This window comes from Kyrpidia spormannii, from assembly GCF_002804065.1.
In the GTDB taxonomy this organism is placed as follows: Bacteria; Bacillota; Bacilli; order Kyrpidiales; family Kyrpidiaceae; genus Kyrpidia; species Kyrpidia spormannii.
This window is the reverse complement of record NZ_CP024955.1, coordinates 1,610,887-1,726,229: the sequence shown is the minus strand read 5'-3', so window position 1 is coordinate 1,726,229 and position 115,343 is coordinate 1,610,887. Positions and strand designations below refer to the sequence as shown.

The following is a 115,343-nucleotide window of genomic DNA, read 5'->3' as shown; positions in this document are numbered from 1 at the left end:
AAAATATGCCGTTCCCCTTCACTCCATCGTGGAGACGGCCGTCGTGAATCGAGGGGACATCCGGGATCTTCACGGACAACAGGTGATCCCCTTTAGAGGGCGGGTCATTCCGCTCATCGATTTGGAACGGTTGTACGAGCTTCGGCGCGAGGAGACCAAAGATGAAGAAAATGTCCTGATCGTGCGCCGGGGCGACCGGTTCGCAGGGTTTATCGTCGATGAGTTTCTCGGTCAACAGGAGATTGTGCTGAAGTCTCTCGGGCGGTATTTGCAACAAGTGTTTTCCATCGCCGGTGCCACGGTGCTCGGTGACGGGCAGGTGGCGCTGATCATCGACTGTAATGCTTTTCTTGCGGCGTGAGAGGAGGCATTCCGGATGGAGCAGAAAGCTCAAGATCTGGATCGAGAAGTCAAAGTGATCGTTTTTCAATTGGCGACGGAGGAATACGGGGTTGAGGTTTCTCAGGTCCTGTCTATTGAACGCGTGCAAAAGATCACCCGGGTTCCCCGGACGCCCGCTTTCGTTAAAGGGGTCATCAATCTGCGCGGCGTGGTGACGCCCATTATCGATTTGCGGGCAAGGTTTGGCCTCCCTGAAGTGGAGTACACGGACGATACCCGGATCGTCGTGGTGGCTGTTGGGGAAATGGAGGTGGGCTTAGTGGTGGATGCGGCCAATGACGTCATCGACGTCCCCATGTCTCGGGTGGATCCTCCTCCGGCCGTGGTGGGTGGTGTCAAGGCGGACTATCTTCGCGGAGTGGCAAAACTGGACGATCGACTGCTGGTCTTGCTCAATCTCGACCGGGTGCTGAGCGTCCAGGAAGTGGCCGAGCTCGGCGCGATGTCTTGGTGAGGTCCCCGGTGCAACCACTAGGCGATCGACACCTCGATGCCCTCCGGGAAGTGGGCAACATCGGGGCAGGCCACGCGGCCACGAGCTTGTCCCTTCTCTTGCAGCGACCGGTTCGGATCACGGTGCCCACGGTTCAGGTGCTGGCTTTTGATCACGTGGTGGACGCCGTGGGCGGTGCGGAGGACGTCGTAGTGGGCACCTATTTTCGCATCGGAGGAGATTATCCCGGCAACTTTTTTTTCATCATTCCAGCCTGTTCGGCCCGAGCCGTACTCCGGGCCATGTGGACGGAGGGCGACTTCGGTGACGACCTGCAAAATGAGATGGCCTTATCCGCCCTTGGAGAAATAGGAAATATTCTGACATCGGCATATCTCATCTCGCTGAGTGATTTCACCCATGGCAAGGTGGAGACTTCTGTGCCCGCCGTGGCCGTGGACATGGCCCAGGCGATTTTAGAAGTTGGGATGCTCACCGCGGATGCCGACCAATGCCTGATCGTGCATACCGGCGCCCATATCGAGGAATTGGATGTCTGGTGCCACTTCCTCCTCGTTCCCGATCCCGACAGTGTGTTGCCTTTGCTGACGGCCTTGGGGGTGCGCGGAGAGTGATCGCCGGCCAAGTGGTCCATGTCGGCATGGCAGATTTAAAAGTGGTCCATTGTCCGGATCGCCTGCGATCTGTGGGCCTCGGCTCCTGCGTAGGGGTTGCCCTGTGGGATCCGCAAACGAAAGTGGCGGGGCTGGTTCACATCATGCTCCCTTCCGCCGAGGGGTTTACTGACGCCACCAGGGCGAAGTTCGCCGATACGGGGGTGGACTGGCTGGTGGAAATGATGCAGCAAAACGGCGCCCGAGTCGAGCGTTTACGGGCCAAAATGGCCGGAGGTGCCCAGATGTTCACGTTTGCCGGGAAAAACGATTTGTTGAAGATTGGCCCCCGGAATGTCGACGCCTGTCGCCGGGCCCTGGCGAAATGGGGGATTCCAATGGTTGGGGAGGATGTCGGCGGTTCCACCGGGAGGACCATCGAGTTGCACAGCGAGGACGGCCGTTTATGGGTGCGCACGGTGCGGGGGGGACAGATTGTGCTATGAAGCTGTGGACGGTCCCGGTCTTCGGAAGTGGAGTTTTTTTTCTGATCGCGGTGGCGGCTGGGCACGTGTGGACGACGGCTTTGTTGCGGACCGGGGTGTCTGCGGTGGTGTTGACCATTGTGGCCCTGGTGGTGGAGGGGGTGCGGAGGTGGGTGGTCGAGGCGGCTCCTTCGACCATCGACCTGCGGTCAGAGCCAGATGATGACGATCTCGCACAGTTAGCCGTGGCGGGGCGGCCGCCCGGATTCGAAGGGGAGGAGACCACCAGGGCGGAGGCCGAGGGCGAATCGACGCTGCCTGCCTCTCCGCTTCCCTCCCAGCGGCCTGACGCAGATGGGGCGAAGGCGGGGCAGTGGACAGATTTGGCAGCCTGGGTGCAACGTCGCCGGTAGACGGGAGGCGGGACGATGGAGAAACCTGGTGTACAGTCCGACCCCTTGGACGTCACCCTTTATTTGCCCATGGTTGAAAATATAGCACGCCGGTTGAAATCCCGGTTTAAGCCAGCAGCCATGGAAGACTTGGTTTCCTTTGGGATGCTCGGGTTGTTGGAGGCAGCCCGGCGGTACGACCCGGGGCAGGAAACTCCTTTCGAGGTGTTTGCCAGACTGCGGATACGCGGCGCGATGATCGACGGCGTCCGGGCCGAGGGCCCGGCGTCCAGGAGGCGCTGGGAACGGGTTAAGAAGGTTCAAGAGGCTTATGAGCGCTTGTTTTCCAAGGGGAAATCTGGCAGTGATGAAGAGGTGTGTCAAGAACTGGGTGTGGACCGGGGGACGTTTATCGGGTGGTTGGAAGAGTTTGAGAGGTTCCATCCGATTTCTTTGGACCACGTCATACATACCGAGGACGGGGAGTCTTTCCGTATTGCCGATGCGATCCCCGATCCCGAAGGTGTGGATCCGGCGCAGACGGTGTCCCGCCAGGCCATCCGACAGCTGTTGGCTGAAGCGATCACATCACTTCCTGAGAGAGAGCAGTATGTCCTGTCCCTACACTATATTGAAGGATTGTCGTTTCGGGAGGTCGCTGCTGTTCTCGGGGTTACGCCTGCCCGGGTCAGTCAACTCCACTCGAAAGCTCTTCTGCGGTTGAGAAGCCGGTTGGCGCAGCATCGGGCAGATTTGATGGAGTGATGGGGGAGCGAAGGATGGGGCAGGAGCGGGAACCGGACATCGGAAGCGTGCTGGAGGTCGAAATCGGTCTGGACGGTTTGGCGGCCCGGGCCCGGTGGAAACCTGGTACACGTCCGGAGGAACGGGCCAGGTGGAACAGCGCGGACGTGGAATCTTTTTTGGTGAAATCCGGTATTCATTTCGGGGTGGCTGAGGAGGGACTGACGAGGCTTCTTAATGTACGGGCCGATGACGAGGCGGGTTGGGTGGAGGTCGCCCGGGGGATTCCACCGGAACCTGGACAGCCCGGTCGGATTGAGTGGCTGACGCAAGATTCCAAGGCGGAGGGAGCGCAAGGGGAACCCCAGGACCCCAGCGGGGCGAATCGCGTGGATTTGCGTGATCGCGGCGGCATTCCATCGGTGTCCCCCGGAACACCTCTTGTACGCGTGGTGCCCCCGATTCCTGGGAAAAACGGGATGAGCGTCCGAGGGGTGTCGATACCCGCCCCGACGCCCGGGGCGATCACTGTGGTTCTGGGCCCGGGTGCCCAGTGGAACGAGGATCATACAACAGTTTTGGCCCGGGTGGCGGGCCACCCGGTGTACAACCCGCGGCGCAGATGGATCGATGTTCAGCCGATGTACCGGGTTCAGGGGGACGTGGATTACGGAGTCGGCCATGTCTCTTTTGAAGGAAGCCTCCATATCGGCGGTTCTGTTCAACCCGGATTTCGGGTGAAAGCGAGCGGAGATGTGGTCATTGACGGGGCCGTGGATGGCGGCATCGTCGAAAGTGGCGGCGATGTGAAGGTGGGTGCCGGCATCTACGGGGGCACCCGAGGGTCTGTGCGGGCCGGGGGCTCCGTTCAGGCGAAGTTCATCCAACAAGGGCGGGTATCCGCAGAATTAGACGTCGTGGCCGAGCGCAGCATCCTCCACAGTGAGACCACGGCGGGCCGGGATATCCAAGTCATATCCCCGGCGGGCACCATTGCCGGTGGGACGTGTACAGCGGTACATCGGATCCGGGCCGCAGTCCTGGGTTCTCCCATGGCCGTCCCCACCACTGTGGCCGTGGGGCTCCCGCAAACTGTTCGGGATCGTTGGCGAAGCGTTCAGGAAGAGCTCCGCCGGATAGACGGCCAGCGATCGAAACTGCGCCTTGCCATCCAGGTTCTGGAGAAACGGTTGCAGGTGCGCCAGGATCCGGGGGCAGTGGGGATGATACAAAAGCTGCAGCGCGATTTGGCCGAATTGGACGAACGAATCCAGGAGAGTCGACTCGAACTGCAGATGATTGCCGAAGATATGCGGCAGTTTCAAGATGCTGCCGTATCTGCTCACAAGGTGTACCCCGGCGTGAAAATCATCATTGGCAACGCCATGTATACGGTGATCCAGGAGATGGACCGGGTGCGTTTTACTTTGGACGGGGGTGAAATCCGGGTATCTTCGGAGGGATGAACTCCCGCGGGCTCAGGCTTGTCGATCGCGGAGGAGGGGTGAGTATGGACCCGCAGTGGGAGGAATTGATTCGCCGTATTCAGGAGGAAAATGATCTTCTGCTCGATGAGATCGAGCGTCTTCTGGAGGAACGGGACGAAGCCATTCGCGCCCTGGAGCAAAAGATCCTTCTACTGGAACAACAGTTGAAAAGCCGGATGCCGAGATCCGGGGACAGCGCGGTCCCGCCCGGGGGACAAAACCCGGCTGAGGGAAGAGCGGACCTGTCTCAGGATTCTGGGGGCAGGGCCGAGATCCACCTTGGGGAAGACCGCGCTCGGGGGTACCCGGGTGGAGAGGAGTTGCCGGGATTCACTGCGAGAGTTTCCCTGTCGATGGAGGAGTGGGCGAAACGATCCGGCCGGGGAGTCGGAGAGGTTCAACTGATGGCGGCACTCGCCGAGCGGCGCCGGCGGCGCCCCATCGGAACTCAAAGTAACCAGAAGACGGCAACGCCGGATTGCAACGGCTGAGGTGAATATGCTATAGTTACGGTTGGCACAATTCCACACGTGCGCAGATCAGGCCGGTGGTGCCCAAGGGTCCCGGTCGGGGATGAAGTGTGCGGAGGTGCAAAAACCAACTGAGGGGGAACAAGTCATGGCCATTATTTCAATGAAGCAGCTTTTAGAGGCCGGGGTCCATTTCGGCCACCAAACCCGCCGGTGGAACCCGAAGATGCAAAAGTACATTTTCACGGAGCGCAATGGGATTTATATCATCGATCTGCAGAAGACAGTGAAAAAGGTCGAAGAAGCTTATCAGTTCGTTCGCTCCCTCGCTGAGGAAGGCAAGACCTTGCTTTTTGTGGGAACGAAGAAACAAGCCCAGGATTCGGTACGAGAGGAAGCGGAACGATGTGGAATGTTTTATGTCAATCAGCGGTGGCTCGGAGGCACGCTGACGAATTTTCAAACGATACGCCGGCGGATTGACCGCCTGCACGAGTTGGAGCGGATGGAGGAAGACGGCACTTTCGAGGTCTTGCCGAAGAAAGAGGTTAACCTTTTAAGAAAAGAAAAGGAGCGCCTTGAAAAGTTTTTGGGCGGGATCAAGGGGATGAAAGATCTGCCCGGAGCCTTGTTTGTCATCGACCCCCGGAAAGAGCGGATTGCCGTGGCGGAGGCGCGCAAACTCGGGATTCCCATCGTGGCCATCGTGGACACGAACTGCGACCCCGACGAAATTGACTACGTCATCCCAGGCAACGACGATGCCATCCGGGCGGTGAAACTGCTTACCTCGAAGATGGCGGACGCCGTCCTGGAGGGAAGCCAAGGCGAACAAACCGCGTGATCGCAAAGTTCCAAGGGTGGTTGAAGAGGGCCGCCCGCCCCCCGTCCACCCTTTTTTTGTGATAATTTCCGAAGAACTCGTAAGGAGGAGTGGGATCGTGGCGATCACTGCCGCACAGGTGAAAGAATTGAGGGAACGAACCGGCGCCGGGATGATGGACTGTAAAAAGGCGCTCACCGACGCCGAAGGGGACATGGATAAGGCCATTCAACTGTTGCGGGAGAGAGGTCTGGCGGCCGCTGCGAAAAAGGCCGGCCGGGTGGCAACGGAGGGGTTGGTGGAAGCGTATATTCACGGAGGAGGGCGCATCGGCGTCCTTGTCGAGGTTAACTGCGAAACCGACTTCGTCGCCAACACCGATGAATTCCGGAGCCTGGTCAAAGACATCGCGATGCAAGTGGCTGCGTCCCGTCCGGAATACGTCCGTCGGGAAGAGGTTCCCGCCGAGGTGATTGAAAAAGAGAAGTCCATCTACCGCGCCCAAGCCGAGGCGGAAGGAAAGCCGGCGGCCATCGTGGAACGTATGGTGGAGGGGCGGTTGGAGAAGTTTTACAAAGAAGCTTGCCTGTTGGAACAACCTTTTATCAAAAATCCAGATATCACGGTTGAACAATTGGTGAAAGAAAAGATCTCGAAGATCGGGGAGAACATTTCGGTCCGCCGATTCGCCCGTTTTGAACTGGGCGAGGGCTTGGAGAAAAAAGAAGAAAACTTTGCCGAAGAGGTCATGGCTCAGGTGAAACGGTGAGGGGCACCCGACCGCTGGCCGGGGGGTGCAACCGATAAGTCCGGGTCGAGGTCTAAGGAGACAGACGGTGGTCGGGGGGTTGGCGGAAGGTGCAGCCGAAATACGCGCGGGTGGTCCTGAAGCTCAGCGGCGAAGCCCTTGCCGGGGACACGGGTTACGGCATTGATGGGGCTGTCTTGGCTTCTGTGGCCAGGCAGGTGCGGGAGATTGTGGAACTCGGAGTCCAGGTGGCCGTGGTGGTGGGAGGGGGGAACATATGGCGGGGCGTGTCCGGCACCGCGCAGGGAATGGACCGCGCCACCGCCGACTACATGGGCATGCTGGCCACAGTGTTGAATGCCCTGGCCTTGCAGGATGCGCTGGAAAAGATAGGGGTGGACACCCGGGTACAGACATCCATTGAGATGCGGCAGGTGGCGGAGCCGTATATCCGACGCCGGGCGATTCGGCACCTGGAAAAGGGCCGGGTTGTGATTTTTGCCGGCGGCACGGGGAATCCGTATTTCTCGACCGACACCACAGCGGCGCTGCGGGCGGCGGAGATCGAGGCAGACGTGATTCTCATGGCGAAAAACCGGGTGGATGGCGTGTATGACGCCGATCCGGCGAAAAACCCAGGTGCGAAAAAATTTGCAACCCTCAGCTTTCTTGACGTCTTAAACCGGGGGTTGGCGGTGATGGACTCCACCGCCACTTCCCTCTGCATGGATAACGACATTCCGATCATCGTCTTCGCCATCACCGAAAACGGCAATATCCGACGGGCCGTGCTCGGCGAGCCGATCGGAACCACGGTTTGGAGGGAACAGCGGTGAGCGACCTGTTGAAACAGGCCGAGGAACGGATGAATAAATCACTTCAAGCGCTGAAAAAAGAATTTGCTTCCGTCAGGGCGGGAAGGGCGACGCCGGGGTTGTTGGATAAGGTCACCGTCGAATATTACGGAACCTCTATGCCGATTCACCAATTGGCGAGCATCACCGCCCCGGAACCCCGTCTGCTGGTGATCCAGCCCTGGGACAAGGGTGCCCTCGCCGAGATCGAAAAAGCTATTTTGAAATCGGATTTGGGACTGACGCCCACCAATGACGGGCAAGTGATTCGTTTGGCCATTCCCCAGCTTACCCAAGAACGGCGGCAAGAATTGGCCAGGATGGTGCGCAAACTCGCCGAGGAATCCCGGGTGGCCATTCGCAATATCCGGAGGGAAGCCAACGACGAGATCAAGAAAAGCGAGAAAGACGGCTCGGTCTCTGAGGATGAGGGCCGGAGGCTGCAGGAGCGGATTCAAGGGTTAACCGATCGATTCATTGAGGAGATCGACCGTCTGTTGGCCGCCAAGGAAAAGGAAATCACTGAAGTCTGACGGAAAGACGTCCGACGAAAGGCGTGGGGTGGATGAATCCGAGATGGGGAATGCGAAAGGGTCAACCGCTATCCTCTCTGCACGTGAATTCGGGCAATCTTCCGCGCCACGTAGCCATTATCATGGATGGCAACGGGCGGTGGGCACACCGGCGGGGATTGCCCAGGGTCGCGGGGCACCGCGCGGGGATGAAGGCCGTGAAAGAGGTCACCCGGGCAGCGGATGAGATCGGGATCCAGGTGTTGACCCTTTACGCGTTCTCGACGGAGAATTGGAAACGGCCTCGGGAAGAAGTGGATTACCTCATGCGACTGCCCCAGGAGTTTCTGGATCGGGAGTTGCAAGAGTTAGACGAACACGGGGTACGGGTCCGCCTCATCGGGGAGACGGATGGCCTTCCGCCTCACACCCTGCGAGCGGTGGAGGCGGCCATGGGACGCACTCGAAACAATACGGGTCTCATTCTGAATTTCGCGCTCAACTACGGGGCTCGGGCTGAGTTGGTGAATGCCGTTCGGTCGATCGCCCGCCGGGTTAAGGACGGGGAACTCCGTCCCGAGGACGTGGACGAAGCCACGATTTCCGCTGCTCTGCAAACGCGTGAACTGCCTGATCCCGATCTGTTGATTCGCACCAGCGGAGAACTCAGGATCAGTAATTTTCTATTGTGGCAAATTGCCTATTCCGAACTATGGTTCACCGACGTGCTATGGCCGGATTTCACCCGAGAGCATCTGTTCGAAGCCGTCCGAGCTTATCAATCCCGACAGCGCCGGTTTGGCGGGGTGGACAGTCTCCCGCCTTCAGATGTGCACAGCGGACAATAAGGAGTGCGGACGGGTGTTGCGACAGCGTGTCATCACGGCGGTGATCGGCGGCGGCGGATTTTTCGCGATTTTGTATCTCGGTGGGCCTTGGATCGTCGTATTTATCGGCATCGTGGCCGCTTTGGCTTTCGGGGAATGGATCCACCTGAAAGGGGTGCCTTTATGGTCCCTCCCCGCCGTCTTGGGCTTTGCTGCGCTGGAAGGTATTTTTTTCTTAACCGGCAGCGAAGGGGGACTGCTGCAGTGGGTTTGGCCGGGAAGTGTCGGGTTTGATCTCGACGAGGCGGTATGGGTGGTGGTTGTCCTCTTTGTTCTGATTCCGGTATTGATCCGGAATGAGCAAACGGTATTAGATACTGCGTTTACCCTCCTCGGCGTATTGTATCTGGGGATCTTTTTTAGGGATTTTACGTGGCTCCGCCTGTCCGGGGAACACGGGCTGGCGGTGTGTACCCTTGTGCTGTTATCCGTTTGGGCCACGGACAGCGCGGCCTATTTTGTGGGCAGACGCGTGAGGGGACCGAAGCTCGCTCCGGTCCTCAGCCCCAATAAAACCTTGAGTGGAAGCGCGGCGGGGATTTTAATTTCTCCGGTGCCCGCTTTGGTGTTTTTCGCCGTCGACATCCGGCCCTATTCCTTACCGGGAATGGTCGTCCTCGGGATGGTGGCCTCTTTCGCCGGTCAGGTGGGGGATCTGGCGGAGTCCGCGGTGAAGAGGGCATTCGGCGCAAAAGATTCCGGAAACCTACTCCCCGGCCATGGCGGTGTGCTGGACCGGTTCGACAGTTTGTTGCTGGCGGGTTCGGTGGCTTATCATCTTCTGGGGTATTTACGTTAACGCCGGGCGAGGGCATTGCCTCAACTGGTGCACGATGATCATGACCGGGATCCCGGATGGGAGGCCGGTTTTTTTGTCGTGATTTTTGCCACTTCCCCATGGTGGAGCCGGGGGGGCGGCTGTGTTACACTGTAGAGTACAGGCGGATCAGAATGACTTGCCAACCGACCTGCCGTTGGGGTGAAGGAATGAGCAAAGGCGTAGCGATACTTGGATCGACGGGTTCTATCGGTCGAAATACGCTCCGGGTGATAGCTGCCCAACCGGATCGCTTTACAATCAAAGCTTTGGGGGCGGGGCGGAACGTGGATCGATTGGTGGACCAGGTCCACCGGTTTCGTCCGGAGTTGGTGGCCGTGACGGATGCGCGAACCGCCGAGGAAGTAAAGGCGAGGGTTCCGGCCGGGGTGAAGGTGTATTGGGGAGAAGAAGGGCTAACCTCCGTCGCCACCCATCCCGGAGTCCAGATCGTGGTATCCGCTTTGGTGGGATTTGTGGGGTTGGTCCCCACGTTGCGGGCGATTCGGGAAGGCAAACGTATTGCGCTGGCCAACAAAGAAACCTTGGTGGCTGCGGGAGAGTTGGTCATGAACGAAGTCCGCCGCTGGGGTGCCGAGCTCCTGCCGGTGGACAGCGAGCATTCGGCGATTTTTCAGTGTCTGAACGGAGAGAGGATCTCAGAAGCGGCGCGCCTGTGGCTCACCGCGTCCGGGGGCGCCCTCAGGGATTGGACCCGGGGACGGATGGAAAGCGCCCGGGTCGCCGACGTTCTTCGTCATCCCAACTGGACAATGGGTCATAAAATTACCGTAGATTCGGCTACCCTGATGAATAAAGGCCTGGAGGTCATCGAAGCCCATTGGTTGTTCGGCGTTCCTTACGAGCAGATCGAGGTGGTGATTCATCCCGAGAGCATTGTCCACTCGGCGGTGGAGTTCGTCGATGGTTCCCTGGTGGCCCAGATGGCCATTCCTGACATGCGCATTCCGATCCAGTACGCTCTGTCTTTCCCCGAGCGATGGCCGGGGGCGGTGGAATCCCTGCGTTTAACCGAGATCGGGAGTTTGCATTTTCATCCTCCGGATTGGGATAGATTTCCCTGTCTCAGCTACGCCTATGAAGCGGGGAGAAGCGGGGGCACGATGCCGGCGGTACTGAACGCCGCAAACGAGGTGGCGGTGGAATGGTTTTTGCGCGGCCGAATCCCGTTTCTCGCCATTGAGGAAACGGTCCGTCGAGTGATGGACATGCACGATCCCGTCCCCCACCCGGATCTTGAAGCGATTGTGCAGGCGGATGCATGGGCCCGCAAAACCGCCTCCTGTGTGGCGGAAAAAGGAAAGGTGGCACGTTGAATGATCGGCGGTGTCCAAACGGCTGTGGCGGCGATCGTGATCTTCCTGTTGCTGGTGGTTTTCCATGAGTTCGGGCACTTCTATGTGGCGAAGCGGGTGGGGATTTTTGTTCGGGAGTTCGCCGTCGGCTTCGGACCTAAACTTTTCAGCCGCCGGTGGGGAGAAACGGTCTATTCGGTTCGGGCTCTCCCCCTCGGAGGGTTTGTCAATATGGCTGGGGAGGGGCCGGAGGATTACGGTCTGGAATCGGGGAAAAGCATCGCCGTGCGCCTCGATGGGGCGGGACAGGTCGAGGCCTTTGGCGATCCCCGGGCGGTGGGCCAGGCGGACTTCGTGGGGCGCCTGGTCTCCGGGCCGAGTCGTGACGATTACTCTTTGCGCATTGAGGGAGAGGACGGAACCCGGCGATACGTCTTAGGGCCAGGGGCGGTACTTCACGCCGAAGGCGGCGCGATTCCCTTGGCTCCCTACGATCGGCAATTCATGGGAAAACCGGTTTGGGCCCGGGCGACGACGATTTTTGCGGGTCCACTCATGAATTTTGTTTTGGCGGCGGTGATTTTCGCGGTCTATTTCACGGTTGCCGGCGTGCCATCGGGGCCGGATGTGGCAAAGGTTCTGCCGGATTCCCCGGCCATTCGGGCCGGCATCCAGCCGGGAGACCACATCGCCGCCGTAAATGGCGAGCCGGTAAACTCTTGGGATCAGCTTGTTAAGACCGTGCAGTCCCGGCCGGACCAGCGGGTGGTCCTCGATGTCGTCCGGGGGAACCAGCATCTGCAAGTCACGGTGACCCCAGAGATCCGCGGCGGGGTCGGAGTGATCGGAATCAGCCCGGTACTGGTCCATAACCCCTTGGCGTCCATTGGGCTCGGGATTAAACAGACCTGGGATATCTCCGTTCAGATTGTGCAGGCCTTCGGCCGAATGATTACCGGGACTCTTGCGCCCGAAGTGGCCGGGCCGGTGGGGATCGTGGCGATGATCGGGGAACAGACCCGGGAGGGCTTGATGAATCTGCTGACCTTGACGGCCCTGCTGAGCATTAACTTGGGGATCATCAACTTGTTGCCCATTCCTGCCCTGGACGGCAGCCGATTGGTGTTCCTGTTGGTCGAAGCGGTGCGGGGCCGGCCGGTGGACCCACAAAAGGAGAGCATGGTGCATCTGGTCGGGTTTGCCCTGTTGATGGTCATCGTGGTCCTGGTGACGTACAAAGATGTGACGCGACTGTTTTAGGGTCGGGGGGAATTGGAGAAGAGGGGAGACAGCATGGTGAGAAGGGAACACACCCGCCCGGTGCGGGTGCGGGACGTCCAGATCGGCGGAAGCGACCGGGTGGTCATCCAGTCGATGACCACCACGGACACCCGGGATGTCCAAGGAACTCTGGATCAGATCCGGAGGCTGGAGGAAGCCGGCTGCCAAATCGTGCGCCTCGCCGTGCCCGACATGCGGGCCGCCGAGGCGCTCGGGGAGATCCGCAAGGGAACGGATATGCCCCTTGTGGCAGATATTCATTTTGACTGGCGCTTGGCGCTTACGGCGATTCGGAATGGCGTGGACAAGGTGCGAATCAATCCCGGGAATATCGGCTCGGCGGACAAAGTCCGGGAAGTGGTCCGGGCGGCCAAGGAGCGGGGGATCCCTATTCGAATCGGTGTCAATTCTGGATCTGTGGAGCGCCATCTTCTTGAAAAATACGGCTATCCCTGTGCCGAGGCCATGGTGGAAAGCGCCCTGGGTCACGTGCGGATTCTGGAGGAGCACGGATTTTACGATATTGTGATTTCGCTCAAATCCACCGATGTGCCCACGGCGATCCGGGCCTATGAGATGATGGCCGAACGGGTGGAATATCCGCTGCATGTCGGGATTACCGAAGCGGGCACCGTTTTCGCCGGAAGCATCAAATCCGCAGTGGGCATCGGGGCGATTCTCGCCAAGGGCATCGGCGATACTCTCCGCGTCTCCCTCACCGGAGATCCGGTGGAAGAGGTGAGGGTGGCCAAAGAAATTCTAAAATCCCTCGGGATTGCGGCGGACAGCCCGGTCATCGTTTCTTGTCCTACCTGCGGGCGTTGCGCCATCGACTTGATCGGGATCGCGAACCGCGTCGAACGGGAAATCGCGGACCTGAAGGTGCCGCTGAAGGTGGCGGTGATGGGATGCGCGGTGAACGGCCCGGGTGAGGCCCGGGAGGCGGACATCGGAATTGCGGGCGGCCGGGGCGAAGGACTCTTGTTCAAAAAAGGGGAGGTCGTCCGGAAGGTTTCAGAAGATCAAATCGTGGACGTCCTGCTGGCAGAGATTCGGGAAATGGCCGCCCGGAAAGAGCAGGATCGGGGGTAAAGGAAAGATGGAGGTCGTTCGATGAGACAAAGTCACTTTTTTGTTCAGACTTTAAGGGAGGTGCCGGCGGAAGCCGAGGTGCCCAGTCACCGGCTGATGCTCCGAGCGGGGATGATTCGCCAGGTGGTGTCTGGCGTCTATTCATACCTTCCCCTCGGGTACCGCGTCCTGCGCAAAATCGAAGCCATCGTCCGGGAGGAGATGGACCGGGCGGGGGCACAGGAAGTTCTGCTCCCCGCGGTCCAACCCGCCTCTCTGTGGCAAGAGTCCGGTCGCTGGGACGATTACGGGAAGGAGTTACTCCGCTTCGAGGACAGGCACGAACGGATGTTGGTACTCGGACCGACCCACGAAGAGGTCATCACCGATCTGGTGCGCACGGAGGTCAGGTCCTACCGCCAATTGCCGGTGACCTTGTATCAGATTCAAACCAAATTTAGAGACGAAGTTCGTCCCCGGTTCGGGGTGATGCGGGCCCGGGAGTTCATCATGAAAGATGCTTATTCTTTCGATGTCGACGAAGAGGGTCTGGATCGGAGCTATCGGGCCATGTATCAGGCCTATGAGCAGATTTTCCGCCGCTGTGGCCTGGAATTCCGCGTCGTCCAAGCCGATCCCGGGGCGATTGGCGGAGAAGGGGGAAGCCACGAATTCATGGTGCTCTCCGAGGTGGGGGAGGACACGATCCTCGTCTGCCCGGCCTGTGATTATGCGGCCAACGTGGAGCTGGCATCGGGAAAGGTGGCCGGCGAAGACGGGCGAAGGTCAGTGTCCGAAAAAGAGCGGTTTCTCACCCCCGGCGCCAAGACGATCGAAGAACTTCGGGACAGATATGGCCTCGACCCGGAGACCATCATTAAAGTCCTGGTCTATCGGGTGGACGACCGCCCTGTAGCGGTGGCGATTCGGGGCAACGACGAGGTCAACGAGGTGAAATTGAAGCGGCTTCTCGGGGCCCGGCGCGTGGAATTGGCCGACGAGGAGACTGTGAGAGCGCTCACCGGAACCGGGTTCGGGAGCGTCGGGCCGATGAATTTGAACATGCCTTTGGTGGTGGATGATGCCGTGGCGTCGATGCCCGAAGGGGTCGCTGGGGGCAATGAGCCGGATGTCCATTATCGCCACGTGGTTCCCGGTCGAGACTTCAACTGGGATAGCCGGGGAGACATCCGGACGGCCCGGGCTGGGGACAGATGTGTGCGGTGCGGGGCGCCATTGGAAGAATACCGGGGAATTGAAGTGGGTCACGTGTTTAAACTGGGCACCAAGTACAGCGAAGCCCTGTCCGCCTCGTTTCTCGATGAACGAGGTGTTCAGCGCCCGGTGATCATGGGTTGTTACGGGATCGGCGTGTCCCGGCTGATCGCCGCCGCAGTGGAGCAGCACCACGACGACAAAGGGATCATGTGGCCAATGCCTATCGCACCTTTTCACGTTCACGTGCTTCCGGTGAATCTCAAGGATGCGGCCCAGCGGGACGCGGCCGAGCAGCTTTACACCCGCCTAGAAAATGCCGGTATCGAAGTCCTGTTGGACGACCGGGATGAGCGGCCCGGTGTCAAGTTTAATGATGCCGATCTGATGGGGATACCGATTCAACTCATCGTCGGAAAACGGATCTCCGAAGGACTGGTGGAGATGAAACGGCGCAAGACTGGCGAAGTCACCTTATTGTCTCCGGACGAGGCCGTGCGGGCGGCGGTAGAGGCCGTTCGCAGCGTATGAGCGAACGCCGCGGGCCGGTGAAAACCTCCGAAGGGGGAGTCCGGGATGTTGAGTTTAATCATTCCGGCCTACAACGAGGAAGAGCGCATCGGCCAAGTTTTGGACGCGGTGATCGCAGCCCGGGTGTTCGATCAGGTCATTGTCGTCGATGACGGGTCGACGGACCGGACCGCTGAAGTGGCCACAGCGCACCGGGTGGAGGTTGTGCGCCTTCCTACGAATCGAGGGAAGGGCGCAGCGGTGGCAGCGGGGCTGTCCAGGGCCCAGGGCGAGGTGATCGGGTTTCTCGATGCCGACCTGGTGGGACTACGCCCGGAACACATCCGAGCTTTGGTCTTGCCTGTGATCGAGGGACAAGCGGACATGACGATCGGACTGTTTGGCGGCGGACGCCTGAGCACCGATCTAGCCCAGAAGTTGACCCCCATTCTGACTGGCCAACGGGTTGTGCACCGCCGCTGGCTTCCCCCGGCAGATTTTTCTACGGCGCGATACGGGATTGAAGTGTTATTACATAAACATGTCAAGGACTCCGGAGGCCGAATCGTGGAGGTATCCTTAGACGAAGTTACGCATCACATGAAAGAGGAGAAGCTGGGTTGGAGAAAAGGGGTCGCAGCGCGACTGCGGATGTACTGGGATATTCTGAAGGTGATGGCGAAATGACGCGTGCGGTATCCTCCTACAGTGCGGATGCGCCAAGGCCCTGGGTGGCACGGATTTTACAATTACGCCCGGAGCTGACGTCCTATATGGGCCAAATCGATGTGGTGCGGATCGCCGTGTCGCCGGCAAGCCTTTCCGGGCGTTTGTACGTCTCCTTGAGCCATCCCTTGCCGCCTGATATGTGGGTAAACTTGGAGGACACGCTAACAAGTCTGGCCGCATCCTGCGGCGGGTGGCGCGTCGAAGTGTGGGCTGAGGTTGCAGACCGGATGGGCGCCGAAGAGGCGGTGGAAGCTTATTATCCTATCTGTGCTCGGGACACGGGGTGCGCCGAAGGGTTATTTGGCCAAATCCGCGGCTTTTACGCGGGCGAGGGGCTGTTGCGCCTTGTGGCGCCCCACGAGATGGTATCGGCCGCCGCACGGCACCGCGGGTTGGGGCAGGCGGTGGAAGCGTGGTACCGCAGGGTGCTGGGCCTTTCGATCAAGGTGCAGTGGGATGTGGAGGCCGGGGAGTCGTTTCAGGAACTTCGGGAACAATGCCTGGAAGAAGAACGGGCAATGGTCGCCGAGTTGGTGTCGGCCCCGGAAAAGGAAGGGCCCTCTGCCGTTTCCGGAAAAGAAGAAGACCCTGTACTTCTGGGAAAGTTTGTTGCTGACGACCCGGTTCCCCTCCGCAGCATTACCGAAGAGGTCCGCAGCGTTGTCGCCGAGGGGACGGTCTTTTTCATTGAAACCCGGGAATTATCCAGCGGGAGGATTTTGTATCATTTTTATCTGACCGACCGCACCGATTCGATCTCGGTGAAAGCTTTCGCCAAACCCGATCAGCGGCAGGCCGGGCTCGACGGGTTGTCAAAAGGGGACTGGGTTCGGGTGCGGGGCGCGGTATCTTACGATACCTTCGCCAAAGAACTCGTCCTGATGGCCCAGGATGTGGTGCGCATTCCTCCCCGTGTTCGCAAGGACGAGAGCGGGGCGAAACGGGTGGAGCTGCACGTACACACGCCCATGAGCGCCCTGGATGGCGTGAGTTCCCCCGGGGATCTGGTACGCCGGGCGGCGGAGTGGGGGCACTCGGCCTTGGCGGTGACCGATCACGGAGTTGCCCAGGCGTTTCCGGACTTCTTCCGAGAAGCCCAGAAGGCGGGGATCAAACCCATCCTGGGGGTCGAAGCCTATCTGGTGGACGACGGGTCCGCCGTGGTGATGGGGGCGGACCACCGGCCATTGCAGGAAGCGGAGTTCGTCGTGTTCGATACGGAGACCACCGGACTGAACGCCCGGGAACATACCCTGATTGAAATCGCGGCGGTCAAAGTGCGTGGGGGCAAGTTGGTTGATCATTACGCCTCGCTCATCGACCCGGGAGTGCCGATTTCGCCGAAGATTCAAGAGTTAACCGGGATCACGAACGACATGGTGAAAGGTCAGCCCGGGTTGTCAGAAGTTCTTGAAGGGTTCCGGAAGTTTGCGGCCGGGGCGGTGCTTGTGGCCCACAACGCCGAGTTCGACATGGGGTTTTTGCAATCCGCCGCCCGCAAGCTCGGACAGCCTCCCTGGGACCATCCGGTGCTGGACACTCTGGCACTGGCCCGGGTGCTGTATCCTCGGGAGCGGAATCACCGCCTGAAGACCTTGACCCAGAAATTCAATGTGGAGTTGGTCAACCACCACCGGGCAGCGGCGGACGCCGAGGCGACGGCGAAGGTGTTCCTGCATCTGTTGCGGGAAGCTGAGGCACGAGGTGCTCACCATTTGGACGAATGTAACGCCCTCGGGGAAGGCATCGACGTGTCCCACGCCCGGCCGTACCATGCCACGATTCTCGTGAAAAACCCCACGGGCTTGAAAAATTTATACCGTCTAGTTTCCTTGGCTCATACCCGGTACTTGCATCGCCAGCCCCGGATTCCCCGGACCGAGTGGCTGAATTACCGGGAAGGGCTGATGATGGGGACGGGGTGTTTACGGGGGGAATTGTTTCAGGCGTTGTTGCGGGGTCGCTCGGATGAGGAGTTGCTCGACATCATTCGGCGGTATGATTTTGTCGAGATTCAGCCCCTGGACCAGTACCGTCCCCTGTTGCGGAATGAAGAAATTCGGGATCTGGAAGCCGTTGCCGAATACCACCGCCGGATCTTGGAATTGGCCGATCGGGCCGGTCGGCCGGTGGTGGCCACGGGAGATGTGCATTATTTGGACCCGGAGGATCGAATTTATCGAGATATCCTTCAGGCGGGGTCGAACATGGAAGTGGATGACCCCGATGCGGGGTATCATTTTCGCACCACCGAAGAGATGTTGGAGGCCTTTAGCCATCTGGGGCAGCGGGCCGTTGAGGTGGTGGTGGAGAACGCAAATCGAATTGCCGAAGAGATCGAGGTGGTCAAGCCGATCCCAGACGAGTTGTACACCCCGGTTATCGATGGCGCAGAGGAACAAATTCGGTCTCTGGCCTATGAGAAAGCCCGGCGCCTTTATGGGGATCCCCTGCCGGAGTTGGTGGAGGCCCGACTGGAGAAAGAACTGAACAGCATCATCAACCACGGTTATGCGGTGATCTACTTGATCGCCCATAAACTGGTAACAAAGTCTTTGGAGGACGGGTATCTGGTGGGATCCCGGGGTTCAGTGGGATCCTCCTTGGTCGCCACCATGACCGATATTACTGAAGTGAATCCCCTGCCGCCCCATTATCTCTGTCCGGCTTGTCATTACAGCGAGTTCGTGACCGCCGGGTCGGTGGGGTCGGGGTTCGATCTCCCGGACCGGGAATGCCCGCGATGTGGGGAAAAGCTGCGCAAAGATGGCCACGATATTCCCTTTGAAACGTTTATGGGGTTCAAAGGGGATAAGGTTCCGGACATCGATCTCAACTTCTCGGGAGAGTATCAGAGCCGGGCACACAAGTATACAGAACACCTGTTTGGTTCCGATCATGTGTTCCGGGCGGGGACGATCTCCACGGTGGCCGAAAAAACGGCTTACGGGTACGTGCGCAAATTCGCCGAGGAACGGGGATTGCAATTTCGAAATGCCGAACTGACGCGGTTGGTTCAGGGGTGTACGGGCATTAAGCGAACCACGGGCCAGCACCCCGGGGGTCTGATGGTGGTGCCGAGCAACAAAGAGATCTTTGATTTTTGTCCGATTCAATTTCCGGCGGATGACAAGACCGCCGGCACCCGGACGACCCATTTCGATTATCATTCCATCCACGATAACCTGTTGAAACTGGATTTGCTAGGCCATGACGATCCCACGGTGATCCGGATGCTTCAAGACCTCACCGGCGTCGCGCCGAAGGAGATCCCGGTGGACGATCCGGATACCATGTCGATTTTCAGTGGGACGGAAGTACTGGGGGTCACGCCGGAACAGATCCGCAGCACCGTGGGGACTTATGGGATTCCCGAGTTCGGGACAAAATTCGTCCGCCAAATGCTGGAGGACACTAAGCCAAAGACGTTTGCCGAGTTGGTGCGCATCTCGGGATTGTCCCACGGGACGGACGTGTGGCTGAACAACGCCCAAGACCTGATCCGGTCCGGGACGGCTCGGTTGTCGGAAGTGATCTCCACCCGGGATGACATTATGGTTTATCTAATCCAGAAGGGATTGGAACCGGTTCAGGCCTTTCGGATCATGGAGTCGGTCCGCAAAGGAAAGGGGCTCACGCCGGAAGATGAGGCGACGATGAAAGAGCACGGGGTCCCGGATTGGTATATCGCATCTTGTAAAAAGATCAAATATATGTTCCCAAAAGCCCATGCCACCGCCTATGTGCTGATGGCCGTGCGGATCGCGTATTTTAAAGTTCACGATCCCCTGGCCTTTTATGCCACGTATTTCACCGTCCGGGCGGATGATTTCGATTTACAACTGGTCCTACAGGGGCCCGATGTGGTGCTCCGGCGGATCGAGGCGGTGGAAGCAAAGGGCAGCCAAGCCACGGCCAAGGAGAAGAGTTTGCTCACGGTGCTTGAAGTGGCTCTGGAAATGATGCGGCGGGGATTTCGGTTCGGTCCGCTGGATCTGTACCGATCGGATGCCACTCGGTTTCTCCCGGATGGGGAAGGCACGCTGATCCCTCCTTTCTCGGCTGTGGCCGGAATCGGGGAGTCGGCGGCCCGGAATGTGGCGGCGGCCCGGGAGGAAGGGGAGTTTCTGTCTGTGCAGGATTTGCAAGAACGGGCCCGTCTGTCCAGACCGGTGGTGGAACTGTTGGAACAGATGGGGTGTCTGAAAGATCTCCCGCAAACCAATCAATTGTCTTTGTTTTAGAGCACAGGGTCGGACGCCCTTGTCGTCCGCTTTTGGCAGTGCTATAATGATTTTGCTATGATGTGGATACCATCGGTCGCGCAAGAGTGGGGCAACCCACTCTTTCGATTTGTTGGGGGCGGTCAGCGATAGACCCACCCGACGGAGGCAGAGAAGGAGGATTCGATGGCGAAGAAACGCATCGCGGCGGTCGTGGAGGAGATCGCGCGCCCCATCGTCGAGGGGGAAGGGTTGGAACTGGTGGATGTGGAGTATGTGAAGGAAGGAGCGAACTGGTTTTTACGGGTGTTTGTGGATCGCCCGGAGGGAGGGGTCGATATCGACGACTGCAGCCGGGTGAGCGAGCGGCTGTCTGATCGACTGGATGAAATCGATCCCATCCCGGGGAGCTATTTTCTCGAAGTCTCTTCGCCGGGCATCGAGCGTCCCTTGAAAAATATGCCTGCTTTCCGGCGGGCCCTCGGGCAGACGGTGGCGGTGACCACCTATGAGCCCGTCCAAGGGCGCAAATCCTTTCAAGGGCTGCTCACCGAGGTGGACGATGAGGGGATCACGGTCGCGGACGGGGATGTGGTTTGGACCATTCCGTATCGGGCGGTGGCATCCGCGCGAACCGTTTTTGTCCCGTAGGCGGATGCCGGGGAGGAAGGAGGAGACACCGGCCATCATGAACCAGGATTTTATTGAGGCGCTGGATCAGTTGGAGCGGGAAAAGGGGATCAGTAAGGACGTTTTGATCGAAGCGATCGAAGCGGCCCTGATCTCTGGCTACAAGCGCAACTTTAACTCCGCCGCGAACGTGCGAGTGGATGTTAATCGGGAAACCGGGGATGTCAAGGTGTTCGCCCGCAAGACGGTGGTGGAGGAAACGGCGGATCCGCGCCTGGAAATTTCACTGGAGGCGGCGGAGCAGATCAGTCCCCATTACACGGTGGGGGACATCGTGGAAATCGAGGTCACCCCGAAGGATTTTGGCCGCATCGCCGCCCAGACGGCGAAACAGGTGGTCACCCAGCGGATTCGCGAGGCCGAGAGGGGACTCATTTACCACGAATATCTCGATCGCGAAGAAGACATTGTCACCGGCCTCGTGCAGCGCCAGGATGCCCGGTATACCTACGTGGACCTGGGAAAAGTCGAGGCTTTGCTGCCCTTTCATGAACAGATTCCCGGGGAAAAGCTCAAGCAGGGCGATCGGGTTAAAGCCTTTATCACGAAGGTGGAAAAGACCACCAAAGGCCCCCAGGTTTTGCTTTCGAGAACCCACCCGGGTTTGTTAAAACGCTTATTTGAACTGGAAGTTCCCGAAATTTACGAGGGTGTTGTGGAGATCAAATCGGTGGCCCGGGAGGCGGGTCATCGATCCAAGATTGCCGTTTTTTCGCGGAAGCCCGAGGTGGATCCCGTGGGGGCCTGTGTGGGACCCCGGGGCATGCGAGTCCAACACGTGGTGGCGGAATTGCACGGCGAAAAGGTCGACATCGTCAAGTGGAGCGAAGACCCGGAGGAATTCGTCAAGAATGCCCTGAGCCCGGCGAAGGTCGTCAGCGTGGAGATCGCCGAGGACGAACGGGTGGCCCGGGTCATCGTACCCGATTACCAATTGTCCCTGGCGATTGGTAAAGAAGGGCAAAACGCGAGACTTGCGGCGAAGTTGACCGGCTGGAAAATCGACATTAAAAGTGAGTCCCAGGTAGAAGCGAATCAGGCCGCGGCTTCCGAGGAAGCGAGGGAGCCAGAAGAATCCGAGGAGTGGTCCTCCCCCGATGGCGAGCCTGGCCAGGGCGCGGATGCCTGGGCAGCGGAACGGACCGAATGAGGAGGATCCACGGTGTCGCCCAAACATGTGCCGCTACGTAAATGTATCGGTTGCCAGACGATGAAGGCCAAGCGCGAACTGATCCGCATCGTGGCCACTCCGGACGGCGCGATCCGGATCGATCCGACGGGAAAGGCGGCCGGGCGGGGGGCTTACTTGTGTCCCACCGTCGCATGTTTCGAACTTGCCCTGAAGCGCAAAGCGTTGGAACGGGCTTTGAAACGTCCGGTTCCCGCTGAGATCTGGGATTCGGTGAAACGGCAACTGGAGGGAACGGTCCATGGGTGAACCGCGCACCTTAGGTTTGGTCGGCTTGGCCCTGCGCGCCGGATGTCTGGCGTTGGGAGAACGGGCGGTGCTGGAGCGCATCCGCAGAGGCGGAGCTCATCTGGTGCTGCTGGCGACGGATGCAGGTCCCAACACGAGAAAGCGAACGGTGGATAAATGTCGCTCTCACGGCGTACCGTGGGCGGCTTGGGTCGATCGCTACACCTTGGGCAAGGCCGTTGGACGAGAGACCGTGGTCGTGGCGGCGGTGACGGAGCAAGGATTCGCCGAAAACCTGCTGACCCAGTTGCGGCAACATCACGGAGGTGACAGATTTGAGTCAGAAACTCCGAGTGTACGAATACGCCAAACAACTGAATATGTCGAGCAAGGAAATTATAACCATCTTAAAACGCCTCGGGGTGTCGGTCAACAACCACATGAGCGTGATGGACCAGGAGATGATTAATCAGGTGGAGCAATTTTTTGCCGACGTGAAAGCTCGGGCGTCGAGGAAAAACGAAGAACAGGCCCGGAGGGCGGCTAAGGGGGCGGCATCTGGATCGGCCGAAACGGCCGGGACTGCATCCCCGGCATCCGGCTCTACCCCGTCCCGAAACCAAGGGGCTGGGGGGCGAGGACGCGCCGATCAACCCCGGAGGGAACATGGGAATGGCCCCCGAGATGGCAACAGATCCAACCATGCTGAGCGCCGGACGGCACAGGGGAGAAATGGCGGGAACCACGAGCGGCGGTCGGAGGGCGCCCAGCGCCCCGGGGACGAAGGTCAAAGGGCCAACGGCGGTCAGCGCTCTGGTGGAAACGGTCAGAAGACTGGCGGGCAGCGGTCGGGAAACGGGAGCCAGCGAACCGGGGGATCTCGGTCTCCGGCGGCCTCAGCGGGCTCCGGGCGCCGAAATGGTTCCGGCGAGCGGTCCCGGCCGGCTGGCAAGGGTGCGGCTACGGGAGGGCGCCGGGATGCGACGGCAGCCATGGTCATCGACCAGTATGAAGACCTCGATGCACCCGTGATCCGGGGAGAGAGAATCGTTCGCAAGTCCAAACCCTCTCCAAAGGGCGATAAAGACAATCGAAAGGTTGCGCCGCCTTCCCGGTCCCAGCAGCGACGGGAGCGGCGCGCCCAGCGGGAATCGGCGGACGCGCCAAAACAGGTTGTTGTCGAAGGGCCGATGAGTGTTGGAGATTTTGCGAAAACGATCAAAAAAGAGCCGGCGGATGTGATTAAGAAGCTGCTGTTCCTCGGCGTCATGGCGACCATTAACCAGGAAATCGACGTGGATGCCATGACCCTGGTCGCTCAGGAATACGGCATCGAACTGCAGGTGAAAGAGCCCCGGGACGAAGAAATGGAAGAGCTTCTCTGGGAGACGGACAAACCCGAAGATCTCGTTCCCCGCCCCCCGGTGGTGACGATCATGGGTCATGTCGATCACGGCAAGACCACGTTGCTCGATGCGATCCGGCAGACAAACGTGACCGCCCAGGAAGCGGGCGGGATCACCCAACATATCGGCGCCTATCAAGTGGAAGTCGGCGGCAAGCGAATTACCTTTCTCGATACACCGGGTCACGAGGCTTTCACCAGCATGCGGGCCCGGGGAGCCCAGGTGACAGATGTGTGCGTACTGGTGGTGGCGGCGGACGATGGAGTGATGCCCCAGACCGTGGAAGCCATCAACCACGCCAAGGCGGCCGGCGTCCCCATCCTCGTGGCGGTGAACAAGATTGACAAACCGGATGCCAACCCCGATCGCGTCAAACAGGAGTTGACGGAGCACGGGCTAGTGCCGGAGGAATGGGGCGGCGACACGATTTTTGTTCCGGTGTCCGCCCTGCGGAAGCAAGGAATTGAAGACCTGCTGGAGATGATCCTGCTGGTGGCCGAGATGGCAGAACTCAAAGCGAACCCATCTGCTCGGCCCCGGGGGACTGTGATTGAAGCTGAACTCGACAAGGGGCGGGGGCCAGTCGCCACGGTGTTGATCCAAAACGGCACCCTCCGGGTGGGGGATATCGTGGTGGCGGGTACGACCTTCGGCCGGGTTCGGGCTATGATCAATGACCGCGGGCGCCGGGTCAAGGAAGCCGGGCCTTCGACCCCGGTGGAAATCCTGGGCCTCGGGGGTGTCCCGATGGCCGGGGACGCCTTTGTGGTCTACGATGACGAACGCAAAGCCCGGCTCCTGGCGGAGAAGCGACAGACGAAACAGCGGGCCGAGGAGCTCAAATCTCAAACCAAAGTGACCCTCGATGATCTGTATAAGCAGATTCAAGAAGGACAAGTCAAAGAACTGAATGTCGTGTTAAAAGCGGATGTTCAAGGATCGGTGGAAGCCTTGGTGTCCGCCCTGGAGCGAATCGATATTGAAGGAGTCCGGGTGAGGGTCATTCACCACGGGGTGGGGGCCATCACTGAAACGGACATTCTTCTCGCCTCGGCTTCGAATGCCATCGTGATCGGGTTCAACGTCCGCCCGGAACCCGGAGCGCGCCAAATGGCCGAAGCTGAAAAGGTGGATATCCGACTGTATCGAGTGATCTACAACGTCATCGAGGAGATCGAAGCGGCGCTGAGGGGTATGCTGGATCCGGAATATCGGGAAGTGATCCTCGGGCGGGCCGAGGTTCGGCAAACCTTTAAAGTGTCCAAGGTGGGGACGATCGCCGGATGTTACGTCGTGGAGGGCAAGGTCCAGCGCGGGGCCAGCGCCCGGGTAGTCCGGGATGGCATCGTGATCCACGAAGGAACCATTGATTCCTTAAAGCGGTTCAAAGACGATGTTCGGGAAGTGGCGGAAGGATATGAATGCGGCATGACCCTGGAGCGGTTTAACGACATTAAAGAAGGCGATATCATCGAAGTGTTCACGATGGAAGCGGTGAAAGTCTGACTCCGGGAGGGAGTGCGGTGGCACGGGTTCGCCCCAATCGCGTAGCAGAGCAGATCAAAAAAGAGATTACCGACATTCTGTATCACGAGTTGAAAGACCCCCGCATCGGGTTTGTCACCATCACCGGTGTGGAAATCTCTCGGGATCTTCAACACGCAAAGGTTTTTGCCAGCGTAATGGGGAGCGATGAAGAAAAAGCGCTTTCCCTGGAAGCACTGCAAAAAGCGACGGGGTTCATTCGCAGCGAAATCGGAAGGAGGATCCGGCTGCACCACACACCGGAAATTGTATTTAAGCTGGACACTTCCGAGGACTACAGCCAACGGATCTCCCACGTCATTCGGCAGCTGCAGGACGAAAGGGGAGATCGGACTTGAACCAGCTGGAAGAGGCCTATCGCCGGGCGGAGGAATTTCTTCGAAGCCATCACCGGTTTCTCCTCCTTACTCACGTTCATCCGGACGGCGACGCGCTGGGCTCGGTTTTGGGCATGGCGTCCGTGCTGAAACACCTCGGCAAGGAGGTGGTGGTGGCTCACGAAGAACCGATGCCCGAACGATTCTCATATCTTCCGGGGATCGGAGAGGTGAGACCCGTGGATGAGGTCACTGATGTGTTCCCCGCCGCGGTAGCCGTGGACTGTGCTGATCTTCGGCGACTTGGGAAGGCGGCGGAGAAGCTCACCTCGGACACCCGGTTGCTCAATGTGGATCACCATGCGACCAACGATCGGTTTGGAACTGAAAACCTGGTCGATCCCGACGCATCCGCCAGTTGCCAGCTCGTCAGTGAGTTGGCCAAACGCCTGGGCGTTCCTCTTGCGGGCGAGACGGCCATTTGCTTATACACCGGCCTTTTTACCGATACGGGTGGGTTTCGCTACAGCAACACAAGTAGCGCGGTGCTGCGCTTGGCGGCTGAGATGATCGACAGCGGCCTGGATCCTTATCCCATCGCTCTTCAGGCGGTGGAAACGGTGACCGAGAAACAGCTGCGCCTCCTGGTGGCGGCTTTGGATGGGTTGCGTACCGCCGCGAAGGGGAAAATCGCTTATCTCGCGGTGACCCGGCAGATGATGGAGGAGACGGGAACCGGAGTGGAGGACACCCAAGAGCTGGTCAATTACGCCAGAAACCTCGCTGGAGTGGAGGTGGGCGTGATGTTTCGGGAAGAAGGGGATAACGAGATCAAGGTGAGCCTGCGGGCGAAACACGAAGTGAACGTTTCACAGATCGCCGCCCAGTTTGGCGGCGGCGGGCATGCCCGGGCAGCCGGGTTTACGGTGCAAGGCCCCCTGGACAAGGCGATCCGGCAGGTGGTGGATGCGGTGGCAGCCCAGGTGGGGCAGGGGTAAAGGTGAACGGGGTTCTCGTTCTCGATAAGCCCGCGGGGCTTACCTCCCATGACGTGGTCGGACGGGTGCGGCGATGGCTGGGTATACGGCGGATTGGGCACACGGGCACCCTTGATCCCGACGCCACCGGCGTGCTGGTTCTCTGCGTGGGGAAAGCGACCCGAATAGCCGAGTACCTCAGTGGCGAAGACAAAGAATATATCGGGGTTTTGGCTTTAGGGGCGGCCACCGACACCGACGACGCTTCGGGTGAGGTGATCGAGCGCATGCCGAATCCCCCTGCCGATCCCAAAGCCCTACGACGGGCGGCAGCTGCTTTGACCGGGGAGATTCTCCAGCGTCCGCCCGCTTTTTCCGCCGTCCGAGTCGGAGGGAAGCGCGCTTACGACCTGGCCCGGGCAGGGCGTCCGGCGGATTTGCCAGCCCGAAAGGTGCAGGTCTACCGGTTCGATGTCGGCATGCCCACCCCGCGGGGGGAGCTACTCGAAGCACCGTTTCACGTTGCCTGCTCCAAAGGGACCTATGTGCGCAGCCTGTGTCGCGACCTCGGGGCGAAGGTGGGGATTCCCGCCCACATGGCCTCGTTGCGGCGGGTCCGCCAAGGGCCCTTTACGGTAGAACAAGCTTTGCCCTGGCCGGAGGTACAGCGGGGTGGAGAGGAGGGGCGGCTTGCAGAGGCCGTCCGGCCGGTGCTCTGGGCGCTACGCACATGGCCTCGATTCACACTCCTGGCGGGCGAAGTGGATCGCCTACGCCAAGGCCGGGAGCTCATGGCCGACCCTGCCCGGCTTTCCCCGGGGACGTCTCCCCCCGGACTTTTGGTTGCTGCATATCAGGATCAATTGGTGGCGGTGTGTCGCCGCAACGGTGAACGGATTTTCCCGCTTAAAGTGCTTCTTACGTAGGAGGTTCCTCATGGAAACGATCCGCCTGACCTTACATGAGCACTGGTCGCCCCCGAGTCCTTCCGTGATGGCCCTGGGTACCTTTGACGGCCTCCATATTGGACATCAAGAGATTCTGTCCCAAGGAAAAGCCGAAGCCAAACGACGAGGAGTGCCTTTTGCCGTATTTTTGTGCGATCCCCATCCTCGCCAGGTACTGGGAATCGGTGCGGAATACGATGTACTCCTCACTCCATTGCCCGAAAAATTGCGCCTGCTGGAGCATTATGGTGCGGACTTGGTGTATATTCTCATGTTCACCCGGGAGGTTGCCGCGGTGGCCCCGGAACAGTTTGTCCTCGACCTGTTACTCCCCTTGGCCCCCGAGGCGCTGGTGGCCGGTTTTGATTATACGTTTGGAGCGGGGGGCAAAGGGGATGCAGCTTTACTCAAGGCGATGGGAGAGACGAGGGCTCTGCCCGTTTGGATTCTGCCGCCGGTTAACCGGTATGGAGAAAAGGTCAGCAGCTCCCTCATTCGGGAGAGGTTGCGCTATGGGGAGGTCAAACTGGTTCGAGAGCTGCTCGGACGGCCCTACGCCCTCACCGGGCGTGTGGTCAAGGGGGAAGGGCGGGGGATCGGGATCGGTTTTCCCACGGCCAATCTTCAACTGAATGATCCTTTTCTGATCCCAGGAACCGGCGTCTATCTCGTCCGAGCGTTCTGGGGCATGGAAACGGGTCCCGGGGTGATGAATATCGGGGTGCGCCCCACTTTTTACGATCGGGGAACCCTGTCTCTGGAAGTTCATCTTCTTGATCAAAGGGTCGACCTGTACGGGGAAGAGATGAGGGTGGAGTTTCTTGATTATTTGCGGCCGGAGCAACGGTTCGATTCGGTGGATCGGTTGGTCGCCCAGATTGAGCAGGATGTACGCACCGCCCGGAATCTGTGGCGAACCGCCCAAGGAGACGAGTGATTGCTTTCCCGGGAATCGATATGGTATACTTCACCATGGCGTTTTTCTGCCGCTTTCGAACCGATGGCGCGGTTTTCCGTTCTGCCGGCGGATGACTGGGCTCTCGGCGATTATGGTGTGAGGAGGTGAAGGCAGGTGGCGCTCTCCCAGGAGCGGAAAAAGGAATTGATCGACACGTTTAAGGTGCACGAGTCGGACACCGGGTCCCCCGAGGTTCAGGTGGCGTTATTGACCGAGAAGATCAACACCCTCAACGAACATTTGAAGATCCACAAAAAAGATTTTCATTCCCGTCGAGGCCTGCTGAAGATGGTAGGACAGCGACGAAGTCTGCTCAATTACCTGCGCAAGAAGGATGTGGCCAGGTACCGCATCTTGATCGAGAAGCTCGGTCTGCGAAAGTAGAAGCAAGGAAGCGGGAGTCCCCCCGCTTCCCTTTTCGTATTGAATTGTCTTGGCCAAAGCGCGGGCAGCGGGACGGCGGACAAGCTCGCAAAGGCGGGATGGGAAGGAGGCTGGCGTGAATCCATGCCCCATATTTTTGAGACTGTGCTAGGCGGACGGCGTCTCGTGCTCGAGACGGGAAAACTGGCCAAACAGGCCACCGCCGCCGTGACGGTGCGCTACGGTGACACCGTGGTGTTAGCGACCGTAACAATGTCAAAAGAACCCAAGGATCTCGATTTCTTTCCCCTCACGGTCAACTACGAAGAACGGCTCTATGCCGTGGGCAAGATTCCCGGGGGGTTCATCAAACGGGAAGGGCGTCCCAGCGAAAAGGCGATTTTGGCGAGCCGGTTAATCGACCGGCCGATCCGGCCTCTGTTCCCGGAAGGATTTCGAAATGAAGTTCAGGTGGTGGCGCTGGTCCTGTCGGTGGATCAGGACTGCCCCCCGGAGATTGCCGGTATGATCGGAACCTCCGCGGCTCTCACGATTTCCTCCATCCCTTTTGATGGGCCCATCGCGGGACTGGTGGTCGGCAGGGTGGATGGGCAATTCGTGGTGAATCCCACTGTGGCCCAAGCGGAAAAAAGCGATATGCACCTGGTCGTGGCCGGTTCCCGGAGCGCCGTGGTGATGGTGGAGGCCGGTGCGAATGAAGTGCCGGAATCGGAGATGCTCGACGCGATCATGTTCGGGCATGAACAACTGCAGCCCTTGATCGATCTGCAGGAACGCATGCGCCAGGAGATTGGCCAAGAAAAGATCGTGCCCGAGTTGCACCGTCCTCAGGAGGAGATCATTCAGGCGGTGAGGGAATTCGCCACGGAAAAGCTTAAGACCGCCATTCGCACCCCGGAAAAATTAGCCCGGGAAGACGCCATCCGGGCGGTGGAAGAAGAGACTCAGGAACATTTTGCCGAACAGTTTCCGGAAGGGGCGGCAGACATCGCCGAGGTCCTGCACGATATCCTCAAAGAGGAGGTCCGCTCTGCGATTCTCAATGAAGGCATGCGGCCGGACGGCCGGGCTTTGGACGAGATTCGCCCGATCTCCTGTGAAGTCGGCCTCTTGCCCCGCACCCACGGGTCCGGTTTGTTCACCCGGGGCCAGACCCAGGCGCTGTCGGTCTGTACCCTCGGGGCGCTCGGCGATGTCCAGATTCTCGATGGCCTCGATCTGGAGGAGTCGAAGCGCTTCATGCACCATTATAATTTTCCGCCTTTCAGCGTGGGAGAAGCGCGACCCATTCGGGCGCCCAGCCGGCGGGACATCGGCCACGGGGCCCTGGGGGAACGGGCGCTGGAACCCGTGATCCCCAGCGAAGAGGAATTTCCTTACACGATTCGCCTCGTGTCGGAGGTCCTGGAATCAAACGGATCCACCTCCCAGGCCAGCATTTGTGGCAGCACGCTCGCGTTGATGGACGCCGGGGTGCCCATTAAGGCGCCGGTGGCCGGGGTCGCCATGGGTCTCGTGAAGGAAGGGGATCGGGTGGCCATCCTCACGGACATCCAAGGAATGGAAGACCACCTTGGGGACATGGACTTTAAGGTGGCGGGCACCGCAGCTGGAGTGACGGCGCTTCAGATGGATATCAAGATCAAGGGCTTGACCCGGGATATTCTGGCATCCGCTTTGGAACAGGCCCATCGCGGTCGGATGTTTATCCTCGGCAAGATGCTTGAAGTGATCCAACAGCCGCGGCAACAGCTGTCCCCCTATGCGCCCCGGATCATCACCATGCGCATTCACCCAGATAAAATCCGGGAGGTCATTGGCCCCGGAGGCCGGGTGATCAATAAAATCATCGACGACACCGGGGTGAAGATCGACATTGAACAGGACGGGCGGATTTTTATCGCCGCCGTGGATCAAGAGGCCGGGGAGCGGGCCCGCAAGATGATCGAGGGAATCGTGGCCGAGGTGGAGGTTGGACACACCTACCACGGGCGCGTGACCCGGGTGGAGAAGTATGGAGCTTTTGTGGAAATCCTTCCGGGAAAAGAAGGACTGGTCCACATCTCCCAATTGGCGGACGAGCGGGTGGGCCGGACCGAAGATGTCGTCCAAGTGGGGGACGAGATCGATGTGAAGGTGACGGAAATCGACTCCCAGGGGCGGATCAACCTCTCTCGGCGGGAAGTGCTGCAGGCTCGGCGGGGAACTGCGGGTGAGGTGCACCCCCAGGAAGCCGGTCGGCAGGTGGGAAAGGTCGTCGGAGGGGGCACATCCCGGGGAGGACGCGGTCAGCGCCGGCGTTCCTGACGCCAGGTGGTGAGGCCATGAAGCGGGAGGCGGGCGATCCGTGGATATGGCGCCCTCCCGGAGCCGGCACCCATCGTGATCAAGATTTTGAGAGGGATAAGAAAGTAGGCGTGCAACCACGCCTTTTTTTCATGTCTGACTCCTTACGCATAAAGTTTGAATGGTCGGTTGTACCAATTGGCTAATGGCGGGGGGTGAGGGGTTTCTTTTATTGCAAGAATATGATATATATAAGTTATTCCAAGAAGTCAAACTACAATGTCGATAAGGAGGTTATCAAAAAATTATGAAAGCCGCCCGCTTAGTTGAGCACAAGAAACCCCTTCCGGTCATGGAGGTCCCTGATCCGAAGCCAGGCCCGGGAGACGCTGTTCTTCGAGTCGAAGCGTGTGGGATTTGCCGCAGCGACTGGCACGCATGGCAAGGTGACTGGTCTTGGATCGGGCTTTCCCCGGAATTGCCCATCACGCCGGGGCACGAGTTTGGAGGCGTGGTGGAGGAAGTCGGGAAAGATGTGAAAAACTATAAGCGCGGCGACCGGGTTACGGTGCCGTTCCATGCCGGGTGCGGGCATTGCCAATATTGCTTGAGTGGAGTGCCGAACCTCTGCGAGAACTTGCAAATCTATGGTTTGGTTAGCGGATTTGACGGTGGATATGCCCAGTATGTCCTGGTAAAGAATGCAGATTTCAACCTGATTCCTCTCCCGGAGAACGTCGACGGAGTTACTGCGGCGGCGATTGGGTGCCGATATATGACCGGTTATCATGGTGTGGTCCGGGGCAATGTGAAACCCGGAGATTGGGTTGCGATCCAAGGTGCAGGAGGTGTGGGCTTATCCGCCGTCCAGGTGGCCGCGGCACTTGGAGGTCAAGTCATCGCCGTGGACATCGATGACGCGAAGCTGGAGAAGGCGCGGGAAGAAGGCGCTGTAGCGACCATCAATGCGAAACGCGAGAATGTGCCGGAAGCAATCAAAGAGATTACGAAGGGCGGAGCTCATGTCGGAATCGATGCCCTGGGCGTCCGTGACACTGTCCTCAATTCCGTTTTGTCCCTTCGCAAAGGAGGACGTCACGTTCAAGTCGGCTTGACCACCTCGGAAGAGGGGGGCATGGTTTCGATTCCCGTCGATATGATTACAGCGATGGAACTGGAGTTTGTGGGCAGTCTTGGAAATCCCCATCCTGCCTATCGGGGGCTGCTCAGCCTCGTATCCTCTGGTCGTCTGAATCCGAAAACCTTGGTCAACAAAGAAGTAGGACTCGAGGATGTATCACAAACCTTTGAAGATATGAGTAATTTCCGCACAAAAGGCTTTCATGTGATTACGAAGTTTTAAGCTGGAGATAAGCCCAGTACCTTCAGACCGCCTGGGGAGAATAAGACCCTGGGCGGTTTTTTGTCGTTACGTGTTACCGCTACGCGATCATGTCCGAGCACAATCCTCTTGCCTTCATTAAAAAATATGATTATTGCTATTTCAACAGACCGGCCCGGTGGTCTTCATGTATACGATCGGGATCATTGGCCCCACGTTAAAAGCAGATGTCTGTCGTAAAAAGGAGGGGCAAGTCTTGAAAATCGGCAAGGGTTTTATCCCCAAACGTTTTCTCCCGATCATCAGAATGTTGGTCGCCTTTCTTGTCATGACGGGAGCTTCTTGCTGGTCTGTTCGTCCCCCGATACTTGCCGACGTAACTTCAAGTCATTTTGCCAATTCATCTGGGTGGACCCGGGAAGACGTGGAACGTGAAGCGGCAAGGCTCTCGAAACCGCCTCAAAATGCCCGTATCGATCGGGTGTGGAAAGCGATTCCCGATCTCAACGGCATCGAGGTGGATGTCGAAGAGACGTGGAAGCGGGTGCAGTCCGGGGTTAGGGGGGCCGGAGGGGGAATCCCGTGGGTCATTCGTCAAGTTCCCGCCGAAGTCAGCCTCAAAGACCTTCCTCCGGCGCCGATCTATCGCGGCAATGGCTCGAAGAAGCAAATGGCCCTCATGGTCAATGTTTCCTGGGGCGAAGAACACGTCCCCGACCTGCTCCGGGTGCTCGATCGGCACCAGGTGAAAGCCACCTTCTTTTTGGATGGCAAATGGGTTGCCGAACACGGGGATTTGGCGTCCGCCATTGCCAAGGCCGGACATGAAATCGGAACCCACGGCTGGGGCCACCCGGATCTAAGGGGAAAATCTGTGGGACAGATCAGGCAGAATTTGGAGCGGAGCCGGAGGGTGATCGAGGAGGCGTCGGGCGTCCGACCGGTCCTTTTTGCGCCACCAGCCGGTTGGTACGACGATCGGGTCGTGAAGCAGGCCTGGGGCATGGGAATGTATACGATTATGTGGACTTTGGACACGGTGGACTGGAAAAGGCCCCCGGTTCATCTGATGGTTCGGCGGATCGTGGGGCATGCCGAACCCGGGGCCCTGGTGTTGATGCATCCCACGCCTGAGACCCCGGCGGCCCTTGAGGGCATCATTCAAGGCCTTCGGGGCAAAGGATACGATCTGGTCACGGTGTCGAACCTCCTGTCACCGGAACGGCCGCTTTAGCGTACTGGAGGGGTAACAGGGTGCCCGGGGCCTGGTGTCCTCACGGGCGCCTTGCAGTCACTCTGCCCACCCGCCACGTTGTGGTAGGTTCCGGATTCTGTTATAGTAGACGTGAATTGCGACGGCGCTCTAGGAAGCGCCGGTTCTGCGTTAAGGGTAGCGTGGACGAGGAGGATGAACTTGATCGACCGGCAGCAGCTCTCCAACGGATTGACGGTGGTCGTGGAAGAGATTCCCGGCATCCGTTCTATTTCTGTGGGGATATGGGTCGGGACGGGGTCCCGACATGAAACCCCCGAGATCAACGGGATCTCACACCTTATCGAACATATGTTGTTTAAGGGGACGGAGACAAGATCCGCCAAGGAATTGGCGGAAGTGTTCGATCACGTGGGAGGACAGGTGAACGCTTTTACGGCAAAAGAGTACACCTGTTTTTACGCCAAGGTCCTGGACCTTCATTTTAGGCGGGCGATGGAGACTTTGGCAGACATGTTTTTCCACTCCCGATTTGCCCCCGAGGAATTGGCGAAAGAGCGCAAGGTGATTGTCGAAGAAATCCGGATGTACGAGGATACGCCGGACGAACTGGTTCACGATCTCCTGGCCTCGGTGGTATGGGGCGATCACCCGCTGGGGTTCAACATACTGGGAACCGAACAGACATTGCAAACCTTCGAGCGACAAAACCTGGTGGATTATCTGTCCCAGCGATACGTCGAGAGCAACACGGTCATTACAGTGGCCGGTCACGTGCGGACCGACGAGGTGATGGCTATTGTTGAGGAGTTGTTCGGGGGCCCGTGGAATCGCCGGGCCGAACGAGTAATCACCGAGCCGCCGACTTTTATGCCCGAGCGGCGCACCCGGGTGAAACAGACCGAGCAGGAGCACTTCTGTTTGGCCGTACCCGGCCTGCCGGTGGACCACGAGGATTTGCACGCTATGATCTTATTGAACAACGCCCTGGGCGGGACGATGAGCTCCCGGTTGTTTCAGTCGATTCGAGAGGAAAAGGGCATGGCTTATTCGATTTATTCCTACCACACGGCGTACCGGGATACGGGACTCCTGGGGATCTATGCCGGAATGGCGCCCGAATATACCGGTGAGGTCGTTCGGGAAGTAAGCCGGATTTTTGAAGATGTCGCCGAGTCCGGGATCACGGAAGGAGAACTGGAGCGCGGTAAGGAACAAGTGAAAGGAAGCCTCATGCTCAGCCTGGAGAGTACCACCAGTCGAATGACCCGATTGGGCAAGAATGAGCTGCTTCTCGGACGGCACTACACCTTGGACGAGACCCTGGAGCGAATCGATGCTGTGACGTTGGAGGATGTCCGACGGGTGGCGCAATGCTTGCGAAATGCTCCGGCCGTGGCGGCGCTGGGACCGGTGCCCGGAGAGGAATTGGAAAGGTTGTTCGATTGAGGTGTCTAGGGACAGAAGCGAGGTGCGGGCGGTGCAACTCAAGGTGAAGCAGCTGGAGAAGTCGGGGGTGCCTCCGATGCCCGTGGCGTACCAGACCGAAGGCTCTGCGGGCCTCGATCTGGCTGCGGCCATCTCCGAACCCCTGGAAATCAACCCCGGGGAGGTGATTCTCATTCCCACCGGCATCGCCGTGGAGCTGCCGGGGCCGGAGTTTGTCGGCCTGGTGTTTGCCCGCAGCGGTCTCTCGACCCGGGAGCAGTTGGGGTTGGCCAACGGGGTCGGCGTTATTGACAGTGACTATCGCGGCGAGATCCACGCGCCTTTGTATAACTTTGGGAAACAACCGCGTCGAATCGAGCCCGGCCAGCGCGTGGCCCAATTGGTGGTCATGCCGATCTGTCGGGTGGAAGTGGCCTACGTGTCTGAACTCGGGGAGTCCCGGCGGGGAGAAGGCGGGTTCGGGTCGACGGGGCGCCTGATTGAGCCGGAGGGGAATGTTCGGTGACGACGCTCCTTATCGACATGGATTCGGTGATTGTCGATTTGATGTCCGCTTGGTGTCGCCGGTATAACGCCGACTGGGCCGATAATCTGACCCCGGCCGACATCTTGACCTGGGAATGGGAAAAATACGTAAAACCCGAGTGCGGGCGCAAAATTTATCAATATCTCAACGAACCCGGCATGTTTTTGCATCTCGATCCCCTGCCCCACGCTGTTGACGTATTGGAGCGCCTGTCAAAACGGTATGAGGTCCTCATCGTGACCAGCGCCCGGCGCAGTGCCATGGCAGAAAAGGACGCGTGGGTGACCCAGTATCTTCCGTTTATTGGGCGGAAAAATCTGATTTTCGCCCACCGGAAAGACCGAGTATGTGGAGACCTTCTGTTCGACGATGCCCCACACAACCTCGAGGCATTCCTGCGATCGGGCAGGAGGGCGGTGGCAATGGATTATGCGTATAATCGCCACGTCCCCTGTCTCCGGGTCAAGAGCTGGTTGGAATTCGAGGAGTTGGTGTACCGGTTGTTTCCCGAATCGGGAGGTGAAGGAGGAGGCGAGAGTGTCGGAGCGACAGAAGGTGGAACTTGCCGTTGTGGGTGCCGGTCCGGCCGGGATCAGCGCGGGGATTTGGGCGAGGAGAGTGGGGCTTTCGGCCGTGGTGATCGAGGCCGGTGAACCCGGGGGACAGTTGCGAGGAGTACGCGGCCCCATTCCAGATTACCCGGGATGGCGGGAGGTCCAGGGCCCGGAACTGGCCCGTGCCCTGGTGGATCACCTCTTGCGCTCGGGGACACCTCTGGTCGATTCGGCAGGACCCGTTCGAGTGGACACCGCCGGGCGTCTGGTTCACACGGCGGCCGGGGAGTGGGAAGCTGAGGCCATCGTATTGGCCACTGGCGCCCGGCCTCGGCGTCTGGGTATTCCCGGGGAAGCGGCGATGGAAAGGCGGGGGGAAGTGTGGTCCGCTTCCCGGGATGCCGGTAGGTTTCGCCATCTCCCGGTGGTGGTCATCGGAGGAGGTGACCGGGCGCTGGAAGGGGCGTGGCTCTTGGCCGAGGCGGGGGCACAGGTGACCATCGTGCATCGGAGGACGTCCTTTCGGGCCCGCCGGGAATGGCGGGAGCGCGTGTTTCGGCATCCCGGCATCACCGTTATGGCCCCGGCCTGGGCGGTAGCCATCCAAGGGAGTGACCAGACCCAAAGCGTCAGGATTCGGCTCGGAGGCGCAGGAGAGATCGAGGTCCCTGCTGCGGGAGTTTTTGTTCGGATCGGTACCGAGCCGAATCTCGAGGGGATCCACGGCCTTCCTCGCCTGGATTCTTACGGCGTAGTGGCGGTGGATCGGTGGGGGAGGACTTCCCTACCCGGCATCTATGCAGCGGGGGATGTGTGTACCCCGGCTCCCTATACGGGTGTCGCTTCGGCGGTGGCCGACGGCATGCGGGCGGTGAAGGCGGCGGTTCAGGACATGGAGGGAGCCAATCCATTCAAAGGTTGACGGAGCGCGCTTTTAGGCACCGGGGCGCTCCGTTCTGTTTTTGCGCGCCCCTGCATATGGGCTAGGCAGGAGGGGATGAGGGTGCGCTGGAGTGAGGTTGTGGGGCGAAAAATTATTGATACGGCAGATGGGCGGTGTCTCGGCGACCTTGCGGATGTCGATCTCATATTGGATGACGACGGGCGGGTCATCGCTTTGCGAGTCCGGGTCCAGGGCCGGTGGGGACGGAAGCGTAGTTATGTGGACATCCCGTGGCAGGCTGTACAACACATCGGGGCGGACGTGTGCCTTCTGGATCGTCGGAGGATTCGGTCGGGGGAACATCGGGACCCCAACCAACCCCTCAACGATCCGAGAATGGACGAAAACCAAGGCGGTTTCACGGGTGCCCAGCCGGATGCATAGGATACTCCCGGGGACGACGGCCGGGAGGCGGATCGCGAATCTTCAAATCTTGCAATTCTGCGCCGATCGCGTAAAATGTGGTGAAAGGAGTCTGCCCGGATGTTGACGGGAAAGAAAGTTGCCTTTGTCGGCGGCGACGCCCGTATCCTTGAGGTGATCCGGCACCTCATCGAACTGGATGCCGGGGCTGTACTGATGGGGTTCGACCGATTGGAAACAGAGATTCCCGGTGCGGAGAAGGTGGGCCTCACCGTCGAAACATTGGCGGATGTGGACGCATTGGTGTTGCCCCTGGCCGGTCTCGACGAGGAGGGGTATGCGGACTCTGCGTACAGCGCGGGGCGGATTCGCCTCCAGGATGAACACTTTTCGGTGCTGCCGAGTTATTGCCAAGTGTTTTCCGGCATCGCGGGTCCTTACCTCGAACAGATCTGCCGACGACACGGACTTCGCTTGGTGAAGTTGATGGATCTGGACGAGGTGGCGATTCTGAACTCCATTCCCACGGCGGAAGGCGCCATACAGATGGCCATGGAGAACACCGACATCACCATTCACGGGTCCCGATCCATGGTTTTGGGATTCGGCCGGTGCGGAATAACCCTGGCCAGGACCTTGGCGGCCATGGGCGCAAAAGTGAAGGCGGGGGCGCGCAAACCGGCTGACCTCGCCCGCATCCGGGAGATGGGGTTGACGGCCTTTCCGATGAAAGATCTGGGGGACCAGGTCGGAGACACCGAGATCATTTTCAACACGATCCCGGCTCCGGTCCTGACAGCTGACATTCTTGCCCGGGTGCCCCGGAACTGCCTGATCATTGACATTGCCTCGAAACCCGGGGGCACTGACTTTCGTTATGCCCAGCGTCGAGGCATTCGAGCCCTGCTCGCGCCGAGCCTTCCCGGCATCGTCGCCCCAAAGACGGCCGGCCAGATCTTAGCGGGAACGCTGTCCCGGTACATCTGGGAATCCGGCTGATGGGGGTATCGAGCTTGGAACTCGAAGGGAAAACGGTCGGCTTTGCCATCACCGGCTCCCACTGCACGTATGATGCCGTCTTTCCGGAGCTTGTTCATTTTGTGGAGAAAGGGTGCCGAGTGGTCCCGATTGTTTCTGGCACCGTGTCTTCTACAGACACTCGATTCTGGGAGGCGTCGTCTTGGCTGGCTAAGATCGAGGAGACAACGGGAACGAAAGTGATTGATCGCATTGTGGACGCGGAGCCCCTCGGACCTTCCAAAGCCCTGGACGTTCTGGTGATCGCCCCGTGTACGGGAAACACGTTAAGCCGCCTGGCCAATGCCATCACCGATTCCCCGGTACTCATGGCGGCGAAGGCCACATTGCGCAATGATCGGCCCGTGGTGGTGGCGGTCTCGACGAACGATGGATTGGGGTTGAACATGGTCAACCTGGCCCGGTTGATGGCGACGAAAAACATCTTTTTTGTTCCCTTTGGGCAGGACGATCCCGATCGGAAGATGAATTCGCTGGTGGCGAGAATGGACTTGCTGGTTCCCACCGTGGAGGCGGCCTTGGAAAAGCGGCAATTACAGCCTGTACTCATAGAACGATTTCGTTATCATTAAAGGAGTTGTCGAAAGATGACCGAGGAACTCACCGTGGCCGTCGTCGGCGCAACCGGCGCCGTAGGGCGGAAGATGATCGAAACGCTGGAAGCCCGACGTTTCCCCGTTAAAACCCTGGTGCCCATGGCCTCATCGCGATCGGCGGGAAAGTCGGTGACGTTTCGAGGAGAGAACGTGACCGTCGTGGAAGCCCAGCCCGAGGCCTTCAAAGGGGTGGATATCGCTTTGTTCAGCGCTGGGGCCAAAACGAGTCGCGCCTTGTCTCCCGAGGCGGCCCGGCGGGGAGCCGTCGTCATCGACAACTCCAGTGCTTTTCGCATGGATCCCGAAGTTCCCCTCGTGGTACCCGAAGTGAACGGCCGGGCGGCCCTTGGGCACCATGGGATCATCGCCAATCCAAACTGCTCCACAATCCAGATGGTGGTGGCCCTTAAACCCATTTACGACCGCTTTGGAATCGAACGAATCATCGTTTCCACGTACCAAGCGGTGTCCGGGGCCGGAGCCCGGGCAGTGGAGGAATTGATGACGTTAACCCGGTTGCAGCTATCCGGCGAGAAGCGCCCGGCGGAGATTCTCCCGGTGTCGAGCCTGCCCGTGCACCACTCCATCGCTTTCAACGTCCTTCCCCAGATCGACGTGTTCGAGGACAATGGCTTTACCAAAGAAGAGATGAAGATGGTCAATGAAACCCGTAAAATCTTGGATGACCCCGAGATCCTCGTCACCCCAACTTGTGTGCGGGTTCCGGTTGTAACCGGTCACTCTGAAGCCGTCTACGTGGAGACCAAGGAGCCCTTCGAGCTCGAAGATGTCTACGGGGTTTTGGAGCATGCACCGGGGGTCGTGGTGCTCGATGACCCCGCTTCTCAAAAATACCCGATGCCCGCCGACACCGAGGGGCGGCCCGAAGTGTTTGTGGGGCGCATTCGCAAAGATCTCGGGCATCCCCGGGGCCTGAATCTTTGGGTGGTATCCGATAACCTGCTCAAGGGAGCTGCGTACAACGCCGTGCAGATCGCCGAACTTCTCGTGGAACAGGGAGGTCTGCGTTGATGCGGATCCTGGTCCAGAAGTTCGGCGGCACCTCCCTGGCCGGCGATGAGCCGAGACAATGGGCGGTGCATCACGTCGAGAAGGCCCTCGCCCAAGAGTTCAGGGTGGTGGTGGTGGTATCGGCCATGGGGCGACAAGGGGCTCCTTACGCGACGGATACGTTGCTCGGACTCATTCCCCCCGGGGCGAGTACGCCCCGGGAAATGGACCTCCTGCTTTCTTGCGGGGAGATTATTTCCGCGGTGAGTTTTGCGGCTCTCCTCAGGACTCATAAGATTCGGGCCACTGCCTTGACCGGGGGCCAGGCTGGAATTGTCACCGAAAGTGAATTTGGTGCAGCTCCGATCCTAGAAGTAAAGCCGGGCCGAATTCTTCGGGAATTAGAACAGGGAAACGTCGTGGTGGTGGCCGGCTTTCAGGGGCGAACCGCTGATGGGGAAATCACCACTCTGGGCCGGGGGGGCAGCGATACCACCGCCGCGGCCCTCGGGGTGGCTTTGGATGCTGAACGCGTGGATATTTTTACGGATGTGGAGGGGATCATGACGGCAGACCCGCGCATCGTTCGGGATGCCCGGCGACTCCCCCAGGCCACGTACACCGAGATTTGTAACCTCGCCTATCAAGGGGCAAAAGTGATTCATCCCCGGGCCGTGGAGATTGCGATGAGGAAGAATATCCCAGTGCGCGTCCGGGCGACCATGAGCGATGACGAGGGGACCCTGGTTACCAATGTTGAAGACGACGGAAGGCTGGAGGGGCGAGACCCCGGCGACCGATTGGTGACCGGCATCACACAAACTTCCCGGATCGTGCAGATTAAGATTGCCCAGCCCTCCGGGGCGCCTCCGGTTCATCGCGCCGTGTTTCAGGCGATGGCTGACGCCGGCATCAGTGTGGATTTCATTAACGTCGGACCGGGGGGGGTGGCGTTCACCGTTTCCGAGGCGGAGGCGGGGCGAGCGGAACAGATTCTTCGGCACCTGGGTGTCGAGCCGGAGATCGTTCCGGGCTGTGCCAAGGTTTCGGTGGTGGGGGCGGGCATCGCCGGGGTTCCGGGCGTGATGGCCCGTGTCGTCGGAGCTCTGGCTGAAGAGGGCGTTGAGATCTTACAGTCGGCGGATAGCCACACCACGATCTGGTGCCTGGTGCGGGAGGAAGACATGAATCGGGCGGTCTGCGCGCTGCACCGCCGGTTTGGCCTGGACGGCATCCTGCGGTGAAGCAACACGATGAACGGATGGGGGAAGAAAAAGTGGATTTTGGTCGCTTATTGACGGCGATGGCGACGCCGTTTACTGATGATGGGCAGTTGGATCTCCCAGCGGTGGACCGGTTGGTGGACCGCTTAATTGAGACCGGGACGACGGGAATTGTTGTGGCGGGGACGACGGGGGAATCGCCGACCTTGTCCCACGAGGAAAAGTTACAGCTCTTTGAACGGGTCCTCGGCCGGGCAAAGGGCAGGGCGGCGGTGATCGCCGGGACCGGCAGCAATGACACCCGGGCGACGGTGGCGTTGACCCGGGAGGCGGAGGCCCTCGGAGTCGATGGCATCATGTTGGTGTGCCCGTATTATAACAAGCCTTCCCAGGAGGGGCTGTATCAGCATTTTCGGGCGGCGGCCGAAGCCACCCACCTTCCGGTGATGGTGTACAACGTCCCGGGCCGCACCGGGGTCAACTTGTCCGCGGCAACGACCCTGCGCCTTGCGGAAGTGGACAACATTGTATGCGTGAAAGAAGCCGGCGGTGACCTGGGGCAGATCGCGGAGATTGTGGAACGGGCACCGGAAGGGTTTCGGCTCTACAGTGGGGATGACAAGCTGTTTCTTCCCACCCTGGCCGTGGGGGGATACGGTGTCGTCAGCGTGGCTTCCCACTTGGTCGGGCGGGAGATGACCCAGATGATTCAAGCGTTTCTCTCAGGACAGGTCGCCGAAGCGGCATCTTGGCACCGGCGGCTGTTGCCGCTGTTTGAAGGGCTTTTTTGGACGTCGAGCCCCGTGTTGTTAAAAACGGGGTTGGCGATGGTCGGATACCCGGTGGGGCCGGTGCGTTTGCCGCTGGTGGAGGCACCCCAGAAGATGGTAGAAGATTTCCGCCGGATTCTCGAGGAACTGAGGTTAGTCTAAGATCCTGCGGGATTTTCGTAATGCGCTGCATTCCATGAAAGCATCCAAATAGCCGGGGGGAACCCCGGTTCGTCGTTCAGGGAGAGAGAAGGGTTGTAGCCGGCCCCTCGGTCATGTATAATGGTCGTGACGGTCTTGGTGCGGCTTTTTTGCGTTTCGTGCTACGCGAAGGAGCGGGAATTATTCGGAGGTGCAGGATTGAGCAAGTCCAATCACAAACTGTCGATCATTCCCCTGGGAGGTCTTGGTGAGATCGGGAAAAACATGACGGCCTACCAGTATGGGAATGATATTGTGGTGGTGGACGCGGGTTTGAAGTTCCCCGAGGAGGACATGCTGGGGATCGACGTGGTCATCCCGGATGTCACGTATCTGGTGGAGAACAAGAACCGGGTGCGGGGAATCGTTTTGACCCACGGTCACGAAGACCACATCGGGGGGTTGCCGTACGTTTTAAAGCATATTAACGTACCCGTGTACGGGACCCGTCTGACTTTGGGCTTGGTGGAGGCGAAACTTCGGGAGCACAACCTTTTGGATGTCACGAAGCTCGTGACGGTCACCAACCGGAGTCAGATCAAACTCGGACAGTTCTTAGTCTCTTTTTTTCACACGAACCACAGCATCCCGGATACTGTGGGGATCGCGCTGGAGTGTCCGGAAGGAATCTGTGTACACACCGGGGATTTTAAGTTCGATTTTACGCCGGTGGACGGGCGAATGGCGGATTATCACAAGTTGGCAGAACTCGGCGAGCGAGGAGTGCTCTGCCTGCTGTCCGACAGTACTAACGCCGAGCGGCCGGGTTACACGATGTCCGAACGGGTGGTCGGCCAGACCATTGATGACGTATTCCGGCAAGCGGAGAAAAGAATCATTTTAGCGACTTTTGCGTCGAATATTCACCGCATCCAGCAGGTGATCGACGCCGCCGAACGGTATGGTCGCAAAGTCAGCGTGGTCGGGCGGAGTATGGTCAACAATATCAATATCGCTGTAGAACTCGGGTATCTGCGGGTGAACAAGGGAACCATGGTCGACCCGGACGACATCGCAAAACTTCCCGCTCACAAGGTCGTCATTCTGTCGACGGGCAGCCAAGGTGAACCCATGTCCGCGCTCACGCGCATGGCCAGGGCCACGCATCGAAAAGTGGAGATCGTCCCCGGGGATACGGTGATTGTGGCGGCTTCCCCGATTCCGGGGAACGAGAAAGACATCGCCCGCACCATCGACCAGCTGTTTCGTATTGGCGCCAACGTCATTTATCAACAGGTCTCGGGGGTGCACGTATCTGGCCACGGCAGCCAGGAGGAATTGAAACTGATGTTGAACCTGGTGCGGCCTAAGTATTTTATTCCTGTACACGGCGAGTTTCGCATGTTGAAGATTCATTCGGAGCTCGCCCAGGCCACCGGGGTGCCCGAGGACCGGATTTTCATTCTGGATAACGGAGATGTGATGGAATTCCAGGGGGGCGAGGCGCGCCAGGCCGGAAAGGTCACCGCCGGGGCCGTCCTGATCGACGGGCTCGGCGTCGGGGACGTGGGCAATATTGTGCTCCGGGATCGGAAACTGCTCAGTCAGGACGGCATCCTGGTGGTGGTGGTGACGATGTCCAAGCAGGATGGAACCATCCTGTCGGGCCCGGACATTATTTCGAGAGGGTTTGTGTATGTGCGGGAGTCCGAAGCACTCCTGGAAGAGGCCAACCGGATCGTGACGGTGACTTTGAAGAAATTGGTCGCCGAGAATGTCAGCGAGTGGTCGTCGATCAAAACGGGTGTCCGGGATGCTTTGGGCCGCTTTTTATACGAGCAGACCCGACGCCGACCGATGATCCTCCCCATCATCATGGAAGTGTGAAAGGCATACGGATGCTAAGTGAAGCAAAAGACCCCGGGTTTCCCCGGGGCTTTTTTTTATAAGTCCACGCCAACTGGATTTGTCGGTTTTCCTCCACTCCTCTATAGGAACGGGAAAAATAAGATTTGACAAGATATATGATTTCGTATATCATTCGATACGAAGCCAGGTTATCAAAAAGGGGAGTGGAACGATGGGGATCCGAACAGGGCAACAGTACTTGGACGATTTGGATCGGAACCCGCGGGAGATCTGGATCGACGGGGAAAAGATCACTGAAGGGATCACCAAGCACCCGGCGTTTCGGAACATCGCCAGAAGTGTCGCGCATTTGTATGATATGCAGAATGATCCGGCCTTGATCGATGAGATGACGTACATCTCCCCGAAAAGCGGAGAGCGGGTGGGCATGTCGTTTCTCCAACCGAAGACGGTGGAGGATCTGATCAAACGGCGCACGATGATGAAACATTGGGCGGACTATTCCGGAGGCATGATGGGGCGGTCCCCGGATTACCTCAACAGCGACCTCATGGCTTTGGCCGCCGCGTCAGACTTTTTCGCCGAAAACGATCCGCGGTTTGGGGAAAATATCCGGGCTTATTACGAGTATGTCCGGGAGAATGATCTGTGCACGACTCATACGTTGATTCACCCCCAGGTGAACCGGGCAGCGGGGGCCGCCGGCCAGCCGGATCCCTACGTGGCCGCCCGGGTAGTGGACAAAACGAAAGACGGGATCATTGTCCGGGGGGCGCGGATGCTGGCTACCCTGCCCTTGGCGGATGAACTTTTGGTCTTCCCATCCACAGTGGTGCGATCCACCGAGGAAGACCGGCCCTACGCTTACGCTTTTGCGGTACCTCTCAGCACGCCGGGGCTGCGGTTCCTGTGCCGGGAAACCTTCGATTACGGAAAACCGGCTTTTGACCATCCCCTTGGAGCCCGTTTCGAAGAAATGGATGCCGTCGTGGTTTTCGACGATGTGTTGGTGCCCTGGGACCGCGTGTTCCTGTTGGACAGCCCGGAGCTTGCAAACCGGATGTACATGGAGACCAACGCCGTGGTCCACATGACGTACCAGGTGATGGTGAAAGACATCGCCAAAGCCGAATTTATCCTCGGCGTCGCCAGCCTGATGACCGACATGATCGGAATCGGACAATTCCAACACGTTCAAGAGAAACTTGCGAAGATCATCATGACCGTGGAGGCCATGAAAGCCTTCCAGAGGGCGAGCGAAGTGGACGCCTCGGTCGATCGCTGGGGGATTATGACTCCGGATTTCAAGCCGCTGAACGCAGCGCGCAATCTCTTCCCCCGGATCTACCCGAAACTGGTCGAGATTCTGCAGTTGCTGGGAGCCGGGGGTCTGATGGCCATTCCCACCGAAGCGGACATGAACAGTCCCATTCGCCCGGATATCGATCACTATTACCAGGGCCGCAACGCCAATGCCGACGAGCGGATTCGTTTGTTCCGGCTCGCTTGGGACATCGCCGTCAGCACCTTTGGAGGCCGGCAGGTGTTGTATGAACGGTTTTTCTTCGGCGACCCGGTTCGCATGGCCGGCGCATTGTACCAGTGGTATGACCACGAAGACATCAAAAAGCGGGTGAGGCAGTTTTTGTATCGCAATGACGACTGACGGGAGGAGTGAACACCGTGAGGGATTTTGAAATCCTGCGAACCGCCCATGTGGAGTACCGCGTGACCGATCTCGACCGCGCCCGGGCCTTTTATGTCGAAACCCTCGGGTTTGTGGAGACGGCTTCGGATGAACGGCGGATGTATTTGCGGGGATATGAGGACCGATTTCATCATTCCCTCGTGTTGACGAAATCCCCATCCCCCGGAGTGTCACACGTGGCTTTTCGGGTTCGCTCGGACGACGAGGTGAGGGCGGCGGCGACCTTTATGGAAGGCCAAGGGCTGACTGTGCGCTGGATGGAGGATGGGGAGGAACAAGGCCAGGGGTTGGCCTTTCGGGTCCAGGATCCCTTTGGATTTCCCGTTGAGTTTTTCGCCGGAATGGAAGAGGTGGAGTGGTACCTCCAGCGCTTCGATTTGCACCGGGGCGCCAATATCCTGCGCATCGATCATGTCAACTTTTTCACTCCAGAAGTTCAGCGGGCCTACGATTGGTACACCGGGGAACTTGGGTTTCAGTGTTCTGAATATACGGTGACCGATGATGACCCGCCCAGGCTGTGGGGAAGCTGGTTGAGGCGCAAGGCGACCTCTCACGATCTGGCGATCTCCATGGGCACGGGACCTCAGATCCATCACGCCTCTTTTGTCGTGGACGGTCGGGAGCACATCCTCCGCATTGCCGATGTTCTCGCTGCAAAAGGGTATTACACAAACATCGAGCGAGGACCGGGTCGGCATGGAACCACCAATGCGTTTTTCCTATATCTCCGGGACCCAGATGGGAATCGCATTGAGCTGTTCACCGGGGATTATTTGATCGCCGATCCGGATTGGCGTCCAGTGCAGTGGAAGATTAGCGATCCCATGCGGCAGACATTCTGGGGAGCGGCGGCCCCGAGGCGATGGTTCAATGAGGCCATGGCGGTGGAATCGGTGCTTACCGGAGAGTTGTTGCCCGTGACGGCTCCGGAGACGATGGTTCTTCCGCCGCAGATCGCGCATGATTGAATCGACGTGATTTTTCATTGACGATCCTATATTTTATCCTATATAATTTGAGATATGAAACAGGGACTTGAAACGGGCGTCAACAAGCAAGAAGTGGCCTATCAGACAATTCGGCAGCGGATTTTGGAAGGGCGGTACGGCCCGGGGCATCGCTTCATCATCGACGAGTTGTCCAGGGAACTCGGAGTGAGCCAGACCCCCGTCCGGGAGGCAATCCGGCGGTTGGAGGCGGAGGGCTTGGTGCAGTACCAACGGTACAGCGGGGTGCGGGTGGCGCCGATCAATCCCGAAGCCTACGTGGAGACGTTGTCCGTACTCGCCGTACTGGAAGGATACGCCGCGTCGGCGGCAAGCCCCCATCTGACCAAAGAAGATCTAGGGCAACTTCAGGAGATGCTCTTGGAGATGGAAAGGGCCTTGGCGGGAATGGATTTTATGGAATTTGGCCGGCTGAACCGGGAATTTCACTGGGTGACCGTTCAGAGGTGCGGGAATGCCTGTCTGCTGGACAACATTCGCAATTTGAGAGCCAAGGTGGACGCCGTGCGCCGCAATATTTTCATGGTGATTCCCGGGCGAGGTGAGGAGTCTTTGGCGGAGCACCGCCGAATCTATGAGCTTCTCGCGGCGCAGGCGGCCCCCGAAGAGATCGAAACCTTTGTGCGCCGGCACAAACTGCGGACTGTGGAAGCCTTTCAGATCTGGCAAAGGGAAGGAGGTTGACCCATGTCCACGGACATCGACAGACTCAAGGGGTCGATCGTCCCTTTGGTTACGCCCTTTGATGAGGAAGGTCGCTTTGACGAGAAAACCTTTCAGAGGCTCATCGACTTTCAGATCGAATCCGGAAGTCACGGAATCTCTTGTACCGGAACCACCGGTGAACCCAGTTCTCTATCCCTGGAGGAGCGGGAATACGTGATCGAGACGGCTATTCGTCACGCGGGAGGCCGGGTGCCGGTGGTTCCCGGGACGGGAACGAACAATTACGAAGAAACCCTGAGACTCACCCGGCACGCCCAGCGACTGGGCGCCGATGCCGCTTTGGTCATCGTTCCGTACTATAACCGCCCGAGCCAGGAGGGACTGTATCGGTATTTTCGGGCGTTGGCGGACGAGGTCGATATTCCCGTCATCATCTACAACATTCCGGGCCGGACGGCGGCCAACATGGAGCCCGGTACCGTGGCCCGGCTCCGGCGAGAGAGCAAGAACATTATCGGGATCAAGGAATCGAACAAGAATTTTGAGCAAGTGAGTTGGGTGCTTCATTTGAGTGGCCGAGACTTTCTCGTCTACTCGGGGATCGAAACCCTGTGTTACCCCATGTTGTGTCTGGGGGGAGCGGGTCACGTCAGTGCTACGGCGAATCTTCTCCCTGGTGAGGTTGCGCGGCTATACGATCTCACCGCCGCCGGGCGCTGGGAAGAAGCCCGGGATTTGCACTACCAGCTTCTCGAATTGAACGACGTCCTGTTCGTGGAAACCAATCCTGGGCCTCTCAAATATGCCATGGGGTTAGCGGGGATGATTCACCCGAGGCTACGGCCGCCTCTGTGTGAACCGTCGCCGGAGAACCAAGAAAAGATTCGCACCGTACTGGCCAAGTACGGCCTGTTGGCGAAGGAACGGAGTGAATCATGAAGCGAGCGAGATTCATAGCGGACGGCCGGATCCACGATGGAGAGTGGAAGGACGGCGCTTTATGGGATGAGGCGGGGCGGGATCACGACCCCGAAAGGGTGGTCTGGCTGCCCCCGGTCCAGCCGAGCAAGATTATTGGTCTCGCACTGAATTACGCGGACCATGCTGAGGAGCTTGGACTGGAGAAACCCCCGGAACCGGTGTTGTTCTTCAAACCTCCCACAAGTCTGACCGGGCACCGAACGCCGGTGGTGTATCCGAGTGGAGTGCGGTTTATGCACTACGAGGTAGAGTTGGGAGTGGTCATCGGACGTCCCGGCCGGAGAATCCCGGAATCTAGAGCCCTGGATTGGGTCGGTGGTTACACCGTGGTGAATGATGTCACGGTGCGGGATTTTATCCGGGATATGTACCGCCCGCCCATTCGGGCAAAGGGATGGGACACCTTTGGCCCGGTGGGACCGTTTCTCGTGGATCGAGAGGAGATTCCGGATCCGAACGATCTGGACCTGGCTGCCTACGTCAACGGGGAGCTGCGCCAGAGCGGCCACACATCCAAACTGATTTATTCTGTGCAGGAACTCATTGCTTACCTGAGTTCGTTCATGACGCTTCAGCCCGGGGACCTGATCCTCACCGGCACGCCCAAGGGGATCAGTCGGGTGGAGCCCGGAGACCGCATGAGATTGGAGATCCCGGGAGTTGGGACATTGGAGAATTGGGTTGTGGCGGAGGAGACTTTACAGAGGGGGGAGCAGCGGTGACCCAGGAGACGATTTTGCCGATTAAGCACTACATTGGAGGCGCGTTTACCGACGGCGTGTCAGGCCGCGTGTTCCCAACAGTCAATCCGGCTACCGGCGAGGTGATCACCGAAGTGGCCGAAGGGCTGGCCGAGGATGTGGACCGGGCGGTGGCTGCCGCCCGCCGGGCCTTCGATGAAGGCCCCTGGCCGCGGCTCAAGGCGGCGGAACGGGCCCGGTTTCTCCGGGCGATCGCCGAAGGGTTGCGCCGGCGCAGCGCCGAAATGGCATATCTGGAGTCTCTTGACACTGGAATCCCGATCCACCAGACGAAGGGGCAGATCGAGCGGGCGGCCCAGAACTTTGATTTTTTTGCGGAAATGGCCGTTCGCATCACCGGAGAGTCATACCCCTTGGACAATCGATTCCTGAACTATACCGTTCGCCGCCCGGTGGGGGTGGCCGGGCTCATTACGCCTTGGAACACGCCTTTGATGCTGGAGACCTGGAAGATCGCTCCGTGTCTGGCGTCGGGCAACACCTGCGTTCTCAAACCGGCGGAATGGTCGCCCTTGACGGCTTTTGCCCTGAGCCAGATCATCCACGAGACGGAGCTGCCCGCCGGCGTGTTCAACATGGTCAATGGGTTTGGAGAAACCGCGGGGGATGCCTTGGTGAAGCATCCTGGTGTTCAGCTTATCTCTTTTACCGGGGAAACGGTCACCGGCCAGTTGATCATGAAAAATGGTGCAGACACGCTGAAACGTTTTTCCATGGAACTCGGCGGCAAGTCCCCGGTGGTGGTCTTTGCGGACGCCGATTTTGACCGGGCAGTGGACGCGGCGATCTTCGGCCTGTTCTCCCTGAATGGAGAGCGGTGCACCGCTGGCTCCCGGGTGTTCGTCCAGCGGGATCTGTACGATCGCTTCGTGGACGCCCTGGCTTCCCGGGTGCGAAATCTTCGGGTGGGAGACCCCATGGACGACCGCACCGAAGTGGGGCCGCTGATTCACGCCGATCATTTGGAGCGGGTGATGGGGTATATCGCCCTGGGGCAGGAGGAAGGGGCGAAAATGTTGGTGGGAGGGGCCAGGCATCCGGGATTCCCCCGGGGGAATTATTTGCAGCCCACCTTGTTCGTGGATGTGAGAAACGATATGAGGATCGCCCAAGAAGAGATTTTTGGCCCCGTTATGACAGTGATCCCCTTCGATTCGGAAGACGAAGCCCTCCGGATGGCGAACGATGTGAAATACGGCCTTGCAGCTTACGTATGGACAAAGGATCTGGACCGGGCGAACCGGATGGCTCTGGGTCTGGAGGCGGGAATGGTGTGGGTCAATTCCCAGAATGTCCGAGATCTGCGCACTCCCTTTGGCGGGAGCAAACTTAGCGGGATCGGCCGGGAAGGTGGCCACTACAGTTTCGAGTTTTACACCGAGTTAAAAACGATTCATGTGGCGCTGTCTGACCATCCGATCCCGAAATTTGGTCAATAGGTCGGGGCGAAGCGGGGAGCTTCCCCCGCTTCGCCCACATCCTGCGATGGGTAGGGGGAGATCAATGTGATCAAAAAATTCCGTATGATTATTCCAACCCTTGCTTTGGCTTTGGGGTTGGCGGGTTGTGGAGGCAGCCCGGCGAGCTCCGGAGGCGGGCAGGGTGCTTCTCCAGGGGGAGGGGCGCCTTCGGATACGGTTAAGATCGGCGCCGAGCTCTCGGTCACAGGGCCGGCCTCTTCCTTGGGACGCCCAGAACGTGACACCCTCCAGATGGTGGTGGATGAAATCAATGCCTCTGGGGGCGTCGGAGGCAAGAAACTTCAACTGATCACCTACGATGACGAGAGTAACCCGACAAAGGCCGTTCTGAATCTGAAGAAACTTCTGGACCAAGACCACGTGTCGGCCGTGATCGGTGGCACCACGAGCGCCATCAGCCTGGGTTTGATTCCCACCATCGAGCAGGCTAAAGTCCCCTTTTTCTCCCTTGCCGCTGATCAGCGAATTGCGACGCCGGTCAAGCCCTGGGTGTTCAAGCTGCCCCAAGGGGACAATCTCGTGGTGGAACGGATCCTCGCTTATCTGAAGTCTCAAAACATCACCAAAGTAGGATGGCTGAGCTCCTCGGACGATTTTGGACAAGGGGGGAAGAACACTTTTGAAGCCCTGGCCCCGAAATTCGGGATCCAAGGGGTTGCCTTTGAAAGTTACGTTCCCACAGATAAAGACATGATCCCGCAGTTAACCCGGATCAAAAACGCGAACCCGCAAGCGGTGATTATCTACGGCATTCCGCCTGGGGCGTCCATTGCCACGAAAAATTTTGCCCAGCTTGGCTTTAAGGTACCGCTCATCCATAGTCATGGAATTGCCAACCAGGACTTCTTGACACAAACCGGGTCGGCTTCCAATGGCGTCGTGTTCCCGGCCTCCAAACTGTTGGTGGCGAATCAGTTGCCCGACACGGACAAGCAGAAAGCCGTTTTATTGAAGTATAAGGACGATTTTGAGAAGAAGTTTGGGTACCCGGCCAATGCGTTCGGAGGCCACGCCTGGGATGCCATCCACATTGTGGCCAAGGCCGTGGGTGCTGTAGGCGGAGATCATCAGAAAATTAGAGACTATGTCGAAAACAACACCAAGGATTTTGTCGGATGTACCGGTGTGTTCACTTTTAACCCCGCCGATCACAACGGGCTCACTAAAGAAGCGTTGGCTTTGATTAAAGTGGTGGACGGCAAGTGGACGCTGCTGCAGGAATAGAGGAGAGCGCGGGGAGGGGTGGCCGGTGAGCGGAGCGTCATTGTTGCAACTGTTTTTTTCGGGTTTGACCATCGGCTCGATTTACGCGTTGATCGCCGTCGGGTTTGTGGTGACCTTCAGCGTGACGGGCATCCTGAACCTCGCCCAAGGGGAATTCGCGGCCGTCGGGGCGCTCACGGCGGCCTCTCTCCACATGCACGGGGCGGCCTTGTGGGTGTCGGTGTTGGCCGGGACCGCTGCGGCGGTGCTCCTGGGCATCGTCATGGAACGAGCGGTGATCCGGCCGGCTCGGCGCATTGACCTGTTGTCGGTGGTGATCATCACCATCGGGGTGGATATTGTGTTTCGGGGCGCCGCCCTGATGATCTGGGGGGCCGATCCCCTGACCCTGGCTCCTTTTACCGATCGGCCGCCTTTACACCTGGGAGGGGCTACCCTCGATTGGCAGACCGTGTGGACTGTGGCGATCAGCGGTGTCTTCTTCGTCGCCCTGATCTGGTTCTTTCAAACGTACCAGGGAAAAGCGGTGCGGGCTGCAGTGATGAACCACACTGCCGCCAGGATCGTCGGCATTCGCCCGTCGCGCTTGTCCTTTTACGCCTTTGCCGTCTCCGCCGGGCTCGGGGGGCTGGCGGGCACCATCGTGGCCCCCATCACCGGCGCCACCTACGACATGGGACTCATGCTCGGGCTCAAGGCGTTTGTCGCGGCGGTTATCGGTGGACTTAACAATGCGCCGGCTGCTGTATTGGGAGGACTTGTAGTAGGACTACTGGAAGCCTTCACCGCCGGGCTTATTTCTTCCGATTACCGGGATGCGATTACATTTATCGTCCTGCTTCTCATGCTCTTTGTTCGGCCGTCGGGATTGTTCGGCCGAACCGCGGGAAAGCGCGTATAAGGAGGGCGTGCCATGATTCGCCGTGGGCCGCTTGCGCAACTGTATCCACCGTCCTGGCCGGCCATTGTCACGGTGGGGATCGTTTTGGCTGTCATTCCTTTTGTTTCCGGGCCATACGTCCTCAGCGTCCTCATTGCTGTCGGACTCTCCGCCATCGTCGCGGTGGGCCTGTCCCTGTTTATTGGCTATGCCGGGCAGATCTCCTTGGGGCACGCCGGATTCTACGGAATCGGGGCGTATACCTCGGCCATTCTCGCCCTTCGGGGAGTTGACGGCTGGGCGACCATTCTCATTGGCATGGCAATCACCGGAGGAGTGGCCTGGCTGGTGAGTCGCCCCACCCTGCGGTTGGAAGGACACTACTTGGCCATGGCCACCCTCGGCTTGGGAATGATCCTGAATATCATTATGATCCAGTGGACTTCTGTGACCGGAGGGCCGTCTGGACTGACCGGAATTCCCCCGCTGACTGTGGGATCCCTCGTCTTTGACGCGGACTGGAAGCTTTATTACTTAATCTGGGTAATGGCACTTCTCGTGATTTGGGGATTTCGAAATTTGGTGCACTCCCGGGTCGGGCGGGCTCTGAAAGCACTGGCGGAAAGTGAAGCGGCGGCTTCGAGCCTCGGGGTGCCGACGGCCCGTTTCAAAGAGATGGCCTTTATCCTCAGCGCCATGGTCGCTTCCCTGGCTGGCAGTCTGTATGCTTTTTATCTGTCCTTTGTCAGTCCTTCTACCTTTGATGCCATGGCCTCCATTGAGTTTTTGATCATGGCTATCGCCGGAGGCGTGCGCAGCGTCTGGGGGGCTCCCGTGGGGGCGGCGGTGGTGACGATTCTGAGTCAGGCGATGAAAAGTGTCGTCCCGGCGCTGTTTCCGTCGGCGGGCGGAGAGTACTCGATCCTTGTCTTTGGTGTGTTGCTCGTGGTTATTCTGTTGTTTCTTCCCCAAGGGATCGTGCCCGGTCTAGCACGGGGCGTGCTCACGATCCGGCACCGCTGGACTCGGCCCGGGGATTCGGGATCGGCGGCTCCAGGAGGGGAGGGGTAAGAATGGCCGAACCGTTGTTGGAGATTCGAAACCTGTCCAAGAGATTTGAGGGCGTCGTTGCCCTGGAAGATATCGGATTTATCGTCCAAAAAGGCCATATCTCCGCCGTGATCGGGCCAAACGGTGCCGGAAAAACAACGTTATTCAATCTTCTGACCGGCATGGTGAAGCCCGACCAAGGCGAAGTTCTTTTAGAAGGGCGGCGGATCGACCGGCTTCCAGCCCACGCCATTGCCCGGGCGGGGATTACCCGGACCTTTCAAAATATCGAGATCTTCCAAAACATGACGGTGGTGGAAAATGTGATGGCGGGCCGGCATTTGAGGACCACATCGGGCTGGCTGACCTCATTTTTCTCCTTGCCGGGCAGACTTCGCGATAACCGCCAAGCTTTCCATCGGGCCATGGAGTTACTGGAAACCTTTGAGCTTACAGACCGGGCCTTTCAACCTGCGGGGATTTTGCCTTATGGCCTGCAGCGCATGGTGGAAATCGCCCGGGCTTTGGCGGCGGAGCCGAAGCTTTTGCTTCTCGACGAGCCGATGGCGGGGCTCAATGCGGGCGAATCTCGAAAGTTGGCGGCCTTCATGCAAGAAATACGGCACACCGGCGTGACGATTCTCTTTATCGAGCACGACATGGAAATGGTCATGGAAACGGCTGACGATATCGTGGTGCTGGATCAGGGGAAGATGCTCGCCCAGGGACCGCCGGCCGCTGTGCAGCGAGATCCCCGGGTGATCGCAGCGTATTTGGGAGAAGAGGTGATCTAGGTGCTCCGGGTGGAGAATCTGCACACGTTTCGAGGCCGTATCCACGCACTCAAAGGAGTCGGGATTCATTTGAACGCCGGGGAGATTTTTGCCGTGGTCGGGCCAAATGGCGCTGGGAAGAGCACCCTATTGGGCACGATCGCCGGGCTTTACCGGTCATCCCAGGGCAGAGTTTGGTTTGAAGGCGCTGAAGTCACTGGAACAGCGCCGGAAGAGTTGGTACGTCGGGGTCTGGCCTTGGTTCCCGAACGCCGGCAGGTTTTCCAAGGGCTCAGTGTCCGGGATAACCTACTTCTTGGCGCTTATCACCGATATCGCCAGCAGCGACAGACTCTGGAAAGGGACACCGAGGACATCCTGACTCTCTTTCCTCGTCTGCGCCAGCGGATCGGCCAGGCGGCGGGGAGTTTAAGCGGCGGGGAACAGCAGATGCTCGCCGTGGGTCGGGCGCTGATGGCGAGACCCAAGCTGCTCATTCTCGACGAGCCCTCCCTGGGCCTTGCCCCCAAGATGATCGCGGAGTTGTTCGAAGCCTTTGTGGATATGCGGAAATCCCGGGGATTGACGATCCTGTTGGTGGAGCAAAACATCCGGGCCGCCCTGGGGATCGCCGATCGGGGACTGGTTCTTGAGCGCGGCCGGGTGAAAGTCGAGGGCTCGGTCTCCGAATTGAAAACTCACCCCCAGGTGGAGGCCGCGTATTTGGGGAGATATGCAGAAGCTTCCGCATCTCCCGGCGGGCCGGCGGGATGAGGCCGGGCCGCCTGGTTGCCACGGCCTTTTTTACGGGTCACCACCCCGGCGGCAGCTGCAAGATCCGTTTCATTTTTTAGCAATTTCAGCTGTGCCCGCCCCTTGTACGTTTGCGGGGTGGGCGTTATAATGAAATTGTGTTACTAAAAAATTGTATGTTTATTGCATTTTTGCTTGGCTATTTGCGTTTTCGATACACGAAGGAGGGTCGAGGATGAGCGAGCCGGCTCTGCAAAGTAAGGATGGAGTCCGGGACGTTGGCGTTCAAGAGGCAGAGGCGCCCCTAAAGGAAGCGAATATTCCGCCCAAGGAGCAATGTGTGGAGATGTACCGGTGGATGGTCAAGATCAGGGCCTTTGACCGGCGTTGTGTCCGCCTTCAGCGCCAGGGTCGCATCGGGACTTACGCTCCATTGGAGGGTCAGGAAGCGGCCCAAGTGGGGAGTGCCTTCGCCCTGGCCCCCGGAGATATGATGTTTCCCACGTACCGGGATCACGGGGCTATGGCTGTCCACGGTGTGCCCTTGGAGCGGATTTTGTTGTACTGGAACGGCCGGGTGGAGGGGGCGGACTATCCCCAGGATGTTCAAGTGTTTCCCCCGGCGGTGCCCATCGGAACCCAGATCCCCCACGCCGTCGGTTATGCCATGGCGAGGCAGTACCGCGGGGACACGGGAATCGCACTGGGGTATTTTGGGGACGGAGCCACCTCCGAAGGAGACTTCCATGAAGGATTGAATTTTGCCGCCGTATTTCGGGCACCCGTTGTCCTGTTCTGCCAGAACAATCAGTATGCCATCAGTGTTCCATTTTCCCGTCAGACGGCGACTCAGACGGTGGCGGAAAAAGCGGCGGCCTATGGCATCGAAGGAATTCGCGTGGATGGGAATGATCTCCTAGCGGTGTACGCGGCGACCCGGCACGCGGTGGAAAAGGCGAGAAGGGGAGAGGGGCCGACGTTGATCGAAGCTTACACCTACCGGTTCCACTCCCACACCACGGCTGATGATCACACCCGCTACCGCGCCGCCGAGGAGGTGGAAATGTGGAAGAGCCGAGATCCCATTCGGCGGTTTCGGGCGTTTTTAGAAGCCCGGCGGTGGTGGGACGATCAGTCGGAAAGGGCTCTCGCCGATGAGGTGGAAGAGCGGATCGAGCTGGCCGTTCAGACCATGGAGCAGTGGGAAGCGGTAAACCCGGCGGACATGTTCAACCATTGTTTTGCAGATCTTCCGGAGGCGTTGCGAGAGCAGGAGGAAGAGCTCTCCGAAGTGCTGCGGGGGGGTGACCGGGCGTGAGAGAGACCCGGAACATGACGATGATCCAAGCCATCCAAGATGGGCTTTACACCGCTCTGGCCGAAGATGATCGGGTTCTGGTTTTCGGAGAGGATGTGGGCCAAAACGGAGGGGTGTTTCGGGCTACCGATGGCTTGCAGGATGCCTTCGGCCCCCGGCGGGTGTTTGATACCCCTCTCTCTGAATCGGGTATTGTGGGCACAGCGGTGGGTATGGCGGCTGCCGGCTTAAAACCGGTGGTGGAAATTCAGTTCATGGGGTTTATTTACCCTGCCTTTGAACAAATTGTCAGTCATGCTGCCCGGGTGCGCACCCGCACCCGGGGGCGACATCCGGCTTCCCTGGTCATTCGCGCCCCTTACGGCGGGGGGATCCGGGCGCCGGAACTTCACTCGGACAGTAGTGAAGCGTTTTTTGTGCATCAGCCGGGGCTGAAAGTTGTGGCGCCTTCCGGGTCTTATGATGCAAAAGGGCTGTTGCTTGCGGCCATCGACGATCCGGATCCGGTGGTCTTTCTGGAGCCGATTCGATTGTACCGGGCGTTTAAGGAAGAGGTGCCCCTGGGTCACTATACGGTGCCGATCGGGAAGGCCAAAGTGGTGCGGGAAGGCGGAGATCTCACCATGTTCGTCTGGGGCGGAATGGTTCCCTGGGCGATGGAGGCGGCGGAAAAGGCGGCTAGGCAGGACGGGATCGAGACCCGGGTGGTGGATCTGCGCACACTCTTTCCCTTGGATGTGGCAACGATCGTGGAGTCAGTGGAGCATACCGGCCGGGCGATAATCGTTCACGAAGCTCCCCGCACGGCCGGGGTTGGGGCGGAAGTTGCCACTCTTATCCAGGAAAGGGCCTTTTATTCTCTGGAAGCGCCCGTGGTCCGGGTGGCTGGATTTGACGTGCCGTTTCCCCTCTTTTCCTTGGAGGATCTTTATCTTCCGGGGGTTGCTCGGATTCTGTCGGGCATACGCCGGGCCGTGGCCGCTTAAAAAAACCTGGGGTAGGACGGCCTTGGAGCGCCCTCGCGCCAGCCGTCGCTTCTACCCGCACACCTCGCCGCCGTCTTTTTGCCGAATCGCCGGATCTCGACGGAGGCTCAGACTCGTTAGGGACGTGATATAATAGATTTCGACTGCACTTGTGCCGGGGCGAGGTGAAAAATGAGTGGGGGAGAAGGAACTTCTTTTCAGAAATATTCAAACATTGATGGAAACCTTAGGGAGGTTGTTGGGAGAGGACTGCGAAGTCGTTTTACACGATTTTGACCATCCGGAACGTTCCATCGTCGCTATTATCAACAACCGGGTGACGAATCGACAGGTAGGAGACCCAATCTCGGAGTATGCCTGGAAAGTTCTGCGCCGCGGGCTCGAGGAGAATGAACACGCCATTGTGTACCGCACCTACACCAAAGAAGGAAAACGAATTCGATCCACCAATGTGTTTCTTCGGGACGCCGGGGACCGGGTGGTGGGCTGTGTGAGTTTCAATCAAGATTTGAGCCGCCTGGAGTGGATCCGGGGTTGGGTGGACAGTTTTCTGCGGGACGACGGGGATTCAGTGGATGAGGTGGCCGATGAGTTTGCCCACGATGTGATGGCAATCCTGAATAAAATGGTAGAGCAGACCATTGCGGGACCGGGGAAAGAGATCCATCGCCTCACGAAAGACGAAAAATTGATGATCATCGAAGAGTTGGATGAGAAAGGTGCGTTTCTGATTAAAGGGGCGGTGGATCTCATCGCCTCCCAACTTGGCGTGTCGAGATACACGATCTACAATTATTTGGATGAAATTCGTGCCAAAAACCGGATGATGTGACGACTGATCCGAATTCAACCGCCCAAAAGGCGGTTTTTTTATTTACACGGGGAAATAAATGGAGTAGAATGCCTATAGATGTAAATGACATCTATAGGCAAATAACCAATCGCGTTTCCGCGCTTGAAGATTATCCAGAGAAAACTTGTGGAGGCGATTCCCATTGATGACAGATAAGGTGGCGGTCATCACCGGCGCGGCCAATGGCATCGGACGGGCGACTGCGCGCCTCTTTGCTGCCCACGGCGCAAAAGTGGTGTTGGCGGACGTGGGGGACGCGGAGGGCTCGGCTTTAGAATCGGAACTCAAGGAAGGCGGGACGGAGGCCCTCTTCCTCCACGTGGACGTTCGCAAAGAAGACCAGGTACAAGAGATGGTGGACAAAACCCTGAAGCGATTCGGACGAATCGACGTCCTTATCAATAACGCCGGGATTACCCGGGATGGATTTTTGGTCAAACTTCCCCTTGTCGCGTGGCACGAAGTTTTGGCGGTCAATTTAACAGGTGTCATGCAGTGCACAAAATCGGCTGCCCCGGTGATGATCCAGCAGGGAGGAGGCGTTATCCTCAATGCTTCTTCGGTGGTGGGCTTGTATGGCAACATCGGTCAGACGAATTACGCCGCCACCAAAGCCGGCGTGATCGGATTGACGAAAACCTGGGCACGGGAACTTGGGGCCAAAGGCATTCGGGTCAACGCCGTCGCACCGGGGTTCATTGAAACCGGCATGACCGCCAAGGTGCCAGACAGAATCTTGCAGACGGTGAAAGAGCGGACACCTCTCAAACGTATGGGGCGCCCCGAGGAGGTGGCGCACGTCTATCTCTTTTTGGCGTCAGATGCCGCCAGCTTTATTAATGGCGCGATCATCCCGGTGGACGGAGGCTTGGTCCTCTAACACATTCGGGATTGACACAGGCGTCCGTATAGATGTAAAATACACCTAGAGGTGAAATGAGATGATGGAGACGCCAATGGAAAGGGGGCTCCTTGGCAAAGCGCCAAAAAATTTTCTCCTTCCGTACATCCTGTTGATCCTGCGGGAAGTTCCGGTTCACGGGTACGAATTGGTTCAAAAGTTGGCTGTTTTCGGTTTTCAAGATGTAGACCGGGGGAACGTCTACCGGATCCTTCGGCAACTGGAAAAAGACCATTACGTACAGTCCGAGTGGAACACGGAGACAGCGGGACCTGCAAAGCGCCTCTATTCCCTCACTGACGCCGGAGAGGCGTACCTGCGGTTGTACGCTGCGGAATTGGAGCGTTACCAGAGTATGTTGGACCAGTTTTTTCGGACCTACAGCAGTATCTTGAATCTGTACAACCCGTTTTTGGGGGTTTCCGGCGGACCTTTGACAGACCCAGCCAATTCAACGAAAACAGGGAGGAGTCACCATGACCCAGGCCACCCCGAATCCAAAGAAACCTGAGAAAACGACCTACCGGAGTGACACCATTCTCGACCCCGCTTGGAAATATTACGAAGACAGGGCCGGCGATTGGCAACGGTTTATCGAAAAGCGGGAAAACGACTATTTGAATGCCGTCGCTGAATCTCGAAAACTACTCGCCACGGCTCGGAAAAATGTAGAGGGATTGACCAAAGATTTGATCCGGGAGTCGGAACAGGTGTGGAAAAGTTTCTTGCCGAAGGACTCAAACCCGGAGGACGCCCAGGAATCTCAGAAGCAGTCCTGGGAGACTTTGGCCCAGAAGGCCCAGGACCTGTGGTGGACGCCCTGGAAGTCGTACATGGACTGGAGCGAAGCCTACGAAGCGCGGTGGGAGGAGCAAAACCAGACTTGGATCCGGCAGGTTCAGGAACAGCGTAAAGTGTTTTGGGATTTCGTCGATCAAAATAAAGATGCGCTGAAAAAAGTCCAGTACCAATGGTTCCATGCCCTGGAGGACGGAGTGCGTCCTTGGTTGAGCGCCTGGGGCAAAGAGAACGCTTAAAGGAATCAGCCGGAACCTTTCCCGATGAAACGAAGAACCGCCCGTTTTTGCGGATTGGCGCAAACGGGCGGTTTTTTGTGAACATCGGATCGGTCGGGAATATTGAAGCGGCGGTAGCGCTATATATCGAAGGTGTGACAACAAGAGATCATCCGAGTCGATGATTTCTTATCATATTCTTAACATAGTTTTCACATGTTCTTCGACATCAGTCGACGATTTTCTCACGTGAGTTTTGGTACACTTGGTCATAGAAAGACCGGCAAGTGATACTGCGCCAGGGAGGTGGGAGCCCGGTCGGGGGTGGGGGGCAATAACTGTCAGTCACCGGTATCCTTGCGGTTAGCATCGAGAGTTTGAAGAAGGAGCGGATGGCATGGCCGTTCAGTATTCAGATCCTTTCGTAGCATGGAAGAAAATCTACGATGAATGGGAACCGCATGCTGCCGAGGCATGGAACGATTTTCTGACGAGCGAAACCTATTCCATCATATCCGCCCAAATGATGCAGGCTTTTCTTCAAATGAACCAATTAATTTCCCAAACGATGAAATCCGTCGCCGAGAAATCCCACCTCCCCTCCATCGACGACATGGCGAGGCTCGGGGAAATGGTCGCAGCGGTGGATGAAAAGATCGATGCCATAGACGAACGACTCATTCGGGTGGAAGAAACCTTGAAAAAGATTCAAGGGGCTCTAGAGAGTCGAACCCGACCTGGCCAAGGAGGCCGGGGCCGGCGGACCGCCAGTCGGGACGAGAGCCCTGAGGATCGGGAGCTCTCGGGGGATGCACCCTCTTCCGGGGGCGAGGAGTAGCTGCGGACATGGCGCATGGGGCGTTTGAATTCGCTTGTTCCAAGATTCACGTGTAATCCATGAGTTTTATGTACGGCAATGACCGACCACGATGGGGAGAACGGGGGAGATCAGAATGGCACTTGCTGAGGAAATGGTCGTTCAAGGACGTGTATTGGCCGGTAAAGTTGCGTTGGTCACCGGGGGCTCTCGGGGTATTGGTGCGGCCATCGCCCGGGAATTGGCCAGTCTCGGGGCGACCACAGTTCTCAACTATTGCCGAAGCGCAGAACAGGCTGAGGCTTTGGTGCGCCAACTCAGCGAGCACAATGATCGGGTTGCCGCCTTGAAGGCCGATGTTTCCCAACCGGAGGAGATCGATCGGTTGTGGAACGAAGTTTCCGACAGATTTGGACCGATCGATATCCTCGTCAACAACGCCGGGATCACCCGAGACTCTCGGTTCCTCAACATGTCTGCAGCCCAGTGGGAAGATGTGATGCACACCAATCTGGACAGCATGTTCCACCTCACACAACGGGTTCTCCCCTCGATGATCGAGAACGGGTTTGGTCGCATTATCAACGTTTCTTCCATCATTGCCCAAACCGGCGGGTTCGGTCAAGTGAATTACTCTGCGGCAAAAGCTGGGATCATCGGATTCACCAAGTCCCTCGCCCTAGAGACAGCCAAATATAACATCACCGTCAACGCCGTGTGCCCGGGATTTATCTGGACGGATATGGTGGCGGCAGTCCCTGAAAAAGTTCAAGACAAAATCAAAGCGAAGATTCCTATGGGCCGGTTCGGCCTCCCTGAAGAAGTGGCAAAAGTTGTCCGGTTCCTGGTGGTGGACGGAGATTACATCACTGGACAATGCCTCAATGTGAACGGTGGCATGTACATGTAACATTCGGAGAAACTCGCCAAGCACGAAAGGGGAGCGATGATGACGGCAGAGAGTTGGCAGACCATGTGGAATGCGATGTTTCTTCAACAGGATGCCCTAGCCAGGATGGGCCACCGGTGGCTGGAACAAGCGCCGACAAGTTGGCGCCGGTACCGCAAAGCTGTGGAAATCCTCAGCCAGGCCGAGCCGCCGACCGGACAAACACCGAAGACCGCAATCTGGCGAAAGAATAAGATGCGACTGTATCATTTCTCGTTACCCGGTGTGGAGCGTGTGCACCAATTTCCGGTACTCATGATGTACGCGATGATCAACAAACCCTACATCCTCGACATGGAGCCCGGACATTCCTTTGTCGAATTTCTTGTACAGCAGGGGTTCTCGGTTTATATGATCGATTGGGGTGTCGCTGGACCTGAAGATCGACACAACGGGTTCGGAGAGTACATGTTCGACTATCTCGACAAGGCCGTGGATCGGGTTTTGAGGCACGCAGGCGCGGACCGAATTCACATGTTCGCCTACTGCATGGGCGGAACGATGGGAGCGATGTATACCGCGCTTTTTCCCGACAAAGTCAAGGATTTGACCCTTCTCGCCGCGCCGATCGACTTTCGACATGCCCCGCTGTACAATCAATGGCTGCGCAAAGAGTATTTTGATGTAGATAAGCTTGTGGAAACATTCGGCAACGTTCCTCCCGAAGTGATTGATTTTGGCAACAAAATGTTGAAGCCCATGAGTAATTTCGTCGATCCCTGGGTTTCGTTGTTGGATCGGGTGGATGACGAAACCTTTGTCCACAGTTGGAGGATGTTGAACAAATGGGTCAACGACGGAACTCCGTTCCCGGGTCAGGCGTACCGCGAGTGGATCCACGAGTTCTATCAGGATAACAAACTGATCGAAGGGACACTGATCCTGCGGGACCGTCCCGTGGATTTAAGTCAGATCCGTTGTCCCGTTCTTCTGCTGACGGCCGAGCGGGACCACATCGTTCCCCCTCCACAAAGCGAGGCGCTGTTTGAACACATCCTAAGTTCCGATCGGACGGAATACCAATTCCCCGTCGGTCACGTCAGCCTCGTGTACGGCGGGACGGCCAGTAAGCGGGTATATCCGAGAACGGCTGACTGGTTGAAGGCACACGACGCAATGTGAACATGGTGTGAGGGACAGGGTCGCCGGACACTCACGTGCACCGGCGGCCCGTCTGTCGTCCCATCGACCGCTCGAACTCAAGGAATCCGGGACGCCGCCGCTCCCCGCTTTTTACCATTGTCAATCGATTCAGAATCAGGTATCCTCAAGAAGGGGGTCGTTGACGCATCAGATATGCGCATATGAATAGGGTATGTGTGTGTGCATAAAGTCTTCGCCCGCGGAACTGCAGAAACGGGCAGTGCGATGTGGTATGATTTTTGCTTATAAAAGACGGCATCCTGAGTTCATTGCTGAAAGGAGCCGTTTACATGGATGAGAGAAAGGTTCTTGACTTCACTGGTCAGGTTCTTGAACTGATCGCGAAAGATCAAATTTCCCCGGAAGAGGCACAATGGGTCACCCGAGAGACGATCGAAGGGTTCCAAGAATATGTAAATCCAGGATTTCTGGAATACCGGAAGTCTGTGACCTCGGGATCCTTGGACGCGGCCGTGGAATGGGCGGACGCGGGGCCGAACAGTTTTCGCGATGTCAACGGGAAGGAATATATCGATTGTCTCGGGGGATTTGGGATTTATAATGTCGGACACCGCCACCCCAAGGTCATGAAAGCGGTGCTTGATCAGTTGAACCGGCAAGCCCTGCACAGTCAGGATCTCCTCGACCCCCTTCGGGCTTTCTTGGCAAAGATCCTCGCAGACATCACTCCCGGCGATCTCAAATATTCATTTTTTACCAACAGCGGCACAGAGTCGGTGGAGGCGGCCATCAAGCTAGCCCGGGCGTACAACCCGTCGAAGCCCACCGTGATTGCGGCAACCCGGGCGTTCCACGGGAAGAGCTACGGCTCCTTGTCGGGCACGGCCAAAGGAGTCTTTCGCCGGCCCTTTGGCCCTCTGGTTCCGGGTTTTCGGCATGTCGTTTTCAATGACCTAGATATGTTGGAGAAAACCATGGAGGCCTGCCGGCTGACCGGGGACGACGTGGGAGCCGTTCTCCTCGAGCCGATCCAGGGGGAGGGTGGCGTCAATATTCCTGACGACGATTATTTGCCGGGTGTCCAGAAGCTTTGCCGGGAATACGGAGCCTTGCTCATTCTCGATGAAGTGCAAACGGGCATGGGCCGTACGGGCAAAATGTTCGCCTGTGAGCATTACGGCGTAACCCCGGACATTCTTTGCTTAGCTAAAGCCTTTGGCGGCGGAATCATGCCGGCCGGAGCGGTGATCGCCACCGAGGAGGTCTTCTCCACCCTGTTTGACAACCCGTTCTTGCACACCACGACCTTCGGCGGCAACCCCCTGGCTTGCGCCGCGGCCATCGCGACCATTCACGTCCTCCTCGAGGAGAACCTCCCCGCCCGGGCCGCGGAAATGGGCGAATACATGCTGGAGGGTTTGAAGCGGGCCGTGAAAGGACACGAGGACAAAGTCGTGGATGTGCGGGGCAAGGGGTTGCTCATGGCGTTAGAGTTTGTGGACGATCACGTGGGATTCGAGGTCGCTAAAGCACTGTTTGACCGAGGGGTTTTGGTGACCGGGACGTTGATCAACGCCCAGGTCATCCGGGTAGAACCGCCGCTCACCATCAAGAAAGAGCAGGCAGATCGGGTGTTCGAGGCGCTGGCAGACGCCCTGGCCCAAGTGCGAGTCGGGGCGGCGCAATAATGCCGACCAGCTCGCCGAGGGAGGCGCAGACCTTGTTCATGAGCCGTGTCCCGTCTGAAAAAGAGATCCCGCGGTTCTGCGGGTGGAACACCTTTATGAAGCTGCCGGCCGGATCCTCCGGAAGGCTCGGAGACTGTATTGGAGTGTTTGGGGTGCCCTTTGACGGGGGTACTTCTTACCGCGCCGGTGCCCGGTTCGGACCCCAGGCCGTCCGGGAGGCTTCCGCCACCCTCTATCCCTACCATCGCCGCCATCACATACATTTGTTGGAATCAGCGGCCGTGGTAGATGGCGGCGATCTGTCCGTGATTCCCACTGATATTGAACAAACCCTGAGATCGATCCACCGCCAAGTGGTGGAACGGGTGGGCCCAGGCGGCCGATCCCTGTTTCTAGGGGGCGACCACTCCGTCACTCTCGGATTGCTCCGAGGGATCCGTGAACTGTGGGGGCCACTCGCTCTTGTCCATTTTGATTCCCATTCGGATTTATGGGATTCTTTTTGGGGCGGGCGGTACAACCATGCGACGACCTTTCGACGGGCTGTAGAGGAGGGTTTGATTGACCCGAATCGCTCCATCCAGGTGGGTATACGAGGCTCTTTGGAAACTCGGCAGGAGGCGGAGTTTGCGAAGGAGTTCGGCATCGCGGAGATCGATGCGCAGCAGTGGCTGAAGACAGGCCCGGAAAAAACGGCCGAGGCGGTTCGCCGGCGGGTTGGCACAGGCCCTGTATATCTCAGCTTCGACATCGATGTCGTGGATCCGGCTTACGCCCCCGGCACAGGAACTCCAGAAGTCGGTGGCCCCTCCTCGGCCGTGGCGATAGAGACGCTCAGGGGATTGGCCGGGCTCAATGTGGCGGCGATGGACGTGGTGGAAGTGTCGCCGCCTTACGACCACGCGGACATCACCGCCTTGTTGGCGGCCACCGTGGCATGGGAAGGGCTTTTCTTGCTGGTTCAAGCACGTTCCCCGGCATGACCGGCCCCGGACGGGGGGTGGGTGCCTCGGCAGACGGAACCGCGGGGCGGGGGCCCAGGATGGAAGGAAGTGAGCACTGTGGAATTCGCCCAATGCCTTCGAGAAGTTCGATGGGTGAGGGGAGATGAAAACGTTCGGCAGATTGAACGGGAGGCCGGATCCCGGGGAGATCGGTATGTATTTTTCAAGGACGGTTCTTTGTACAAAGCCCTGGAGATTCGCATCGGCGCGGAAGCCGGGGCCGACGAACCCGATGGGGCCCTGCGCACCTGTTCCCGAAGTTTTCCCGTGCTCTGTGTCCCTGAACCTGAAGTGCCCTACCGAACTCTGGACCTTTTGTCGGAGCAGGTGACCCTGATCGATACTGATCAGGGCTTGCAGTACGTCGAACGCCAGGACTATCTCGTGTACCTCCTGACCTGCCGAGACTGGAATGTCGATTGGATCCGGCTGCTTCTTCACTCGATCCCCATGGGACTGATCGTATGCGATCGGTCGCGCCGGGTGGTCAACTATAACGCCAAAGCGCTTCGCATGCTGAAAAAATCCGAGGCGGACAGTCTCAACATGGCGTCGATATTCGGCGAGCAGGTCCTGTCCCAGGTGGTAGACCGGGGGGAGTTCGTCTTCAACCAGGTCTATATGCGGGAAGGACTGTTGGCCGATTTCGCCCCGCTCCAGGATCACGACGGTTCCATCAGCGGGCTGGTGGTGGTGCTTCAGGATCTTCCGCACATTGAGGAGATGGCCATGGAGTTGGATAAAGTGAAAAATCTCAACCGCGACCTCCATGCGGTCCTTGCCTCTTTGTGCGATGAATTGTTTGTCATTGATCCCGACGGGGTCGTGATCCGGGCCAGCCAAAGTAAAATCATCACCGCCAACCACGCTGCTGGCTCCGATCCTGTGGGACGCAATTTTTTCTCCGATGAAGCGTTTTCGGATCTACCCACCGATGTGGTGCGCCTGGTGATCGGGCAAAAGCGGCGCATCTCCATGGAATGGGAGTCGGGCCACGGGGTTCATATCCTGTTCGAAGCGAATCCCGTGCTTGATGAGTCCGGGCGTTTGATCCGGGTGGTGGTCACGCTCCGGGATATCACGGAGACTTCAAAGCTCAAAAAAGAATTAAAGGAAGTGCAATCCCAGTCGGTTCGATATAAAAGGGAGCTGGAGGCCCTGAGGAGCCGTCTGGCTCCGGAGCGGGATCCCTTGGTTTGGGCGAGTCCGGCCATGGATCAAGTCATGCGCCAGGTGGAACGGGTCTCGCAGTACCCATCGACGATCCTCCTTCTCGGCGAATCGGGGGTCGGCAAGGAGGTGATCGCCCGGGCGATTCACGAGAGAAGTCCCCGCCGGGAACGTCCCTTTGTCAAGATCAATTGCGCGGCAATTCCGGAGTCGCTGCTGGAGAGCGAGTTATTCGGGTACACTCGCGGCGCTTTTACCGGTGCCAACGCCCAAGGCAAAATGGGCTTATTCGAGCAAGGGGACGGGGGAATCGTCTTCCTCGACGAAATCTCCGAGATCCCCCTCTCTCTTCAAGCCAAGCTGTTACGGGTCATTCAAGAAAAAGAAGTGTACCCCGTGGGCGGCGTTCATCCGCGCCAACTCGACGTCCAGATCATTGCCGCCACGAACCGGAACCTGAGGGAAATGGTGGAGTCCGGACAATTCCGGGAAGACCTGTATTACCGGCTGAACGTGATTCCCATTGAAATTCCGCCCCTTCGCCACAGGCCGGAGGATATTTCTCTCCTGGCTTTGCACTTTCTTCAAGAGCTGACCCGAAAATACGAACGGGAGTTGCGTTGGGGCAAAGGTGCACTGGAGAGCCTCCGGAGATACAACTGGCCCGGAAATGTCCGGGAGCTCCGCAACGTGGTGGAACGCTTGGTGGTCACCTGTGACAGCGATGTCATCGAGGCGGTTCACGTGGAGAGTATGCTCCCCGCCCGGAGGGGTCCGGTCAAAGTTTCGGCGATTGACGACATCATGCCCTTGCGGGAAGCCACAGAAATGGTGGAAGATCAGTTAATTCTGTTGGCGATGAGGCGGTACCACAGCACGACAAAGGCGGCCCGGGTGCTGGGAGTCAGCCAGTCCACGGTGAGCCGGAAATTCCAAAAGGCTATCCAGCGATTTCCCGATCTTTGGTGAAAAGGAACGTCCCCCGTGCCCATCGCGGGGATCATACGCGCGGCGTCATTTTTCAGAAAAAGGAGATGAAATTCATGGAGATCTATCGCATGTGGATCGGCGGAGAATGGGTCCAGGGCGAGGCCGGAGAGGAGAAGGTGATCCTCGATCCGGCGACGGGACAAGAAGTGGCCAAAGTTCCCGAGGCAACGCCTGGAGACGTGAACAGAGCAGTGGAAGCAGCGAGAGCTTCTTTTGAGCGAGGTACCTGGGCGGACGCGGCCCCGGGCGAGCGGGCTGCGGTTTTGCTGAAAGCCGCGGATCTTTTGGAACAGCAGGCCCAGGAATACGCCGAACTGGAAACCCGCCAGACCGGTAAGCCTTTGAAGCTGTCGGCATACTCCGACATCCCCGCGGCCATCGATAACATTCGCTTTTTCGCGGGGCTCGCCCGGCATATAGAAGGAAAGGCCACCGGGGAATACCTTCCGGGATACACGTCTGCGATCCGCCGGGATCCCGTGGGGGTTGTCGCTTCCATCGCCCCTTGGAATTACCCGCTGCTGATGGCGATCTGGAAGCTGATGCCGGCCCTGGCCGCCGGGAATTCTGTGGTGATCAAACCCGCCCCTAACACGCCGCTGACGACGCTGAAATTCGCGGAAATCCTGCATGAAGCCGGCCTTCCCGACGGCGTGGTGAACGTCGTGACCGGCGACGGCCCCACGGTGGGCGCGGCCCTGACGAGCCACCCCGCCGTGAACATGATCTCTTTTACGGGATCGACCCAGACCGGGGCGAAAATCATGCAGGCGGCATCAGATACCACGAAGCGCCTCCATTTGGAACTGGGGGGCAAGGCGCCGTTCATCGTATTCGACGATGCGGATCTCGAGGCGGCCGTTCAGGGGGCAGTGGTGGGCGCTTATGTGAACAGCGGCCAGGATTGTACTGCGGCCACCCGGTTTTATGTGCATCACTCGGTATATGACACCTTTGTGGCACAGTTCATCGATCGGGCCCGGAAGGTGCGGGTGGGACTGCCTGGGGACTGGACCACGGATATGGGCCCTGTGATCTCCCAGGTTCACCGGGACCGCATCGAAGGATATGTGGAGCGGGCCCGGGCGGCAGGTGCCGAGGTTCTGCTCGGGGGCAAGCGTCCGGCGGATCCAAAGTTGGCCGCCGGGTCCTACTATGAGCCGACGATCTTGGCCGGACTTGCCGACGACGCGGAAGCGTGTCAACGGGAGATCTTTGGGCCGGTGGTGGTGGTGATGCCTTTCTCCGACGAGGAGGAAGTCATTCGCCGGGCCAATGGGGTCGTTTATGGACTCGCCTCCTCTGTCTGGACCCGGGATCACCAGCGGGCACTGCGGATGTCGAAGGCCCTCCGCTTTGGGACGGTGTGGATTAATGACCACCTGCCCCTCACGTCGGAGATGCCCCACGGCGGATTCAAGCAAAGCGGATTTGGAAAGGACCTCTCCGCCTATGCCCTGGAAGACTATACCGTGGTTAAACACGTCATGTCCGAACTGAGCGGGCAAGCGGTCAAACCCTGGCATTTTACAATCTTTGGCGACGCACCCCAGGAGTGAAAGCGAAGATGCCTCAGGGCCCCCTCTCCGGTCTCGAGGAGGGGGCTCGTTAGTGGCTGGCCCTTACGAGTTTCCGCCACATGAGCGGACTGCACGTATGCATCCCGGGCCCGGTCCGCCCCCGCGTTATAAAAATCGACAGTGTTCAGTTCGTCCCGAATGGCGAACTTTACTCCTTCCTCAAAGGATGACGGTTCCGGACCGCGTGGTCCATGGACAGTAGCCGTACATCGCCTGGAATCCCCCTTTCTCCCAAACATCTTATGGTCATCCGTCCATGAAGGTGCCTTTCTCCCGGCCACCCAAGGTTTTCCGCCTCATCCGGACATACTAAAGGCAGCGCGGCCCGCCGGGCGGGCCGCGGAATCAGAGCTGCAGTGAGCTGTCGAGGAGGCTCAAACATGGATCAATACCATCGGATACCGTTTGCTATTGCGGGTGAGGGGGAGGAGACACCGGGTGCCCCTCCTCAGGCCACACCGCCCCCTTCCGGCCCTTTACAAGCGTTAGAACGATTGGGGCAAACCCAGGTTCCAGATGTGGACAGCGATCTGTATTGCATCACTATTATCGGGCAGATCGAAGGCCATATCGTTTTGCCCCCCCAGAACAAGACGACCAAGTATGAGCACGTGATTCCGCAACTGGTGGCGGCGGAGCAAAACGACAAGGTGAAAGGGGTGCTCATCGTTCTGAATACCGTCGGAGGGGACGTGGAGGCGGGGTTAGCCATCGCCGAGATGATCGCGACCCTCACCAAACCGACGGTGACTTTGGTGCTCGGCGGGGGGCATTCGATCGGCGTGCCCATCGCCGTGGCCGGGCAGTACAGCTTTATCGCCGAATCGGCGACCATGACCATTCACCCGATCCGATTGACGGGTATGGTCATCGGCGCGCCAGCTTCCTGGGAGTACCTGGAGCGCATGCAGGAACGGGTGGTGCGCTTTGTGGTGGATCACTCCAAGATCTCTGAAGCCCAGTTTCGGGAATTGATGATGAAAACCGGAGAGTTGGCCCGGGACATCGGAACCACCGTGGTGGGCAAAGATGCCGTCCGCTACGGCCTGATCGACGAGATCGGCGGCATTGGTCGGGCGCTCGGAAAATTGCGGGAGATGGTGGACGCCGCAGCAACACGCCAACCTCCCACGGGAAAGCCGGTGATCCAATGATTCTCTACACCGCGGTGCCTCTTTCCCTTGTTTTTGCAGGAGAAGCGCGGCCTGCTGCCCCCAAAATGGAAATCCGGGTCGGGTTCGCCTGCCTGGAAGTGGAGTCCATCGGCGCGGATCGCGTGCGGATCGTGCGTTTAATCAGCCCAAACCCCGCCGATTATCTCCGGCCGGAATACCAGCCGGGCCGCGAACTTTGCCTTTATCCCGGAATCCCATAACAATTTTGCCGATGCCAGCCGGGGCGAAACCGGCCCTGGAACCTCGTCCGGAAGGAAAAGCCGACTCCCTTGGAGAAATGTAGTAGAACGTACAGCGGTTTTTCCGAGGGAGTGGGCATGGCGTGAGTAAGGTCGAGCAGGCCAAGGAATGGATGAAAACGGAGATTACGGGGCTGGTCATTGTTGCGGCCTCCTTGATTTGTCTAGCGCAGCTAGGGTGGATCGGCCGATCTCTCGCTCACCTCGCCATGTGGGTGGCGGGGGGGTGGTATGTCCTCGTCCCCCTGGCCATGCTGTGGGTCGGGGGCTATGTGATTGTCAAAGGCCGCGCCCCTTGTTGGAACCTTCGGGTGACGGGAGTCTTTCTGTTTATCGCCGTTCTTCTCACCTGGGAGCAGCTCAACCTCTACACCTCCCTTATCCGCAGCCATCCTTTGACTCCACCGGATCTGTGGACGATCACCACCCACCGGATTGACCAGTTGTATTTGGCCAGCACCGGTGCAACCGAAGGCGGGCACCCCGTCGCACCCCCGGAGCGTGTGGGGGGTGGGGCGGTGGGGTATGCCCTTTTTTCTGCCACTCACTTTTTATTCGATACTTTAGGCACCGAGATCGTGTTGCTCATATCCGCCCTGGTGGCGATCATTCTGGCCACCGGCCGGTCGGCCCTGTCAGTGTGGGAGACCTTGAAAAGGTGGGGTGTCCAGTTGGCTCAGGGGATTTCCACCCGCATCAAGGCCCTCGCCGACGCCTGGCGGGCGGCTTCCGAAGCGGATGCCCGAGCGGCCGGACGCCGTCGAACACCAAAGGGGGGCCGAAAGGCGTCCGAAGAAGCGTTTCCCATTCGCGATTTTTCCGAGGCCGGGGCGTGGGTCGAGGAGGAAGCGCAACCCGACACCATCGTTGCTCCACCCGCTGTCGATGCGGGGACAGAGGCCGACGAGGACGACCCGGTTGCCGTTGTCGATGAGGCCAAATCCCGGATTCAAGTACGGCTGTCAAAGGGCCGGCCATCTGGAGTTGGGCCGACCCCGGAGGAAGGAATCGTGGTGTCCTCCAGTCCCCTTGGACGCACGTACCACCTGCCGTCCATCGGGCTATTAAACCCTCCGCCGCCGGGACGAAACGGGTCGGATCTGAAGGACGTTGCGGCTAATGCCCACAAACTTGAGCAAACCCTCGAAAGTTTTGGCGTAAAAGCAAAGGTGTTGCAGGCTTACCGGGGGCCAGCGGTTACCCGTTATGAGATCCAACCGGCAGTGGGCGTTAAAGTATCCAGGATCGTGGCCCTGACGGATGATTTGGCTTTGGCTCTGGCGGCCCCGGATATCCGCATGGAGGCTCCCATCCCGGGTAAGTCGGCCATAGGCATTGAGGTTCCCAACCGGGAAATCGCGATCATCCCCTTGCGGGAGGTGTTAGAAACCCCGGAGTTTAGTCAGGCGAAAAGCCCGCTCATCCTGGCTTTGGGCCGGGATATCGCCGGCGCGCCGGTGATGGCGGATCTCTCTAAGATGCCCCATCTACTCATCGCCGGTGCCACGGGATCCGGTAAGAGCGTATGTATCAACAGTTTGATCATCAGCCTGCTCTTTCGCGCCGACCCGGATCAAGTGAAACTTGTCATGATTGATCCGAAAATGGTGGAACTGGGGGTTTACGGGGGGATCCCCCATTTGATGGCTCCGGTGGTCACCGACATGAGGAAAGCGGCCGCCACTTTAAAAAAAGTCGTGGAGGAGATGGAAGGGCGGTACGCCTTGTTCGCCCGGGAAGGGGTCCGGGACATGGAACGGTACAACGAATTGGCCCATCGATTCGGACGCCCTCTCTTGCCATACATTGTAGTCGTGGTGGACGAGTTGTCGGATCTGATGATGGTCGCTCCTGGAGATGTGGAGGATGCGATCTGCCGCCTCGCCCAGATGGCCCGGGCGGCCGGGATCCACCTGATCGTCGCCACCCAGCGGCCTTCCGTGGACGTGATCACCGGGCTCATCAAGGCCAACATTCCTTCCCGGATCGCTTTCGCGGTCTCCTCCCAGGCAGATTCCAGGACGATCCTCGACATGGGCGGTGCAGAAAAATTACTGGGCCGGGGGGACATGCTGTTCCTTCCCGTCGGCGCTCCAAAGCCGATTCGGGTACAGGGTGCTTTTGTGTCCGAGGCGGAGGTGGAACGGGTGGTGGAAACGGTGAAAAACCAAATGCCGGCCCAGTACCGAGAAGATTGGGATGTGCCGGGCGGGGAAGAGAGTCCTCAAGAGGATTTGGACCCTTTGTTCGACGAGGCCGTCGCCCTGGTGGTGGGATCCGGGCAAGCATCGGTATCCCTTTTGCAGAGGAGGCTCCGCATCGGATACACCCGGGCCGCCCGGCTTATCGATCAGATGGAAGGGCGCGGCATTGTCGGCCCCTTTGAAGGCAGTAAACCCCGGGAAGTTCTGTGGACTCCGGCACAGCTCGAACGGCGCCGGGGCTCTCAGCACTCCTGATGCCAGGCATCCGCGCACCCGCTGGCTCAGTTTTCGTAACCGAGGCGTCGGCCTTGTACCACCGGAGCGAAACCGGCGGCAAAGGCGGCACAACCGGCGGCAGTCAGAAAAAAACCGAGGCGAAAGGCGGTTTCGGTGGGCAAGACCAGAGCGCCAGCCATGAGAATCGTCAAAGATCCGAGGCGTCCGGCCGTGAGAAACCACTCTCGCATCAAAAAATATTGTCCCATGTGGGTGTCCGCTTGAGGAAGACCGCCTATGATATCCATGCTCGCGGCCCCGTAGGAGGCGGCAGCAAAGGGCACAGCCAGCGCATTGGCTGCACCAAAGATGTAGAGGGCTACCGAGCTGGGAAACAGGGTGGGCCCGAGCCCGGCTATGACGAGCACCGCAGCGGACAGCCACAACAGTCGACGGCGGGACCGGGCAGTGAGCCATCTTTCCACCAAGAATCCGCCCATCAGCGTCGCAGTGGAAGAAAGGATGAGATAGAGACCGCTGGCCGTCTCGGTGCCGGTGATGACGTACACGAACACGAGAGGGAGAGCGAGCACCAGTGACTCTCGGCTTCCCCACAGGAGACTCGCACCGAGGAGGCCCCGCCAGCTGCCGAACAGGGGAGGTACTTCTTTCCAATCGAATGGCTCCGGCGTTGGAGGGGCGAGACGTCTGGATGTCCGGTATAATAGGACCAGCAACACAGTAACGAGGCCAAACAGGAGAGGGTGTTCCCCTCGCGGCAACGTGCGGAACACCATTTCAGCGGCCAAGGGCGTAGCAATCGAGGCCGTGGAGGCGGTGAAAGTGTGAAGCCGCTGGTAATGGTCCCGGGTGCGGGGGGCGGTGGCCCGTAGCCACTGTTTGTTGAATCCCCACCAGTAGAGGCCGATCCCTGAGCCGTTCAGAAATCCCGCCACGAGGGGGCGGTGCCCCAACCAGTGTTCCGCCAGAGCCGCCCAGACGGCCAGGGCGGCGAGGACCGCCGCCCCGGCGCGCATAGGGATGCCGGGGTCGAAGCGCTCCAGGATCCCTGCAAAAGCAAAACCGAGTCCGGCGAACAGAAACACGGCGGCTTGGTAGGTTAAAAAGGGAACCAGATCTGGGTAGGACGTCCAAATGACCAGGTTGAGCAGTGCCGTTTCCAGTGTGGTGGCGGCGGCAAACAGCCCGCCGACGAGGGCCAAGGTTCGCCCGGGGTTGACACCGCGGTTGCGGGCCATGCCAATCCCCCCTCTCCTTCTTTGAGACTAACCGGATTCACCACGCTTTACACACTGGGGATTTCGGGATTTTTTTGACATGGGGAGGAGCTCGAATTCATGGAGGACTGGTACTTCGAGTACGACATTCACAAGAACCGCCCCGGGCTTCTGGGGGATATTTCTTCTCTCCTGGGTATGCTATCCATAAACATCCTCACAATCAACGGCGTGGAAAACACTCGTCGGGGTCTTCTCATTCAAGTCGAAGACCGGCAAAAGATTTCGGTGCTGCGCCAATTGCTGAGACATGTGAACAGCATCCAGGTCACCGCTCTCCGGCAGCCCACGTTGATCGACCGCATCGCCCTGCGCCACGGCCGATTTATCGCCCGGGAGTCGAGTGATTTAAAAACCTATAAATTTACCCGAAACGAGTTGGGAATCCTGGTGGATTTTTTGGGGGAGCTGTTGAAGCGACCCGGGCATCAGGTGATTGGGGTGCGGGGGATGCCCAGGGTGGGGAAGACGGAGTCCATCGTTGCGGCGAGCGTTTACGCCAATAAACATTGGACCTTTGTCTCGTCGACGTTAATCAAGCAAACCGTTCGCACCGATTTTGACCCGGACGAGCGCAATCCGTCCACCAACGTCTATATTATTGACGGCATTGTGTCCACTCGAAGGGCCGGGGAAGAACACCGCCGGCTGGTTCGAGAAGTCTTGAAAATCCCTGGTCCGAAAATCATTGAGCATCCGGATATTTTCGTGCGCCATTCGGAGTACGGATGGGATCTGTTCGACAGGATCATCGAATTGCGGAATACCCCGGACGAAGAAATTACGTACGAAGAGTTGCCTTGTGTGTTGAGTGATTATGAGTAAAACCACCGCCCAAGGAGGAGGAGCCATGGAGGACGTCGGGCAATTGCTCCGGAAAACCCGGGAGGGCCGGGGGTTGACTCTGGAGGAGGTCGCCGAAGCGACAAAAATCCGTTCAGTATACCTAGAGGCGATTGAACGGGGGGATCTGAGTGCGCTGCCCCCAGGGGTTTATGCCCGAGGGTTTGTACGGGCGTACGCTGAGTTTCTCGGATTGGACGGAAATGAGGTGTTGATCCAGTCGGGACTGTCGGCGCGTGCCGCCCCGCTGTCTCAGGAAGTCTCAGGGAATGGGGACGTGAGTACCCTGTCTCAGCCCGGCCGCATCCGCCGAGCCATCCCACAAATCGCCGCGAGCGCGGCCCTCCTGGCCGTGTTGCTTGGCGGGTACTGGTTTCTCGCAAACCGGCACCCCGGTTCGGCGCCCCCTGCGTCCCAACCGAATGGCACGACCGCTTCACAGTTGCCAGCAACCCCGCCGGCTACCCAACGTCCTCCTGCCCCCGCGGCTCCTCAACCGGTGCTTCAAGTGGTGAAGCGCAATGCTTCTCAATATATGGTGGATGTGGAGAACGTGGATCAATTACAGGTCGTTTTACGGGTCGGACCCCATCCGTGCTGGATTGATGCGGAAGCGGACGGCCACCCGGTCGAGCAGAGGACATTGCAACCGGGGGAAACCAGAACCTTTACAGGAAATCAGGAGGTGAGGATTGTGGCGGGTCGGGCGTCCTCGTTAACCGTCACGGTCAATGGTCAGCAGCTCGAGCCGGTTACCTGGGACGTCCTGACCTATACGGTGAAGAAAAGCTCCTCCTGAGGCACGGCGTCGGGGAGGCTGCGCATAGTTGCGATCGGTGCGGCGATACTAACGGTACCTAGGGTGAGAGGGGGACTGTCATGGATCGCCGTACGTTGATCGCCATGACATTGACAGCGACCATATCGTTGTTTGCAACTGGATGCGGGGTATCCCGAGAGGCCAATCCTGGAACTCCGGCCCCGGCGCCCGCGCCGGCTCCAGCACCGGGGGGTGCTCCGGCTCCGGTGCCCGCGCCGGCACCCCGTGCAATGGGCGTGCGGGTGGCGGACGACCTGGCGCAAAAAGTCGTTCAGATTCCCGGCGTTCGCGCCGCTACGGTCTTTGTGTCCGGAGATACCGCCTATGTGGCCCTGGATCAGGGAACCACCCAAGGACGGCCGCCGGCACCCGGTGGTGTGGCGCCCGGACAGCCAGCGCCCAGTCCTTCACCCAGCGGCGGAGCCACTTACGGACAAACCGATGTGGCGGTGTCCAATCAATTGAAACAACGGGTCACCGACGTGATTCGAAAAGCGGATCCGTCGATTCGCATCGTCCGGGTCAGCGCCAACCCGGCGGTGATGCAACGGTTTCAGACGTTCTCCCAAGATCTTCAAAACGGTCGACCTGTTTCAGGGGTTGCCGATCAATTTCGGGCATTCGTCCAACGGCTGTGGCCGGCACCTTATTATTGAGGCACTACAATCAAAGGCAAAGCCAGATTGGTGATGAATGCTCCCGGTTGACATCGGCGGCTATGCGAACCCGGAAACCACCCGGTTTCCGGGTTTCCTTTTTTCTCCCTGGACTGTGGTATAATATACCGTGGTGATGGGAGGGAGTGCCGTGGCCAAAGAGAATAGTTTTGACATTGTCTCCAGGGTCGACCTCCAGGAAGTGGATAATGCCGTCCATCAAACGATGAAGGAACTGGAGACCCGTTTTGATTTCAAAGGCAGTGTCAGTCGCGTGGAACGCCAGGGGGAGGAACTGGTGATTCTCAGCGACGATGAATATAAACTCCGCAGTGTCATCGATATTCTTCAGGGAAAGCTGATTAAACGCGGAGTGTCGTTAAAAGCGCTGCAATCCGGCAAGATTGAGCCCGCCGCCGGGGGAGCGGTGCGCCAACGGGTGAGTATTCGTCAAGGGATTGATGCGGAAAACGCCAAACGGATCGTCAAAATCGTGAAGGATAGTAAGCTCAAAGTCCAGGCAGCTGTTCAAGGCGATCAAGTGCGGGTTTCCGGAAAAAGCCGGGATGACCTGCAAAAAGTCATTCAATTGGTCAAAGCTGCGGACCTTCCGTTAGATGTCCAGTTTACCAATTTTCGTTAAAATGGTAATCTGGGCGCCTGTACACGCCCAACAGGTTTGGAGTATACTGTAGTGTACATGTCAATCGACGGCGGTTGGAGGATTCGTAATGGGGCGTCGGATTGCGGTGGTCACCCTCGGGTGTGAAAAAAACCAGGTGGATTCCGAGGTGATGATGGGCCTCATGGAACGCTGGGGGTTTCACTTGGTCGCTGATCCCCAGGAGGCCGATGTCATCGTCGTGAATACCTGCGGGTTCGTCGACCAAGCCAAGGCCGAATCGGTGAACACGATCCTTCAGATGGCTCAGTATAAAGAAACCGGTCATTGTAAAGCCTTGGTGGTGGCCGGATGCCTCGCCCAGCGTTATCAGGAGGAACTCATGCGGGAGATTCCCGAGATTGACGGGATGCTTGGAACGGGCGAGTTTCACCGCGTCCCGGAAGTGGTGGAACAGGCTTTGGCGGGCAGGCACCCGATGCGATTTGGAAATCCTGTGTATCTCTATGACGAGGTCACTCCTCGAAAACGAATTGGTCTGCCGTATTCTACCTATGTAAAAATCGCCGAAGGATGTGACCACGGCTGCACTTTTTGTGCCATTCCCTTAATGCGCGGAAAGTTTCGCAGCCGCCCGATCCCGTCCATCGTTGAAGAGGCTCGGCGCCTGGCCGCGGATGGGGTTCGGGAGATCAGTCTGATTGCCCAAGACTCCACCCAGTACGGTTTGGACTTGTACGGTCGGCGAAGGTTGCCCGACCTGTTAACAGCCTTAAACGATGTGGATGGATTGCGGTGGATTCGCCTGCATTATGCGTACCCGGGTTATTTTACCGACGAGTTGATCGACGCGATGGCCGGGTTGCCCAAGGTGTGCAAGTACGTAGATTTGCCGCTGCAGCATTCAGAAGACGAGGTTCTTCGGGCCATGCATCGCCCGGGCCGAAAAAGTCAAGTTCGGAAGCTGTTGGAGCGGATTCGAACCCGCATACCGAACGTGGCGATACGCAGTTCGTTTATCGTGGGGTTTCCCGGGGAAACCGAAGAACAGTTTTTGCGGCTGGCTGATTTCGTAGAAGAGATGGCTTTTGACCGGATCGGAGTCTTTGCCTTCTCCCGGGAGGAAGGTACCCCTTCAGCTTCCATGGAAGGCCAGATTTCCGAAGCGGAAAAGGAGCGCCGGGCAGCCTGGTTGATGGAAGTGGGGCGAAAAGCCTCGGCGGCCCGTGGAGCGGCCCGGGTGGGCCAGGTGATCGATTGCCTGCTCGAACGTCAAGACGACCGGCGCCCGGATATCTGGATCGGTCGCTCCGAGTACGACGCTCCGGAGATCGACGGACAGGTTTTTGTGTCTGGTGTAAACGGGCGGCCCGGGGAATTCGTCAAAGTGCGAATCACCCATTCCTTCGATTTTGATCTGGCCGGGGAGGGCGTCTAGGTGAATCTGGCCAACCGCATCACCATCGCCCGCATTTTCCTGGTGCCGGTTGTCATGTTTTTCCTCTTGGTGCATTATAACTTCGGTCGAGTGTCGCTGGCGGGGCATGTGCTGACAGTCAATGAAATCGTGGCTGCGCTGATTTTTGTCGTCGCCGCAAGCACCGACGGGTTGGACGGGTACATTGCGCGAAAGCGAAGGATTGTCACGAACTTCGGGAAGTTCCTCGATCCCTTGGCGGACAAACTCCTGATTTCGGCGGTACTCATTTCCCTGGTGGAAATGCACCGGGTCGAAGCCTGGGAAGCGATCGTCATCATCAGCCGGGAATTCGCGGTGACGGGATTGCGGTTGGTGGCGGCAGCGGAAGGCACAGTCATCGCCGCAAGTCGGATGGGGAAGTTGAAAACGGTCACCCAGATCGTGGCGGTCGTCGCGTTAATGATGAACAATTTGCCTTTCGCGTACGTCGGCATTCCGGTGGCAGCCTGGATCATGTACCTGGCCGTACTGATCACTGTCATTTCCGGAATCGATTATTTCGTGAAGAATAGACATGTGATCGGGTTTGGGAAAACTTGAGCGAGCATGATGGGAAACTCGAATCACGAGGCGGGGGCAGCGGGATGAAGGCGGAAATCATCGCTGTGGGTACGGAACTCTTGCTGGGGCAGATTGCCAACACCAACGCCCGGTTCGTTTCGGAACAATTGGCTCTGGCGGGGGTTGGGGTATACTTCCACACAGTGGTGGGGGATAACCGGGGCAGGCTGTTGAGTGTGTTACAGACGGCCCGGCAGCGATCCGACCTCGTGATCTTGTGTGGCGGGTTGGGGCCGACCGAGGACGACTTGACCCGGGAGACGGTGGCGGAGTTTCTCGGGCGGCCTTTAGAGCTTCACCCGGAAGCGCTTCGTGCGGTGGAAGGGTATTTTTCTGGGTTGGGCCGGGACATGCCGGAAAACAATCGCCGCCAGGCCATGGTCATTCAGGGCGGGAACATGATTCCCAATCCCCGGGGAACGGCGCCGGGACAGTATGTGGAGGCGGAGGGGCGGCGGTACGTCCTTTTACCCGGCCCCCCCACGGAGTTAGAACCCATGGTCAGGGAATCGGTGATTCCGTTGGTGCAAACCTGGATGGGCGGGAACGAAACCATTCGTTCCCGGGTGCTTCGCCTTTACGGGATCGGCGAATCACACCTGGCGGAACGGATCGCCGATTTGTTGGCCGCCCAAGATAACCCGACGCTGGCCCCTTTGGCCGCCGAAGGGGAGGTCACTCTCCGGTTAACCGCCCGGGCTGCCTCGGAAAAAGAGGCGTGGGAGCGGATCGCGCCGCTGGAGGCAGAGCTGCGTCGGCGCTTGGGGCGATATATCTACGGCGTCGACGGGGAAACCCTGGAGGTGGCCGTAGGGCGAGTTTTACAAGCCCGAGGAATGACCGTTGCCACCGCGGAGAGCTGCACCGGCGGGCTCCTGGGAGAGATGATCACCAACGTTCCTGGGAGTTCCCGGTATTTTGTCGGCGGAGTGATATCGTATAGCAATGATGTGAAGAAAGCGGTTCTGGGCGTTTCCGGGGAGATCCTGGAACGGCTCGGAGCGGTGAGCGAACCGGTGGCCATCCAGATGGCTCAGGGAGTCGCCGAGCATCTCGGAGCGGACTGGGGAATTGGAATTACCGGGATCGCTGGGCCGGACGGCGGTACGGAGACAAAACCGGTGGGTTTGGTGTATATTGCGGTCCATCATCGGAATGCGGATTCTTGGGTAAAAGAATTTCGATTTCGTGGAGACCGCCGCCAAGTGCGCATTCGGGCCGCCAAAGCGGCGCTGTTCGCCCTGTGGCGAAAACTCGGGGCGATGGATGAAGGGTTAAGTCCTGCAGAAAGGTGAGAGAATGACAACATTTACTGATTTTCAATTGAGCCGAAGAGTGCAGCAAGCCATTGATGATATGGGATTCGAAGAACCTTCTCCGATTCAGGCAGCTTGTATTCCTCTGGTGTTGCAAGGAAAAGACGTCATTGGTCAAGCTCAGACGGGAACGGGGAAAACTGCGGCCTTCGGGGTGCCGATTATTGAGATGATGGGTACGGGTCGGCACGTTCAGGCCTTGATCCTCACTCCTACCCGGGAATTGGCGATCCAGGTGGCCGGGGAGTTGCGCAAAATCGCGAAGTATGCCAGAGTGAGGACGCTACCGATCTATGGCGGGCAATCCATTGGTCACCAGATTCGGGCGCTCCAGCAGGGCGTGGGAGTGGTCATTGGAACTCCCGGGCGGGTGTTGGACCATTTGCGCCGAGGCACCTTGAAGTTAGACAAAGTGCGCACCGTGGTTCTGGACGAAGCGGATGAGATGTTGGATATGGGGTTTATCGAAGATATTGAGGCGATTTTGAAGGAGACACCCCAGGAACGCCAAACGCTCTTGTTTTCGGCCACATTCCCCCACGAAGTGAAACAGTTGGCAGTCCGGTACATGAAAAATCCGGAGCACGTGACGGTCAACCGGGGGGAAATGACCGTCCCCCTGATTGATCAGATCTACTATAAAGTGCTGGAACGCAACAAGCTGGAAAGCTTGTGCCGGATCATCGACAGCGAGGACGTGTCGCTCGGCATCATTTTTTGCCGCACCAAGCGTGGGGTGGATGAGCTGACCGAGGCACTGCTGTCCCGGGGGTATCTCGTCGACGGACTTCACGGCGATTTGTCCCAGGCCCAGCGGGATCGGGTGATGAAAAAATTCCGCAATGGGGATATCGAGTTTCTGGTGGCCACGGATGTCGCGGCCCGGGGGATCGACGTGACCAATGTCACCCACGTGATTAACTATGACATTCCCCAGGATCCAGAATCGTATGTGCATCGGATCGGCCGGACGGGCAGGGCCGGTCGGCGGGGACTGGCCATTACCTTGGTCACGCCCAGGGAGTTCAAGTTGCTGAAACAGATTGAGAGGGAGACCAAAGCTCCCTTGGTGGGGCGGGAGGTCCCCACGTTGGCGGATGTGGCGGAACGGGTGGCTGAAAACTGGCGGGAGCGGTTGCGGCGCACGGTCCAGGAGGGCGGAATCGCCAATTACCGCGCCATTCTCGGCTCTCTCGTAGACGAGTTCGACCCGGTGGATCTGGCCGCCGCCGCTTTGAAGCTGGCCAGCGCCGACGATCTGCACACCGGTGAGGAGGAGGACTACGATTTTGGCGAGACCGGGGCATCCCCTGGCATGGTCCGCTTTTTCCTGAACATTGGACGCAGCGCCAATGTGGGACCCGGGGATCTTGTGCGGATGATTTCGGAGGAGACGGGCATCCCCGGTCAGGCGATCGGCAAGATCGACTTGTATGATCGGTTCGCCTTCGTCGAAGTGGAGGAGGAATCGGCACCCTTTGTATTCGAGGCGCTGCGCCAGGCGCGCATCAATGGACTTCGGGTGAACTTGGAACCGGCGCGCCCTCGAAGCCGCCGGGCCTGAAGGCCCGGGCGGTGGATCCCCGCCCCGGCGGGGATTTTTTTCGCCACAGATCTCAAACGAATGTTCGTGATGGTCAAGCTTTGCTATAATAAAGACGCACAAAGGTTAGCAGGAACGGACGGGCCCCGGGGCGAATTAGTCAAGCGAGAAGAAGGGAAGGAGTGGGCAGGGGTGGCGGATCGGAAGGCGGCACTGGACATGGCGCTGCGCCAGATTGAGAAACAATTCGGGAAAGGTTCGATTATGAAACTGGGAGAGGCCCAGGCGAGTATGAACGTCGAAGTGGTCTCTACCGGTGCTTTGGCGTTAGACATTGCTTTGGGGGTCGGTGGATTCCCCCGGGGGCGTGTGATCGAGATTTACGGTCCGGAGTCTTCGGGCAAGACGACGGTGGCTTTGCACGCCATCGCCGAGGTACAGAAGTTGGGCGGACAAGCGGCGTTTATCGATGCTGAGCACGCCTTGGACCCCGTGTATGCCCGCAATCTTGGCGTCAACATCGATGAGCTGTTGATTTCCCAACCGGATACGGGGGAACAAGCTCTGGAGATCGCCGAGGCTTTGGTGCGCAGCGGCGCAGTGGATATTATTGTGATTGACTCGGTGGCTGCGCTGGTTCCCAAAGCCGAACTGGAGGGGGACATGGGCGATTCCCACGTGGGTCTGCAGGCCAGACTCATGTCCCAAGCGTTGCGTAAGCTTTCCGGGGCGATTTCCAAGTCCCGGACGATCGCAATTTTTATCAACCAGATTCGGGAGAAAGTCGGCGTCATGTTCGGCAATCCCGAGACCACCACCGGTGGGCGGGCGCTGAAGTTTTACTCCTCAGTGCGCCTGGAAGTGCGGCGAGCAGAGGCCCTCAAACAAGGGAACGAACTGATCGGAAACCGGACTCGGATTAAGGTGGTAAAAAACAAGGTCGCCCCTCCTTTTAAACAAGCGGATGTGGACATCATGTTCGGGGAAGGAATCTCCCGGGAGGGCAGCATTGTCGATCTGGGAGTGGAGATGGATGTCATCGAAAAGAGCGGGGCTTGGTATTCCTTCGAAGGTGAGCGATTGGGCCAGGGCCGGGAAAACGCCAAACAATTTCTAAAGGAACACCCGGAGATCGCCGATCGTATCGAAGGAAAGATTCGCAGCCTGTGCCACGCCGAGGGCTCGGCGGGGGCCCGCCCCGCATCGGGCTTGATCGGGTCGGACGAAGGTGAGTTTTTCGATGAGTGAAACTACCGGCGAAGTCGAGGCGTGGAACCGCGCGCTCCAATATTTGGCGCGAAGGTCCCGGTCGGCAGCCCAGGTGAGAGAACATTTGCAAAGACAGGGCCATCCGGTTGAGGTGGTGGACCGGGTGATTGACCGCTTGCGGGAGCGAGGGTGGATCGACGACGTCGCCTACGCCCGGCGCTGGCTGGAGATACGCGTGGAGGCGGGCCGGACCAGCATCTGGCGAGCTCGGTGGGAATTGACCCGTCAGGGGGTCCGGGGCGAAGACATCGATCGAGCCCTGGCGGCCATGCCGAAAGACCGGGAAAAACAAGCGGCCATAAGGTGGTTGCGCCTTCACCGCCGCCGGCATCGGAACGACGACCTCACCACTTGGCGGGCCAAGGCGTATCGAGGGTTGATGCAGAACGGGTTTGACCGGGATCTGGCTTTTAGTCTGGTGGCATCCTGGGATGATGAGCAGATGGGCGGTAGTTGACAACTATTGACACACCCCGTACAATAGGTAATGCGTATGAGAAGTTTTCCGGTCTCTGCCGAACGCGGCGGCCGTAGCATACCGATCCGCACCCGGTACAAGGGATGGGTGCCGGCGTGTGTTCTGCGTCCATGCTCAGGTCCGTTATCCTGAGCAAAGGGGCGATGGATCGTGTGGATGTATGGGGTGTCTATCCTGGCCGCATTATTGATCGGGGCCGGGATTGGATATTGGATTCGCCGGGCTGTGGCTGAAGGAAAGGTCCGCACGGCTGAACAACGCGTTACAGACATGTTAGAGGAAGCGGGCCGGGAAGCGGAGCGCACCAGGAAGGAAGCGCTGATCGAGGCGAAGGAAGAAGCCCATCGAATTCGCTCGGAGGCGGAACGGGAGATTCGCGAACAGCGAACCGAGTTGCAGCGGCTGGAGCGGCGCCTTCTTCAGAAAGAGGAACACCTGGACCGAAAAACGGAGTCCGTGGAACGAAAGCTCGAGGCGGTAGCCCAGCGCGAGCGCGAGGTTGAACATCTCCGGGCGGAAGCGGAGCAGATGGTGCACCGGCAGATGGCGGAGTTGGAAAGAATCTCCGGCTTAACCCGGGAGCAGGCGAGGGAGACGATCCTGGGGAGCGTGGAGCGGGAGTGCCGCCACGACGCGGCCATCATGATCAAAGAGATTGAGCAACAAGCGCGCCACGAAGCGGAAAAGAAGGCCCGGGATATTGTGGTCACCGCGATCCAGCGCTTTGCCGCCGACCACGTCGCGGAAACCACCGTGTCGGTGGTCAACCTGCCCAATGACGAGATGAAAGGCCGGATTATCGGTCGCGAAGGGCGAAACATCCGGGCCCTGGAAACCCTGACGGGGATTGATCTGATCATCGACGATACCCCGGAAGCTGTGATTCTGTCGGGTTTTGATCCCATCCGGCGGGAGGTTGCCCGGGTGGCTCTTGAAAAACTGGTGGCGGACGGCCGCATTCATCCGGCCAGGATTGAAGAGATGGTGGAGAAAGCCCGTCGGGAAGTCGAAGAGCGGATTCGGGAAGAAGGGGAGCAGGCGGTGTTTGAAACCGGGGTGGCGGGCCTGCACCCCGATTTGGTGAAGATCCTCGGCCGGCTGAAGTACCGGACCAGCTATGGGCAGAATGTGCTGAAACACTCTGTAGAGGTTGCTCATCTGGCGGGTTTAATGGCAGCCGAACTCGGCCTTGACGTACAATTGGCGAAACGGGCCGGTTTATTGCACGATATCGGCAAGGCGATCACCCATGAAGTGGAAGGGTCCCATGTTGAGATCGGTCTGGATCTGGCCCGAAAGTATAAGGAGCATCCCGTGGTGCTCAACGCCATTGGAGCCCATCACGGAGACACGGAATACACCTCGGCGATCTCCATTCTGGTAGGGGCAGCGGATGCGATTTCCGCAGCGCGACCCGGGGCCCGGAGGGAAAGTCTGGACGTGTACATTAAGCGGCTGGAGCGCCTTGAGGAGATTGCGGAGTCCTTCGAAGGTGTGGAGAAGTCCTACGCCATTCAGGCCGGCAGAGAGATTCGTATTATCGTCAAACCTGAGCTGATCGACGACGCAGAATCGGTACGCATGGCTCGGGAGATATCCAAGCGCATTGAAAACGAGCTCGACTATCCTGGGCATATTAAAGTCACGGTGATCCGCGAGACCAGAGCCGTCGAATACGCAAAATAAGGTAGCCGTCAGGCTACCTTATTTTTTAGAGAGGATGTCACAGGGTGCGGATTCTATTTATCGGGGATATCGTGGGAAGCCCGGGAAGACAGGCTGTGGAGCGCTATCTTCCCCGGGTTCAGGACGTGGTCCAAGCGGATATCGTGATTGCAAACGGCGAGAATGTCGCGGACGGGCGGGGAATCACTCCCAATCTGGCCGAATGGTTGTTTGACCACGGAATCGACTTTATAACCATGGGAAATCACGTCTGGGACCACCCCAAGATTTTCGATTTCATCGATCAGGAGAAGCGCCTGGTTCGGCCCGCGAATTTTCGCCTGGCTCCCGGCCAGGGTTATGCGCTGTGTTCCGTTGGCGGCCGTCAGCTCGCCATTGTCAACGTATTGGGCCGGGCTTTCATGGGGGAATGGGACGATCCCCTGGCGGTCCTCTCCGCGGTACTGGAAGAAATCGCCGACCAGGCGACATGGATCGTGGTGGACGTGCATGCGGAAACCACGTCGGAAAAGCAGGCGCTTGCGTGGTATTTTGACGGCCGGGTCAGCGCGGTGGTGGGAACCCACACCCACGTGCAGACGGCGGACGAGCGAATTCTGCCAGGGGGCACGGGATATATCACCGACGTAGGAATGACCGGTCCCTTTAACGGCATCATCGGCATGAAAAAAGAGCCGATTCTCCATAAAATGATCACCCATCTGCCGGCGCGCTTTGAAGTGGCCGATGGGGATTGCCAGTTTTCGGCGGCGATCATCGATTGTGAAGACGAAAACGGACGCTGCGCGGCAATCCGCAGGGTGTTCATTACCCCCGACCATCCCTGGCCCGATGGGGCGGCCTTTGAACGCCCATGATCCGGGTCGGGTTTCCGGGAGAAGAATTTTTCGAATAATAGCCATTGAAAAAAGGAATTTCCTAAAGGAACCGCGAATATAAGTATCAATGTCCTTCTCAACCCAACAGCAAGGGAGGAACCTCACGATGGAAGTATTAAAAGTTTCAGCAAAATCCAACCCCAATTCTGTTGCCGGAGCCCTGGCCGGCGTATTGCGGGAACGCGGCGCGGCGGAAATCCAAGCGATTGGGGCCGGGGCCCTCAATCAAGCAGTGAAAGCCGTAGCGATCGCACGAGGATTCGTAGCGCCCAGTGGAATCGACTTGATTTGCATCCCCGCCTTCACCGATATTTTGATCGATGGGGAAGAGCGGACGGCGATCAAGTTGATCGTCGAACCTCGCTGAGGCACAGGGACCGACATCACCGATGTCAAGCTGATTATTGGACAACGCCTGTTTGCTCCTCTTGACAAACAGGCTTTTCGTTTGTTGGGATCGAGGGGGGAAAACCGGTTGGAGCGCAGAGTATGGGATGCCCATGCCGATGTGCTGTGGCGGATCGCCGCCGAGCGGGTAGATTTCTACGGGTCGACATCGTCCTTGGCAGCGGGTTGGCACCGCTTAGTGCAAGGTGGAGTCAAGGTTCTGGGGTTTCCCCTGTTTGTGCCCCCGGACCGCCCCGCCGCCGAAGGGTGGAACATGCTCCTCACCCAGGCGGCCTCCTTTCACGATCGAATCGTGGGGGATGGGGAGCGGGTACGTCCCCTTTTGTATCGGGAGGATGTGGCCCTGGCAGAGAAATCTCAGACGATATACGGCTTGTTGTGCCTCGAAGGGTGTTCCGCACTCGAGGGCAGTGTCGAGCGTCTCTCCCTGTGCATGCACCTCGGGGTGCGGGTAGTGGGACTGACGTGGAACGAGGCCAACGAGTTGGCCGATGGTGTCGGAGAACCCCGGGGGGGCGGGTTGACGGCTCTGGGGCGCCGCTTTGTTCGGGAGGTCTGGCAGCGGTCCGGCGTGGTGGATGTGGCTCATCTGGGCGAGGCGGCCTTTTGGGATGTCCTGCGGGAAGCCCGGGGGCCGGTGGTGTGCACCCATGCCGGGATAAAAGCGGTCTGGCCCCATCGCCGCAACCTGTCCGATGGCCAACTCAAAGCGTTGGCCGAACTCGGCGGCGTACTGGGCATAGCCTTTGTACCCGCGTTTCTCGGGCCCAAAGGGGGATTGGATGATCTTCTTCGGCACATCGAGCACGCTCTGGAGGTCGCCGGGGATCGCCATGTGGCCTTCGGATCGGATTTTGACGGGACCGACGAAGTCTTGGAAGGCATGGAGACCGCAGCCCAATATCCGGCCTTGGAGCGGGCCCTGAACGCCCGTTTCGGCGAGGAAACGGCCCGGCGATTATTGTGGGACAACTGGCGGGATCTCTTTGATCAGGCCCTGGCTCCGGGTCCCTCGGGAACGTGAGAACTTCCAGGCGCAGAGGGAGAAGAGCAAGGGACGCCGGTGGGTTGAAAAGAAAGGGGGCGCCGATCTCCGCGGAGGGATCGGCTTTTTTCGTGAGCACGGGGACCACCGGGCCGCAGCACCAAAGGCAGATGCCCCGCATAGAATTGGTACTAAACATGCGCCTGTTTTTACCGTCCTCACCAACCCCGGGCGTTGCAGAGAAGAACTTGGCATAAAGGGGAGGGAGTATCGTGGCAAGCACAGCGAGAGACGCAGGGTGCCGCGAGATCATTACCGATGCTGTGTGCGGTCGAGGCAGCCGGTATTCGCAAATGACGTACACGATTCATCCCACGAACCGACCGTCCACCATCGGGGGATGCTGGGTGATGAATCACACCTACGAGGGTCATTTGATCGGCGACTTGGTGGAAGTTCGAGGGAGAATGGACATCAATGTCTGGTATGCATACAACAACAACAGTGAAACCGCTGTGGCAAAAGACACCGTGTCTTATGTGGAGCAGATTCCCCTGCGGGATCTGGACCCCCACTGTCTGCAGGATCGCCGGGAAGTGATGGTCAAAGTTATTCAGCCGCCCCACTGCCTGGATGCTGTAATTGCCTCCGGCGGCACCGACATTGCCGTCCGGGTGGAAAAAGAGCTTGCAGCAGAAGTAATCGGACGCACGAAGTTGTTCGTGATGGTCTGCGAACCGCCGGGTAAAAAAGATGAAGATGAAGACCTGATCGAGGACGAAGCCGAGGAAATGGCGTGAGCCGGCGCGGGGTGGCGACGGGATGGGGTGTTGCCCATGGTGGAAGGGCCCTTGCGGATCGAATCCCTGGTACACACCCGGGACGTGATTTATGCCGCGGCGCCCCTGCTGCGTCGATATGGTATGCAGCAGGGGTCGTCCGTGCAGATCCGAGCCGGTTTGGGGCCAGTTTGTACAGTTCAGATTCGGTCCCACATTCTCGATCCGAATATCTTGTTGATGGCACGCCCCGTGTTGCGCCGGTTGGGCCTGCAGCGGGGCGACCGAATTCATGCAAAATGGGGCGGGACACAGCTCGAGCTCGGTCCCGTCGTTGCTTTATGGTTGCCGGTTCGCCGTCGATCGCCTACCCCCGCCTTTGGCGCCCAGACTGCTTGGGCTCGGGACGCCCTGGTTGGAGCCAGGGACATGGGCGTCCTCGCCTACGTACTCGATCCCCAATCGTCACCGGACAGCCTTCGGGCATGGGGGTGGTCCAGCAAAAACGGCTGGATACGACGACCGGGCCCCATACCCGATGCCCTGTGGAGGCGGGGAGAACGTTTGGGTCCTCCCCGTGGGTTACGAGAGGCCAAAGAGACGGGTCTCCTAAACCTTGCACCAGATATCGGGGATAAATGGAGAATCACAAAATTCCTCCTTTTACAAGGTTTCGGCGATCACATTCCCTGGACGCGGCCCATGTCTCTCCGCCGGGCGGAGGCCGCTCTTCTTCGCTTTGGCCGGGTTTACGCCAAACCCCGCCGGGGAAGCGGCGGCCGGGACCTCTTGCTGTTGGAGCGGCGGGGGGAAACGATTCGATGGTGTCGGTTCGACCCGAGCCCAGCCCAGGGCATGTGGACTATTCCGCTCCGCCTGTCGGATTGGCGCCGGGTGGCAGGGCACCGGGCTTACATCGTCCAAGAGGCCCGCATCCCCCTGACGGCTTTTGGACGCCCCGTGGATTTTCGCTGGTTCGTCCAACGCGGGGGATCCGGAGCTTGGGATGTCACCGCCGTGGTGGCACGTCTCGCTCCGGAGGAGGATGGCCCTACCAATGTCTCCTTAGGAGGGAAGGTTCTCCCCGTCGACGAAATCCTCCAGGATGGGGAACGGGAACGGGGAACTGCCCTGGCCTTATCGGTGGCTGAAGCAGTGGGCGAGTTGTTCCCCCACCTGGTGGAACTCGGGATGGATTTGTTGCTGGACAAGAGCGGTAAATGGTGGATATTGGATGTAAATCCACGTCCGGGTCGATCGACCCTGAAGCAAATCGACCCAGCCTTGCGCCAATTGTCAATTCGAAAGCCCTTCGAATATGTTAAATACGCAACTGGGTACATGACGGCGGATCTGGCCGAACAGAGAACCGGCCCATCGGAGGAGTGATGACCTGTGGCGCAGGTGACCCGTTTAATGGTGCACCGGGCGGACGGTTTACAGGGGATATTGACCGTTCCGGACACCCTGCTCGGTGGACGCCGGTCGGAGGTGACATTGCGACACGGTCACCATGAAACCATCGCCCGGCTCGTTCCGATGAAGGAAGCGAACGGGGTACACCTGGCCGGAGACATCTGGAAAAGGTTGTCTTTGCCTGATGAAAACGTGTTGGACGTCCATGTTCTGTGGGATGAAGCGGAAAACCTCCTACGGATCGGTCCACTTCTGGCCATCATGGCCCGAGTTCGCCGGAAAAAAGGGCAACTCACCGGGGCTCAGGCGCCAGTTTTTGAACGGCTGTCCGAGGCTGGACGGACGCTGGGCGTCTTAACCTACGTCTTTTCTCCCTTAGAAATTCAATGGACCAAGGGTACGGTCCGGGGAGTTTATTGGAATGACGAACGAAAATGGATCATGGGCACATTTCCCTTGCCGGATGTGGTTTACGATCAGGTGGTTTCTCGCAGATTTGAGGACCGCCCGGATGTCAAAGAATCCAGGAACAAACTCATCCGGCTTTTGTACCCGCGCTATTTTAACGCGGGTTTCTTTGACAAATGGACGATGTTCCAATGGCTCTCCGCCGATGACCGCACCCGCCGCCAACTCCCGGCTACCACTCTTTATCGGGCGCCAGGCCAAGGGACCCAATTTCTTGTGGAATGGGGAGACATTTACATGAAGCCGGCCCGTGGGAGTCTGGGGCAGGGGTTGGTCCGGGTGCAACTGGCGGTCAACGGGCAGGCCTTGTACCGCTGGCGTAAAGGTCCCGGGCGGACAGAGACGGGGGTCGCCAAGGATCCCCGGGCGTGGTTTGAACAGCATCATCGTTTCCTCCGTCGCCGGCGTTATATTCTACAACGAACGATCCCGATTCCTTCCCTCGAAGGCCGGGTGTGGGACGTTCGGGCATTGATGCAAAAAGACGAGTCCCGGGCCTGGAAGCGCACCAAAATGTTCGTGCGCATCTCACATCCCGGGGAGGTCGCTTCCAATCTGGCCGCCGGGGGGCGGGCGGAGCGTGTAGAAAAAGTGCTGTCTCACATGGCTTTGGGTCTTTCGGCGGAGCGAGGGTTGGTGCGGCGGTTGACTCGCACGGCGCACAACGTGGCGCAAGTGGTGGAGGAGAGCTCGGGCCTCCAATTGGGGGAGATGGGTGTGGATCTCGGGGTGGACGACCGCGGCGGTGTTTGGATTATCGAGGTGAATGCAAAGCCGTGGAAATCGCCGGATACCGACGAAGGCGATGAACGGCTGCTCGAGAGATCGTTTCTCCGCCCAGTCGCTTACGCAAAATCTCTCGCCGGGTTTTCTCCCTGACGGCCGTCGATAGGGCGGCCGGCGTTTTGGGCCGGAATGTCCGGCGGACGTGGGAAAGGGGGGAACCGCGTGCCAGTCACCGTTATCCACACCGGCCAGGCTTCGGCAAAACGGCTAGAACGGCTATTGTCACAGAGGTTTGAAGACCGGGAGTCTGTCCGGGAGCCCGACGTGACCATTCGATGGGGCCTGACCGATGTTCCGGACCCTCCGGGAGTCGTCCTGAACGGTCGCCAGGCTTTGGCCGACGCTTCGGTGCGGGAACGGATATGGACGCTGTTGGCCCGCTACGGCATTCATACCCCAAAGGAGTCCCCGGAATCGGAGATCCGGCGGTTGTTGATCGTCAAGTAGAATTGACCCCGGTTTGGCACTGAATTTTGACCCCCCTCAGAAAACGGAAGTCATTGCTTGCCATGTCGTGTCGTCACTCAGGGTTCATCGTCGTCGGCCGTTGTCCCAACGGGCCGAGTGTATCGGCCCTGGCCGCTCCGTCAAGGGACGCTTCGCTCGCCCAAGGGCGCCCTTGACCTCGCGGCTGCGGGCCGATGGGGGGCCCTTAGGGGACAACGGCCACGTGTGCGTGTCGCACACGCACGGACAACATGGGGTACCAAGTCCGCCGGGCTGGTGATTAGGCGGAGGCATCGGCCTTGAGCTTGTCCTTCATCCGGTAACTGTGACCCTGAATGTGAAAAATGTGACTGTGATGCACCAGACGATCAATGATGGCGGCAGAAGCAATTGTATCGCCAAACACCTTGTCCCACTCGTCAAAAGGCATGTTGGTCGTCAGGATGATTGATCCCGTCTCATAGCGCTTGCTGACGAGCTGGAAAAAGAGGTTCGCCCGTTGCTTGTCCATGGGCATGTAGCCCAACTCGTCGATGATCAGCAGGTGGTAGCGGCTCAGCGACGCCAGCTTTTGGGGCGTGGAACGATCCGCTAAACTGGCATACAAGAGATCCGCCAGTTCAGAGGCGGTGAAAAACGCGACCCGGAGTCTGGCCGTGCACGCTTTGACCCCAAGGGCAATCGCTAAGTGCGTTTTTCCAACCCCTGGAGGACCTAGGAAAATAACGTTTTCTTTTCGGTGGATAAAGCCGAGTTCTCCCAATTCCCGAATCTCCGCGGCATGGAGCGAAGGTTGAAACGAGAAATCGAACTCCTCCAATGTACAGATCCGCGGGAATCGCGCCAGATGAATCTTCGTGGCAATGGACCGGTTGGTCTTCTGCAACACTTCCGCTTCCACGAGCCGCGTGAGAAAAGCTTGGTAAGTCAGCTTCATTTTCACCGCGTTCTCAATTTCCCGTTCCACCACCTCCCGCATATACGGCAGTTGGAGCGTTTTGAGATGTTGTTTCAGGGTCTCCATCGCATCTTCGGTCACGGGAACTCCCCCTTGTTAATGCAACAGTTGACTGTAGTAGGACAACGGGCGAATGGTGTCGGCGCGCCGAGATAACGCCTGGACCTCGACGTTTCTCGAAGAGGCGGCCGGTTTTGTCGGGTAGTTGGCCAGCAGTTTCAACACGACCTTCTCGTCCGTGGCTCCGTAAGCCAAGGCCTCCTTCAGGGCCATTTCAATAGACTCGTCGCTATAGGTGCTGCGCATGTCCAGGATGCGGGCGGCATGGTACCGAGCGTTGTGGGCATACCGACGGGTGAGCCCTTGGTAGAATGCCGCACCGCTGGGAAACACCTCGCAGAATCGCTGACGAACCGAGACACGCTCCCGGTGAGGCGCCTGGTGTTCGGGCAGCGTGTGGATCGAGCCGGTGTCTCTCGATTTGACGTGCCGACACAAGAAGGTGCCGTCTGGGCCGTACATCTCGACATATGCCCCCCTGGGTTGCGTCACCCACACCTCCCGGCCGAGGTAGGAGGGCGGGACCGAGTATTCCACGTGATCGACGGAGATGTATCCGTCTCTGCTGACGCGGCGCAAGACGCGCACACTGTCGACATACCTGCGCTCGGGGAGGGGCCGTAAAGCCGCCCGGTCCGCCTCAAACCGCTCCAACGGGGTTTGTCCCAACCGGCGGTGCACCCGCTGATTCTCCGATTCGTCAAAGGACTTCCCTTGGGTAATGAGGTCCTCAAAGTCTTTGAACTCCGTCCCTTTGAGGAAATGCTGTTCCAGCATATAGAAGGCCCGTTCCACTTTCCCCTTCGTTTGGGCGCGGTACGGGGCGCATGCATACGGGTCCATCCGGTACAGTCCCATGACCTTGAGAAATTCCGGGTGGTACCGTACAGCTCCATCCGGCCGATGATCCACGACCATTTGACCGGCATTGTCGATCAGCACCCTCTCAGGCACACCGCCAAAGTGGCGAATCCCGCACTCCAGAGCTTCCAGGACCGTCTCCAGCGTTTGATTCAGCGCAAAGTGCGTGTATCGCATTCGACTATAACTGAGAATGTAACGGTACGCGTATACCTTGACCTCCTTGCCTCCTATCTTTACTGAGTACTCCGACCAGTCGAACTGGGCTTGTTCACCTGGAGCCGTCTCCATCCGCTGAACCCGCACTTCGGTGTGCGGCTGTTCTTTCTTCAGCCGCTGCAGACACCGGTGAACCGCAGAAAGTGAACCTTGGTACCCCATCTTCTGCAACTCCGCATAGATTCGTGTTCCGATCAATTGTTTTTCCACGTACATCTGTCGAATGTGCTCCAGGAATGGGTCTGTTGCCCGAGCCGACGGCTTCTTTCGCACATACTTGGGTGGATCGTCTCCCCGCAAGGCACGACGCACAGTGTTGCGCGAAATTCCCAGTTGCCGCGCAATCGCCTTAATACTGACACCGCGGGCATGGAGTGCTCGAATCGCAGTCCAATCCTCGATAGAGATCAACCCTTTCTCCCCCGCTCCCACTCAGATTAGTAGGAGCGTACCAGTCTATCTGGTGGGGGTCAATTTTCACTGACGATCTGGGGTCCATTTTCAGTGTATATCAACAGCGGTTGAATCTGATCCGCCAATACCGAATTCCGGTTCTCGACCACGCGATCCTGTCTTGTTTTCGCTCGGAAGACCGCAATATCTGGCTGAACAAGCGACTGAGCCGAATCCGGGATGATTATGTGGAAATCCCGGAGGATGCGGACCGAGAGACCATTCGCGCCTGCCGGCTGGCGCTGCGAGCCACCCATGCCCTTGGGTTGGATTTTGGCCTGGTGAGCCTGGGGGTTGGTCCAAAGGGGCGCCTGTTCGTACTGGACGTATCACCTACCCCGGTCTTGACCGGCCGGCTTCTAGACCTGTTCAAGAATGGAATTGCGCGGTATGTAGAAACTCTCGCCAGGCCCCGGGGTTCGGCTCGATTGATGTTGGGGGCGGACCTGGAGTTTATGCTTCGGGGCAAGACGGGCAAAATCGTGCCGGCGTCCCGTTATTTTCCACGAAAGGGCGAAGTGGGATGCGACGATCGCACACTGCATGGAGATGCCAGTCTTTTACCTTTGGCGGAAATTCGACCGCCGGCTGCCACCTCGCCGCTGAGACTCGTCGAACATATCCGGAGTGCATTGACGGAAGCCGCCCAGCTGTGCCCTTCGCGAAAAATTAAGTGGGTGGCGGGATCGATGCCCTTTCGGGGTTTTCCCATCGGCGGGCATATTCATTTCAGCGGGGTGGCGCCCGGAAGCCGATTGGTGCGCATGCTCGACACCTATGTCGGCCTTCCGGTGGCTTTGCTGGAAGAACCTCTCACCGCCCGGGTGCGCCGGCAAAAATACGGGTTTCTCGGGGATATCCGACGAAAACCCCACGGTGGGTTCGAGTATCGGACGCCGGGCAGTTGGCTCGTCTCCCCGGAAATCTCCACCGCCGTGTTATGTCTCGCCGACATCGCGGCTCGGGAGTTCGAGCATTTCACCGAATGGCCTTTCCTCGACCCAGAGGTTCAAGAAGCCTTTTACACGGGAAATCGTTCCGTTCTGAAGCCGGTATTTTTTTCGGTGTGGGAGCACTTAAAACGTTCTTCCCTATTCGAGACCTATGAAGATTATCTGTCGGTCATTCCTTGGATGATTGAGCAAGATCTGACATGGGATGAATCAGTGGACATCCGAGAAACGTGGGATATTTCGATACCAAAACGAAAGGCCCGGGCTAGGGCCGCGGCTCGATGACGGGATCGGAAAAAGGAGGGGGCAGGTATGGGGCATGCGGATTCGGTGATCGTCACGCTCCCGCTCCCGTGGGCACGGGAACTCGGGATCGCCCCTGGGGAGATGACCCAGTTGCGATTCGGCCACTGGCGGGGGCCGGCCCAGGTCGATTATGCCCGCAACCCAGGCAACTCCGTCGAGGTGATATGGAACTGGCCGGATACCCAGGAACGGATCCCCATTCCTTCCCACCATAAGCCCCGGCAAGTTCGAGGGGTTCTGGATCTTGGCCCGGTTCTGGCGGTCCTCATCGGGGCCAAGGCCGGGGACGTGGGCCAGCGGCGAATTCCGCGGTGGGCGCCTTCGCTGTTCCGGGCGGGAAATCAAAAGGGCATGCCGGTCTACGTGTGTTATGCCGATGAAATCGACTGGCAGTACGGCCGGGTTCGGGGCGGGCGGAGGTGGAGACCAGGCACAGGGGTGGATTGGCAGTGGTGGCCCCTGCCCGATGTGATCTATAATCGGGTTCCTCACCGGTGGGAGGAAGATCTGGCACCGGTGAAACAGGTGAAAACCGAAGCCGAGCAACGGGGCATCGCGGTGTTTAATTCCGGTTTCTTAGACAAATGGAGCACGTTTCGAATCCTCCACCGCGTTTCCCACCTTCGTCGATTCCTGCCGCGGACTGAACGAATGGGGGATCCGGGAGCGATCGCCGCTTGGGTGCAGGCCGGTCGAGCGTTTTTTGCAAAACCCGTTCATGGAAGTTTGGGAGAGGGGCTGGTTTTTTGCGAACCCCTTCCCGACGGTTGGCGAGTCGGTACCCAACAGGAAGGCCGGGTCCAGCGGGCCGTGGTAAGCCAGGAACGGTTGATTCATAAATTAACTGCTCTTACCAGTCGCCGGGCGTATTTGCTCCAGGAGAAAATCGAGTTAAAAACTTATCACGGGCGGAAAGTGGATTTCCGCGTGCACCTGCAAAAGGACCGCCACGGGCGCTGGAGGATGGTGGCCGCTGCGGGGAAAGGGGCGCATCCCGAGGCGCTGTCCACCCACGTGCGGTTTGGCGGGACGGTCTGGCCCGCAGAGGAAATACTCAGTCATTGGTTCGCTCATGACAGCGATACCTGGCTGAATCGCTTCTCTGACGTAGGGTGTGCGGTGGCCCGGAGCCTGGAACGGGTTGTGGGAGGGAATTTCGGCGAAATGGGACTTGACATGGGAATTTGTACGGAAGGTCGCCTGTGGATGTTCGAAGCCAACGCCAAACCCGGACATCATATTTTCCATCATCCGGAATTGAAAGGCCGACGCACGCAGTGGGCACAAATGGTCATCGACTATGCCTCCAGGTGGAGCCGGAGCCCGAGGGGGATGACCGAATGAAACTGGCCGTTCTCCTCTGGGAAAGGCACCGGCGGCCCCTCGGCAATCTCCGGCTGTGTCGGGAACTCGCCGTAGCCGGAGAAAAACGCGGCTGGGAAATATCTGTCGTCACTCCTGGGGGTCTGTTGCACTCCTCACATTGGGAGTATCGGTGGAACGGAACAAAGTGGGTAATGCGGTCGTTTCGAGGGGCGGACGCCGTGTATAACCGGGTGCCCCATCGCCGCTTTGAGGCGCAGCCATCTTTTTTTTCGGCATTGGAACAATTGCGCCTGTGGGGCATCCCGGGGTGGAATCCGGGATTTTTCTCGAAGGATCAAGTGATCCGGAGTTGGCTGGCCCGTCCGGATCTAGCCAAGCGGGTTCCCGGGACCCAACTGGACTTTGAGCCTTACCAGTTAATGTCGGAAGGAGATCGCTGGCTCCTGAAACCCTGCGACGGCCGGGCAGGAGAGGGGATCATTGAAGTCCATCGGGTATCCCAGAATACCTGGGCCTGGCGTTGGCAGCGCCGCGGTAGAGTGAGCAAAGATCGGGGAAGCCTGGAGCGGTGCTCCGCGTTTGTACGTCGCTACACCCGGGGAAGACACTATCTCGCCCAACGCCAAATCGCTCTCGCGACCTGGCGGGGACATCCCTTTGACTTTCGCACCCTTTGGCAAAAAGATTCGGCAGGGCGCTGGCGCCTCAGAGGGGTCGGAGCCCGGGCGGCGGGACGGGATCGCATGACCACGCACGTCCCCTGGGGAGGCCGCATTGCTCATCCCCATCAGGCTCTCGAAGATTCCTTCGGTACCCGGGCGGAAGAAATCCTGGATGAAGTCCTCAAGACAGCGGCTTCCGCAGTTGCGCAGCTCGATCGGTCCCGGGCGGGACGACTTGGTGAAATGAGCATCGATCTCGGATGCGACCGGGAGGGGAACGTGTGGCTGTTTGAAGCCAACGCCAAACCCATGCGCTTTGATGAGCCGGAGATCCACCCGGCTTACCTCGACGGAGTTTTTGAAACCGCACGTTGGGCCAAGGGGCATCTCACCGGACTCGGCGAATCTGAAGGTGCCAATCGTCCACCAGTTTCCGGGCGGCCTGCGGCGCGCGGAGTGCCACGATCCATTCGTGATTGACCTCAAACGCCCTCCGGGTCCAATTGGCACTGCCGATAACGAGGATATCTTGATCGATCACCGCAGCTTTCGCATGGAGTCGTTCCCCGGCGCTTCGGTACAAATGCACATCGGCCCCATCCTGGAGAAGACGGCGTTGTGCCACCGCCCGATCGGGCTGGCGGGGATCGAGGAGGACGTGCACCCCCACGCCCCTTCGGGCCGCCTCCCCCAGTGCTGCGAGCAAGGATTCATCGTTAAAGTCGAACATCTCCACATAGATCGAAGAGCGGGCTTCTGAGATCAGGGCGAGCAGCAGGTTCCGAGCGGGTTTTCCGGAATAGGTCCAAGAACCGGCCTCGTCCCGGTGGCCGATCCGTCCCGACCAGTCCCGGTCGAGGTGACTCTTGGACTCCTGGCAGACGGGGTGCTGGGGGTCGCCGATCCACAAGGCAAAATCGTGGTTTGCCCAGGATCCGGGACCCCAGTTGACGCTGCCGATAACGCATCCGCCGTCGGTGACGAGAATCTTGGCGTGATCAATTCCGCCGGACACTTCCGCTTTTCGAAGCTGGACACCGGTCCCTTTGAGAAGTTGCGCGGCCTGCCGGCTGTGAGGTTCACTGGCATCCACGATGACCCTCACCGAAACGCCCCGGGCGGCGGCCTCAGCTAGTGCGGTCACCACGGCGGGGTCTCCGAGCTCATACATTTCGACGTCCACGGATCCTTTGGCGCCGTGGATGGCTCGAATCACGACATCCCGCAATTGCTCTCCCGGCAGTAACTGGGGGGGAGAACCCTGGGTGCCGCAGCCCGGCAAAAGAAATAAGATCATGAGACCCACTAGGGCTGCGACAAGAAGCCGTGGCAAGCGGACTGGGGGCAGTCGGCGGGATCTTCGGAGGAAAAGCTCCCGGTTCACGCGTCGGCCTCCTTCCCAGAGGGGGCATAATCGGCCGATCGCCACATAAAGTAGGAATGTGCCTCGACGTCTTTCTCGCTGTGCCGACTTCCTCCGGGAAGTCGGTTTTTTTGTCGGCCGCTCCCTCTCCCGGAATCATTGGTGAAAAGTCGACAATCCCCTTTGTTTGAACAGCAAGTCCCGGATTTAACGGATAAAAAGGTGCAGGACACGCCTGCACCCTCCCATACCGACACGCTTCGAAGTGTCAGGTTTCCTTACCAGAGGAGTAAAGCGAAGGCCAGCAACCAGGCCCAGGCTATCCACCACCACCACCAGCCGCCGTACCACCATCCGTATCCCGGAGCAACCCACCCTACGGGCTCAGCGTTCAGATAGGTGTCGACGGGCCGGGCCAACGCATGACGAATCTGATGCAACTGTTTGACATCTCCCCCGGACACCGGAGCGCTGGCCCAAGCCTGGGCGAAGGCAAACCGGGGAGCATAGTGACGCGGCACGCTGACCAGAACACCGTGAGGAGAGACCCGACGAATAATGCCGCGGTGCCTGCCCCAGGGTGTGCGGAAGTCCATCCACCGGCCCACATGTCGGCTGCAGACGGCGTACGCTTGAGCAGCAGCCATTCCAAGCACCTCCTTCCGTCGTCCTCTAATAAGAAATGTGGCAGAGAACGCTGCGGCAACGGACAACTGTACGGAAGGCACGGCAGCCTAGTCCCATTCGCCGTTTGGTGCGCCTGCGGCGCCAAGTCCAGGCCGGCCCGGTCAGATGCGGGGCGGTGTCAAATATGGTATGATAAAGACAATGTGCATGTCTGGAAAGGGGTCGTTCGTCATGAGCGAGCTCATTCAAATAAATGACATTGTCCTGGAGCGGCACCGGCCGGGTCCCGAAAGATCGCAAAGGGTCGATTACCGGGCGATGGCCCAAGCGGTCCCCGCCGTGGGAGTCGGAAAGCGCTACTGGATCCGCACCTACGGATGTCAGATGAATGAACACGATTCGGAGATCATGGCCGGCATGTTGCAAGAGATGGGCTATCGCCCGGCCTCGGCCCCCGAGGAGGCCGATCTGATTCTCTTTAACACTTGTGCCGTCCGGGAAAACGCCGAGGACAAGGTGTTCGGGGAGATCGGCCGGATCAAGCCCCTCAAGCGCCGCCACCCGGAACTGTTGCTGGGGCTGTGCGGTTGCATGGCCCAGGAGGAAAAGGTGCGGCAGTTTGTGCGGGACACGTTTCCCTATGTCGACCTCGTTTTCGGAACCCACAATCTCCACCAACTCCCGGAGTTGGTGGTACAAGCCATGGCCAGTCAGGAAACGGTGTTTGCCGTATGGGATCGGCCGGGCCAGGTTGTGGAAAACCTGCCCAAGCTCCGCCAGGACGGGGTGAAGGCCTGGGTCAATATTCAATATGGATGCAACAAATATTGCACGTACTGCATTGTTCCGTTCACCCGGGGTCGGGAGCGAAGCCGGCTGCCCGAGGACGTGGTGGCTGAGGTGAAACAACTGGCCGAAGAAGGGATTCGGGAAGTCACCCTGCTGGGGCAGAATGTGAACGATTACGGACTGGACCTGGGGGATGTGGATTTTGCCGACCTGTTGCAACATGTGGCGCGGATCCCGGGGATTGAGCGAGTGAGGTTCACCACCTCCAACCCGTGGAATTTTACAGACAAACTGATCGATGTCATCGCTGCGGAAGACGCGATTTGTGAACACATTCATCTGCCCGTCCAATCCGGGAATAACCGTATTCTCAAACGCATGAATCGGGGGTATACCCGGGAGACTTATTTGCAGCTCGTCGAGCGGATTCGCAACCGAATCCCCGGGGTCAGCCTCACGACCGACATCATCGTGGGATTTCCGGGTGAAACGGAGGAAGAGTTCCAGGACACGCTGGACCTCGTTCGGACGGTGCAGTTCGACAATGCCTTTACCTTCCTGTATTCCCGGCGACAGGGGACGGCGGCGGCCCGCATGAAGGATGAGACCTCCTTGGAGGCAAAAAAGGATCGCCTGCGCCGGCTCAACGAACTACAAGCGACGATATCTCGGCGGTATCACGAACAGTTGGTGGGGAAGACGGAGGACGTGCTGGTGGAGGGAGAAAGTAAGACGAATCCGGAGATCTTGGCGGGACGGACCCGAACGAACCGTCTGGTCCTGCTTCAGGGATCCCGGGACTTGATCGGTCGGACTATTCCAGTCCAGATCGTCGGGGCACAAACCTGGCTGTTGCGGGGGGAACCGCACCCCGCGATCCGGGAGGTCACAGGATGAGGTGCGAGACGGCGGAGGAAATTCGCCAAAAGGCACAGATCCTGGCCCAGATGATTCGGGAGTCCGAGGAAGCGGCCCGCTACCGGGCCTGCCGGCAGAAGATCGCCAGCAACCGTGAGGTGCAAAGTTTGTTGAAGTCGCAGAAACGCTTGCAGATGAGCGTCTCTGCCCTGAAGATGCGCTGTGCGCCGATGGAGAAAATCCGCGCGGCGGAACGCGCCCTCGAAGAGGTGGAGGGGCGGCTCAGGGCTATCCCGGCGGTGGGACAGTACCAGGCCGCTCAAGAGGAGGTCAACCTCTTGGTGCAAGGGGTGGCCGAGATCATCGCCCAGACGATCTCTTCCCGGTTGCCCGTAGAAGTTTCTGCAGGAGGGTGTTCCGGGGGCTGCGGCGGATGTACCACGTGTGGGGTGCAACCGGTGCCGTAAATCCCCGCCGGATTGGGGATGTCGAGAAAACGGGATAGCCGTCGGCGTGTCGGCGGCTCTTCCATTTTATTGTCGGTTGTGCGAAACAGAGATCACGGAAAGGAAGTCGGGACAACATGTCTTACACCCCGATGATGCAACAGTACCTGGACGTCAAAGGCCGTTGTCCGGACGCCTTGCTGATGTTTCGCCTGGGGGATTTTTATGAATTATTTTTTGAAGATGCGGAAATTGCCGCCCGGGAATTGGAGATCACATTGACCGGCCGGGAAGCCGGGGGTGGTCGGCGGGTTCCCATGTGCGGCGTCCCGTACCACGCGGTGGAGGGCTACATCGCCGCCCTGGTGGAGCGGGGCTATAAGGTGGCGATTTGCGACCAGATGGAGGATCCGGCCCTCGCCAAGGGATTGGTCCGGCGGGAAATCACACGAATCGTAACGCCGGGAACGCTTCTGGAAGACCGGGGGAAAGAAGAGAAGGAGCAACGCCTCATTGGCGCCGTCATTCCGATTCCGGAAGGGTGGTCTGTAGCCTTTGCCGATCTTTCCACCGGAGACCGTTGGGCCGGGGCCGCCCACAGCATTGAGCAGGTGATGGACGATGGGCTCCGGTACCGACCCGCCGAATGGCTCATTCCCGAGGAAGCGGCTGGCGAGCCTTGGGTCACTCAACTTAGCAAGTCCACGGAAGCCATTCTGACACATCGGGGCCACGGAAAAAAAACGTTCACTCGGATGGAGAATGGGGGCTGGGACGACCTTCCGGAAGCCGGTGGGGAAGAGGCCCTTTCAGCCATCGCGTCGTACATCGAGGAGACCCAGCGGCGCCAGCTCGTTCACTGGAAGCCGGTTCAACCCCTCCACGACGCCACCTACATGGCGGTGGACGCCTTTGCCCGGAGAAATCTGGAGTTGGTTCAAACGGTTCGGGAGGGACGGCGGACGGGGTCATTGTTGTGGCTGTTGGATGAGACGGTGACCGCCATGGGCGGGCGGCTCCTCCGGCAATGGCTGGAAAGGCCTTTAATCGACCCTGGCGCCATCGCCAGGCGCCAGGATGGTATCGAAGAGTTGGTTGGGCAGTGGATGCGGAGAAATCAACTGCGAGAGGACCTTCGCTGCGTGTATGACCTTGAGCGGTTGCTGGGCCGGGTGAGCTATGGCAGCGCCGGGCCCCGGGATCTGCGCGCCGTGGCCCAAAGCTTGAGCCAGGCCCCAAAACTGGCCGCCGTGCTGGCCGGCGCCAGATCCTCCATCTTGGCCGATATTGAGAGACGCCTGGACCCTTGTGAAGAAGTGCGGGATCTCCTGGACCGGGCCCTGGCCGACGACCCTCCGGCCACAGCGAAGGAACCGGGCGTCATCCGGGACGGGTTCTCTTCGGAACTGGATGAACTGCGCCGGGCATCTCGGGAAGGGCGAAGCTGGATCGCCGCCCTCGAACAGCGAGAGAGGGAGCGAACGGGAATCAAATCCCTCAAAATCGGTTATAATCGCGTATTCGGCTATTACATAGAAGTTACCAAAGCCAATCTCGCCCTGGTTCCAAGGGAATATGAGCGCCGTCAGACCTTGGCCGCCAGCGAGCGGTATGTGACCCCGGAATTGAAAGAGATGGAAAGTCGTATCCTCGATGCCCAGGAGCGGGCGGAGACCATCGAGTACCAGTTGTTCGTCGAGCTGCGGGGCACCGTGGTAAAAGCGCTCCCCCGCCTCCAGCGTCTGGCCGGGGCGATGGCCGAATTGGACGTCCTTTGTGGTCTCGCCGAGGTGGCGGCAAAACGCCGATACACTCGTCCTGTTGTGGATGACAGTTCGGTCATTGAGATTCGCGGCGGCCGACACCCGGTGGTGGAGGCGGTCCTGCCCGATGGCACATTTGTGCCGAACGACACTTTTCTCGATGGCGACAATCGGCGGGTCGCCCTCATCACCGGTCCGAACATGGCGGGGAAAAGCACCTACATGCGCCAAGTGGCCCTGATCGTACTCCTCGCCCAAGTCGGGTCTTTCGTTCCCGCGGATTCTGCCCGGATTGGCATCGTCGACCGTCTCTTCACCCGAATCGGCGCGGCGGACGATCTCGTGGCGGGCAAAAGCACCTTTATGGTGGAGATGGTGGAGTTGGCGACCATCCTCCGAAACGCCACCCCCCGCAGCCTGATCATCCTCGATGAAATCGGGCGGGGGACCTCGACCTATGACGGGATGAGCATCGCCCGGGCTGCGGTGGAGTATATTCACGATCCCACCCGGGTGGGGGCCCGAACTCTGTTTGCGACCCATTATCACGAGCTGACTGGCCTCGCCGACGAACTACCAGGAGTCCATAATTTTTCCACAGAGGTCCGAGAGGATTCCGGGGGAATCGTATTCTTGCATCGTTTAGTGGACCGTCCTGCCGACCGCAGCTACGGCATTCATGTGGCCAGACTGGCGGGGCTTCCGGAAGACCTGTTGGAGCGGGCTGAAGCCATCCTCACAAGCATGGAGCAGGTACAACAGGGCCTCTCCCAGACGGCTGCGGCTTGTGTCGGGGGAGAAGGGGGCGAGGCTGACCGAGATCTGACGAAAGTTCCGCAGGAAACCGGGGGTCGGTCCACCGCCGATGAAGCGGGGCGGGGACTCGACAAAGCCCTCCTGCACCCGGTTCTCGAACGCCTCCGCAAGGCCCGGGTTCTGGACATGACCCCGATTCAGGCCCTGCAAGAGCTCTACGAACTACACCTTTTGGTCCGGGAGGAGAATGAACCATGAGTGCCATACATATTCTGGATCCCGGCCTGTCCAACCGCATCGCAGCCGGGGAGGTGGTGGAGCGTCCGGCCTCGGTGGTGAAAGAGCTCATCGAAAACAGTATCGATGCCCAGGCCACCCATATTCGCGTCGCCGTGGAGGAAGCGGGGATGAAAACCATTCGGGTGGTGGACGATGGCACGGGCATGGATCGGGAAGACGCCCAGCTGGCTCTGCGGCGGCACGCCACCAGCAAAATCGCTTCAGAACGGGATTTGTTTCGGATTCGAACCCTGGGGTTTCGGGGGGAAGCCCTGCCCTCCATCGCCGCGGTCTCAAAACTGGTGCTGAAGACTCGTCGCCGGGAAGATGACGCCGGTACCGAAATTCGGGCGGAGGGGGGAACCATTGTCTCCACGGCCGAGGTCGGGATGGCGCCCGGGACGGATATTTTTGTCGAGGAGTTGTTTTTCAACACCCCCGCTCGGCTAAAATACATCAAGTCCCTGCACACGGAGGGCGCCCATGTGGTGGATGCGGTGACCCGGGCGGCCCTTGCCCACCCGGAAGTTGCCTTCACCCTTTCCGCCGATGGGCGACCTGTCGCGACAACCCCGGGGGACGGGCGATTGCTCCACGCCGTGGCGGCGCTGTATGGTCGGGATTTGGCGGAAAAATGTATCCCGGTGGAGGAGCGGGGCCTCGATCTGCGGGTCTGGGGGTTGGCGGGGTTACCCGAGATCCACCGGGCGGGCAGGGGGCACGTGATGTTTTTTGTCAATGGACGGCCGGTTCGCAACCCGGCACTGACCCGAGCGGTGCTCGACGTCTACGCGGGAAGACTTCCAATCCACCGAAACCCAGTGGTATTTCTTCATTTGGAGCTGGATCCCGGCCTCGTGGATCCCAATGTGCACCCGGCCAAACTGGATGTCCGTTTTAGTGAAGAAAGGGATGTGGCGGGGGCGGTGGAGAGGGCGCTGGGCCGGGTTCTGGACAGGGCCCGGGCCATTCCAGGTCTGCACTCGCCCACCGGAGGGCCGCGAGAAGTGCGCAATCCCCCTCGCCAAGGGCCAGATGCGGCTGCAGGCGATGCGGCGCAGAAGACTCAGAGAGGCTCCGGGGCGCAGACTCTCCGGGAGAGCCAGATGGCGTTTCGGTGGGACAGTCCCCCGGGAGGAGGGAGGTCCCCTTCGAGTCCGCTGGCCAGGCAGCGAACCCTGGAGGCCCTCGCCCCGATCACTGCTGAAGAACAACCCGAAGCTCCCGGGGAGCGAGAGGGGGAGACCGGATCTTGGAGCAGTCTTGGGCCAGAGGTCCCTGTGGATTCGGAAAGAACGGAAAAAGAGGCAGCGGCTACCGTGGAGCTTGAAGGAGTTGGAGCGGCGGGTGTCCGGCCCCGGGTTCCCGAACTGCGGGCGGTGGCCCAGGTGCTGAACCTGTACATCGTCGCCGAAGCGGAAAACTCTTTGTTCCTGATCGACCAGCACGCCGCCCACGAGAAGATCTTATACGAGCGGTTTTCCCGGCAGATCACCCGGCGGGAAGTGGGCCCCATGCCACTGTTGGTGCCCATCACTGTGGAACTGAGTGTCGCAGAAATGCACCGGTTGGCTCCTCACCTCGACATGATGAAAGAGTACGGGCTGACCGCGGAGCCTTTCGGCGACAATGCCCTCGTGGTTCGCACGGTTCCCGACATCTGGGATGGCCAGGACGTCACGGCTCTGACCCGGGAGTTTTTGACCGAGTACGTCGAGCGGCCGATAGGACAAGATCCCCGAAGACGCCTGGAGCAAGGAGTGATCACCCGGGCCTGCCGGGGAGCAGTGAAAGCTGGACAGCCATTGTCCATGCCGGAGATGCAGGCACTGTGCGACCAACTCCGGGACCTGGACAACCCCTTCTCCTGCCCCCACGGGCGGCCCACGATTCTGCAATGGACCCGACGGGACTTAGATCGACAATTCCAGCGGATTCAGCACTAGGGGAGGGTGACCATGACGGCTGATCTTCACGGGGTTGTGACCACCGCTGCCCGGCCAGACCCCGAACTCCTTCACCGGGCCGGGGAGATCGCCCGACGTCTGGGACTGCCCTTGGTGTCCCGGGACCGACGCAAACTGGACGAGATTTTGGCTGAATACGCGGCATCTTTCTCCGCCGTGGCAACCCGGGAGGGAACATTCCTGTATGCGGACGGCCGGCAGTACCGCTATCATCCGGGAATGGCGGTGGTGCGCCTCCGTCAAGTGATGCGCGGGCATCCCGATCCCCTACTCGAAGTGGGTGAGGTTCGGCCCGGAGATCGGGTGGTGGATGCCACCCTGGGCCTCGGGGCGGACGCGATCGTACTCAGCCACGCGGTGGGCCCGGAAGGGCGAGTCGTGGGCGTGGAGGACCGGCCGGTGGTGGCATTTTTCGTGGAGGAGGGCTTGAGTACATACGCCTATCCGGCACTTCCTGAGCTCGAGGCGGCCATGCGACGCGTTGATGTGGTGTGGGGGGATCACGTCGATTATCTGCGCCGACTTCCCGACCGGTCTGTGGACCTGGTGTATTTTGATCCCATGTTTCGCAAAACGATCTCCGCCTCCCGGGGCATTGATGCTTTGAGGGTATTCGGGGATCCGTCCGCTCTCCGCTTTGAAGCGGTGAAGGAGGCGGTGCGCGTGGCCCGTCGGCGGGTGGTGTTGAAAGATCGCCGGGATGGGGGAGAAATCGATCGCCTGGGATTTCAGCCGGTTCCAAAGGGCTCGGGCAGGATCCAGTTCGGTGTGATCGATGTCGGGGGTGGAAAATGAATCCGGTTCTGTTTATTGTCGGACCGACGGCCACGGGCAAATCGGACGTGGCCATCCGGGTGGCCCAACAGATCGGAGGGGAGATCATCTCCGCGGACTCCATGCAGATCTATCGAGGTATGGATATCGGCACGGCGAAAATCCCCCCCGAGGAGCGGCAGGGGGTTCCCCATCATCTGATCGACGTGGTGGATCCCGATACACCCTTCACCGTCGTGGACTATCAGAGGTTGGCCCTTGAAACGATTGAGAACGTGTCTCAACGTGGAATGCGGGCGATTGTGGTGGGGGGGACGGGATTATATGTGAAAAGTCTCACCCATGGGCTGGATTTTTCCCCGGCCGGAGAGGACCCGGGGTATCGACAAGAACTGCGAGCCCGGGCTGCCCGGGAAGGTCCCGAGGCCCTGCACCGACTTTTGGCCGAGGTGGACCCGGAGACCGCCCGCCGACTTCATCCCCACGATGTTCGGCGGGTCATCCGGGCCTTGGAAATCTACCATCTGACGGGGCTGCCCATGTCCCATGCGGCGGGGCGGCGGGGCTCCCGCATCCCCTTTCTTATGTTCGGCCTCACCATGGAGCGCGCAGCCCTGTATCGGCGGATCAATGACCGCGTGATTCAAATGGTCAAACAGGGTTGGGTTCAAGAAGTTCAGAGGCTTCTGGAGCGCGGATATTCCCGGAACTTGACTTCGATGCAGGCCATCGGGTACAAGGAATTGGCCGATTATCTTGCCGGTGAGATGACCCTGGACGAGGCGATCGAGAGGATTCAACGCGGAACCCGGCGGTACGCGAAGCGACAGTGGAGTTGGTTTCGGGCCCAGCCGGTTCACCAGTGGCTGGACGTTGGAGGGATATCCTTGGAGGAGACCGGTCGGAAAATCGTAGAAGCTATAGGAGGGCGGAAGGGATTTCGTAAGGCGTAACGAATACATTAGGGAAAGATGGGTTAGAGAGGGGCCGTGTAGGTGAACAAACAGACAATGAACATTCAGGACACGTTCTTAAACCAATTGCGCAAAGACAACATCCCGGTGACGGTGTATCTGGTGAACGGCTTTCAAATCCGGGGCGTGATCCGGGCATTTGACAATTTTACCATTGTGGTGGAATCAGAAGGCAAGCAGATGATGGTGTATAAGCACGCCATCTCGACGTTCACCCCCCAGAAGGCGGTGTCCTTGCACCCACCCGCCCAGACCGGGGGAGACGAACGGCGCGACGTCCCTCCGACTGATGCTTCCCGGTCGTGACTTGCAGAAAGGTGGGAGGGATTCGCATGCATTTTGATCCATATGAGCACCCCCACCCCTCTCGGCGAGTGGCCATTTATGCCCGGCGGGGAATGGTGGCGACCTCCCAACCTCTGGCTGCCCAAGCGGGACTCGACATGCTCCGGCGGGGCGGCAATGCGGTGGATGCGGCCATCGCCACCGCCATCGCACTGACTGTCGTGGAGCCGACATCGAACGGGATCGGAGGGGACGCCTTCTCCTTGGTCTGGAGCGGCGGCCGCCTTCACGGGCTGAACGCCAGCGGCCCGGCTCCCCACCGCTTGACCATCGCTGAATTGGAAAAGCGGGGGATACGGAAGGAGATGCCCAGGCTAGGCTTTGCGCCGGTCACCGTCCCCGGCGCCCCCGCAGCTTGGGCGGAGCTGTCGAAGCGCTTTGGCCGCCTGCCGTTCGCTGCGTTGTTTGAACCCGCCATTGAACTGGCTCAGGCCGGATACCCGGTCTCTCCGGTGACAGGGGCGGCATGGGAAGCCGCGTATCGCCGATACGAACAGGAACTTACCGGACCGGAGTTTTCCGCTTGGTTCAGTACCTTTGCCCCGGAGGGAAGGGCCCCTCGAATTGGCGAGATTTGGCGGTCGCCAGATCACGCCGAAACCTTGCGCAAAATCGCCGAGAGCGGGGCCGAGTCTTTTTATCGGGGGGAGTTGGCCGAGCGGATCGACCGATTTTCCCGGGAGTACAAGGGGTTCATCCGCTTGGAAGACTTGGCGGCATTCCGCCCGGAGTGGGTGGATCCCATCCATGTGGATTACCGGGGCTACGATGTGTGGGAGATTCCGCCCAACGGCCATGGCCTGGTGGCCCTCATGGCCCTCAATTTGCTCAAAGGCTTTGACCTATCCGGCCGCAGCCCGGCAGATCGATACCATATCGAGATTGAGGCAATCAAACTGGCCTTTGCGGATGGCCAGCATTATATCGCCGATCCTCGGTTTATGTCCGCCCGGGTGGAGGATCTGCTCTCTGAGGGATATGCTGAAGAGCGCCGTCGGTTGATCGGGGAATCGGCCGCTCGTCCGAGCCCGGGCCGGCCGCAAGCCGGGGGGACGGTGTATCTTTGCGCGGCCGATGGCGAAGGTAACATGGTTTCCTACATTCAAAGCAATTATCAGGGGTTCGGATCGGGGCTGGTGGTACCCGGGACGGGCATTGCCCTTCACAACCGGGGAGCGAATTTTTCCCTGGATTCTGCCCACGTCAACGCCTTGGCGCCGGGGAAAAGGCCTTATCATACCATTATCCCGGGATTTCTGACCAAGGCCGGCCAAGCGGTCGGTCCCTTTGGGGTCATGGGTGCATTCATGCAACCCCAGGGTCACGTCCAGGTATTGGTCAACATGATCGATCTTCATCTCAATCCTCAAGCGGCCCTGGATGCTCCCCGGTGGCAGTGGCTCGAAGGGCGCAAGGTTGCCGCCGAATACGGAATCCCTCCCCATGTGTTGGAATCTTTGTCTCGCCGAGAACACGAAATCACTTGGTCGGCCGATACCGCTTCCTTTGGCCGGGGCCAGATCATCTGGCGCCTCGACAACGGCGTCCTTGTCGGTGCGACGGAACCCCGGGCTGACGGCCAGGTGGCGGCGTGGTGAGAGAGGGTTCAGGAATGATTCGCTGATTGAAAAGGTCATTGACAAAACTCGTTCTATTTTGATATAAGTAGACAAGGAGGAATCGTACAAAAGGGGGTATGTTTCGGGAGGTGGGATATGAAGCCGCGGAGGGATGGGCAGAAAAGCAGTATGTTTTTGCGGCAGGATTTGCTGAACTTCCCAAAGGGACGACCGCGCACGAGGCATACCGCATCGTGGCGTTCGTGATGGTCGTGGATTCACGAACGGACATCATAGTAGATGCGGAATTCTCTTTTGCCTTGCCCCTTACGGGGGAATTTGTTCGGTCATTGGTGATCGGACAAAATGTGATGAGTGGGCTGGAAGAAATTCAAGACAGAGTCCGTACGCGGTTCTTGGCGCCGGCCCAAGGAGCCCTGCTTCAAGCTGTCCGAAGTGCTTTTGACCGGTATCGCGAATGGAAGGTCCAGAAACAATAAATTTTTTGCTGGTTGTTTGCGGGGGATGTGTATCGATGAGGTACACGGCTTCGTAGAGCAAACAGGCCCGGCTGATGATGATTCCCGTGGGGAAAAGGCATTGGCTGGGCTATTGTTTTTCATGTGGTTCGTAATCCAACAGTGGAGGTGTCTGCATGGGGAAAGGGTGGCGTTTTTTCGCGGCAATTGCATTATCCAGTTTTGTGATGACTGCCTGTGGTGCTGCAGGTACATCCACATCCGGGAATAATAACGCAGGAGGGGGAACCTCCGGAAAGGCGTACAAAATCGGGGTAGATCTAGAACTTACGGGACCCTCTAGTGTATGGGGCGAACCGCAGATTCACGCGGTGGAGATGTTGGTGGATGAGGTCAATCAGCAAGGAGGGATCAATGGAACGCCCATTCAGTTAGTTAAATACGACAATCAGTCAAAAGAGACTGAGTCTTTGGTTGTTGCCAAAAAACTTGTTGAACAAGATCACGTACTAGCCATCATCGGGGCGGGGGCGACACCGACGACAATGCCGCTTGTTCCGTATGTCACCGAACAAAGAGTTCCACTCGTATCCGTGGGATCAGGCGACGCCATCGCATCTCCAGCATCGGAACGCAAATGGGTGTTTAAAACCCCGGTTAGCAATCAGAGCATATCGAAAAAAATCAGCGAATACTTAGGGTCTGCTGAACGATTAAAAAGTCCAGTAATGGAAGGGATTTCGGCACTTAACAGAGAAATTAAGTGCGTGGATTTTGCATGAAACCCTTCAAAAACCGTGCACTTGAGGTGTCGACAGGCGTGTACCGAGCGACTGAGCGTCAGATGCTGTTGCCCGATGACTTTTTCCTTCCGTTCGGCGGGAAATTGAATAAAGAGAACCGCTGGGTCAAATTGGCTCAGATGATCCCATGGTGGAAGGTCGAAGAACACTACGGCGAGCGATTCAAGTCTGCCACAAAAGGGCAAAAGGCCTATTCGGTTCGGGTGGCACTGGGTTCGTTGATCATTCAGGAACGCTTGGGTCTGAGTGACCGCGAAACCGTTAGGCAGATCACCGAGAACCCGTACCTCCAGTACTTCATTGGGTTGCCGCGCTTTCAGGAAGAGCCACCGTTTCATCCATCTCTGATGACACACTTTCGTAAGCGGCTCGGCCCAGACGTCATCCAGCAAGTCAATGAATGGATTGTTGCAGAAAAGGACAAACCCGATGACTCGAACGATCCGGACTTGGACAATCACGGTGGAGCCGGATCGGCTCAGCCGGACGACCTTGCAAAGACGCAGACGGATCCAGAAACGCCTTCGAACCATGGCAAGCTGTTGCTTGATGCCACGTGTGCCCCGGCCGACATTGCCTATCCCACCGATCTCACGCTGTTGAACGAGGCACGTGAGAAACTGGAAGCCATGATTGACGTCTTGCATGCCGCGCGCCGGCCAGGCCGACGTAAGCCGCGCACTTATCGATGGAAAGCACGAAAGGCATATCTGGCGGTGGCCAAACAGCGCCGGGTCAGCCCACGGGCACTGCGTAAGGCCATTGGGAAGCAACTGCGTTTTGTGGCGCGGGATCTCAGGATCCTGGCCTCCCTGAGAGACGAAGTGGGTCTGGAAGCGCTCAGCCGGCGACAATACCATGATCTGTTGGTCATTCACGAATTGTACCGTCAGCAGGAAGAGATGTACCGGAAGCGAGCCCGGCGAATCGACGACCGAATCGTCAGCATCTCACAACCTCATGTCCGTCCCATCGTCCGTGGCAAGGCTCGTGCGAATGTGGAGTTTGGCGCAAAAGTGATGATCAGCCTGGTGGATGGGTACGCACGGATCGAACACCTCGGGTGGGACGGCTTCCATGAAGGTCATACCTTGCAGGCCGCGGTCGAAGCCTACCGAGACCGGTACGGCTGCTATCCGGAGGCTGTGTTGGCCGATAAGGCCTACCGAAATCGAGAGAATCTGCGTTACTGCAAGCAACGCGGGATTCGCCTGAGCGGTCCTCCCTTGGGCCGTCCGTCGCAGGCGGACCGTGCAGTGCAGGCACGGCTGGAACGGCAGGACGCTGCCGAACGCAATGCCATTGAAGGGAAGTTCGGCGAAGGCAAGCGTTTGTACGGGCTTGGCTTGATTCGAGCACGCCTGCGGACCACCAGCGAGACGGTCATCGCCTTGCAGCTGTTGGTGATGAATCTGGAGCGCCGGCTGCGCATTCTTTTGTACACATTTTTCGGATGGCTCTTGCGGTTAGGCCCCCTTGCCGTATTCGCCGATCCGTGATTCGTTCAGCAGACCCTACTTAAAACAAAAAGGATGGACCCGGGTGGGCTTTTTGTCGGTGAACAACGCCTACGGCGACAGCGGAAAGAGTGAATTCGTAAAGACAGCTCAATCCTATGGAATACAGATTGTAGCCTCTGAACGGTTCGGCGCGACGGATACCGACATGAAGCCGCAACTGACATCCGTAAAAAATGCCTCCCCAGATGCGCTAGTGGTCTGGGCGATCCCCCCTGCGGCGTCACTGGTGTTAAAGGGATACCATGAACTCGGGCTTAATACCCCGATATTCTTCAGCTCCGGAGCGGGATCGAACAAGTTCGTGGAGTTGGCGGGAACCGATGCTGCTGAAGGTGTTTATCAGCCCCAGAGCAAAATTTGGGTGATCGATCAATTGCTGGACAGTGATCCGCAGAAGAAAGTGCTCCAGTCGTATGCACAGTCGTATAAATCGAAATACAATATCGACGCGAGCCCGATCGATGGAATGGCGTACGATGCAACCCTGCTTATCATCGAGGCATTGAAGACCATCAAAGGCGAAGTGACTCGCGATTCACTTCGGGATGCTATTGAACACTTAAATGGAGTCGTGGGAATAACGGGGATTTTCCACCTGAGTCCCCAGGATCATGTCGGGTTAACCGATAAAGATTTGACCATGCTTCAGTTCCGCAACGGTCGGTGGGTTATCGCGCAGTAAATCGAAGGGTGACGGATATGGCAGACACGCTCCAACTTGTCCTTTCCGGCTTGGCATTGGGCGGCATTTACGCGCTGATTGCTGTGGGGTTTGTGACTGTTTTTAAAGTCTGCGGGCTTATCAACTTCGCGCAAGGTGATTTTGCCACCGTCGGCGCACTGTCGTTGGCAATGTTTTTCGCAATCGGATTGCCGACATGGCTGGCTCTTCTCGGCGCGATCGTGGTGGCGGCGATCGTCGGAGGGGTGTTGCACCGTGTTTTTTTAGACAGACTTCGCGATCAGGCGGAAACGGTTCAGATCATTGCTACGATCGGACTGTCCATCGTGCTGCAGTCTGTGGGACAACTGTTGATGGGGAGTCAACCCCGGGCTGTCCCCCCGTTTCTCCCCGGGCAACCGTATCATCTCATGGGCGGAGCCGTTCCGCGGCAGGACGTGGTCATTCTCGTTGCCGTGGCCGTACTGTTCGTACTTCTGTACTTTTTCTTTGAGAAAAGTTACGCCGGTGCCGCTCTCCGAGCTGTCATGTTAAACCGTGACTCGGCGAGATTGCTGGGTATCTCTGCCCGATCAATGGCCACATTCAGTTTTATCATCGGAGCGTCCGTTGCGGGACTTGGCGGTGCAGTGATCGCCCCGGTGACACTGGTTTCGTATGATATGGGGCTTACTTTGGGCCTGAAAGGATTTGTTGCCGCGGTGGTCGGAGGACTTTCTGACGTCCCTGGTGCGGTTGCCGGTGCTTTTATTCTCGGTCTCCTCGAATCGGTGGGCGCCGGTTTTGTTTCGTCGGCCTATAAAGAGGCCATCGCCTTCGTTGTGTTAATCGTGATTCTTCTGTGGCGACCGAACGGTTTGTTTGGCAAGAGCGCCGATCGCGTGTGAAAGCGTGTAAGCCATGATGCTTTGAGGTGTCAAAAAGAGAGGAAGAATCCCATGCGACGAAAGTCTGTGTACCTGGCGCTCGTTCCCGTGATCGTTGTGGTCTGTCCGTGGATCGTGGGTCCGTTTTGGACACAAATCATGTTGTTGACCGGGCTATATGCCATCTGCATCCTGGGTCTTTCTCTACTGATCGGCCATGCAGGACTGGTATCCTTGGCCCAGGCAGCCTTTTGGGGGATTGGTGCTTATGTTTCCGCATTCCTGTCCTTGAAGCACGGGTTTCCGACAATTTTGGCGCTCATGTCGGGTTTGGCGGTTGCAGGCATTGTCGCCTTTCTACTCGGTTGGTTGACCAGGCGCCTGGCCGGTCATTATCTGACCCTTGTCACTCTTGGGGCCGGAATGATCATGAATCTCATTTTTGTCGAAGAATCGTGGTGGACTGGTGGAGCCTCCGGAC

At 58.8% G+C, this 115,343-nt stretch carries 111 protein-coding genes (2 of these 111 only partly in view); 106 read left to right on the top strand and 5 right to left on the bottom strand.

Features of this window, described 5'->3' with window-relative positions; genetic code table 11:
• From CVV65_RS08800 to CVV65_RS08445, 71 genes are all read left to right on the top strand, one after another.
• Positions 1–361, top strand: partial view of a chemotaxis protein CheA gene (locus tag CVV65_RS08800; protein ID WP_100669342.1) — the end only. The gene continues 1,742 nt to the left of window position 1, outside the view; the window shows 361 of its 2,103 coding nt (coding positions 1,743–2,103); its start codon lies beyond the left edge, outside the window; its stop codon occupies positions 359–361.
• Between the two features lie 15 nt (positions 362–376).
• Positions 377–856, top strand: a complete 480-nt coding sequence (locus CVV65_RS08795; protein WP_100667805.1) for a chemotaxis protein CheW — start codon at positions 377–379, stop codon at positions 854–856.
• A gap of 8 nt (positions 857–864) precedes the next feature.
• Positions 865–1,470, top strand: a complete 606-nt coding sequence (locus CVV65_RS08790) for a chemotaxis protein CheC (protein ID WP_100669340.1) — start codon at positions 865–867, stop codon at positions 1,468–1,470.
• The gene (locus CVV65_RS08785) at positions 1,467–1,955 is read left to right on the top strand and encodes a chemotaxis protein CheD (protein WP_197945594.1); all 489 of its coding nucleotides are present in this window, start codon (positions 1,467–1,469) and stop codon (positions 1,953–1,955) included. The genes CVV65_RS08790 and CVV65_RS08785 overlap by 4 nt, the downstream gene beginning before the upstream one ends.
• Positions 1,952–2,347 (top strand): hypothetical protein, encoded by a 396-nt coding sequence (locus tag CVV65_RS08780; protein ID WP_100667804.1) that lies wholly within the window; start codon positions 1,952–1,954, stop codon positions 2,345–2,347. The genes CVV65_RS08785 and CVV65_RS08780 overlap by 4 nt, the downstream gene beginning before the upstream one ends.
• Before the next feature lie 15 nt (positions 2,348–2,362).
• A complete protein-coding gene (locus CVV65_RS08775; RefSeq protein ID WP_100667803.1) occupies positions 2,363–3,091 on the top strand; it encodes a sigma-70 family RNA polymerase sigma factor in 729 nt (242 codons plus the stop codon).
• 14 nt (positions 3,092–3,105) lie between these two features.
• Positions 3,106–4,536, top strand: a complete 1,431-nt coding sequence (locus CVV65_RS08770) for a flagellar assembly protein A (RefSeq protein WP_157935446.1) — start codon at positions 3,106–3,108, stop codon at positions 4,534–4,536.
• A gap of 44 nt (positions 4,537–4,580) precedes the next feature.
• Positions 4,581–5,048, top strand: a complete 468-nt coding sequence (locus CVV65_RS08765) for a hypothetical protein (protein WP_100667801.1) — start codon at positions 4,581–4,583, stop codon at positions 5,046–5,048.
• A gap of 127 nt (positions 5,049–5,175) precedes the next feature.
• Entirely contained in the window at positions 5,176–5,871 is a 696-nt protein-coding gene (gene rpsB, locus CVV65_RS08760; protein ID WP_100667800.1) for a 30S ribosomal protein S2, read from the top strand.
• Between the two features lie 97 nt (positions 5,872–5,968).
• On the top strand, positions 5,969–6,619 hold the full coding sequence (gene tsf, locus CVV65_RS08755; RefSeq protein WP_100667799.1) for a translation elongation factor Ts: 651 nt from the start codon (positions 5,969–5,971) through the stop codon (positions 6,617–6,619).
• An 89-nt stretch (positions 6,620–6,708) separates the two neighbouring features.
• On the top strand, positions 6,709–7,434 hold the full coding sequence (gene pyrH / locus CVV65_RS08750; RefSeq protein ID WP_100667798.1) for a UMP kinase: 726 nt from the start codon (positions 6,709–6,711) through the stop codon (positions 7,432–7,434).
• Between the two features lie 29 nt (positions 7,435–7,463).
• Positions 7,464–7,985 carry a ribosome recycling factor gene (gene frr, locus CVV65_RS08745; protein WP_215811068.1) on the top strand — a complete coding sequence of 174 codons (522 nt, stop codon included), beginning with the start codon at positions 7,464–7,466 and terminating at the stop codon, positions 7,983–7,985.
• Between the two features lie 32 nt (positions 7,986–8,017).
• Positions 8,018–8,812 carry an undecaprenyl pyrophosphate synthase gene (locus CVV65_RS08740; protein ID WP_232796569.1) on the top strand — a complete coding sequence of 265 codons (795 nt, stop codon included), beginning with the start codon at positions 8,018–8,020 and terminating at the stop codon, positions 8,810–8,812.
• Between the two features lie 13 nt (positions 8,813–8,825).
• Positions 8,826–9,650 (top strand): phosphatidate cytidylyltransferase, encoded by an 825-nt coding sequence (locus tag CVV65_RS08735; RefSeq protein WP_157935445.1) that lies wholly within the window; start codon positions 8,826–8,828, stop codon positions 9,648–9,650.
• Positions 9,651–9,838: 188 nt separating this feature from the next.
• Complete coding sequence (locus tag CVV65_RS08730; protein ID WP_100667795.1) at positions 9,839–11,005, top strand: 1-deoxy-D-xylulose-5-phosphate reductoisomerase; 1,167 nt, start codon at positions 9,839–9,841, stop codon at positions 11,003–11,005.
• Positions 11,006–12,244 (top strand): RIP metalloprotease RseP, encoded by a 1,239-nt coding sequence (rseP, locus tag CVV65_RS08725; protein WP_100667794.1) that lies wholly within the window; start codon positions 11,006–11,008, stop codon positions 12,242–12,244.
• Positions 12,245–12,277: 33 nt separating this feature from the next.
• Entirely contained in the window at positions 12,278–13,357 is a 1,080-nt protein-coding gene (ispG, locus tag CVV65_RS08720; RefSeq protein ID WP_100667793.1) for a flavodoxin-dependent (E)-4-hydroxy-3-methylbut-2-enyl-diphosphate synthase, read from the top strand.
• A 21-nt stretch (positions 13,358–13,378) separates the two neighbouring features.
• Entirely contained in the window at positions 13,379–15,082 is a 1,704-nt protein-coding gene (locus CVV65_RS08715; RefSeq protein ID WP_100667792.1) for a proline--tRNA ligase, read from the top strand.
• 45 nt (positions 15,083–15,127) lie between these two features.
• The gene (locus tag CVV65_RS08710; RefSeq protein ID WP_100667791.1) at positions 15,128–15,748 is read left to right on the top strand and encodes a glycosyltransferase family 2 protein; all 621 of its coding nucleotides are present in this window, start codon (positions 15,128–15,130) and stop codon (positions 15,746–15,748) included.
• Positions 15,745–20,034: a PolC-type DNA polymerase III gene (locus CVV65_RS08705; protein WP_100667790.1), complete on the top strand. Its 4,290-nt coding sequence runs from the start codon at positions 15,745–15,747 to the stop codon at positions 20,032–20,034. Before CVV65_RS08710 ends, CVV65_RS08705 begins: the two co-directional genes overlap by 4 nt.
• A gap of 165 nt (positions 20,035–20,199) precedes the next feature.
• Positions 20,200–20,664 carry a ribosome maturation factor RimP gene (gene rimP, locus CVV65_RS08700; RefSeq protein WP_100667789.1) on the top strand — a complete coding sequence of 155 codons (465 nt, stop codon included), beginning with the start codon at positions 20,200–20,202 and terminating at the stop codon, positions 20,662–20,664.
• 37 nt (positions 20,665–20,701) lie between these two features.
• On the top strand, positions 20,702–21,853 hold the full coding sequence (gene nusA / locus CVV65_RS08695; protein WP_100667788.1) for a transcription termination factor NusA: 1,152 nt from the start codon (positions 20,702–20,704) through the stop codon (positions 21,851–21,853).
• Between the two features lie 12 nt (positions 21,854–21,865).
• Positions 21,866–22,141 (top strand): RNase P modulator RnpM, encoded by a 276-nt coding sequence (gene rnpM, locus CVV65_RS08690; protein ID WP_100667787.1) that lies wholly within the window; start codon positions 21,866–21,868, stop codon positions 22,139–22,141.
• On the top strand, positions 22,134–22,589 hold the full coding sequence (locus CVV65_RS08685) for a L7Ae/L30e/S12e/Gadd45 family ribosomal protein (protein ID WP_232070079.1): 456 nt from the start codon (positions 22,134–22,136) through the stop codon (positions 22,587–22,589). The genes rnpM and CVV65_RS08685 overlap by 8 nt, the downstream gene beginning before the upstream one ends.
• Positions 22,501–25,032, top strand: a complete 2,532-nt coding sequence (gene infB / locus CVV65_RS08680) for a translation initiation factor IF-2 (protein WP_232796775.1) — start codon at positions 22,501–22,503, stop codon at positions 25,030–25,032. The genes CVV65_RS08685 and infB overlap by 89 nt, the downstream gene beginning before the upstream one ends.
• 17 nt (positions 25,033–25,049) lie before the next feature.
• Positions 25,050–25,409 carry a 30S ribosome-binding factor RbfA gene (gene rbfA / locus CVV65_RS08675; RefSeq protein ID WP_100667785.1) on the top strand — a complete coding sequence of 120 codons (360 nt, stop codon included), beginning with the start codon at positions 25,050–25,052 and terminating at the stop codon, positions 25,407–25,409.
• Positions 25,406–26,386 carry a DHH family phosphoesterase gene (locus CVV65_RS08670; protein WP_232796568.1) on the top strand — a complete coding sequence of 327 codons (981 nt, stop codon included), beginning with the start codon at positions 25,406–25,408 and terminating at the stop codon, positions 26,384–26,386. The genes rbfA and CVV65_RS08670 overlap by 4 nt, the downstream gene beginning before the upstream one ends.
• Before the next feature lie 2 nt (positions 26,387–26,388).
• The gene (gene truB / locus CVV65_RS08665; RefSeq protein ID WP_100667784.1) at positions 26,389–27,291 is read left to right on the top strand and encodes a tRNA pseudouridine(55) synthase TruB; all 903 of its coding nucleotides are present in this window, start codon (positions 26,389–26,391) and stop codon (positions 27,289–27,291) included.
• A 10-nt stretch (positions 27,292–27,301) separates the two neighbouring features.
• Positions 27,302–28,249 (top strand): riboflavin biosynthesis protein RibF, encoded by a 948-nt coding sequence (ribF, locus tag CVV65_RS08660; protein WP_100667783.1) that lies wholly within the window; start codon positions 27,302–27,304, stop codon positions 28,247–28,249.
• Positions 28,250–28,384: 135 nt separating this feature from the next.
• Positions 28,385–28,654 carry a 30S ribosomal protein S15 gene (rpsO, locus tag CVV65_RS08655; protein ID WP_100667782.1) on the top strand — a complete coding sequence of 90 codons (270 nt, stop codon included), beginning with the start codon at positions 28,385–28,387 and terminating at the stop codon, positions 28,652–28,654.
• A 123-nt stretch (positions 28,655–28,777) separates the two neighbouring features.
• Positions 28,778–30,961 (top strand): polyribonucleotide nucleotidyltransferase, encoded by a 2,184-nt coding sequence (gene pnp, locus CVV65_RS08650; RefSeq protein WP_100667781.1) that lies wholly within the window; start codon positions 28,778–28,780, stop codon positions 30,959–30,961.
• 286 nt (positions 30,962–31,247) lie between these two features.
• On the top strand, positions 31,248–32,303 hold the full coding sequence (locus CVV65_RS08645; RefSeq protein ID WP_100667780.1) for a zinc-dependent alcohol dehydrogenase family protein: 1,056 nt from the start codon (positions 31,248–31,250) through the stop codon (positions 32,301–32,303).
• Between the two features lie 235 nt (positions 32,304–32,538).
• Positions 32,539–33,516: a polysaccharide deacetylase family protein gene (locus CVV65_RS08640; protein WP_232796567.1), complete on the top strand. Its 978-nt coding sequence runs from the start codon at positions 32,539–32,541 to the stop codon at positions 33,514–33,516.
• A 180-nt stretch (positions 33,517–33,696) separates the two neighbouring features.
• Entirely contained in the window at positions 33,697–34,944 is a 1,248-nt protein-coding gene (locus CVV65_RS08635) for a M16 family metallopeptidase (protein WP_407928405.1), read from the top strand.
• 1 nt (position 34,945) lies between these two features.
• The gene (gene dut / locus CVV65_RS08630) at positions 34,946–35,449 is read left to right on the top strand and encodes a dUTP diphosphatase (protein ID WP_232796566.1); all 504 of its coding nucleotides are present in this window, start codon (positions 34,946–34,948) and stop codon (positions 35,447–35,449) included.
• A complete protein-coding gene (locus CVV65_RS08625) occupies positions 35,446–36,123 on the top strand; it encodes a 5' nucleotidase, NT5C type (RefSeq protein WP_100667778.1) in 678 nt (225 codons plus the stop codon). The genes dut and CVV65_RS08625 overlap by 4 nt, the downstream gene beginning before the upstream one ends.
• A complete protein-coding gene (locus CVV65_RS08620) occupies positions 36,008–36,946 on the top strand; it encodes an NAD(P)/FAD-dependent oxidoreductase (RefSeq protein WP_157935444.1) in 939 nt (312 codons plus the stop codon). Before CVV65_RS08625 ends, CVV65_RS08620 begins: the two co-directional genes overlap by 116 nt.
• An 81-nt stretch (positions 36,947–37,027) precedes the next feature.
• Positions 37,028–37,351: a YlmC/YmxH family sporulation protein gene (locus CVV65_RS08615; protein WP_157935443.1), complete on the top strand. Its 324-nt coding sequence runs from the start codon at positions 37,028–37,030 to the stop codon at positions 37,349–37,351.
• Between the two features lie 99 nt (positions 37,352–37,450).
• Positions 37,451–38,329 (top strand): dipicolinate synthase subunit DpsA, encoded by an 879-nt coding sequence (dpsA, locus tag CVV65_RS08610; protein ID WP_100667775.1) that lies wholly within the window; start codon positions 37,451–37,453, stop codon positions 38,327–38,329.
• Complete coding sequence (locus CVV65_RS08605; protein ID WP_100667774.1) at positions 38,329–38,940, top strand: dipicolinate synthase subunit B; 612 nt, start codon at positions 38,329–38,331, stop codon at positions 38,938–38,940. The genes dpsA and CVV65_RS08605 overlap by 1 nt, the downstream gene beginning before the upstream one ends.
• Positions 38,941–38,955: 15 nt before the next feature.
• On the top strand, positions 38,956–39,996 hold the full coding sequence (locus CVV65_RS08600) for an aspartate-semialdehyde dehydrogenase (RefSeq protein WP_100667773.1): 1,041 nt from the start codon (positions 38,956–38,958) through the stop codon (positions 39,994–39,996).
• Positions 39,996–41,219 carry an aspartate kinase gene (gene dapG, locus CVV65_RS08595; RefSeq protein WP_100667772.1) on the top strand — a complete coding sequence of 408 codons (1,224 nt, stop codon included), beginning with the start codon at positions 39,996–39,998 and terminating at the stop codon, positions 41,217–41,219. The genes CVV65_RS08600 and dapG overlap by 1 nt, the downstream gene beginning before the upstream one ends.
• Positions 41,220–41,236: 17 nt before the next feature.
• Positions 41,237–42,130, top strand: a complete 894-nt coding sequence (dapA, locus tag CVV65_RS08590; protein ID WP_198592197.1) for a 4-hydroxy-tetrahydrodipicolinate synthase — start codon at positions 41,237–41,239, stop codon at positions 42,128–42,130.
• Positions 42,131–42,328: 198 nt separating this feature from the next.
• Positions 42,329–43,996, top strand: a complete 1,668-nt coding sequence (locus tag CVV65_RS08585; RefSeq protein ID WP_013075568.1) for a ribonuclease J — start codon at positions 42,329–42,331, stop codon at positions 43,994–43,996.
• Positions 43,997–44,189: 193 nt separating this feature from the next.
• Complete coding sequence (gene hpaB / locus CVV65_RS08580; RefSeq protein ID WP_100667771.1) at positions 44,190–45,644, top strand: 4-hydroxyphenylacetate 3-monooxygenase, oxygenase component; 1,455 nt, start codon at positions 44,190–44,192, stop codon at positions 45,642–45,644.
• A 17-nt stretch (positions 45,645–45,661) separates the two neighbouring features.
• Positions 45,662–46,657, top strand: a complete 996-nt coding sequence (gene hpaD, locus CVV65_RS08575; protein ID WP_100667770.1) for a 3,4-dihydroxyphenylacetate 2,3-dioxygenase — start codon at positions 45,662–45,664, stop codon at positions 46,655–46,657.
• 54 nt (positions 46,658–46,711) lie between these two features.
• Positions 46,712–47,380, top strand: a complete 669-nt coding sequence (locus CVV65_RS08570; protein ID WP_100667769.1) for a GntR family transcriptional regulator — start codon at positions 46,712–46,714, stop codon at positions 47,378–47,380.
• Positions 47,381–47,383: 3 nt separating this feature from the next.
• A complete protein-coding gene (gene hpaI / locus CVV65_RS08565; RefSeq protein WP_100667768.1) occupies positions 47,384–48,301 on the top strand; it encodes a 2,4-dihydroxyhept-2-ene-1,7-dioic acid aldolase in 918 nt (305 codons plus the stop codon).
• Positions 48,298–49,065, top strand: a complete 768-nt coding sequence (locus tag CVV65_RS08560) for a fumarylacetoacetate hydrolase family protein (RefSeq protein WP_100667767.1) — start codon at positions 48,298–48,300, stop codon at positions 49,063–49,065. Before hpaI ends, CVV65_RS08560 begins: the two co-directional genes overlap by 4 nt.
• Positions 49,062–50,543 (top strand): 5-carboxymethyl-2-hydroxymuconate semialdehyde dehydrogenase, encoded by a 1,482-nt coding sequence (hpaE, locus tag CVV65_RS08555; RefSeq protein WP_100667766.1) that lies wholly within the window; start codon positions 49,062–49,064, stop codon positions 50,541–50,543. The genes CVV65_RS08560 and hpaE overlap by 4 nt, the downstream gene beginning before the upstream one ends.
• 66 nt (positions 50,544–50,609) lie before the next feature.
• A complete protein-coding gene (locus tag CVV65_RS08550; RefSeq protein WP_100667765.1) occupies positions 50,610–51,809 on the top strand; it encodes an ABC transporter substrate-binding protein in 1,200 nt (399 codons plus the stop codon).
• Positions 51,810–51,834: 25 nt separating this feature from the next.
• Positions 51,835–52,710 carry a branched-chain amino acid ABC transporter permease gene (locus tag CVV65_RS08545; RefSeq protein WP_100667764.1) on the top strand — a complete coding sequence of 292 codons (876 nt, stop codon included), beginning with the start codon at positions 51,835–51,837 and terminating at the stop codon, positions 52,708–52,710.
• 12 nt (positions 52,711–52,722) lie between these two features.
• Entirely contained in the window at positions 52,723–53,760 is a 1,038-nt protein-coding gene (locus CVV65_RS08540; RefSeq protein WP_100667763.1) for a branched-chain amino acid ABC transporter permease, read from the top strand.
• Between the two features lie 2 nt (positions 53,761–53,762).
• Complete coding sequence (locus CVV65_RS08535) at positions 53,763–54,533, top strand: ABC transporter ATP-binding protein (RefSeq protein WP_100667762.1); 771 nt, start codon at positions 53,763–53,765, stop codon at positions 54,531–54,533.
• The gene (locus CVV65_RS08530; RefSeq protein ID WP_100667761.1) at positions 54,534–55,286 is read left to right on the top strand and encodes an ABC transporter ATP-binding protein; all 753 of its coding nucleotides are present in this window, start codon (positions 54,534–54,536) and stop codon (positions 55,284–55,286) included.
• Between the two features lie 214 nt (positions 55,287–55,500).
• Positions 55,501–56,583, top strand: coding sequence for a pyruvate dehydrogenase (acetyl-transferring) E1 component subunit alpha (gene pdhA / locus CVV65_RS08525; RefSeq protein ID WP_100667760.1), 1,083 nt, complete (start codon positions 55,501–55,503; stop codon positions 56,581–56,583).
• A gap of 14 nt (positions 56,584–56,597) precedes the next feature.
• Positions 56,598–57,569 (top strand): alpha-ketoacid dehydrogenase subunit beta, encoded by a 972-nt coding sequence (locus CVV65_RS08520; protein WP_100669328.1) that lies wholly within the window; start codon positions 56,598–56,600, stop codon positions 57,567–57,569.
• A 175-nt stretch (positions 57,570–57,744) separates the two neighbouring features.
• Entirely contained in the window at positions 57,745–58,401 is a 657-nt protein-coding gene (locus CVV65_RS08515; protein WP_100667759.1) for a helix-turn-helix transcriptional regulator, read from the top strand.
• A gap of 166 nt (positions 58,402–58,567) precedes the next feature.
• A complete protein-coding gene (gene fabG, locus CVV65_RS08510) occupies positions 58,568–59,302 on the top strand; it encodes a 3-oxoacyl-[acyl-carrier-protein] reductase (protein WP_100667758.1) in 735 nt (244 codons plus the stop codon).
• A 61-nt stretch (positions 59,303–59,363) separates the two neighbouring features.
• Complete coding sequence (phaQ, locus tag CVV65_RS08505; protein ID WP_232796738.1) at positions 59,364–59,834, top strand: poly-beta-hydroxybutyrate-responsive repressor; 471 nt, start codon at positions 59,364–59,366, stop codon at positions 59,832–59,834.
• Positions 59,800–60,360 carry a hypothetical protein gene (locus tag CVV65_RS08500; protein ID WP_100667757.1) on the top strand — a complete coding sequence of 187 codons (561 nt, stop codon included), beginning with the start codon at positions 59,800–59,802 and terminating at the stop codon, positions 60,358–60,360. The genes phaQ and CVV65_RS08500 overlap by 35 nt, the downstream gene beginning before the upstream one ends.
• Before the next feature lie 376 nt (positions 60,361–60,736).
• The gene (locus CVV65_RS08490) at positions 60,737–61,177 is read left to right on the top strand and encodes a DUF4349 domain-containing protein (RefSeq protein WP_100667755.1); all 441 of its coding nucleotides are present in this window, start codon (positions 60,737–60,739) and stop codon (positions 61,175–61,177) included.
• Between the two features lie 115 nt (positions 61,178–61,292).
• A complete protein-coding gene (gene fabG, locus CVV65_RS08485) occupies positions 61,293–62,066 on the top strand; it encodes a 3-oxoacyl-[acyl-carrier-protein] reductase (RefSeq protein ID WP_100667754.1) in 774 nt (257 codons plus the stop codon).
• A 75-nt stretch (positions 62,067–62,141) separates the two neighbouring features.
• Complete coding sequence (gene phaC, locus CVV65_RS08480) at positions 62,142–63,227, top strand: class III poly(R)-hydroxyalkanoic acid synthase subunit PhaC (RefSeq protein WP_407928404.1); 1,086 nt, start codon at positions 62,142–62,144, stop codon at positions 63,225–63,227.
• Between the two features lie 311 nt (positions 63,228–63,538).
• Positions 63,539–64,897 (top strand): putrescine aminotransferase, encoded by a 1,359-nt coding sequence (locus tag CVV65_RS08475; RefSeq protein ID WP_100667752.1) that lies wholly within the window; start codon positions 63,539–63,541, stop codon positions 64,895–64,897.
• A gap of 38 nt (positions 64,898–64,935) precedes the next feature.
• Positions 64,936–65,880 carry an agmatinase gene (speB, locus tag CVV65_RS08470; RefSeq protein WP_100669324.1) on the top strand — a complete coding sequence of 315 codons (945 nt, stop codon included), beginning with the start codon at positions 64,936–64,938 and terminating at the stop codon, positions 65,878–65,880.
• Positions 65,881–65,949: 69 nt separating this feature from the next.
• The gene (locus tag CVV65_RS08465; RefSeq protein ID WP_133121264.1) at positions 65,950–68,040 is read left to right on the top strand and encodes a sigma 54-interacting transcriptional regulator; all 2,091 of its coding nucleotides are present in this window, start codon (positions 65,950–65,952) and stop codon (positions 68,038–68,040) included.
• A 74-nt stretch (positions 68,041–68,114) separates the two neighbouring features.
• Entirely contained in the window at positions 68,115–69,620 is a 1,506-nt protein-coding gene (locus CVV65_RS08460; protein WP_100667750.1) for a gamma-aminobutyraldehyde dehydrogenase, read from the top strand.
• A 401-nt stretch (positions 69,621–70,021) separates the two neighbouring features.
• Complete coding sequence (locus CVV65_RS08455; protein ID WP_100667749.1) at positions 70,022–70,795, top strand: ClpP family protease; 774 nt, start codon at positions 70,022–70,024, stop codon at positions 70,793–70,795.
• Positions 70,792–71,016: a YlzJ-like family protein gene (locus CVV65_RS08450; RefSeq protein ID WP_100667748.1), complete on the top strand. Its 225-nt coding sequence runs from the start codon at positions 70,792–70,794 to the stop codon at positions 71,014–71,016. Before CVV65_RS08455 ends, CVV65_RS08450 begins: the two co-directional genes overlap by 4 nt.
• A gap of 152 nt (positions 71,017–71,168) precedes the next feature.
• Complete coding sequence (locus tag CVV65_RS08445) at positions 71,169–73,514, top strand: FtsK/SpoIIIE family DNA translocase (protein WP_100669322.1); 2,346 nt, start codon at positions 71,169–71,171, stop codon at positions 73,512–73,514.
• Positions 73,515–73,540: 26 nt separating this feature from the next.
• Here the strand turns inward: CVV65_RS08445 and CVV65_RS08440 are convergent, their stop codons facing one another.
• Positions 73,541–74,734, bottom strand: a complete 1,194-nt coding sequence (locus CVV65_RS08440; RefSeq protein ID WP_100667747.1) for a hypothetical protein — start codon at positions 74,732–74,734, stop codon at positions 73,541–73,543.
• A gap of 99 nt (positions 74,735–74,833) precedes the next feature.
• On the opposite strand from CVV65_RS08440, the gene CVV65_RS08435 reads away from it, so the two are divergent.
• The 18 genes from CVV65_RS08435 to CVV65_RS08350 all read left to right on the top strand — a co-directional run bounded on the left by CVV65_RS08435 (position 74,834) and on the right by CVV65_RS08350 (position 92,214).
• The gene (locus tag CVV65_RS08435) at positions 74,834–75,598 is read left to right on the top strand and encodes a DUF3388 domain-containing protein (protein WP_100667746.1); all 765 of its coding nucleotides are present in this window, start codon (positions 74,834–74,836) and stop codon (positions 75,596–75,598) included.
• A 25-nt stretch (positions 75,599–75,623) separates the two neighbouring features.
• Positions 75,624–76,415 (top strand): helix-turn-helix domain-containing protein, encoded by a 792-nt coding sequence (locus CVV65_RS08430; protein WP_198592176.1) that lies wholly within the window; start codon positions 75,624–75,626, stop codon positions 76,413–76,415.
• Between the two features lie 80 nt (positions 76,416–76,495).
• Positions 76,496–77,092: a YhcN/YlaJ family sporulation lipoprotein gene (locus tag CVV65_RS08425; protein WP_100667744.1), complete on the top strand. Its 597-nt coding sequence runs from the start codon at positions 76,496–76,498 to the stop codon at positions 77,090–77,092.
• Between the two features lie 151 nt (positions 77,093–77,243).
• Entirely contained in the window at positions 77,244–77,735 is a 492-nt protein-coding gene (locus tag CVV65_RS08420) for a YajQ family cyclic di-GMP-binding protein (RefSeq protein WP_100669320.1), read from the top strand.
• Between the two features lie 88 nt (positions 77,736–77,823).
• Positions 77,824–79,152: a 30S ribosomal protein S12 methylthiotransferase RimO gene (gene rimO / locus CVV65_RS08415; protein ID WP_100667743.1), complete on the top strand. Its 1,329-nt coding sequence runs from the start codon at positions 77,824–77,826 to the stop codon at positions 79,150–79,152.
• Positions 79,153–79,734: a CDP-diacylglycerol--glycerol-3-phosphate 3-phosphatidyltransferase gene (gene pgsA, locus CVV65_RS08410; protein ID WP_100667742.1), complete on the top strand. Its 582-nt coding sequence runs from the start codon at positions 79,153–79,155 to the stop codon at positions 79,732–79,734.
• 44 nt (positions 79,735–79,778) lie between these two features.
• The gene (locus tag CVV65_RS08405) at positions 79,779–81,050 is read left to right on the top strand and encodes a competence/damage-inducible protein A (RefSeq protein WP_100667741.1); all 1,272 of its coding nucleotides are present in this window, start codon (positions 79,779–79,781) and stop codon (positions 81,048–81,050) included.
• A gap of 4 nt (positions 81,051–81,054) precedes the next feature.
• On the top strand, positions 81,055–82,635 hold the full coding sequence (locus CVV65_RS08400) for a DEAD/DEAH box helicase (protein WP_100667740.1): 1,581 nt from the start codon (positions 81,055–81,057) through the stop codon (positions 82,633–82,635).
• 171 nt (positions 82,636–82,806) lie between these two features.
• Positions 82,807–83,862, top strand: coding sequence for a recombinase RecA (gene recA, locus CVV65_RS08395; RefSeq protein WP_100667739.1), 1,056 nt, complete (start codon positions 82,807–82,809; stop codon positions 83,860–83,862).
• Entirely contained in the window at positions 83,855–84,340 is a 486-nt protein-coding gene (locus tag CVV65_RS08390) for a regulatory protein RecX (RefSeq protein WP_100667738.1), read from the top strand. The genes recA and CVV65_RS08390 overlap by 8 nt, the downstream gene beginning before the upstream one ends.
• A 177-nt stretch (positions 84,341–84,517) precedes the next feature.
• A complete protein-coding gene (gene rny, locus CVV65_RS08385; protein ID WP_100669318.1) occupies positions 84,518–86,047 on the top strand; it encodes a ribonuclease Y in 1,530 nt (509 codons plus the stop codon).
• Positions 86,048–86,091: 44 nt separating this feature from the next.
• Positions 86,092–86,904 carry a TIGR00282 family metallophosphoesterase gene (locus CVV65_RS08380; RefSeq protein ID WP_100667737.1) on the top strand — a complete coding sequence of 271 codons (813 nt, stop codon included), beginning with the start codon at positions 86,092–86,094 and terminating at the stop codon, positions 86,902–86,904.
• Between the two features lie 127 nt (positions 86,905–87,031).
• Positions 87,032–87,292, top strand: a complete 261-nt coding sequence (gene spoVS, locus CVV65_RS08375) for a stage V sporulation protein SpoVS (protein ID WP_013075606.1) — start codon at positions 87,032–87,034, stop codon at positions 87,290–87,292.
• 108 nt (positions 87,293–87,400) lie between these two features.
• Positions 87,401–88,357, top strand: coding sequence for a dipeptidase (locus tag CVV65_RS08370; RefSeq protein WP_157935442.1), 957 nt, complete (start codon positions 87,401–87,403; stop codon positions 88,355–88,357).
• 233 nt (positions 88,358–88,590) lie between these two features.
• Positions 88,591–89,118 (top strand): outer spore coat protein CotE, encoded by a 528-nt coding sequence (cotE, locus tag CVV65_RS08365; RefSeq protein WP_013075608.1) that lies wholly within the window; start codon positions 88,591–88,593, stop codon positions 89,116–89,118.
• 36 nt (positions 89,119–89,154) lie between these two features.
• On the top strand, positions 89,155–90,486 hold the full coding sequence (locus CVV65_RS08360) for a YheC/YheD family endospore coat-associated protein (RefSeq protein ID WP_100667735.1): 1,332 nt from the start codon (positions 89,155–89,157) through the stop codon (positions 90,484–90,486).
• 6 nt (positions 90,487–90,492) lie between these two features.
• Entirely contained in the window at positions 90,493–91,860 is a 1,368-nt protein-coding gene (locus CVV65_RS08355) for a YheC/YheD family endospore coat-associated protein (RefSeq protein ID WP_100667734.1), read from the top strand.
• Positions 91,861–91,929: 69 nt separating this feature from the next.
• Entirely contained in the window at positions 91,930–92,214 is a 285-nt protein-coding gene (locus CVV65_RS08350; protein ID WP_100667733.1) for a hypothetical protein, read from the top strand.
• A 280-nt stretch (positions 92,215–92,494) separates the two neighbouring features.
• Here CVV65_RS08350 and istB read toward each other — a convergent pair whose 3' ends face one another.
• Together istB and istA are read right to left on the bottom strand one after the other, a co-directional pair.
• Positions 92,495–93,253 carry an IS21-like element helper ATPase IstB gene (istB, locus tag CVV65_RS08345; protein ID WP_100666831.1) on the bottom strand — a complete coding sequence of 253 codons (759 nt, stop codon included), beginning with the start codon at positions 93,251–93,253 and terminating at the stop codon, positions 92,495–92,497.
• Positions 93,254–93,268: 15 nt separating this feature from the next.
• Positions 93,269–94,723, bottom strand: coding sequence for an IS21 family transposase (gene istA, locus CVV65_RS08340; RefSeq protein WP_157935348.1), 1,455 nt, complete (start codon positions 94,721–94,723; stop codon positions 93,269–93,271).
• Between the two features lie 110 nt (positions 94,724–94,833).
• Between istA and CVV65_RS08335 the strand changes: the two genes are divergently transcribed.
• The 3 genes from CVV65_RS08335 to CVV65_RS08325 are packed head-to-tail and all read left to right on the top strand — an operon-like array spanning position 94,834 to position 98,492.
• The gene (locus tag CVV65_RS08335; RefSeq protein WP_100667732.1) at positions 94,834–96,003 is read left to right on the top strand and encodes a putative amidoligase domain-containing protein; all 1,170 of its coding nucleotides are present in this window, start codon (positions 94,834–94,836) and stop codon (positions 96,001–96,003) included.
• A gap of 27 nt (positions 96,004–96,030) precedes the next feature.
• The gene (locus CVV65_RS08330; RefSeq protein WP_100667731.1) at positions 96,031–97,368 is read left to right on the top strand and encodes a YheC/YheD family endospore coat-associated protein; all 1,338 of its coding nucleotides are present in this window, start codon (positions 96,031–96,033) and stop codon (positions 97,366–97,368) included.
• Positions 97,365–98,492: a YheC/YheD family protein gene (locus CVV65_RS08325; protein WP_100667730.1), complete on the top strand. Its 1,128-nt coding sequence runs from the start codon at positions 97,365–97,367 to the stop codon at positions 98,490–98,492. The genes CVV65_RS08330 and CVV65_RS08325 overlap by 4 nt, the downstream gene beginning before the upstream one ends.
• Here the strand turns inward: CVV65_RS08325 and CVV65_RS08320 are convergent.
• The gene (locus tag CVV65_RS08320) at positions 98,401–99,396 is read right to left on the bottom strand and encodes a phospholipase D-like domain-containing protein (RefSeq protein WP_100667729.1); all 996 of its coding nucleotides are present in this window, start codon (positions 99,394–99,396) and stop codon (positions 98,401–98,403) included. The genes CVV65_RS08325 and CVV65_RS08320 overlap by 92 nt on opposite strands.
• 257 nt (positions 99,397–99,653) lie before the next feature.
• A complete protein-coding gene (locus CVV65_RS08315) occupies positions 99,654–100,022 on the bottom strand; it encodes a hypothetical protein (protein WP_100667728.1) in 369 nt (122 codons plus the stop codon).
• A 211-nt stretch (positions 100,023–100,233) separates the two neighbouring features.
• Between CVV65_RS08315 and miaB the strand changes: the two genes are divergently transcribed.
• From miaB to CVV65_RS08245, 14 genes are all read left to right on the top strand, one after another.
• The gene (miaB, locus tag CVV65_RS08310) at positions 100,234–101,688 is read left to right on the top strand and encodes a tRNA (N6-isopentenyl adenosine(37)-C2)-methylthiotransferase MiaB (RefSeq protein ID WP_100667727.1); all 1,455 of its coding nucleotides are present in this window, start codon (positions 100,234–100,236) and stop codon (positions 101,686–101,688) included.
• Positions 101,685–102,116 (top strand): YlbF/YmcA family competence regulator, encoded by a 432-nt coding sequence (locus tag CVV65_RS08305; protein WP_100667726.1) that lies wholly within the window; start codon positions 101,685–101,687, stop codon positions 102,114–102,116. The genes miaB and CVV65_RS08305 overlap by 4 nt, the downstream gene beginning before the upstream one ends.
• A gap of 116 nt (positions 102,117–102,232) precedes the next feature.
• On the top strand, positions 102,233–104,872 hold the full coding sequence (gene mutS, locus CVV65_RS08300) for a DNA mismatch repair protein MutS (protein ID WP_100667725.1): 2,640 nt from the start codon (positions 102,233–102,235) through the stop codon (positions 104,870–104,872).
• Positions 104,869–106,839 (top strand): DNA mismatch repair endonuclease MutL, encoded by a 1,971-nt coding sequence (gene mutL, locus CVV65_RS08295; protein WP_100667724.1) that lies wholly within the window; start codon positions 104,869–104,871, stop codon positions 106,837–106,839. The genes mutS and mutL overlap by 4 nt, the downstream gene beginning before the upstream one ends.
• Positions 106,840–106,851: 12 nt before the next feature.
• Positions 106,852–107,655, top strand: coding sequence for a class I SAM-dependent methyltransferase (locus CVV65_RS08290; RefSeq protein WP_100667723.1), 804 nt, complete (start codon positions 106,852–106,854; stop codon positions 107,653–107,655).
• Entirely contained in the window at positions 107,652–108,587 is a 936-nt protein-coding gene (gene miaA, locus CVV65_RS08285) for a tRNA (adenosine(37)-N6)-dimethylallyltransferase MiaA (protein ID WP_100667722.1), read from the top strand. The genes CVV65_RS08290 and miaA overlap by 4 nt, the downstream gene beginning before the upstream one ends.
• Before the next feature lie 57 nt (positions 108,588–108,644).
• Complete coding sequence (gene hfq, locus CVV65_RS08280; protein WP_407928403.1) at positions 108,645–108,914, top strand: RNA chaperone Hfq; 270 nt, start codon at positions 108,645–108,647, stop codon at positions 108,912–108,914.
• Positions 108,915–108,940: 26 nt separating this feature from the next.
• Complete coding sequence (locus tag CVV65_RS08275) at positions 108,941–110,551, top strand: gamma-glutamyltransferase family protein (protein WP_100667720.1); 1,611 nt, start codon at positions 108,941–108,943, stop codon at positions 110,549–110,551.
• Positions 110,552–110,649: 98 nt separating this feature from the next.
• On the top strand, positions 110,650–111,012 hold the full coding sequence (locus CVV65_RS08270) for a DUF3870 domain-containing protein (protein ID WP_100667719.1): 363 nt from the start codon (positions 110,650–110,652) through the stop codon (positions 111,010–111,012).
• A gap of 155 nt (positions 111,013–111,167) precedes the next feature.
• Positions 111,168–111,773 carry an ABC transporter substrate-binding protein gene (locus CVV65_RS08265; RefSeq protein WP_100667718.1) on the top strand — a complete coding sequence of 202 codons (606 nt, stop codon included), beginning with the start codon at positions 111,168–111,170 and terminating at the stop codon, positions 111,771–111,773.
• A 38-nt stretch (positions 111,774–111,811) separates the two neighbouring features.
• The gene (locus tag CVV65_RS08260) at positions 111,812–113,293 is read left to right on the top strand and encodes an IS5 family transposase (RefSeq protein ID WP_100667602.1); all 1,482 of its coding nucleotides are present in this window, start codon (positions 111,812–111,814) and stop codon (positions 113,291–113,293) included.
• Positions 113,271–113,996 (top strand): ABC transporter substrate-binding protein, encoded by a 726-nt coding sequence (locus CVV65_RS08255; protein WP_100667717.1) that lies wholly within the window; start codon positions 113,271–113,273, stop codon positions 113,994–113,996. The genes CVV65_RS08260 and CVV65_RS08255 overlap by 23 nt, the downstream gene beginning before the upstream one ends.
• A 17-nt stretch (positions 113,997–114,013) precedes the next feature.
• The gene (locus CVV65_RS08250; RefSeq protein ID WP_100667716.1) at positions 114,014–114,883 is read left to right on the top strand and encodes a branched-chain amino acid ABC transporter permease; all 870 of its coding nucleotides are present in this window, start codon (positions 114,014–114,016) and stop codon (positions 114,881–114,883) included.
• A gap of 51 nt (positions 114,884–114,934) precedes the next feature.
• Positions 114,935–115,343: the start of a branched-chain amino acid ABC transporter permease gene (locus tag CVV65_RS08245; RefSeq protein ID WP_100667715.1), read on the top strand. It continues 587 nt past the right edge of the window; the window shows 409 of its 996 coding nt (coding positions 1–409); it begins with the start codon at positions 114,935–114,937; its stop codon lies off the right edge, out of view.

Coding starts and splice junctions, on each gene's coding strand:
- CVV65_RS08520 (WP_100669328.1), top strand. CDS start 56,598: ATGACGATGATCCAAGCCATCCAAGATGGGCTTTACACCGCTCTGGCC.
- frr (WP_215811068.1), top strand. CDS start 7,464: ATGAATAAATCACTTCAAGCGCTGAAAAAAGAATTTGCTTCCGTCAGG.
- CVV65_RS08250 (WP_100667716.1), top strand. CDS start 114,014: ATGGCAGACACGCTCCAACTTGTCCTTTCCGGCTTGGCATTGGGCGGC.
- CVV65_RS08450 (WP_100667748.1), top strand. CDS start 70,792: ATGATTCTCTACACCGCGGTGCCTCTTTCCCTTGTTTTTGCAGGAGAA.
- phaC (WP_407928404.1), top strand. CDS start 62,142: ATGTTTCTTCAACAGGATGCCCTAGCCAGGATGGGCCACCGGTGGCTG.
- dapA (WP_198592197.1), top strand. CDS start 41,237: ATGGGGGAAGAAAAAGTGGATTTTGGTCGCTTATTGACGGCGATGGCG.
- CVV65_RS08605 (WP_100667774.1), top strand. CDS start 38,329: ATGGGGGTATCGAGCTTGGAACTCGAAGGGAAAACGGTCGGCTTTGCC.
- hpaI (WP_100667768.1), top strand. CDS start 47,384: ATGTCCACGGACATCGACAGACTCAAGGGGTCGATCGTCCCTTTGGTT.
- nusA (WP_100667788.1), top strand. CDS start 20,702: ATGAACCAGGATTTTATTGAGGCGCTGGATCAGTTGGAGCGGGAAAAG.
- spoVS (WP_013075606.1), top strand. CDS start 87,032: ATGGAAGTATTAAAAGTTTCAGCAAAATCCAACCCCAATTCTGTTGCC.
- fabG (WP_100667754.1), top strand. CDS start 61,293: ATGGCACTTGCTGAGGAAATGGTCGTTCAAGGACGTGTATTGGCCGGT.
- rny (WP_100669318.1), top strand. CDS start 84,518: ATGTATGGGGTGTCTATCCTGGCCGCATTATTGATCGGGGCCGGGATT.
- pnp (WP_100667781.1), top strand. CDS start 28,778: ATGCCCCATATTTTTGAGACTGTGCTAGGCGGACGGCGTCTCGTGCTC.
- CVV65_RS08390 (WP_100667738.1), top strand. CDS start 83,855: ATGAGTGAAACTACCGGCGAAGTCGAGGCGTGGAACCGCGCGCTCCAA.
- CVV65_RS08460 (WP_100667750.1), top strand. CDS start 68,115: ATGGAGATCTATCGCATGTGGATCGGCGGAGAATGGGTCCAGGGCGAG.
- CVV65_RS08730 (WP_100667795.1), top strand. CDS start 9,839: ATGAGCAAAGGCGTAGCGATACTTGGATCGACGGGTTCTATCGGTCGA.
- mutL (WP_100667724.1), top strand. CDS start 104,869: ATGAGTGCCATACATATTCTGGATCCCGGCCTGTCCAACCGCATCGCA.
- mutS (WP_100667725.1), top strand. CDS start 102,233: ATGTCTTACACCCCGATGATGCAACAGTACCTGGACGTCAAAGGCCGT.
- CVV65_RS08290 (WP_100667723.1), top strand. CDS start 106,852: ATGACGGCTGATCTTCACGGGGTTGTGACCACCGCTGCCCGGCCAGAC.
- rimO (WP_100667743.1), top strand. CDS start 77,824: ATGGGGCGTCGGATTGCGGTGGTCACCCTCGGGTGTGAAAAAAACCAG.
- CVV65_RS08265 (WP_100667718.1), top strand. CDS start 111,168: ATGGGGAAAGGGTGGCGTTTTTTCGCGGCAATTGCATTATCCAGTTTT.
- dapG (WP_100667772.1), top strand. CDS start 39,996: ATGCGGATCCTGGTCCAGAAGTTCGGCGGCACCTCCCTGGCCGGCGAT.
- CVV65_RS08445 (WP_100669322.1), top strand. CDS start 71,169: ATGAAAACGGAGATTACGGGGCTGGTCATTGTTGCGGCCTCCTTGATT.
- dpsA (WP_100667775.1), top strand. CDS start 37,451: ATGTTGACGGGAAAGAAAGTTGCCTTTGTCGGCGGCGACGCCCGTATC.
- CVV65_RS08780 (WP_100667804.1), top strand. CDS start 1,952: ATGAAGCTGTGGACGGTCCCGGTCTTCGGAAGTGGAGTTTTTTTTCTG.
- CVV65_RS08500 (WP_100667757.1), top strand. CDS start 59,800: ATGACCCAGGCCACCCCGAATCCAAAGAAACCTGAGAAAACGACCTAC.
- rpsB (WP_100667800.1), top strand. CDS start 5,176: ATGGCCATTATTTCAATGAAGCAGCTTTTAGAGGCCGGGGTCCATTTC.
- CVV65_RS08765 (WP_100667801.1), top strand. CDS start 4,581: ATGGACCCGCAGTGGGAGGAATTGATTCGCCGTATTCAGGAGGAAAAT.
- CVV65_RS08425 (WP_100667744.1), top strand. CDS start 76,496: ATGGATCGCCGTACGTTGATCGCCATGACATTGACAGCGACCATATCG.
- phaQ (WP_232796738.1), top strand. CDS start 59,364: ATGATGGAGACGCCAATGGAAAGGGGGCTCCTTGGCAAAGCGCCAAAA.
- hfq (WP_407928403.1), top strand. CDS start 108,645: ATGAACATTCAGGACACGTTCTTAAACCAATTGCGCAAAGACAACATC.
- miaA (WP_100667722.1), top strand. CDS start 107,652: ATGAATCCGGTTCTGTTTATTGTCGGACCGACGGCCACGGGCAAATCG.
- CVV65_RS08360 (WP_100667735.1), top strand. CDS start 89,155: ATGGTGGAAGGGCCCTTGCGGATCGAATCCCTGGTACACACCCGGGAC.
- CVV65_RS08435 (WP_100667746.1), top strand. CDS start 74,834: ATGGAGGACTGGTACTTCGAGTACGACATTCACAAGAACCGCCCCGGG.
- CVV65_RS08570 (WP_100667769.1), top strand. CDS start 46,712: ATGAAACAGGGACTTGAAACGGGCGTCAACAAGCAAGAAGTGGCCTAT.
- CVV65_RS08795 (WP_100667805.1), top strand. CDS start 377: ATGGAGCAGAAAGCTCAAGATCTGGATCGAGAAGTCAAAGTGATCGTT.
- CVV65_RS08315 (WP_100667728.1), bottom strand. CDS start 100,022: ATGGCTGCTGCTCAAGCGTACGCCGTCTGCAGCCGACATGTGGGCCGG.
- CVV65_RS08305 (WP_100667726.1), top strand. CDS start 101,685: ATGAGGTGCGAGACGGCGGAGGAAATTCGCCAAAAGGCACAGATCCTG.
- CVV65_RS08770 (WP_157935446.1), top strand. CDS start 3,106: ATGGGGCAGGAGCGGGAACCGGACATCGGAAGCGTGCTGGAGGTCGAA.
- rseP (WP_100667794.1), top strand. CDS start 11,006: ATGATCGGCGGTGTCCAAACGGCTGTGGCGGCGATCGTGATCTTCCTG.
- CVV65_RS08775 (WP_100667803.1), top strand. CDS start 2,363: ATGGAGAAACCTGGTGTACAGTCCGACCCCTTGGACGTCACCCTTTAT.
- CVV65_RS08685 (WP_232070079.1), top strand. CDS start 22,134: ATGGGTGAACCGCGCACCTTAGGTTTGGTCGGCTTGGCCCTGCGCGCC.
- CVV65_RS08275 (WP_100667720.1), top strand. CDS start 108,941: ATGCATTTTGATCCATATGAGCACCCCCACCCCTCTCGGCGAGTGGCC.
- CVV65_RS08325 (WP_100667730.1), top strand. CDS start 97,365: ATGAAACTGGCCGTTCTCCTCTGGGAAAGGCACCGGCGGCCCCTCGGC.
- fabG (WP_100667758.1), top strand. CDS start 58,568: ATGACAGATAAGGTGGCGGTCATCACCGGCGCGGCCAATGGCATCGGA.
- CVV65_RS08645 (WP_100667780.1), top strand. CDS start 31,248: ATGAAAGCCGCCCGCTTAGTTGAGCACAAGAAACCCCTTCCGGTCATG.
- CVV65_RS08710 (WP_100667791.1), top strand. CDS start 15,128: ATGTTGAGTTTAATCATTCCGGCCTACAACGAGGAAGAGCGCATCGGC.
- CVV65_RS08490 (WP_100667755.1), top strand. CDS start 60,737: ATGGCCGTTCAGTATTCAGATCCTTTCGTAGCATGGAAGAAAATCTAC.
- CVV65_RS08705 (WP_100667790.1), top strand. CDS start 15,745: ATGACGCGTGCGGTATCCTCCTACAGTGCGGATGCGCCAAGGCCCTGG.
- hpaB (WP_100667771.1), top strand. CDS start 44,190: ATGGGGATCCGAACAGGGCAACAGTACTTGGACGATTTGGATCGGAAC.
- CVV65_RS08270 (WP_100667719.1), top strand. CDS start 110,650: ATGTTTCGGGAGGTGGGATATGAAGCCGCGGAGGGATGGGCAGAAAAG.
- CVV65_RS08475 (WP_100667752.1), top strand. CDS start 63,539: ATGGATGAGAGAAAGGTTCTTGACTTCACTGGTCAGGTTCTTGAACTG.
- CVV65_RS08455 (WP_100667749.1), top strand. CDS start 70,022: ATGGATCAATACCATCGGATACCGTTTGCTATTGCGGGTGAGGGGGAG.
- CVV65_RS08715 (WP_100667792.1), top strand. CDS start 13,379: ATGAGACAAAGTCACTTTTTTGTTCAGACTTTAAGGGAGGTGCCGGCG.
- ispG (WP_100667793.1), top strand. CDS start 12,278: ATGGTGAGAAGGGAACACACCCGCCCGGTGCGGGTGCGGGACGTCCAG.
- CVV65_RS08440 (WP_100667747.1), bottom strand. CDS start 74,734: ATGGCCCGCAACCGCGGTGTCAACCCCGGGCGAACCTTGGCCCTCGTC.
- CVV65_RS08540 (WP_100667763.1), top strand. CDS start 52,723: ATGATTCGCCGTGGGCCGCTTGCGCAACTGTATCCACCGTCCTGGCCG.
- CVV65_RS08740 (WP_232796569.1), top strand. CDS start 8,018: ATGAATCCGAGATGGGGAATGCGAAAGGGTCAACCGCTATCCTCTCTG.
- miaB (WP_100667727.1), top strand. CDS start 100,234: ATGAGCGAGCTCATTCAAATAAATGACATTGTCCTGGAGCGGCACCGG.
- speB (WP_100669324.1), top strand. CDS start 64,936: ATGAGCCGTGTCCCGTCTGAAAAAGAGATCCCGCGGTTCTGCGGGTGG.
- CVV65_RS08330 (WP_100667731.1), top strand. CDS start 96,031: ATGGGGCATGCGGATTCGGTGATCGTCACGCTCCCGCTCCCGTGGGCA.
- pdhA (WP_100667760.1), top strand. CDS start 55,501: ATGAGCGAGCCGGCTCTGCAAAGTAAGGATGGAGTCCGGGACGTTGGC.
- CVV65_RS08560 (WP_100667767.1), top strand. CDS start 48,298: ATGAAGCGAGCGAGATTCATAGCGGACGGCCGGATCCACGATGGAGAG.
- CVV65_RS08535 (WP_100667762.1), top strand. CDS start 53,763: ATGGCCGAACCGTTGTTGGAGATTCGAAACCTGTCCAAGAGATTTGAG.
- infB (WP_232796775.1), top strand. CDS start 22,501: ATGTCGAGCAAGGAAATTATAACCATCTTAAAACGCCTCGGGGTGTCG.
- rimP (WP_100667789.1), top strand. CDS start 20,200: ATGGCGAAGAAACGCATCGCGGCGGTCGTGGAGGAGATCGCGCGCCCC.
- ribF (WP_100667783.1), top strand. CDS start 27,302: ATGGAAACGATCCGCCTGACCTTACATGAGCACTGGTCGCCCCCGAGT.
- CVV65_RS08405 (WP_100667741.1), top strand. CDS start 79,779: ATGAAGGCGGAAATCATCGCTGTGGGTACGGAACTCTTGCTGGGGCAG.
- CVV65_RS08430 (WP_198592176.1), top strand. CDS start 75,624: ATGGAGGACGTCGGGCAATTGCTCCGGAAAACCCGGGAGGGCCGGGGG.
- CVV65_RS08400 (WP_100667740.1), top strand. CDS start 81,055: ATGACAACATTTACTGATTTTCAATTGAGCCGAAGAGTGCAGCAAGCC.
- CVV65_RS08600 (WP_100667773.1), top strand. CDS start 38,956: ATGACCGAGGAACTCACCGTGGCCGTCGTCGGCGCAACCGGCGCCGTA.